At 62.6% G+C, this 115343-nt stretch carries 106 protein-coding genes (1 of these 106 running past the window's edge); 36 read left to right on the top strand and 70 right to left on the bottom strand.

Annotation, left to right across the window (positions count from 1 at the left end; genetic code table 11):
- The 4 genes from mtnA to HBA54_RS18885 form a co-directional block, all read right to left on the bottom strand.
- On the bottom strand, window positions 1-618 hold the 5' portion of the coding sequence (gene mtnA, locus HBA54_RS18900) for an S-methyl-5-thioribose-1-phosphate isomerase (protein ID WP_167227511.1). The gene continues 486 nt to the left of window position 1, outside the view; only the first 618 of its 1104 coding nucleotides appear in the window; its start codon is at window positions 616-618; the stop codon falls past the left edge of the window.
- 70 nt (window positions 619-688) lie between these two features.
- Window positions 689-1387 (bottom strand): MIP/aquaporin family protein, encoded by a 699-nt coding sequence (locus tag HBA54_RS18895; RefSeq protein ID WP_205944757.1) that lies wholly within the window; start codon window positions 1385-1387, stop codon window positions 689-691.
- 18 nt (window positions 1388-1405) lie between these two features.
- Window positions 1406-1915, bottom strand: a complete 510-nt coding sequence (locus HBA54_RS18890; protein WP_167227508.1) for an arsenate reductase ArsC — start codon at window positions 1913-1915, stop codon at window positions 1406-1408.
- A gap of 86 nt (window positions 1916-2001) precedes the next feature.
- Window positions 2002-2361, bottom strand: coding sequence for an ArsR/SmtB family transcription factor (locus HBA54_RS18885; protein WP_167227505.1), 360 nt, complete (start codon window positions 2359-2361; stop codon window positions 2002-2004).
- A gap of 88 nt (window positions 2362-2449) precedes the next feature.
- On the opposite strand from HBA54_RS18885, the gene HBA54_RS18880 reads away from it, so the two are divergent.
- Together HBA54_RS18880 and HBA54_RS18875 are read left to right on the top strand one after the other, a co-directional pair.
- The gene (locus HBA54_RS18880; protein WP_167227503.1) at window positions 2450-2632 is read left to right on the top strand and encodes a hypothetical protein; all 183 of its coding nucleotides are present in this window, start codon (window positions 2450-2452) and stop codon (window positions 2630-2632) included.
- Window positions 2629-3516, top strand: coding sequence for a TIGR01459 family HAD-type hydrolase (locus HBA54_RS18875; protein WP_167227501.1), 888 nt, complete (start codon window positions 2629-2631; stop codon window positions 3514-3516). Before HBA54_RS18880 ends, HBA54_RS18875 begins: the two co-directional genes overlap by 4 nt.
- A gap of 31 nt (window positions 3517-3547) precedes the next feature.
- On the opposite strand, the gene HBA54_RS18870 is transcribed toward HBA54_RS18875, so the two are convergent.
- The 6 genes from HBA54_RS18870 to bhcR form a co-directional block, all read right to left on the bottom strand.
- Window positions 3548-4129 (bottom strand): hypothetical protein, encoded by a 582-nt coding sequence (locus HBA54_RS18870; RefSeq protein ID WP_167227499.1) that lies wholly within the window; start codon window positions 4127-4129, stop codon window positions 3548-3550.
- 119 nt (window positions 4130-4248) lie between these two features.
- The gene (locus HBA54_RS18865; RefSeq protein WP_167227497.1) at window positions 4249-5703 is read right to left on the bottom strand and encodes a gluzincin family metallopeptidase; all 1455 of its coding nucleotides are present in this window, start codon (window positions 5701-5703) and stop codon (window positions 4249-4251) included.
- A 43-nt stretch (window positions 5704-5746) separates the two neighbouring features.
- Window positions 5747-7117 (bottom strand): TfuA-like protein, encoded by a 1371-nt coding sequence (locus HBA54_RS18860; protein ID WP_167227495.1) that lies wholly within the window; start codon window positions 7115-7117, stop codon window positions 5747-5749.
- A 26-nt stretch (window positions 7118-7143) separates the two neighbouring features.
- Window positions 7144-8424, bottom strand: coding sequence for a YcaO-like family protein (locus HBA54_RS18855; RefSeq protein ID WP_167227493.1), 1281 nt, complete (start codon window positions 8422-8424; stop codon window positions 7144-7146).
- A gap of 8 nt (window positions 8425-8432) precedes the next feature.
- Complete coding sequence (locus HBA54_RS18850; RefSeq protein ID WP_167227491.1) at window positions 8433-11780, bottom strand: ATP-binding protein; 3348 nt, start codon at window positions 11778-11780, stop codon at window positions 8433-8435.
- A gap of 389 nt (window positions 11781-12169) precedes the next feature.
- Complete coding sequence (bhcR, locus tag HBA54_RS18845) at window positions 12170-13018, bottom strand: HTH-type transcriptional regulator BhcR (RefSeq protein ID WP_167227489.1); 849 nt, start codon at window positions 13016-13018, stop codon at window positions 12170-12172.
- Window positions 13019-13310: 292 nt separating this feature from the next.
- Between bhcR and gcl the strand changes: the two genes are divergently transcribed.
- Genes gcl through HBA54_RS18830 form a run of 3 tightly spaced genes read left to right on the top strand, consistent with a single transcriptional unit; the run spans window position 13311 to window position 16923 of the window.
- The gene (gcl, locus tag HBA54_RS18840; protein WP_167227487.1) at window positions 13311-15137 is read left to right on the top strand and encodes a glyoxylate carboligase; all 1827 of its coding nucleotides are present in this window, start codon (window positions 13311-13313) and stop codon (window positions 15135-15137) included.
- 32 nt (window positions 15138-15169) lie between these two features.
- On the top strand, window positions 15170-15967 hold the full coding sequence (gene otnI, locus HBA54_RS18835) for a 2-oxo-tetronate isomerase (protein WP_167227485.1): 798 nt from the start codon (window positions 15170-15172) through the stop codon (window positions 15965-15967).
- 41 nt (window positions 15968-16008) lie between these two features.
- A complete protein-coding gene (locus HBA54_RS18830; RefSeq protein ID WP_167227483.1) occupies window positions 16009-16923 on the top strand; it encodes a 2-hydroxy-3-oxopropionate reductase in 915 nt (304 codons plus the stop codon).
- Between the two features lie 281 nt (window positions 16924-17204).
- Here HBA54_RS18830 and HBA54_RS18825 read toward each other — a convergent pair whose 3' ends face one another.
- Both HBA54_RS18825 and HBA54_RS18820 read right to left on the bottom strand, forming a co-directional pair.
- The gene (locus HBA54_RS18825) at window positions 17205-17852 is read right to left on the bottom strand and encodes a FecR family protein (protein ID WP_167227481.1); all 648 of its coding nucleotides are present in this window, start codon (window positions 17850-17852) and stop codon (window positions 17205-17207) included.
- Between the two features lie 201 nt (window positions 17853-18053).
- Window positions 18054-18719 carry a trimeric intracellular cation channel family protein gene (locus tag HBA54_RS18820; RefSeq protein WP_167227479.1) on the bottom strand — a complete coding sequence of 222 codons (666 nt, stop codon included), beginning with the start codon at window positions 18717-18719 and terminating at the stop codon, window positions 18054-18056.
- A 235-nt stretch (window positions 18720-18954) separates the two neighbouring features.
- Between HBA54_RS18820 and HBA54_RS18815 the strand changes: the two genes are divergently transcribed.
- Window positions 18955-19284: a hypothetical protein gene (locus HBA54_RS18815; protein ID WP_167227477.1), complete on the top strand. Its 330-nt coding sequence runs from the start codon at window positions 18955-18957 to the stop codon at window positions 19282-19284.
- Window positions 19285-19364: 80 nt separating this feature from the next.
- Here HBA54_RS18815 and HBA54_RS18810 read toward each other — a convergent pair whose 3' ends face one another.
- Entirely contained in the window at window positions 19365-19781 is a 417-nt protein-coding gene (locus tag HBA54_RS18810; protein ID WP_167227475.1) for a RidA family protein, read from the bottom strand.
- Between the two features lie 52 nt (window positions 19782-19833).
- Window positions 19834-20439, bottom strand: coding sequence for a CDP-alcohol phosphatidyltransferase family protein (locus tag HBA54_RS18805; RefSeq protein WP_167227473.1), 606 nt, complete (start codon window positions 20437-20439; stop codon window positions 19834-19836).
- A 237-nt stretch (window positions 20440-20676) separates the two neighbouring features.
- Between HBA54_RS18805 and HBA54_RS18800 the strand changes: the two genes are divergently transcribed.
- Both HBA54_RS18800 and HBA54_RS18795 read left to right on the top strand, forming a co-directional pair.
- On the top strand, window positions 20677-21693 hold the full coding sequence (locus HBA54_RS18800) for a Gfo/Idh/MocA family protein (RefSeq protein WP_167227471.1): 1017 nt from the start codon (window positions 20677-20679) through the stop codon (window positions 21691-21693).
- A gap of 10 nt (window positions 21694-21703) precedes the next feature.
- Entirely contained in the window at window positions 21704-22873 is a 1170-nt protein-coding gene (locus HBA54_RS18795) for a DegT/DnrJ/EryC1/StrS family aminotransferase (protein WP_167227469.1), read from the top strand.
- A gap of 133 nt (window positions 22874-23006) precedes the next feature.
- Here the strand turns inward: HBA54_RS18795 and HBA54_RS18790 are convergent, their stop codons facing one another.
- Genes HBA54_RS18790 through HBA54_RS18780 form a run of 3 tightly spaced genes read right to left on the bottom strand, consistent with a single transcriptional unit; the run spans window position 23007 to window position 26486 of the window.
- Window positions 23007-23969 (bottom strand): M14 family metallopeptidase, encoded by a 963-nt coding sequence (locus HBA54_RS18790; RefSeq protein ID WP_167227467.1) that lies wholly within the window; start codon window positions 23967-23969, stop codon window positions 23007-23009.
- An 11-nt stretch (window positions 23970-23980) separates the two neighbouring features.
- Window positions 23981-25528, bottom strand: coding sequence for a M81 family metallopeptidase (locus HBA54_RS18785; RefSeq protein WP_167227465.1), 1548 nt, complete (start codon window positions 25526-25528; stop codon window positions 23981-23983).
- Window positions 25529-25538: 10 nt separating this feature from the next.
- Window positions 25539-26486, bottom strand: coding sequence for a LysR substrate-binding domain-containing protein (locus HBA54_RS18780; RefSeq protein WP_167227463.1), 948 nt, complete (start codon window positions 26484-26486; stop codon window positions 25539-25541).
- 307 nt (window positions 26487-26793) lie between these two features.
- On the opposite strand from HBA54_RS18780, the gene HBA54_RS18775 reads away from it, so the two are divergent.
- The 9 genes from HBA54_RS18775 to HBA54_RS18735 all read left to right on the top strand — a co-directional run bounded on the left by HBA54_RS18775 (window position 26794) and on the right by HBA54_RS18735 (window position 36113).
- Entirely contained in the window at window positions 26794-28398 is a 1605-nt protein-coding gene (locus HBA54_RS18775; protein ID WP_167227461.1) for an ABC transporter substrate-binding protein, read from the top strand.
- Between the two features lie 125 nt (window positions 28399-28523).
- On the top strand, window positions 28524-29504 hold the full coding sequence (locus tag HBA54_RS18770; RefSeq protein ID WP_167227459.1) for an ABC transporter permease: 981 nt from the start codon (window positions 28524-28526) through the stop codon (window positions 29502-29504).
- Entirely contained in the window at window positions 29501-30442 is a 942-nt protein-coding gene (locus HBA54_RS18765) for an ABC transporter permease (protein ID WP_167227457.1), read from the top strand. Before HBA54_RS18770 ends, HBA54_RS18765 begins: the two co-directional genes overlap by 4 nt.
- Window positions 30439-31443: an ABC transporter ATP-binding protein gene (locus tag HBA54_RS18760; protein ID WP_167227455.1), complete on the top strand. Its 1005-nt coding sequence runs from the start codon at window positions 30439-30441 to the stop codon at window positions 31441-31443. The genes HBA54_RS18765 and HBA54_RS18760 overlap by 4 nt, the downstream gene beginning before the upstream one ends.
- A complete protein-coding gene (locus tag HBA54_RS18755) occupies window positions 31440-32459 on the top strand; it encodes an ABC transporter ATP-binding protein (RefSeq protein ID WP_167227453.1) in 1020 nt (339 codons plus the stop codon). Before HBA54_RS18760 ends, HBA54_RS18755 begins: the two co-directional genes overlap by 4 nt.
- Entirely contained in the window at window positions 32449-33336 is an 888-nt protein-coding gene (locus HBA54_RS18750; RefSeq protein WP_167227451.1) for an N-formylglutamate amidohydrolase, read from the top strand. Before HBA54_RS18755 ends, HBA54_RS18750 begins: the two co-directional genes overlap by 11 nt.
- 99 nt (window positions 33337-33435) lie before the next feature.
- Window positions 33436-34290 carry a transketolase gene (locus tag HBA54_RS18745; protein WP_167227449.1) on the top strand — a complete coding sequence of 285 codons (855 nt, stop codon included), beginning with the start codon at window positions 33436-33438 and terminating at the stop codon, window positions 34288-34290.
- Window positions 34287-35351, top strand: a complete 1065-nt coding sequence (locus HBA54_RS18740) for a transketolase family protein (RefSeq protein WP_167227447.1) — start codon at window positions 34287-34289, stop codon at window positions 35349-35351. Before HBA54_RS18745 ends, HBA54_RS18740 begins: the two co-directional genes overlap by 4 nt.
- 12 nt (window positions 35352-35363) lie before the next feature.
- On the top strand, window positions 35364-36113 hold the full coding sequence (locus tag HBA54_RS18735) for an SDR family NAD(P)-dependent oxidoreductase (RefSeq protein ID WP_167227444.1): 750 nt from the start codon (window positions 35364-35366) through the stop codon (window positions 36111-36113).
- 7 nt (window positions 36114-36120) lie between these two features.
- Here HBA54_RS18735 and HBA54_RS18730 read toward each other — a convergent pair whose 3' ends face one another.
- Window positions 36121-36609: a YtoQ family protein gene (locus tag HBA54_RS18730; protein ID WP_167227442.1), complete on the bottom strand. Its 489-nt coding sequence runs from the start codon at window positions 36607-36609 to the stop codon at window positions 36121-36123.
- A 165-nt stretch (window positions 36610-36774) separates the two neighbouring features.
- Here HBA54_RS18730 and HBA54_RS18725 point away from each other — a divergent pair, with 165 nt between their 5' ends.
- Window positions 36775-36987 carry a hypothetical protein gene (locus HBA54_RS18725; protein WP_167227440.1) on the top strand — a complete coding sequence of 71 codons (213 nt, stop codon included), beginning with the start codon at window positions 36775-36777 and terminating at the stop codon, window positions 36985-36987.
- A 3-nt stretch (window positions 36988-36990) separates the two neighbouring features.
- Here the strand turns inward: HBA54_RS18725 and HBA54_RS18720 are convergent, their stop codons facing one another.
- The 8 genes from HBA54_RS18720 to HBA54_RS18685 form a co-directional block, all read right to left on the bottom strand.
- Entirely contained in the window at window positions 36991-38346 is a 1356-nt protein-coding gene (locus HBA54_RS18720; RefSeq protein ID WP_167227438.1) for a S1C family serine protease, read from the bottom strand.
- 119 nt (window positions 38347-38465) lie between these two features.
- On the bottom strand, window positions 38466-39110 hold the full coding sequence (locus HBA54_RS18715) for an aspartate/glutamate racemase family protein (RefSeq protein WP_167227436.1): 645 nt from the start codon (window positions 39108-39110) through the stop codon (window positions 38466-38468).
- Window positions 39111-39117: 7 nt separating this feature from the next.
- Window positions 39118-39591 (bottom strand): hypothetical protein, encoded by a 474-nt coding sequence (locus HBA54_RS18710; RefSeq protein ID WP_167227435.1) that lies wholly within the window; start codon window positions 39589-39591, stop codon window positions 39118-39120.
- Between the two features lie 45 nt (window positions 39592-39636).
- Window positions 39637-41094, bottom strand: coding sequence for a dihydropyrimidinase (hydA, locus tag HBA54_RS18705; RefSeq protein WP_167227432.1), 1458 nt, complete (start codon window positions 41092-41094; stop codon window positions 39637-39639).
- 234 nt (window positions 41095-41328) lie between these two features.
- On the bottom strand, window positions 41329-42642 hold the full coding sequence (locus HBA54_RS18700; protein ID WP_167227430.1) for an O-acetylhomoserine aminocarboxypropyltransferase/cysteine synthase family protein: 1314 nt from the start codon (window positions 42640-42642) through the stop codon (window positions 41329-41331).
- 60 nt (window positions 42643-42702) lie between these two features.
- Complete coding sequence (locus HBA54_RS18695; RefSeq protein WP_167227428.1) at window positions 42703-43623, bottom strand: alpha/beta fold hydrolase; 921 nt, start codon at window positions 43621-43623, stop codon at window positions 42703-42705.
- A 3-nt stretch (window positions 43624-43626) separates the two neighbouring features.
- A complete protein-coding gene (locus tag HBA54_RS18690; protein ID WP_167227426.1) occupies window positions 43627-44604 on the bottom strand; it encodes a homocysteine S-methyltransferase family protein in 978 nt (325 codons plus the stop codon).
- A 376-nt stretch (window positions 44605-44980) separates the two neighbouring features.
- Window positions 44981-45466 (bottom strand): PAS domain-containing protein, encoded by a 486-nt coding sequence (locus HBA54_RS18685; RefSeq protein WP_167227424.1) that lies wholly within the window; start codon window positions 45464-45466, stop codon window positions 44981-44983.
- 247 nt (window positions 45467-45713) lie between these two features.
- Between HBA54_RS18685 and HBA54_RS18680 the strand changes: the two genes are divergently transcribed.
- From HBA54_RS18680 to HBA54_RS18650, 7 genes are all read left to right on the top strand, one after another.
- Window positions 45714-46607: a LysR family transcriptional regulator gene (locus HBA54_RS18680; protein ID WP_167227422.1), complete on the top strand. Its 894-nt coding sequence runs from the start codon at window positions 45714-45716 to the stop codon at window positions 46605-46607.
- 84 nt (window positions 46608-46691) lie between these two features.
- Window positions 46692-47567 carry a putative hydro-lyase gene (locus tag HBA54_RS18675; protein ID WP_167227420.1) on the top strand — a complete coding sequence of 292 codons (876 nt, stop codon included), beginning with the start codon at window positions 46692-46694 and terminating at the stop codon, window positions 47565-47567.
- Between the two features lie 29 nt (window positions 47568-47596).
- Window positions 47597-48649, top strand: a complete 1053-nt coding sequence (locus tag HBA54_RS18670) for a TRAP transporter substrate-binding protein (RefSeq protein WP_167227418.1) — start codon at window positions 47597-47599, stop codon at window positions 48647-48649.
- Window positions 48650-48681: 32 nt separating this feature from the next.
- The gene (locus tag HBA54_RS18665; protein WP_167227416.1) at window positions 48682-49230 is read left to right on the top strand and encodes a TRAP transporter small permease subunit; all 549 of its coding nucleotides are present in this window, start codon (window positions 48682-48684) and stop codon (window positions 49228-49230) included.
- Complete coding sequence (locus tag HBA54_RS18660; protein ID WP_167227414.1) at window positions 49227-50507, top strand: TRAP transporter large permease; 1281 nt, start codon at window positions 49227-49229, stop codon at window positions 50505-50507. The genes HBA54_RS18665 and HBA54_RS18660 overlap by 4 nt, the downstream gene beginning before the upstream one ends.
- Before the next feature lie 36 nt (window positions 50508-50543).
- Entirely contained in the window at window positions 50544-51221 is a 678-nt protein-coding gene (locus tag HBA54_RS18655) for a DUF2848 domain-containing protein (RefSeq protein WP_167227411.1), read from the top strand.
- A gap of 21 nt (window positions 51222-51242) precedes the next feature.
- Window positions 51243-52526: an amidase gene (locus HBA54_RS18650; RefSeq protein WP_167227409.1), complete on the top strand. Its 1284-nt coding sequence runs from the start codon at window positions 51243-51245 to the stop codon at window positions 52524-52526.
- A gap of 28 nt (window positions 52527-52554) precedes the next feature.
- Here the strand turns inward: HBA54_RS18650 and HBA54_RS18645 are convergent, their stop codons facing one another.
- The 24 genes from HBA54_RS18645 to HBA54_RS18530 all read right to left on the bottom strand — a co-directional run bounded on the left by HBA54_RS18645 (window position 52555) and on the right by HBA54_RS18530 (window position 79006).
- A complete protein-coding gene (locus HBA54_RS18645) occupies window positions 52555-53415 on the bottom strand; it encodes an urea carboxylase-associated family protein (RefSeq protein WP_167227408.1) in 861 nt (286 codons plus the stop codon).
- Window positions 53416-53770: 355 nt separating this feature from the next.
- On the bottom strand, window positions 53771-54937 hold the full coding sequence (locus tag HBA54_RS18640; RefSeq protein WP_322096071.1) for an ABC transporter substrate-binding protein: 1167 nt from the start codon (window positions 54935-54937) through the stop codon (window positions 53771-53773).
- 145 nt (window positions 54938-55082) lie between these two features.
- The gene (capA, locus tag HBA54_RS18635; protein ID WP_167227406.1) at window positions 55083-57161 is read right to left on the bottom strand and encodes a caprolactamase subunit alpha; all 2079 of its coding nucleotides are present in this window, start codon (window positions 57159-57161) and stop codon (window positions 55083-55085) included.
- A gap of 81 nt (window positions 57162-57242) precedes the next feature.
- Window positions 57243-59003 (bottom strand): caprolactamase subunit beta, encoded by a 1761-nt coding sequence (gene capB / locus HBA54_RS18630; RefSeq protein ID WP_167227405.1) that lies wholly within the window; start codon window positions 59001-59003, stop codon window positions 57243-57245.
- Between the two features lie 48 nt (window positions 59004-59051).
- Window positions 59052-60116 carry a CobW family GTP-binding protein gene (locus HBA54_RS18625; protein WP_167227404.1) on the bottom strand — a complete coding sequence of 355 codons (1065 nt, stop codon included), beginning with the start codon at window positions 60114-60116 and terminating at the stop codon, window positions 59052-59054.
- A 3-nt stretch (window positions 60117-60119) separates the two neighbouring features.
- Window positions 60120-60452, bottom strand: coding sequence for a hypothetical protein (locus tag HBA54_RS18620; protein ID WP_167227403.1), 333 nt, complete (start codon window positions 60450-60452; stop codon window positions 60120-60122).
- Window positions 60453-60538: 86 nt separating this feature from the next.
- Window positions 60539-61459 carry a polysaccharide deacetylase family protein gene (locus tag HBA54_RS18615; RefSeq protein ID WP_167227402.1) on the bottom strand — a complete coding sequence of 307 codons (921 nt, stop codon included), beginning with the start codon at window positions 61457-61459 and terminating at the stop codon, window positions 60539-60541.
- 16 nt (window positions 61460-61475) lie between these two features.
- Window positions 61476-61769, bottom strand: coding sequence for a cupin domain-containing protein (locus HBA54_RS18610; protein ID WP_167227401.1), 294 nt, complete (start codon window positions 61767-61769; stop codon window positions 61476-61478).
- A complete protein-coding gene (locus HBA54_RS18605; protein ID WP_167227400.1) occupies window positions 61762-62352 on the bottom strand; it encodes a biotin transporter BioY in 591 nt (196 codons plus the stop codon). Before HBA54_RS18605 ends, HBA54_RS18610 begins: the two co-directional genes overlap by 8 nt.
- Before the next feature lie 27 nt (window positions 62353-62379).
- Entirely contained in the window at window positions 62380-63351 is a 972-nt protein-coding gene (locus HBA54_RS18600; RefSeq protein WP_167227399.1) for a 5-oxoprolinase subunit C family protein, read from the bottom strand.
- Window positions 63341-64216: a 5-oxoprolinase subunit B family protein gene (locus HBA54_RS18595; protein WP_167227397.1), complete on the bottom strand. Its 876-nt coding sequence runs from the start codon at window positions 64214-64216 to the stop codon at window positions 63341-63343. Before HBA54_RS18595 ends, HBA54_RS18600 begins: the two co-directional genes overlap by 11 nt.
- A 7-nt stretch (window positions 64217-64223) precedes the next feature.
- Window positions 64224-65600, bottom strand: coding sequence for an acetyl-CoA carboxylase biotin carboxylase subunit (locus HBA54_RS18590; protein WP_167227395.1), 1377 nt, complete (start codon window positions 65598-65600; stop codon window positions 64224-64226).
- Between the two features lie 25 nt (window positions 65601-65625).
- Window positions 65626-65862 (bottom strand): acetyl-CoA carboxylase, encoded by a 237-nt coding sequence (locus HBA54_RS18585; RefSeq protein ID WP_167227393.1) that lies wholly within the window; start codon window positions 65860-65862, stop codon window positions 65626-65628.
- A 40-nt stretch (window positions 65863-65902) separates the two neighbouring features.
- A complete protein-coding gene (locus HBA54_RS18580) occupies window positions 65903-66634 on the bottom strand; it encodes a LamB/YcsF family protein (RefSeq protein ID WP_167227391.1) in 732 nt (243 codons plus the stop codon).
- Window positions 66635-66679: 45 nt separating this feature from the next.
- Complete coding sequence (locus HBA54_RS18575) at window positions 66680-68449, bottom strand: hydantoinase B/oxoprolinase family protein (RefSeq protein WP_167227389.1); 1770 nt, start codon at window positions 68447-68449, stop codon at window positions 66680-66682.
- A gap of 21 nt (window positions 68450-68470) precedes the next feature.
- A complete protein-coding gene (locus HBA54_RS18570; RefSeq protein ID WP_205944755.1) occupies window positions 68471-70570 on the bottom strand; it encodes a hydantoinase/oxoprolinase family protein in 2100 nt (699 codons plus the stop codon).
- A 50-nt stretch (window positions 70571-70620) separates the two neighbouring features.
- The gene (locus tag HBA54_RS18565; RefSeq protein WP_167227386.1) at window positions 70621-71991 is read right to left on the bottom strand and encodes an amidase; all 1371 of its coding nucleotides are present in this window, start codon (window positions 71989-71991) and stop codon (window positions 70621-70623) included.
- 35 nt (window positions 71992-72026) lie between these two features.
- A complete protein-coding gene (locus tag HBA54_RS18560) occupies window positions 72027-73136 on the bottom strand; it encodes an ABC transporter ATP-binding protein (RefSeq protein WP_167227384.1) in 1110 nt (369 codons plus the stop codon).
- 95 nt (window positions 73137-73231) lie between these two features.
- Window positions 73232-74479 carry an ABC transporter substrate-binding protein gene (locus HBA54_RS18555; protein ID WP_167227382.1) on the bottom strand — a complete coding sequence of 416 codons (1248 nt, stop codon included), beginning with the start codon at window positions 74477-74479 and terminating at the stop codon, window positions 73232-73234.
- Between the two features lie 65 nt (window positions 74480-74544).
- Entirely contained in the window at window positions 74545-75315 is a 771-nt protein-coding gene (locus HBA54_RS18550; protein WP_167227380.1) for an SDR family NAD(P)-dependent oxidoreductase, read from the bottom strand.
- Between the two features lie 68 nt (window positions 75316-75383).
- Window positions 75384-76130 carry an SDR family NAD(P)-dependent oxidoreductase gene (locus tag HBA54_RS18545; protein ID WP_167227378.1) on the bottom strand — a complete coding sequence of 249 codons (747 nt, stop codon included), beginning with the start codon at window positions 76128-76130 and terminating at the stop codon, window positions 75384-75386.
- Window positions 76127-76978 carry an ABC transporter permease gene (locus HBA54_RS18540; RefSeq protein ID WP_167227376.1) on the bottom strand — a complete coding sequence of 284 codons (852 nt, stop codon included), beginning with the start codon at window positions 76976-76978 and terminating at the stop codon, window positions 76127-76129. Before HBA54_RS18540 ends, HBA54_RS18545 begins: the two co-directional genes overlap by 4 nt.
- A gap of 3 nt (window positions 76979-76981) precedes the next feature.
- Window positions 76982-77917 (bottom strand): ABC transporter permease, encoded by a 936-nt coding sequence (locus tag HBA54_RS18535; protein ID WP_205944754.1) that lies wholly within the window; start codon window positions 77915-77917, stop codon window positions 76982-76984.
- A 15-nt stretch (window positions 77918-77932) separates the two neighbouring features.
- Window positions 77933-79006 (bottom strand): ABC transporter ATP-binding protein, encoded by a 1074-nt coding sequence (locus HBA54_RS18530; protein WP_167227374.1) that lies wholly within the window; start codon window positions 79004-79006, stop codon window positions 77933-77935.
- 617 nt (window positions 79007-79623) lie between these two features.
- Here HBA54_RS18530 and HBA54_RS18525 point away from each other — a divergent pair.
- Complete coding sequence (locus HBA54_RS18525; RefSeq protein WP_167227372.1) at window positions 79624-80622, top strand: GntR family transcriptional regulator; 999 nt, start codon at window positions 79624-79626, stop codon at window positions 80620-80622.
- 56 nt (window positions 80623-80678) lie between these two features.
- Here the strand turns inward: HBA54_RS18525 and HBA54_RS18520 are convergent, their stop codons facing one another.
- The 4 genes from HBA54_RS18520 to HBA54_RS18505 all read right to left on the bottom strand — a co-directional run bounded on the left by HBA54_RS18520 (window position 80679) and on the right by HBA54_RS18505 (window position 84644).
- A complete protein-coding gene (locus tag HBA54_RS18520) occupies window positions 80679-81686 on the bottom strand; it encodes a zinc-binding alcohol dehydrogenase family protein (RefSeq protein ID WP_205944753.1) in 1008 nt (335 codons plus the stop codon).
- Window positions 81687-81722: 36 nt separating this feature from the next.
- Complete coding sequence (locus HBA54_RS18515; protein WP_167227370.1) at window positions 81723-82535, bottom strand: ATP-binding cassette domain-containing protein; 813 nt, start codon at window positions 82533-82535, stop codon at window positions 81723-81725.
- 71 nt (window positions 82536-82606) lie between these two features.
- Window positions 82607-83548, bottom strand: a complete 942-nt coding sequence (locus tag HBA54_RS18510; RefSeq protein WP_167227368.1) for an ABC transporter substrate-binding protein — start codon at window positions 83546-83548, stop codon at window positions 82607-82609.
- A 76-nt stretch (window positions 83549-83624) separates the two neighbouring features.
- Window positions 83625-84644, bottom strand: coding sequence for an ABC transporter permease (locus HBA54_RS18505; RefSeq protein WP_167227366.1), 1020 nt, complete (start codon window positions 84642-84644; stop codon window positions 83625-83627).
- Between the two features lie 187 nt (window positions 84645-84831).
- Here HBA54_RS18505 and HBA54_RS18500 point away from each other — a divergent pair, with 187 nt between their 5' ends.
- Window positions 84832-85734 (top strand): GntR family transcriptional regulator, encoded by a 903-nt coding sequence (locus tag HBA54_RS18500; protein ID WP_167227364.1) that lies wholly within the window; start codon window positions 84832-84834, stop codon window positions 85732-85734.
- 38 nt (window positions 85735-85772) lie between these two features.
- Here HBA54_RS18500 and HBA54_RS18495 read toward each other — a convergent pair whose 3' ends face one another.
- From HBA54_RS18495 to HBA54_RS18430, 14 genes are all read right to left on the bottom strand, one after another.
- A complete protein-coding gene (locus tag HBA54_RS18495) occupies window positions 85773-86738 on the bottom strand; it encodes an aldo/keto reductase (RefSeq protein WP_167227362.1) in 966 nt (321 codons plus the stop codon).
- Window position 86739: 1 nt separating this feature from the next.
- Window positions 86740-87867: a mannitol dehydrogenase family protein gene (locus HBA54_RS18490; RefSeq protein WP_167227360.1), complete on the bottom strand. Its 1128-nt coding sequence runs from the start codon at window positions 87865-87867 to the stop codon at window positions 86740-86742.
- A 533-nt stretch (window positions 87868-88400) separates the two neighbouring features.
- Window positions 88401-90566 carry a xanthine dehydrogenase family protein molybdopterin-binding subunit gene (locus tag HBA54_RS18485; protein WP_167227358.1) on the bottom strand — a complete coding sequence of 722 codons (2166 nt, stop codon included), beginning with the start codon at window positions 90564-90566 and terminating at the stop codon, window positions 88401-88403.
- Between the two features lie 14 nt (window positions 90567-90580).
- Entirely contained in the window at window positions 90581-91033 is a 453-nt protein-coding gene (locus HBA54_RS18480) for a (2Fe-2S)-binding protein (protein ID WP_167227356.1), read from the bottom strand.
- 62 nt (window positions 91034-91095) lie between these two features.
- Window positions 91096-92817 carry a GMC family oxidoreductase gene (locus HBA54_RS18475; RefSeq protein WP_167227354.1) on the bottom strand — a complete coding sequence of 574 codons (1722 nt, stop codon included), beginning with the start codon at window positions 92815-92817 and terminating at the stop codon, window positions 91096-91098.
- Window positions 92818-92967: 150 nt separating this feature from the next.
- Complete coding sequence (locus HBA54_RS18470) at window positions 92968-94590, bottom strand: FumA C-terminus/TtdB family hydratase beta subunit (RefSeq protein ID WP_167227351.1); 1623 nt, start codon at window positions 94588-94590, stop codon at window positions 92968-92970.
- Entirely contained in the window at window positions 94574-95365 is a 792-nt protein-coding gene (locus HBA54_RS18465; RefSeq protein WP_167227349.1) for an SDR family oxidoreductase, read from the bottom strand. The genes HBA54_RS18470 and HBA54_RS18465 overlap by 17 nt, the downstream gene beginning before the upstream one ends.
- Window positions 95358-96806: an aldehyde dehydrogenase family protein gene (locus HBA54_RS18460; RefSeq protein WP_167227347.1), complete on the bottom strand. Its 1449-nt coding sequence runs from the start codon at window positions 96804-96806 to the stop codon at window positions 95358-95360. Before HBA54_RS18460 ends, HBA54_RS18465 begins: the two co-directional genes overlap by 8 nt.
- Window positions 96803-97480 carry an ABC transporter ATP-binding protein gene (locus tag HBA54_RS18455; RefSeq protein ID WP_167227345.1) on the bottom strand — a complete coding sequence of 226 codons (678 nt, stop codon included), beginning with the start codon at window positions 97478-97480 and terminating at the stop codon, window positions 96803-96805. Before HBA54_RS18455 ends, HBA54_RS18460 begins: the two co-directional genes overlap by 4 nt.
- Before the next feature lies 1 nt (window position 97481).
- Window positions 97482-98228, bottom strand: coding sequence for an ABC transporter ATP-binding protein (locus tag HBA54_RS18450; RefSeq protein WP_167227343.1), 747 nt, complete (start codon window positions 98226-98228; stop codon window positions 97482-97484).
- The gene (locus tag HBA54_RS18445) at window positions 98225-99226 is read right to left on the bottom strand and encodes a branched-chain amino acid ABC transporter permease (protein ID WP_240932766.1); all 1002 of its coding nucleotides are present in this window, start codon (window positions 99224-99226) and stop codon (window positions 98225-98227) included. The genes HBA54_RS18450 and HBA54_RS18445 overlap by 4 nt, the downstream gene beginning before the upstream one ends.
- 22 nt (window positions 99227-99248) lie before the next feature.
- A complete protein-coding gene (locus tag HBA54_RS18440; protein WP_167227341.1) occupies window positions 99249-100154 on the bottom strand; it encodes a branched-chain amino acid ABC transporter permease in 906 nt (301 codons plus the stop codon).
- Between the two features lie 70 nt (window positions 100155-100224).
- The gene (locus HBA54_RS18435) at window positions 100225-101529 is read right to left on the bottom strand and encodes an ABC transporter substrate-binding protein (protein ID WP_240932765.1); all 1305 of its coding nucleotides are present in this window, start codon (window positions 101527-101529) and stop codon (window positions 100225-100227) included.
- 119 nt (window positions 101530-101648) lie between these two features.
- On the bottom strand, window positions 101649-102599 hold the full coding sequence (locus HBA54_RS18430) for a LysR family transcriptional regulator (protein WP_167227339.1): 951 nt from the start codon (window positions 102597-102599) through the stop codon (window positions 101649-101651).
- A 123-nt stretch (window positions 102600-102722) separates the two neighbouring features.
- Here HBA54_RS18430 and HBA54_RS18425 point away from each other — a divergent pair, with 123 nt between their 5' ends.
- Both HBA54_RS18425 and HBA54_RS18420 read left to right on the top strand, forming a co-directional pair.
- Window positions 102723-103322, top strand: coding sequence for a hypothetical protein (locus HBA54_RS18425; RefSeq protein WP_167227337.1), 600 nt, complete (start codon window positions 102723-102725; stop codon window positions 103320-103322).
- 8 nt (window positions 103323-103330) lie between these two features.
- Window positions 103331-104908 carry a citrate lyase subunit alpha gene (locus tag HBA54_RS18420; RefSeq protein WP_205944752.1) on the top strand — a complete coding sequence of 526 codons (1578 nt, stop codon included), beginning with the start codon at window positions 103331-103333 and terminating at the stop codon, window positions 104906-104908.
- Window positions 104909-105135: 227 nt separating this feature from the next.
- Here HBA54_RS18420 and HBA54_RS18415 read toward each other — a convergent pair whose 3' ends face one another.
- Together HBA54_RS18415 and HBA54_RS18410 are read right to left on the bottom strand one after the other, a co-directional pair.
- Complete coding sequence (locus HBA54_RS18415; RefSeq protein WP_240932764.1) at window positions 105136-105984, bottom strand: MurR/RpiR family transcriptional regulator; 849 nt, start codon at window positions 105982-105984, stop codon at window positions 105136-105138.
- Window positions 105985-106037: 53 nt separating this feature from the next.
- Window positions 106038-106550 (bottom strand): RidA family protein, encoded by a 513-nt coding sequence (locus tag HBA54_RS18410; RefSeq protein ID WP_322096070.1) that lies wholly within the window; start codon window positions 106548-106550, stop codon window positions 106038-106040.
- A gap of 68 nt (window positions 106551-106618) precedes the next feature.
- Between HBA54_RS18410 and HBA54_RS18405 the strand changes: the two genes are divergently transcribed.
- The 7 genes from HBA54_RS18405 (at window position 106619) to HBA54_RS18375 (ending at window position 114569) form a co-directional block, all read left to right on the top strand.
- Window positions 106619-108160 (top strand): ABC transporter substrate-binding protein, encoded by a 1542-nt coding sequence (locus HBA54_RS18405; protein WP_167227333.1) that lies wholly within the window; start codon window positions 106619-106621, stop codon window positions 108158-108160.
- 100 nt (window positions 108161-108260) lie between these two features.
- On the top strand, window positions 108261-109208 hold the full coding sequence (locus tag HBA54_RS18400; protein ID WP_167227331.1) for an ABC transporter permease: 948 nt from the start codon (window positions 108261-108263) through the stop codon (window positions 109206-109208).
- Window positions 109205-110053: an ABC transporter permease gene (locus HBA54_RS18395; protein ID WP_167227329.1), complete on the top strand. Its 849-nt coding sequence runs from the start codon at window positions 109205-109207 to the stop codon at window positions 110051-110053. The genes HBA54_RS18400 and HBA54_RS18395 overlap by 4 nt, the downstream gene beginning before the upstream one ends.
- Complete coding sequence (locus tag HBA54_RS18390) at window positions 110050-111033, top strand: ABC transporter ATP-binding protein (RefSeq protein WP_167227326.1); 984 nt, start codon at window positions 110050-110052, stop codon at window positions 111031-111033. The genes HBA54_RS18395 and HBA54_RS18390 overlap by 4 nt, the downstream gene beginning before the upstream one ends.
- Window positions 111030-112031 (top strand): ABC transporter ATP-binding protein, encoded by a 1002-nt coding sequence (locus HBA54_RS18385; RefSeq protein WP_167227324.1) that lies wholly within the window; start codon window positions 111030-111032, stop codon window positions 112029-112031. Before HBA54_RS18390 ends, HBA54_RS18385 begins: the two co-directional genes overlap by 4 nt.
- The gene (locus HBA54_RS18380; protein WP_167227322.1) at window positions 112024-113514 is read left to right on the top strand and encodes a M81 family metallopeptidase; all 1491 of its coding nucleotides are present in this window, start codon (window positions 112024-112026) and stop codon (window positions 113512-113514) included. Before HBA54_RS18385 ends, HBA54_RS18380 begins: the two co-directional genes overlap by 8 nt.
- A complete protein-coding gene (locus HBA54_RS18375; protein ID WP_167227320.1) occupies window positions 113511-114569 on the top strand; it encodes a D-TA family PLP-dependent enzyme in 1059 nt (352 codons plus the stop codon). Before HBA54_RS18380 ends, HBA54_RS18375 begins: the two co-directional genes overlap by 4 nt.
- Window positions 114570-115343 lie beyond the last annotated feature (774 nt).

The raw sequence follows: 115343 nt of genomic DNA, 5'->3' as shown, positions 1-115343 counted from the left end.
CGAGGCACCCTGGTTGCGCGGCCGCGTCTCGTCGGCCCAGACGTGAACCGGAATGCCGTCTTCGAAGGCCATATACATCGGCGCAGTCGCCGTGCCCCAGTCGACGGTCGCCAGCCAGCCGGCGTTACAGTGGGTCAGAATGTTCACCGGCTCGCCCGCCGGTTTCTTCGCCGCGATTTCCTGAATGAGCTTAAGGCCGTGGCGGCCGATGGAGCGACAGATCTCCACGTCTTCATCGCAGATTTCCGCCGCACGCCTGTAGGCCGCTTCAAGGCGCTCGCCGCGCGGGCGGTTGCGCAGGGCCTCGCGCATCTCGTCCAGGGCCCAGCGCAGGTTTACCGCCGTCGGCCGCGTTTCGATCAGCAGGTCGCGGGCGCGGTCGATGGCCTCGTCACTGTCGTCTTCGCGCAGAGCGAGGCAAACGCCGTAGGCCGCCGTGGCGCCGATCAGGGGCGCACCGCGCACCAGCATCGCCTTGATGGCATGGGCCGCATCGGCGACGGTCTTCAGGGTCACGGTTTCGAAGCGGTGCGGCATCCTAGTCTGGTCGATGATCTCGACCGACCAACCGTCGCCGTTGACCCAGATGGTTCTGTATGGCTTGCCGTCGACCTTCATAACTGTCCCTCGTGCCTCAGGATGTCAGGGCCGGCATCCTAAAGCGCAAAACCGGAGAGAACCAGTGGGCCTATTCGGCAGCCCGTTCCGCGGCCCGGGATGCCGCGGCCCGGGGCGCCAGCAGCCAGCCGAAAACCAGGGTTGCCGCCACGGCCGCCAGCAGCTGGGCGACGATGAAGCCCGGTGCATCCAGCGGCCTGATGCCGGAGAAGGTATCGGTGAAGCTGCGCGCGATGGTAACGGCGGGATTGGCAAAGGAGGTCGAGGCCGTGAACCAATAACCGGCGGTGATGTAGAGCCCTACCGCAAAGGGCACGGCCTCAACCCGGAACCTGACGCAGCCGAGAATGGTGGCCAGCAGACCGAAGGTGGCGACGAACTCCGCCAGCCACTGCGCAGGCCCCGTGCGCAGCTTCGCGGAGGCCTGGAACAGCGGTTCTTCGAACATGGCATGGGCGATCAGCATGCCGGCCAGCGCCCCGGCAATCTGCACCGCCACATAAAGCAGGGCGACACGCTTTTCCAGCTTGCCCTGCATCACGAAGGAAAGCGTGACCGCCGGGTTGAAATGGGCGCCGGAAAGCGGCCCGAAAATCAGGATCAAGACCACCAGGATCGCGCCGGTGGCGATGGTGTTGCCGAGGAGGGCGATGGCGGTATTCCCACCGGCCAGGCTCTCACCCATGATGCCGGAGCCGACTACCACGGCCAGCAGAAAAGCGGTGCCGAGGGCTTCTGCGGCGAGACGGCGGGCAAGATCCTGGTTCACGACATCAGGCCTTTCGCGTCAAGCGGACTCTGAAAAGGAAGCCGCCATCTCGTCCAGGCGCTTCTGCAGGCTGAGCTTATCGAGAGCGCTCATGGGCAGGTTCACGAAAATCTCCGCCCGCTTGTGAATCTGCCCGTAGACATCGGCGAAGACCTGGCGCTTCTGCGCTTCGGAACCCTCGGCTGCCGCGGGATCGCGGAAAGGCCAGTGGGCCCGCATCGGCGCGCCCGGCCAGAGCGGACAGGCCTCGCCCGCCGCGTTGTCGCAGACGGTGAAGACGAAATCCATCCGGGGCGCGCCCTCGCCCGCGAAAACATCCCAGGACTTGCTGGCCAGATGATCGACCGGGTGATTGAGGCTCTTCAACAGATCGATCGCATAGGGGTGAACCCGGCCGGCCGGATGGCTGCCGGCGCTGTAGGCCTTGAACCGACCGGCGCCCACCCGGTTGAGAATCGATTCCGCCATGATGCTGCGGGCGGAATTGCCGGTGCAAAGAATGAGGACGTTGTAAACCCTGTCAGTCATGCCGCCTTTGTTCATGTCTGCCTTTGCTCCTGAGTTATCGCAACAGGTGAACGTTTTGCCGCCTCCAGGGCCCCTCGCCACCGATCTCACGCTGCCGGCGCTGGCTTGTCCCGCCTGCCAGCTGCCACCAGCGATCCCGCAAGACCGGCGCAGATTTCCGGGCGGCCACCGCAGCAGTCCGCCAACAGGAAGTCCACAAGCCCACGCATGCCGGCAAAATCCGCCGCATAGATGATCTGACGGCTGCGCCTTTGCGAGACCAGCAGGCCCGCCCGCTCCAACTGGGCCAGATGAAACGAGAGGGTGGCCGGCTGAACCTCCAGCCGCTCAGCCAGGACGCCCGCCGCAAGCCCGGCCGGCCCTTCGCGAACCAGAAGGCGGAAAACCGCCAGCCGGGTCGACTGAGCAAGCGCGGCCAGCGCCTGTATCGATCTGTTCTCATCCATATTTTCATAATTGTCAAAATATCAAAATATGGCAAGCCCTGATGATAAGCTTTATTGAAGGGCAGACAGAGGGGGATCGCGGCGTGTCATGCTGCCGGAAGGTCTACAGCCCCTGAGGTTTCACGTTCTTTGCCTTGAAGCTAACGCCGGTGCTTTGCAGAAATATGACACCCGGGTCAAAACCAGCCCTACCAACGCCGGCCAGCCCGGCGACCGCACCAGCCGCCGCAACCTTTTGATGCAGAACAAGAAAGCGATGAGACTGTTATGAAGCCTGTCTTGCTGGAGGGCCTCAGCGCGGCCGCGCCGCGGTTTGATGTCTTTGCCTTGGACCAATACGGCGTCCTGCACAACGGAACAGAACTCTATCCCGCCGTGCTGGACTGCCTTGCGGCACTGCGCGATGCAGGTAAGCGGGTCTTCATCCTCTCAAACTCCGGTAAGCGTAAAGAATCCAACGCGGCGCGCCTTACCACGCTCGGCATTCCGCCCGAACTCTATGAAGACTTCGTGACGTCGGGCGAAGTAGCGCGCGCATTTCTCGGCGACGCCCCGGACGAATTGCGCGGTGAAGGCGGCAACAGCGGGAAGCCACTGCGCTGCCTGGCCCTTGGGGGCGCTGCAGAACGGGCGCTGTTGGACGGCCTGGACATTGATCTGGTCGACGATGTTTCGCAGGCCGATTTCATGCTGTTGGCAAGTTTCGGCGAAATGCCGCCGGCCGCCGACGAATTCCTGTCGATCCTGATACAGGCCGGCAACAAGGGACTGACGCTGGTCTGCGCCAACCCCGATGTCACCGGTATTACGGCTGACGGCCTGCAGCCGGCGCCGGGAGCCCTGGCGGCAAGCTATGAGGAAGCCGGCGGCAGGGTGCTCTATGTCGGCAAGCCCCATCCCCTGGTGTACCGTTCGATACTGGAGGCCATCGCGCCGACCCCCGCCGACCGAGTCCTCGCAATCGGCGACTCGCTGGCTCACGACGTCGCCGGGGCTGCCGGCGTCGGCATGGCCAGCGCCCTCATCCTGCAGGGTATCCACTGTGATGACCTGGGCAGCCCCGACGACGGGCCGAATTTCGAGAACCGCCTGGCGCGCCTCACCCGCCACTACCAGGCCACGCCTGGGTTCCTGTTGCGCAGCCTTGCCTGGTAGAGGCTTCTCCTAAGCCGGCGTCCGCCGCTGTTTACCCTTTGAAGCGGCTGCGCATGGCCATGTCGGCCCTGGCCGTCATATCCGCCCGCGACGTCATATCCGCCCGCGCGCCCATGTCGGCCCGGGTGGTAAACTCACCAGCCGTCATGTTGCTGGTATTGCCGATCGCCGCATCGAGAAGAATCTCTTCCATCCAGCCGCTGACGATGTCGATGCGCACCGAGAAATCCACCTTGTCATAGGACCACATTTTCACGCCTTCGAGAAAACGCTCGTCCTTCATCTCGATGCCGGTATCGGCAACGCTCGTCGGCTCTTTGATGTCAACGCCGGGCCCATGGACCAGGAAGACATAAGGCGCCTGAAGCTTGTAATAGCTGCCTTCGAAAGAAAACCCATAGATCCGCGCCAAACCCGGCTTCAGCTCCGGATCGAGCTTATCCGTCAGCGGGTTTTTGTTGAACGGCCGCTTGTCGTCATTGAACGCCCCCAGCCCCTCCTCATCGATCTTCAACCCGCGGAAGACCCTTCCAAAGAGCCTCACTTGCGATGAAGCCAGAAGTGTTTCGTCAAAGATCGACACGTCTCCACGTTTGTCATTGTCATCGGCCATTAATTTCCCCTCCTCCAGAATAAACTAAGCATCTGCTGTGTAAAAGAATCCAATCGCCCAGCTTGCTGCGCCCCTTCGGCGATCATAGCGGCAACCTGCAAGGCAGCAAGTGAGCTTGCTCACATTCCCAACCTGAAACTGTGGTCAAACATGCGATACACGCGCTCGTAAGAATCAACACCTTCTGGCACGCCTGCCTGCGCGTCCGACAGGTTCCTCCGCCGACGTTGGATCCATTGCCAACGCACGAGGTAAGGCGCCGATGCAGGCGGCGGAGAATCTTCAACCGGGCGCCCGCCACCCCCAACATTGATGCCCGGAACATTGATGCCGGGAACATCGATACCGCGGGCAAGAAAGTCGCGCGCAAAGGCTTCCAGATTATGCCCCTGCCCCAACTCGGCCATCGCATCGAGGTAGGTTCCCGCCACATCGGCAAAGCTGAGGTTATTGGGATCAAGCCGTCGCCAGGTGCGCGCCAGAGCAAGGCCAACGATGTCGCGCGCTTCGTTCAGTGCGTCCAGAAAAGCCGGGCGATGCAGCGCGAGGCTGTTGGACGAGGCGGCCTGGAAGCCCTCCAGGCTGCCGGCCACCGCCTCGCGGTCCCAGCCGCGGGGGTCGAGACCGCCGGCGATGAGCCCGCGCTGCGCCAGCCCATCCTGATAGATTTCAATAAGGGAATCGAAGATCGCGCCGGTCAGCGGCTGCGCCAGGTGATGCCCGTTGCGGCCCTGGCCGGTCGGATCGATCCATTCTCCATCGGGTGCAAGCTGCAGATCCGCGAGATCCGCCATGACCGCAGAATTGCTGGCGACGCGGATCTGTTCGCTGTCGGACAACTCGCCAATCCGGTTGAGAAAATTCAGGACATAGAGGTTGCCGCCGGTCCGATCGATCAGATCGTCGGTGATGCTCTCGAAGTGCAATGTGGAGAGCAATGCAACCATGTCCGACATCGATTCGTGGAAAGCCAGGAACTGCGGGGTCAGACCGGCAGAGCTGGGGATCCCCAGTTCGGAGAACAGCAGGGTATGACCGACCTCATGGGCCAGCACATCGAAATTCAATGCAAAGGGTTGGTACTCGCCATGGCGATTGATCCGCCCGCCGGTCTCGATGAATCCGATACCCGCATGCGCATTGTCCCAGGCAACCTGCGGCACCAGTTCCACAAGGAAACCGTCGCGCGGATCGTACCAATCGACCATCTTGCCGAAGTAGCTCTCCCAGATGTCCAGAACGAAACGGACGGAGCCGTACATATGCGCAGAGAGAAACTGCCGGCTGTCCAAGGGAATGTGATCGAAGTGGCCATCGCGATTCGGAACGGCCGGCGGGAAGACAGCGCCCTGGAAGGGCGGCATGTCCGGAAAGGCGTAGGGCTCCGGCTTGTCGATCGGATCGACAACCCGCATGGCGCCATCGAAGGGACCGGCCCCGATGGTGCCCGGGCGCGGCGAGACCAGAACGGTTTCCGGTTCCGCAAAGCCCTCAAGATCGGGCATCTGCGGAAAGAGGCGAAAGCGGGTACCACCCGCCACACCGTCCAATCGCAAGTGCCTATCGGTCAGCATCACCATCCCCCAGGCTCACAGGCTCCATCGTCCGCACACCGCGTCACGGCTCCGCATCCCCCGCCGAAAGCCGGCGGGCGTAACGATACTCGCGCGCCAGCGCCTCCACAAAGCTATCAAAGGTGGCAAACCCAAGCTCTTCGGAGACTGCGCGTGGATCATGCGGCGCAGCCTTGCCAAGGTGTTCCTCAAAAAACCAGTCCACCAGAAACGCCGGCGTCAGTGAATCAATTCCCCGTGATTCGTCATCCGCCTCGCTCTCGGCTTTGCTGACGGCGCGCCGCGCCAAAGCTTCATAGCGACTTTCGCTACGCAAAATGTCAAGCAAGAAGGCGTCCAACCCTGAAGCGGCACTGGTGGCCTGCTGCTCGATGAGCGCTTCGGTTTCGATCAGCCGGTCAAGACCGGCACGGTCGAGGTCGTTGACCCGCGCCCAGGTCTCCAGTGCATCGCGCGACCACAGCCCCATGCGCCGGCGCAGGCGGTTGAGTGCGGCACGCCGTTCCACATCGCCCGGCGCGTCCATGGCTTTGCCTGAGAGGCAGGCATAGCGCAAGGCGGCCAAGGGACGGAGTTCGGCAAAGAGCGGCGGGTTCAGCCGCAGCTCGTCCAACACCCGGTTTTCCGCCGCCGTCACCTTGCCGGCAGCAGCACCATAACCGCTTGAGCGATCATGGCTTGCTTCGATGAACTGCGCCCAAAGCGTCGTACGCTCGAAAACGAAGACACAGTCCTTCGCTTTGTTGTCATCTGCTTTGTTGTCATCGGTTGGTTTCTCCCGCGCCAGAATGCCGAGAAGTGCCTTGGCATCGTCGCGTTTCTGTTCGACGCGCCCGCCCGGCAGCCAGGCCTGCAGGGCCTCGCAGAGCGAAGACGGGGCATCGAGACCGGCGAGAACATCCGGAAGGTCTGCCACGCTGCGCTCCCGATAGAAGCGTTGCTTGAAAGCTGAGACCAGCCGGTCGCGGAAGGCCTCGTCGATCACGCCTTCTTCAGCCGCCCGCGCAAAGGTGGACCGCAGATCGACCATGGCATCGGAAAGCGCGGGAAAGCCCAGTTCCGGCGGACCGTGAATGACGGCAACTTCGTCGTCGTCCTCGAAAACGTCATTGGCGTAGGGGGGATAGATGCCATCCCGGAAAGCCTCAAAGACCCGACCCACGCCGCGCATGCCAAAGCGCTCCAGCTCGGCCGCCCGCAGGGCCCCCATGCTGGCCGCCCCGAAAACAGCGATCCCCTGATCCAGTGCCCAGAGGATTTCCTTGTGCCAGACCGAGGGCACTTCCTGGAAGTAGCCGTCGATGATGGCAATGGCGCTCGGCCGTTTCTCCCGCACGATCCGGTAGACATCGCCCTGACGAACCGGGGGGTGAAAATCTGCTGAAAGCAGCGCTTCCGCGTCTTGTCGCGGCATACTGGGGCCGAGGAAAACCGCCGGTCTCATACCTCAGGCCGCCAAGTCGGCAGCGTCAAACCGCGGGCCCTTGCCCTGTTCCCGGGCCGGTAGTCGCTGCCCTCACCCTGATAAGCCCCTTCCAGGCCCGAAACCACAACCCGGGCCACCGGAATGCCGACCTCGGGCTTGCTGAGATCAACGGAGACCACCTGATCCATTCCCAGGGCCGCGAGGCGTGCCAGAACGGCGCCGAGATCCTCGTCAATGGTCTGTCCGGCGAGGTTGGGGGTATCTGCGAAGCTGCGGCGCGGCGGGTCGGACAGCCAAAGCTGTGCCGTGCGGTTGCGGGCCAGCTTGGCGGCAGAATCGTAGCTCTCCGGCACATAGTCGTCGCGTGACCCGGCAATCCGCGTGGTGCGCGACTGGGCGGCTTCCGTCAGCGCCCGCAGCAACGCCACTTCCCGGTCGGGATGACAGCCCGCCCCCAGTTCCGCCTCGACCGCCGTGTCGCTGGGTTCGGCCACCGCACAACAGAACACCGGTACACCGGTATCGGCGGTCACATCCCAGAGGCCGACGTTCAGTCCGGCATCGCGATAGCGCGCCAGGAGCGACTGCGCGGCTGAGCTTTCAACCGTCGCCGGGTCCAGCTTGCTGGCCGCGCGCACGGCATCGCCGCCGAGGCGCCAAAGGCTGAGGGCATCGCGCTCAATCAACTCGCAGAGCGCGTGGAGCTGGGCTTCCTCCAGCGAATTGCCGGAGGCCAGGCCGTTGGTGTTGGCAGGAAAGGCAAAACTGCCGGGCGGCTGCGGCAAAGTGAAATCGGTGGAGACCAGTTCCAGGGGCACCCAGAGGGAAGCGTCCCGACCGGTGCCGAGCCTCTCACCCTCAATCCAAAGAATGCGGCGCTCCGAATGAAACGCGCCCAGGGCCGAGTACGGCAGGCCCGACACATCGATGACCGCATGCCTCTCGCCGAGTTCGTTCAACGAAGCCATCTTGATCGGCGCCGTAATGTTCTCCGCGTGATAGGTTTCCGCCGCCTCCATAAAGGCGGAGACCTTCGCCTCTTCTGCCGTCAGGCCCTTGCCCTGGGAGACGGCAACCGAGCGCGACAGCGGCCGGCTGGCCATATACACCGGGATGCCGATGCTATCGAGCCCCGTTACGTTGGCCAGACGGGTGATACCCATCTGCGCCGCCAAAGGCAGAACCCGGGCCAGCGTGTCCGCCGGCCGCCGGCAGCGATGGGTACCGCCGCGGTAAATCTTGGCCGAACCCGGTGCCGCCGTACCCTCGACCTCATTTCGCCGGCTCGGTTCCACGCCTGCCCTCACCTGCTGTTGCGTCCGCGCGCCGTCGCCAGAAGAGCCGTCGCAGCGGCATAGTCGGCCGTACCGGCCATCGCCTCCAGCCCGACCAGGCGCGGCTCCAGGGTCTCGCGGGCAACATCGCTCAAGCCCTGTCCTCTCAGCAGGCCCGCCAGGCTGGTCGCGGCCCGCAAGGCCAGGGTCCGCGCGCCCTGCTCGGTGGAAAGATCGAGCGCGCCTTGATAAGCCGCAATGGCCGGTTCCGGGTCATTGGGCATCCGCAGCTGCAGCAAATATCCGATGCGCCGGCGCAGCTCCGGCGCCCAGATCCGCAATCCCATGGCCTCGAACTTCGCCTGCACCGCCGTCGTCTCTTCAAGGGCCTCGTCGATGCGGCCGTTGAGGGCCAGCACTTCGGCGAACATGTCGTAGTAGACCGGAAAGTCTTCTTCGGTGCCGATGGCGATCTGGCGCTCCAGGCCCTCGCGGATTTCGCTCAGCCCCTTTGACGGATCGCCAAGCCTGGCATGGGCCCAGCCGCAAAAGACCAAAGCCTTGGCGCGATGATCGGAAAACCCCTGGTCCTCGGCAAAGGCGATCATTTCCTGGGCGATGCGCAGAACCTCGACCGCATCGCGCCGATAGAGGCGATGCATGATGTTGATGTCCTTCAGATGCATCCAGCTGCCGCCGTGGCCCAAGGCCTCCATCCAGCGCTGCGCCAGACGCTCGGACTCCATCGCCTCCTCCGGCTTGCCCAGCAGCCAGTAAACCAGGGAGCGCTCGCCGTGGCCGCAGACCTTGGCGTCGTGGTTGCCGTAGAGGGTGGCGTGGGTGCGGTAGTCGCCCTTCTCGTAGAGCGCCAGGCCGCTGGAGATGTGATCCATGCAGCCATGAAAATCGCCGCTGTTGAAGTGCGAAGCCCACTGGCAGTGATGGGCCTGCAGCATCAGCTCCTCATCGTTACGTGCCTGCGCCCGCCCCAACAACTCATCGGCGCGCTGGCTCATCTCGTTGAAGTCGCGCGAGCGGCGCCACCAGCCCCAGTAGACCGGGAAGTGATCGCGGGATTCAGGCAGGCTGCGGCACAGCTCGTAACCCTGACTGTAGATTTCCTCCACCTCGCTTGACCCCGGGCCATGCAAAGCGATCAGGGCCGGGCCCAGGTGGATCAGCAACTGCAGCCGCAGCGCCTTGGCCTCCTTGCTGTCCGACAGTTCGTCCAGCGCATCCAGGCCGCGGCGCAGGTGGTGAACCGCCTCGACGATTGCCGACTGGGCCAGGCTGAGCCGACCAGCCCGAAGCCAGAGCCGCACGGCCTCCTCATGCAAACCGGCGGCGCTGACGTGATGGGCCAAGAGATCGGGGCGTTCTTCTTCGATGCGCGCGCGCAGCTTGCGCAGGCCCTGAGCCGTTTCGGCGTGCAGCCGTTGGCGTTCCTCGCGCAGCAAAGAAGCGTAGGCCGCTTCCTGCACCAGGCCGTGTTTGAAGACGAAGTTTTCCTTGCCGCGCTGGTCGACTTCGCGAAGCACCAGACCGGCATCCGACAGGGTAACGAGTGCCGCATCCAGATGCGCCGGATCAAAACCGCCGACCGTGGAAATCAGTTCGCGCGAGAAGGAACGTCCCAGCACTGCGCCGACACGAGCGACAACCTTTGCCGGACCGACCCGGTCGAGCCGTTCCATCAGCGAATCGTGAAGCGAGATCGGCACCCGCGAAGCCTCTTTGCGCGAACGGCTCTTGCCCCTGATCGACCGTTCGAAATCGAGCTCTATCACCGACTTGGTGAGCTCCTCGACAAACAAAGGAACCCCGTCGGCCTTTTCCGCGATCTCACCCACCAGCGCTTTCGACAGGGCGGTTCCCTGGGCGAGGCTGGCAATCAGCGCCTGGGTATCCTTGGCCGGCAGGCGCCCGAGTTCCAACTGCGTCACATGGGCCAGTGCCTCCCAGGGGGCATGAAAACCGCTGCGCGAGGTGACCAGAACCTGCGCACGCTTGTCAGCGATCGAATGGATAACCCGGTCCAGCAGTTCGATAGACGTCGGGTCGAGCCATTGAAAATCGTCAACGACGACAACGACAGGCTGTATCCGGCTGAGCACGGCGAAATAGTCGACGATCGCCTGCAGGGTCCGTTCGCGATTCTGCTTGGCAGCGCTCTGCGACTGGGGATTGTCGATCGAAACCGGGGTCAGCAGCTTGGCGAAGATCTCGACCCGCGCCTCGCGCTCCGCACCCTCGCCCTGCACGATGGCCGCCAGCTTCTCGCGAACCACCACCGGCCCGTCGCCATGGTCGATACCGGCGATCAGGCGAAACCGTTGGATGATCGGGTGCAGCGGCGAATCCTGGTTGTAGGGCGTCGCCTGGTAGATCTGAATCGTGGCTTCCTGCTCGACCCCCCGCAGGAATTGATGGGTCAGGCGTGACTTGCCAATACCAGGCTCTCCGGAGATTACCAGCACCCGCCCCCGCGCGTCCTGCACCTGCTGCCACTGCGCGCGCAGCAGGTCGAGCGGCTCGCTGCGGTCGGCGAAGGACGTCTGGGTCCAGCGTCCGAAATTCACATCGGTGCGATCCCCTCTGTGCTCACCCAGCACGCGCCAGGTCCGCACCGGCTCGCTGATGCCGTGAAACTCGCGGCTTCCCATGTCCTCGAAGTCGAAAGCATCCTGGGTCAGGCGATAGGTCACGTCGGCCACCACGATCTCGTTCGGCCCGGCAACCCCCTGAACCCTGGCCGCCAGATTGGGCGCCACACCAATCGCCGGCTGTTCGACGGCGGCACCGCCACCGATCAGGTCGCCGACGATCACCACACCGGAGGCGATGCCGATGCGCACCGCCAACTGCGTGTCCGCCGGCATTTCAAGGGCGCCGATCCCCTCGGTGATGCTGAGAGCCGCGTGCAGGGCATGAGCCGGCGCATCCTCATGGGCCATCGGGTAGCCGAAATAGGCCAGGATGCCGTCGCCGACGTAACGCGCGATGAAGCCCTCATGGGTTCCGATGATAGAGGCGCAGTAGGTCTGATAGCGCCGCACCACCTCCAGGAGGTCTTCTGCCTCCAAACGCTCTGAGAGCACGGTGGAACCGACAATGTCGCAGAACATCACCGTCAGGTGGCGACGCTCGGCAGGCACTCTTTCGATTTTTGCGCCGACGCTGCTTTGGGAATCCTCTTCGGCGCCGCCAAGCGCCTGTGCGGCCCGCAGCAGACGCTTGCGCTGGCCCAAGGTCAGGCCGAGTTGACGCAGATCCTCCTCACTGAGATCCGGCACGATCTCAAGATCGACGTCGTTCTCTTCAAAAGTATCGGCGAGGCCCCCAAGACCGATTGCCGTCAGCCAACGACGAATGGCCATCGCAACCTTCCCTTTCCCCCAACGGCCCGGCCCGATAGCCGACGCGCAACCTTACACAGCTTGCCCGGCTGCCTCTGCCGGGACTGTGACCATCGTGTGGCATGACCACGGACGCTGCCTTGTCGGAAAACCGCAAGGACATCGGCCGCAGAGGCCAGCAAGGTGAATTCTTCGACCAAAATCTGCATCCCCAAGTGCCTCTATACTACTCCGCAGAGAATGGCGTCGACGTGTTTTCTCTCACATTCCTTTTGGTTGCATTTCGGCGCAGCTTATCCGCCTCGCGAATCGCCTGCAGGCCGGCATGTCCGCCATTGCAAAGGCAGGGAGGATTGCCCGCTCAGGTTACCGAAAGCCAGGGGAAACCGGCCATAGAGGCCTGGCGGCCATCAGGCCAGGGCGCCCCCGGAGGCACGGGGTACGATGCCGCCGATCTGCTCGGTGATCTGCTCGGCGGCCTGAACCACCTTGGCCCCCAGTTCGCCCAGGCGGGTTTCGGTTACGCGCACGCTTGGACCGGAGATCGAGATTCCAGCAATCACTTCGCTGTGCTCGTTATGGATGGTTGCAGCGACGCAACGCATACCAATGGTATGCTCTTCGTCGTCCAGCCCCCAGCCGCGCTGGCGGATCTGCTGCAACTGCTGGCGCAACACCGCCGGATCGACGATGGTGTGATCGGTAAAGCGCTGCATGCCCTTCTTATGAAGGAAATCGCGCAGTTCCTCCTCCTTCATTTCCGCCAGCATGGCTTTGCCGACAGCAGAGGAATGCATCGGCGCGCGGCGCCCCGGCCGAAAAAAGGCGCGCATCGGCGCATGGCTTTCGAACTGGGTCACGTAAACCAACTCGCCCTTGTCCTCGACCGCCAGATTGATGGTCTCACCGACGTCTTCCATCAGGCGCCGCATCACCGGACGGCCAAGTGAGACGATCTTGCGCGACCGCAGAAAGGCGTTGCCGACATTGAAAGCGCCGACCCCGACAACCCAGACACCATATTCCTCGTCGAAATCCGCGAAGCGGCGTTGCTGCAGCGTGGTGAGCAAACGGTGCGTCGTTGAGGGAGCAAGCCCCACTGACTGGGAGAGGTCGGTCAGGTTCATACCGTCGGCCTCGGCCAGGCGCTCCAGGATCGAAATGGCGCGATCAAGGGACTGAACCTGCCCACCCTGAGCCGCCGGCTTGCGCAGAGGGCCTTTCGCCGTGTCGCGCGTCCGTGCTGCCGTTCTCGCCATTCTCAAGACTCCACCAGTTTCAAATCACAGGCCCCCTGTGTGGAGGCAGCATAGGGACGAAGAGGCCGTCATGTAAGCCAGAAAGGTCCTCAAAAAGCCCGGATCGGTCGAATTTTGGTATGTGGTTCCGCAAAACATAGCCCTGATACCAGCAAAAAAAGCCCAGAAACATTGGCACGAATAAATTGTTTTCCACAATGCGGAATAGTTTTCCATTTTTATTGACTCTGAAATCGTAGACCCTATGTTGGATCAACAGATAAACGCGAAAAGCAAAGAAGGGAGCCGGGCCATGCCCAAGATGACTGCCGCCGAAGCCGCCGTCCGCGTCATGGAGAAAGAGGGCATCAAGGCCGCTTTCGGGGTTCCGGGCGCGGCGATCAACCCGCTCTATGCCGCGCTGCGTGAGCGCCAGTCCATCGACCATGTGCTGGCGCGCCACGTCGAAGGCGCCTCACACATGGCCGAGGGCTACACCCGCGCCAAGGCCGGAAACATCGGGGTGTGCATTGGCACCTCCGGGCCCGCCGGCACCGACATGATCACCGGGCTCTACTCCGCCTCGGCCGATTCGATCCCGATCCTCTGCATCACCGGTCAGGCGCCGCGCGCCAGGCTGAACAAAGAGGATTTCCAGGCCGTCGACATCGAAAGCATCGCCAAGCCGGTCACCAAGTGGGCGGTCACGGTGCAGGAACCGGCCTTGGTGCCGCGGGTCTTCCAGCAGGCCTTTCATCTGATGCGTTCGGGCCGGCCCGGCCCGGTTCTCATCGACCTGCCGGTCGACGTGCAGATGGCCGAGATCGAGTTCGACGACGACACCTACGAGCCCCTTGCGCTCTACAAGCCCGCCGCATCGCGCCGCCAGATCGAAAAGGCGCTGACCATGCTGAACGACGCGGAAAAACCGCTGATCGTCGCCGGCGGCGGCGTCATCAACGCCGATGCCTCGGACCTGCTGGTCGATTTCGCCGAGATCACCGGCATTCCGGTCATCCCCACCCTGATGGGCTGGGGCTCGATCCCCGACGACCACCCGCTGATGGCGGGCATGGTGGGCCTGCAGACCAGCCACCGCTACGGCAACGCCACCTTCCTGCAGTCCGACTTCGTGCTCGGCATCGGCAACCGCTGGGCCAACCGCCATACCGGTTCCATCGACGTCTACACCAAGGATCGCAAGTTCGTGCACGTGGACATCGAACCGACCCAGATCGGCCGCGTCTTCATGCCCGACTACGGCATCGTCTCCGACGCCAAGGCGGCGCTGGAGCTCTTCGTCGAGGTCGCGCGGGAGTGGCAGGCCGCCGGCAAGCTGAAAGACCGCAGCGCCTGGGCCGGCGACTGCCAGCACCGCAAGCAGCATATGCTGCGCAAAACCCACTTCGACGCGGTACCCTTAAAGCCGCAACGGGTCTATGAGGAAATGAAGGAGGTCTTCGGGCGCGACACCTGCTACGTCACCACCATCGGCCTGTCGCAGATCGCCGCGGCGCAGTTCCTCAACGTCTACCACCCGCGCAATTGGATCAACTGCGGCCAGGCCGGCCCCTTGGGCTGGACCATGCCGGCGGCGCTCGGCGTGCGCAAAGCCGACCCGGAGCGCGAGATCGTCGCTATTTCGGGCGACTACGATTTCCAGTTCATGATCGAAGAGCTGGCCGTCGGCGCCCAGTTCAAGCTGCCCTACATCCACGTGGTGGTGAACAACTCCTACCTTGGCCTGATCCGCCAGTCGCAGCGCGGCTTCGATATGGACTACAACGTGCAGCTCTCGTTCCAGAACGTGAACGCGCCCGAACTGGGCGACTACGGCGTCGACCACGTCGCGGTGGCCGAGGGGCTGGGCTGCAAGGCGATCCGCGTGAAGAGCCCCAACGAATTCAAGGAGGCCTTCGCGGAGGCCCATCGATTGATGGCCGAATTCCAGGTGCCGGTTGTGGTAGAGTTCATCCTGGAGCGCGTGACCAACGTGTCCATGGGCACCGAGCTGGACGCGGTGAACGAGTTCGAAGAAATTCTCTGCCTCGACCCCTCGCTGGGGACCGACGGCGTGCCGATCACCCGGGAGAACGCCGGGATCGACGAAGATATCAGCGAACTGGAGCCCGCCGTTTAGGCTGCGCCCGGACTTTCAGGAGGACCCATATCATGCCCAAGTTTGCCGCCAACCTGTCCATGCTCTACGGCGAGCATGACTTCCTCGACCGCTTCGCCGCCGCCGCGAAGGACGGTTTCCAGGCCGTCGAGTACCTCTTTCCCTATGGTTTTGAGAAAGACGTTCTGGTCGAGAACCTGAAAAGCAACCGCCTGACCCAGGTGCTGCACAACATGCCCCCAGGCGACTGGGACGCGGGTGAGCGCGGCCTGGCCTGCCTGCCGGACCGGGTCGGGGAATTCCAGGACAGCGTCGGCACGGCAATCGATTACGCCCAGGCGCTGGGCTGCGGGCAACTGCACACCATGGCGGGCCTGCGCCCGGCGGGCGCCGACCCTGAGCAGCTTGACGAAACCTATGTCGAAAACCTGCGCTTCGCCGCGGCGAAAACCAAGGAAGCGGGTATCAAGTTGCTGATTGAAGCGATCAACACCATCGACATGCCCGGCTTCTATCTGAACACCTCGGCGCAGGCGCTTGCGGTGATCGACTCTGTCGGCTCGGACAACCTCTACTTCCAGTACGACATCTATCATATGCAGATCATGGAGGGGGATCTGGTGCGCACCATCGAGGCGAACCTCGACAGGATCCCGCACCTGCAGCTGGCAGACACGCCGGGTCGGCACGAGCCGGGCACGGGGGAGATCAATTATCCCTTCGTCTTCGACGCGCTGGACCGCATGGGCTACAAAGGCTGGATCGGCTGCGAGTACAAACCCAAAGCCGGCACCTCCGAAGGTCTCGGCTGGCTGCGCCCCTATCTGGCGGCTACCGCTGCCGCCGAATAAATTCGGCACGGCGAAGAACGACAAAAAAAGGAACGGAAGACATGGCAAAAATCGGATTCATCGGCCTGGGTATCATGGGCGCGCCCATGACCGGACACCTCATCGACGGCGGGCACGAAGTCTTCAGCACCGTCAACCGCACTCCGGCGCCGGCCGAGTTGCTGGAGAAGGGCCTGACCATCCTCGACTCGCCGAAGGCCGTGGCTGAGGCCGCCGAAATCGTCATCATCATGGTGCCCGACACGCCCCAGGTCGAAACCGTGCTGTTCGGGGAGAACGGCGTGGCCGAGGGTCTGGGCGCCGGCAAACTGGTGATCGACATGAGCTCGATCTCGCCCATCGAGACCAAGGTCTTTGCCGCGAAGATCGCCGCTCTGGGCAGCGACTATCTCGACGCGCCGGTTTCCGGCGGCGAGGTCGGCGCCAAGGCCGCCTCCCTCACCATCATGGTCGGCGGCAGCGAGGCCGCCTTCGCCAAGGCGACGCCGGTTTTCGAACTGATGGGCAAAAACATCACCCTGGTCGGGCCAAGCGGCGCCGGGCAGACCACCAAGGTCGCCAACCAGATCATCGTCGCGCTCACCATCGAAGCCGTCGGCGAAGCGCTGGTCTTCGCCTCCAAGGCCGGTGCCGACCCGGCCAAGGTGCGCCAGGCCCTGATGGGCGGCCTCGCGACCTCGCGCATTCTGGAGATCCACGGCGAGCGTATGATCAAGCGCACCTTCGACCCCGGCTTCCGCATCGAGCTGCACCAGAAGGACCTGAACCTCGCCCTCCAAGGGGCGAAAGCCTTGGGCGTCGCGCTGCCCAACACCGCAACGGCACAGGAGCTGTTCAACACCTGCAAGGCCAACGGCGGCGCCGGCTGGGACCACTCCGCCATGGTGAAGGCCCTGGAGCTGATGGCCGCCCACCCGGTGGCTGAGGACGAGGCTGCTTCAGCGGCGGCGGAGTAACGCCTAGACCGAAAACACCGAAGGCCCGCCGGTTGGTTCCGGTGGGCCTTTTTCTTTTCGGGCGGCAGTCATGTCCGCGTTCTCAATTCTGGCAGACGCTCAACTCTGAAACCAGAACGGCACCGAAGTGCCAGAAGCGGATAAATCACCTTTAGGCGCTGTCAGGTCGGTCGTCCTGCAGCACCAAGATCAGATCGATAAGGCCTCGTCGTCTCGACCGTTTACCTAGCCGAGAACCTCACAAGGCCGCCGCATGCCTATAAGGCGGCTCACGTCGATCATTAGAACGCTAAGGCGGCCTCAGCCTCGGCCGCTTCCTCCTCGGTCCATTGCCGGACGGGCGTTGGCGCGGCAATGCGGGTGAGAGGCAGAAAAGTGCCTTCACCCGGCTCGTCAAGCACCACGGATCCGGCCGGCGAGGTCACCTCGATTGTGCCTTCAGTGATCTGAAATCCGTAATGCGGCTGACCGGGCGGCATGCCCACGGTAAGTTCGCCACCGAGGAACACGGTGCCCCGGATGCCGATGGTCGCCACCGGTGTCGTGACGGAGACGCGGAGCGGCGTCAGTTTGCCAATCTGGCCAGTGGCAAAGCGGAACACGCCCTGAGCAACGTCTAGCGCCTGGTTGGAGTCGCTGCCGGGTGCATAGATGAATTGGTCGATGGTGATACGTGCATCCTGGCTCAAGGTGAGCATCGACTGGTCGTCGAAACGGATTTGTAGCCGCGCACCCGGGCCGGTGCGGATCTCATCACCAACATAGACGCGAGCGCCCTGCACCAGATCGACGGTGCCATCGGCTGCACTGCGGCTGGCCGTGCCCTTCTGACGTTCGACTTGACCGGCCACTTGCTGTGCCTGCACCGGCAGCGCAGCCAGCGGGACAACCAAGAGCAGGCAGGTGAAGAAATTGAGACGATGTTTCATAGAGTGTTTCCCCATGTAGCCCGCCGTTCAAGAAATTATCTTGAGCCGGTCGCAGCGGAGGCGCAACCGGCGTTTCGCCACGGCTCAAACTCTTAAGCCATGGCTCTAACTCTTAAGTGCAGAGAGGCTCAACATGAGCCGCTCTTGTTTGAGCTTGATCGGCCGTTAGATGCACCTCCGTCCACGCCGGCCCTCGCCCTCCTACTTCCGCAGATCCTCGATCTCCTTGAGGGTGCGGCCGGGGCGGTGGCGGTAGGCGGGCATTGACCAGTTGTAGGTGATGGCAAGGCCGCGCACGGTAAAGGTGACGAGAACGCCGGCCGCACCGGCGAGCAGCGCCGGCAACGCCAGTTCGGCCAGGATGACGTAGGTGCAGGCGCCGAGCCCCGAGGCGGTCACGTAAATCTCGCGCCGCAGGATCACCGAGGGCTCGTTGCCGATGAGGTCGCGGACGATCCCGCCCACGGTGCCGGTGACCACGCCCATGGCCACCGCGACCAGCGCGCCGGTGCCGTTGTCCAGGCCCTTGGCGGTGCCGGCCACGGTCACCAGGGCGAGGCCCAGGGCATCGAACCACAACAGCAGCCGGTAGCGCGATTCCATCAGGTGCGCGGTGAAGTGCACGACCCCCGCCGTGACCAGACAGGCGATGATGTGGTGGGGCGCGACCATCCAGAACACCGGCACGTCGAGCAGCAGGTCGCGAACCGTGCCGCCGCCGACACCGGTCAAGACCGCGAGCCACATGAAGCCGACCATATCGAGGCGCTTGCGCGAGGCGACCAGGGCGCCTGAAACGGCGAAGACGATCACCGCGAGAATGTCGATGGTCAGCACCAGTTGGGGCGGCGCTTCGATTTCAAGCATGTCAGACCTGCCTTCTACGACCTTTAATGGATGCCGTCCCGCTGCGGACGGCTGAAACCCATGCTAATCGAAATGTGCAGGCGGGCGCCACAAGGCACAACGGCCAGCGTCGACAGACCTCGCCTATTGATTACGTAACGAATTCTTAGGAAACATCGCTGTATTACGGCGGCGCAGTCGCCAATCAAGTTGGCGCCGATGTGGGTCGGCGCACAACCAAGATGGAGACGATTCCATGAAGATTCTATCCATGACTGTCGCTGCCTTTGCCCTGTTCGCTATCGCCGGTGCACAAGTGCCGGGCTTTGCCGACACAGCCGGCGACCAGCAGATCGCCCAGACCAAAAAGAAGAGCATGAAAAAGGTGGTGGTCCGGAACCGGGGCGAGGTAAAGCGCGCTTTCGGTCTCGCGACCCGGCCGGGAACAGCGGCAGTCGATCTTACTTGTTCGCCCGCCTCGGCGACGCACTGCATCGAAGATTTCACAACCGCCTGCGACAAAGCCGAGGGCGGCCTGAGCCAAGGGCCCGACGGGATCACCTGCTCGTTCCCAGACGCCGACTAGATCACAGTCCTGACTCGGCGGAGAGGTGTTTCTTAAGCGCCCTCCGCCGGCGTCACCTGAAACCCCGGCCCGACAGGCCGCTACAGGCCTGCCGCTGAGAAGCGGTCTCGGGGGATTACGGCAATTGCCGTAATCTCGACCAAGAGGTCGCGTTCATAGAGCCGCGCGACCTCGACGGTGGTGGTCACCGGAAAGGGCTCCGCGAAGAACTGCTTGCGCACCGCACCGGCGGCCATGAAGGCTTCGATGTCGGTCACGTACTGGGTGAGCGAGACGATGTCCGCCATGGTGCCGCCGACATGGCCGAGCACGGCCTGGATGTTCTCCAGAACCTGACGCACCTGGGCCGGCATGTCGCCCTTGCCCACGATCTTGCCGCCGGGGTCGAGCGAAACCTGCCCCTTCAGATAGACGACCTGCCCTTCGCCCTGCACCACACCCATGGAGAAGGCCCCGAAGGGCGCCCAGACGCCGGGCGGGTTGAAGCTCTTGATCATCCGCACATTTCCTTTGATAGCTAAGAACGATGAAAGACCGGCGCGGCGACAATCAATTCCTGAAAGTCTGCACCGCCGAATAGATGCGCACCGCCGTGGTCAGCCAGCAGAGACCGCCGAAGATCCAGGCAAGCCAGGCGAAGAACTGCGGGAACAGGCAAATGGCGACAAAGAGCGCGATGGTCTCCGTCCCTTCGGTCAGGCCGCCGAGGTAGTAGATCGATTTTTTCCCGCGCGCCGCCGTGGTGATACCCAACTTGGCGGCTAGGGCGGCAAAGGCCAGGAAGCTGGCCCCGGTGCCGATGAAGGAGAAGATCAGGAAGGCCGCCGGCAGAGCCTGGTCCGGCTGGCCGACGGCGAAGAAGAAGACCACCCCGGCATAGAACAGGAAGTCGAGCACGATATCGAGATAACCGCCGAGATCGGTGATGCGGCCATGGCGCGCCACCGCCCCGTCCAGGCCGTCGGCCAGGCGGTTCAGCAGGATCAGCGCCAGGGCCCACCAGTAACTCTGCAGGGCCAGCATCGCCCAGGCGCCGCAGCCGACCAGGAAACCGGTGACCGTGACCCCGTTGGCGGTAATCCCCAGACGCGCGCAGCCCCGGCCGATCCGGTCGAGCGGCGGGTCGATGATCTGGCGAAGGCGCGCATCCAACATGCCTTTCCATAGCCGCTCAGACCCTTCGGGGCCAGTCCGGCGATACCCAACGGCAAGACCGACCGATGGTCGGCCCCCGACTATCCTTGCCCGGATACGGTTATTTGACCCACAATCCGCCATAGACAAACACCGCCGAAGCGCCAATATAAAGCACTGTTAGATTGCAAGCGTGGCGACAGGGGGACCCACTTTAGCGCTTGTGCAGGATGCAAAGCCGCGCACGGAGGTCCCCTGATGCTTGGCAAACTGCCGATGGCCGTCATTGGTACGGGCCACTTCGGCCTCTACCATGCCAAAAAGATTGCCGCCTCCGATTCTGCGGAGCTGGTCGGTATCGCCGATATCAACCCGGAACGTGCCGCCGAAGTCGGCTCTGCGCTCGGTGTTCCGGCGGTCAGCGATCATCGAGAGCTCCTGGGGTGTGTGAAAGCCGCCAGCATCACGGTGCCGACCCAGGCGCATTTCGGCATCGCCCGCGACTGTTTGACTGCGGGCATTCATGTGCTCGTGGAAAAACCGATATCCGACAGCCTCGCGACGGCGGATGCCCTCATCGCCCTCGCCAGAACCAAGCACCTGGTACTCCAGGTCGGTCATCTGGTGCGCTTTTCCGGCGTCGCGCAGGCGCTGCAGCGTCATGTCAGCCGGCCGCTCTACATCGACTCGGTCCGCATCACCCCGTTCAGCGGCCGCAGCACCGATGTGAATGTGGTTCTCGACCTGATGATCCACGATATCGACCTCGTGCTCTCACTGGTCGATTCACCGATCCTTTCCATTGACGCCGCCGGGGCGCCGGTATTCACCGACCACGAGGACATCTGCTCTGCGCGGGTCAAATTCGCCAACGGCTGCCTGGCGAACATCACCGCCAGCCGCATCAGCTTCAAGACCGAACGGCGTATGCGCATCTTTCAGCCAAGCAGCTACCTGAGCGTGAATTTCGACACCCAGACAATGATCATCGCCCGTAAGACTGATGGAGAAGGCGGCACGGCCGCGGCGGATATCGCCGAAGTGAGTTATGAAGAGGTCGATGCGCTGGAGCGGGAGATCGAGGACTTCATCGCCTGCGTGCGTGAAGGTCGCCGCCCCCTGGTTAGCGGCGAAGAGGGTCGCCGCGCCCTGGAGGCGGCCCTGATTGCGACCCGAGAGCTGCAGGCCCATGCCGAGTTCGTTATGGCAGCCAACCGCGATCCGGATCTGAAACATCCTCTGAATCACAACCTGAAACGCCGGTTCGGCGGCTAGAGCTTGTTCGATGGTGGCAGCAGCGAAGCAATCGGCTTCCCCGCCGATACCCCTGGTCGATCTCCAGAAGCAGCGCGCCGCGCTAGGCAACCGGATCCGGGCAGGTATGGAGGCGGTGATGGCGCGGGGCGATTTTATCCTCGGCGCCCCGGTAACCGAGCTTGAGGCCAAGCTTACGGATTTTTCCGGTGCCGGCGCCGCGATCACCGTCGCCAACGGCACCGACGCCTTGCAACTTGCCTTGATGGCGATGGGCGTCGGGCGCGGCGATGCGGTTTTCGTACCGGCCTTCACCTTCGCCGCCACGGCAGGCGCGGTCGTGATGAGCGGAGCCACACCGGTTTTCGTCGATATCGACGACGACCGACTGACCATGGATCCAGTACAGCTGGAAGAGCAAATTGCCGGTGTGAGAAAAGCCGGCGGCCTCAGGCCGCGCGCGATCATTCCGGTCGACCTCTTCGGCCGACCCGCCGACTATCCGACGATCCTTGGTTTGGCGAAGGCCGAGGGTCTGTTGGTCCTGGCCGACGCGGCCCAGAGTTTCGGTGCCACACAGGCGACCCCGCAGGGCGCCACCAAAACTCTGGGCCGCGTGGGAACGCTGGCGCCCGCAACAACCATCAGCTTCTATCCCTCAAAACCTCTGGGCTGCTTCGGTGACGGCGGCGCCATCCTGACCGGAGACCTGGCGATAGCCGAGGCCTGCCGTCGACTGCGAGGCCATGGCTTCGACCACACCGGCGAAGCCAGGCAGGTTGGGTTGAACAGCCGCCTGGACAGCCTTCAGGCTGCTGTCCTGCTTGCCAAGATGGAAGCCTTCGAAGACGAATTGCGGGCGCGGAGACAGGCGGCAAGATGGTACGACACGCGGCTCTCGGCCAAGCTACGAACCCCGCTGCTGGAAACCGAAGACCATTCGGCCTGGGCGGTCTACGCCATACGCTCACCACTGCGCGATATCCTGCAACAAGCGCTAACGGAGGCCGGCATCGCCTGTGCTGTCTATTATCGAAAGCCGCTGCATCTGCATGCCGCCTACGCAGGCTTCGGCGCGGGTTCCGGCTCACTGCCGACTTCTGAAAAAGTCGCCGAAGAAGTCCTCGCCCTGCCCATGCACGGCTATCTGGACGAAGCAACTGTGGCGCGGGTCTGCGACACGTTGTTGGCGACCCTCTAGATCGGATCATGTTTTGACGGAACCACTTCGTGGTTTCGACAAAACATGTGAATCCGATCGACATCAAACAGTTAGAGCAGATTCACCGGATTGATGGGTCGCTTTCAGCGATTCCGTCCAACCCGGATCTGCTCTAGCCGGCTTCCAGGTAGCGGCCGAGCCTGACAGCAGAGGCGCCGGGATTGAGGCGCCGCGACGGCATGATCAGCACGCAGCCGTCGTAGGGTGTGGTCACCGCCTTGCCGCCGTCATAGGCGATGACGCTGCCGGCCTTCGGGATCACTTCGAGGCCGCGGTAGTCTTCGGCGAAACGGAAGTCCTCGCTCTCGATGGTGACCGGGCCGGTCACTTCGATGAAGCGCTGCTGCGGCAGTGCGACGCCAGCCAGTTCCTCTGCCGCCCAGTCCGCTGCGATCACGCCCTTGGCCAGCAAAAACCGCAAAGCGGTGTGGATCGCCAGCGGCCCGGCCGCGGCTTCCCAGTGCTGGCCGCATTCCATCAGTACGGCATTCTTGGGGCTGTCGGGATCGGAAAAGCCTTCGTAGTCGCGCAACCGCTTGCCGGCGGCATGGCCGCCGTCGGTCACCACCAATTCCGGCAGGCCGACTTCGCGGGCCAGCGCCCGCCCCTTGGGCAGGGGACCGGCCATCATCAGCGGCGGCGTCTTGTGCTGCATGGAATGAACATCCAGCAGGACGTCGACACCATCCATATAGGGCCGTACCGTCCGGGCGCGGCGCAGTTCGACGGAATCGCGGGCCGGGTCGTCGAGCGTCCGGGCGGACCAAAGCCTGTTGAAATCCTCATCGACGAAACGCGAGGCTGAGGGATCGGCCGGATCGAAGCTGTGATAGGCCTCAATATTCATGAAACCCAGGGAAAGCGAGCCCTTCAGCGGCTGCACCCCCTTGCGGAACAGCCAGTCCAGCGCGATGGCACCGCAGACCTCGTTGCCGTGGACCACCGCGGTGATCATCACATGAGGGCCCGCTTCGGCCGCGTCGAAACGGGTGATGTAGTCGATGCCCGTGTTTCCCGCCTTGTAAGGCGTGATGTCGGGTTGGTCGAGTTCGATGGGGTAGCTGTCGTCGGTCATCAATCGTCTCCCTACTGAGCCTGTTTTTCTTGAGTTCTGGTTTCTGCCCGCGATCGGCTCTTCTGCGCCGCGCGGTCGAGAGGAAAGAGGCCGGCCGGTGCATGACGGTAGGGCAACCGGGCAAGATCGGCCGTGCCCCAGTCCGGCGTATCGACGATCACAATGGCCACCGCCAGAGGTTCGAAGACGGCACGGAAATGCGTCTTGGAGCGCAGCAACAGAATGTCCTGCGCCGTGAAGTCGACGCCGAACTGTTCCAGCGCGTCGAGATCGATGGCCGTGGTCGAATTCGAGATCACGCTGACGGTTACGTCGCCGATGCGCAGCAGGGCGGCGGGCCCGAGGTTTATGCGGCGCCCCCTGCGCATCGGGCCGCTGCCGGTGAAAACCTTTTGCCCGGCCCAGAGTACCTCGGCTTCAACGGCGATGGAACCGCCGGCGCGCTCCGATGACCTGCCGCCGAGAGCCAGGTTGAGCCTGGCGCCGGCCCCGGCCGCCACTGCAGCGGCGGCGGAGTCCGGGTCCCAGAGGTAGGGACAATGGACCGCCATACCGGACGGACCGTCGATCAGGGAACGCAGACACCAGGTGGAATCGTTCAGCCGGTCGGCGTGTTCGAGCACCACCACCGGCCGGTCGCTCCGCACGGCAATTCGCCGGGCCTCGACCAGGCCGTCCTCAAGGCCCAACACCAGTTCATCGTGCAACAGCGCATCCCGGCTTTGCCAGGTCAGTTCGGCCAGCCTTGCCGCTTCCTGAGCCGCCAAAGCCTGATCTCCATCGGCAACCACCGCGACGGAGAAACCGATGTCCGGCGTGTCGGCATAGGCAAAGCCGCAGAAGACCGAGGCGTCGATCACCCCCGGCACCCGCTGCGGCAGCGACAGGGATTCGGCAACAATATCCGACAGCGGCGCGAGCGCCGTGGCCGTGAAGATGCTGGGCAGCATCATCGGCACCTTGACCATAGCCAACTGCGGGTCCTCTTCGCCCTTCAGTCTGGCCATCAGGCAGCGCGCCGCCCGTTTGCCGGTTTCCGCCATGTCGATATGGGGTGAGAAATGAAATCCGAAGAGTGCGTCGCAAAGCTCCGCCGTGCGCGGCGAAAGGTTGGCGTGAAGATCGAAGGCGACCATGATTGGCAGAGAGGGGCCGAGCAGAGCTCTGACGGATTGCAGCAGGTCGCCCTCCGGGTCCGTGCGGGCGGGCGTCGTCATGGCGCCATGCAGGAAGAGCAAGACCCCGTCCAGAGGCTCAGCCGCGCTCAACCCCCGCAAGATCTCATCGCCGAACTCTTCGAAGGCCGCATCGCTGGCCGGGCCGGCGGCGGAACAGTCGCTGTAGACCAGGGGAACCGCTTCGGCACCCGCCTCGGCCAAGAGCGCCAGGAAGCCGCCCGCCACCGTGGCGGTGCCGCCCAGCGCTTCGATCAGATCGGCGCCCCGCCGGGCCTCGCGTTCAAAGGCTTCGACCCCGGTTTCTTGGGGCAGGAAGGAAACCGATTCCAAGGCGAAGCCACCAACCGCAACGCGGAACGTTTTTGTGGTTTCCTGCAGCATCGTCGAACCCTCACTCGCCCAGATAGAGATCGGGCTTGGTCCTGGCCAGATGAACCCGGACTGCGGCGATCAGCTGGCGGGCCGCGCGGGAAAAGCCGCGATCCGCCAGATGCAGGACGCCATAGCGATTGATCAGGCGCGGGCTCAGCGGCCGCGCCACCAGATGGCCGGGCCCGGCGCCGCCCCAGGTCAACGCATTCAGGATCGCAACCCCCTGCCCCATGCGCACCAGATCGCAGATCGTCCCGGACAGGTTGGTTTCCGCACGCAGGCGCATCGGCACCCCGGCCCGGCGGAACATCTGCTCGACGCGGTGGCGCGAGGAATAGCGGCGGGTCATGGTGATCAGCGGCACATCGGCCAGATCCTCGGCGCCGATCGCCCGCTTGGCCGCCAGCGGATGGTCCGGCGGCAGCACCACTACACTGTGGGTTTCAATCAGCGGGACGGTATCGACACCGGGGTGGGTATCCAGCAAAGACGCAAAGGCCAGTTCCACCTGATCGCGCAGCAGCCAGTCGATCATCATGTCGGTGAGGCCGCTTTCCAGGGTCAGCACCAAATGAGGCTGTGCCGCCAAGAAATCGCCGATCAGGCCGTGCAGCACGCCATCGTAGAGCATCGGCGTGACCCCGACGCGGAGCCGCCCAACACCGTGGCGGCGAACATCCTCGGCGGAGCGGCGCACCCGCTCAATACCATCCAGCGCGCGGCCCACCTCGACGGAGAGGCGATGGGCCTCGGGCGTCGGTGTCAGCTTGCCCTTTGCCCGGTGAAACAGCGGAACCCCCAGTTCACCCTCGAACTGTTTCAGCAGGCGGCTTACCGCCGGTTGTGAAACGCCGAGCTGCTTTGCGGCGGCAGTGACCGATCCGGCCTCCAACACCGCATGAAAAGCCTCCATCATGCGCGGGGTCGGATGGCCCTTACCATCGCCCGTTGTTTGCGAATCAAGCATGGCATCCATAACATGATGTTATGGATAAATCGGCTAAATCAACAGGCTTTCTCTCGCAGATCATCATGCATCCGATGCAGCCGATTTCACTTTGACAGTGACGATAGACACTCCCATTATACCTGACAAGGTTCCGCCGTCGAGCCAGGGCGCATCGCAGGATGCGGTTTGGCAGGGCAGGACGGAATCAGAATGAAGCACCGTGCGCCGCTTGGCAGTACGGATAACAGGAACAGGCACAACGCCGCCGTTTGACGTTCGATAGTTTTGACAGCGTCTGCGGCAACGTCTTTTGGGGAACGAACTCATGCGAAAGAGCACTTTCATGTGCGCGGTTTCGCTGGCGGCCGTCATGGCCTCGCCGGTCGCCGCACAGGAACTGAAAATCGGTCTGTCGTCGGAGCCTTCAGCACTGGATCCGCACTTCCACAATCTCGGACCCAACAACGCCATGCGACGGCACATGTACGACTCGATGGTCCTTCAGGACGAGTCGCAGCAATTGAAGCCGGGTCTGGCGACCTCCTGGAAGCCGACCGACGACACCACCTGGGAGTTCACACTGCGTCAGGGCGTTACTTTCCATGACGGCTCGCCCTTCACCGCCAGGGATGTCGTCTACACCGTCTGCCGCATCCCTGCAGTGGAAGACAGCCCCTCCTCCTTCACGGTCTACACCAAGGCCATTGCCGGCCTGGAGGTCAAAGACGACCACACCCTGATCGTAAAGACCGACAAGCCCTATCCGCTGCTGCCGGTCGAGGTATCGACCTGGGGCGTGCTTTCCGCCACTGCCAACGGGGTCGCCGGCGACATCACCTTCAGCCGCGACGGTTGCAGCGGCACCGGAGATTTCCCGAAGACCCAGGCCTTCAACGACGGCTCCAAGGCGAACGGCACCGGCCCCTTCAAGTTCAAGGAGTTCACCCGCGGCGAGAAGATCGTGCTGGAGCGCAACGAGAGCTACTGGGGCGACAAGCCGGCCTGGCAGACCGTCACCTTCCGCCCGATTACCAGCAACGGGCCGCGCGTCGCCGCCCTGCTGGCCGGTGACGTCGACATGATCGACAAGCCGCCGCTTCAGGACCTCGAGCGCATCAAGAGCGAAGGCTTCGAAGTGGCCCAGGGTCTGTCGAACCGCGTCATCTACCTGCACTTCGACCATGAGCAGGAGCCGACACCGGGCATCGACGGCACCGGTGGCAAGAACCCCTTCAAGGACATGCGCGTGCGTGAGGCCGTGTCCAAGGCGATCAACCGTGAAGCCATCGTGGCCCGCATCATGGGCGGCGTCGCCGTGCCGGCCGGCGAACTGCTGCCGCAGGGCATGTTCGGGTCCACGCCGGGCGCCGAGCATGACGGCTATGATCCGGACGGCGCCAAGAAGCTGCTGGCCGATGCCGGTTATGGCGATGGCTTCAAGCTGGTCCTGGGCTCGCCCAACGACCGCTATATCAACGATGCCCAGATCGCCCAGGCGGTGGCCCAGATGCTGGCCCGCGTCGGCATCACCACCGAAGTCGATGCCATGACCAAGAGCACCTTCTTCGCCCGCCGCAACAAGTACGAGTTCAGTCTCTACATGGCGGGCTGGGGCTCGGGCACCGGTGAAATGTCTTCGCCGCTGCGCGCGCTGGTCGCCACCCGCGACAAGGAAAAGGGTATGGGCGGCACCAACCGGGGCCGCTACTCGAACCCCGAGCTTGATGCGATGATCGAAAAGGCGCTGGCCACGGTTGACGACGACAAGCGAGAGGCAATCCTGCGTGAGGCGAGCCAGGTGGCGATGAAGAACTATGCCATCCTGCCGCTGCACTACGAGGTGACGCCCTGGGCCTACCGCAAGGGGCTCAGCTATACGCCGCGCACCGATCAGTACACCATCGCCACAGGCGTGACGCCGGCGAACTGACGGTCGCAGGAAACCGAACGGGGCGGGATCTCAGGGTCCCGCCCCTTCCGGATTGCTTTCACGAGAGCTGATCCAAGCCGGCGCCTGAAACAACCATCCGGCAGCGTCAGCACAGGGCTTCGCCGATGCTCGTCTATTTCCTTCGCCGTCTGGGCCAGAGCCTCCTTGTCATCGCCGCCATGGCGGTGCTGGTCTTCATCGGTGTCTATGCGATCGGCAGCCCGATCGACATGATGATCGCGCCCGACGCGGACCAGGCGGAGATGGAGGCGGCCATTGCCCGCCTCGGCCTGGACAAGCCGCTCTGGGAACAGTTCTTCATCTTCGTCTCCAACGCCCTGCAAGGCGATCTCGGCAACAGCTTCGTCTATGCCACGCCGGCCGCGGAGCTTATTCTCTCCAAGCTGCCGGCAACACTGGAGCTGGCTTTTCTCGCCCTTGTCTTTGCCGTTTTCCTGGGCGTGCCGCTGGGCATGATCGCCGGCCTGAAGCCCAATTCCATCGCCGGCAAGACCATCATGACCGGGTCGATCATGGGTTTCAGCCTGCCGAACTTCTGGCAGGGCATGATGCTGATCTTCGTCTTCTCGGTCATTCTCCGCGGCTTCCTGCCCTCAGGCGGCCGAGGAGAGACGGTGGACCTGCTGGGCATACCGGTCTCTTTCCTTACCGCCGACGGCCTCTCCCACATGCTGCTGCCGGCCATCAACCTGGCACTCTTCAAGACATCTCTGGTGATACGGCTGGCGCGCGCCGGGACCCGGGAAGCCGCGTTGCAGGACTACGTGAAATTCGCCCGCGCCAAGGGCCTGTCGGAGCGCCGCATCGTGCTCGTGCATATCGCCAAGAACATCATGATCCCCGTGGTCACCATCCTGGGCCTGGAACTGGGCAGCATGATCGCCTTTGCCGTCGTGACCGAGACCGTCTTCGCCTGGCCCGGCATGGGCAAGTTGCTGATCGACTCGATCCAGGCCCTCGACCGCCCCGTCGTCGTCGCCTACCTGATGCTGACGGTCTTCATGTTCATCGTCATCAACCTGGTAGTCGACATGCTCTATTGCCTGCTTGATCCCCGGGTGCGTCTTTCGGAGGCAAAGGCATGACCGAAGCCGCCAAGCCCACCGGCGTTCTGGCCGAAGTCGAGGTCTTGCGGCCCGGCCACTGGCGCGGCACACCGGCCGCCCGCTTCGCCGCCGAGTTCGCCCGCAGCCCCGTTGCCGTCGCCTCTCTGCTGCTGGTTCTGATCTTGGCGCTGCTGGCGACCTTCGCCAATTTCATCACGCCGCAGAACCCCTACGACCTGGTGCAGCTCGACATTATGGACGGCATGCTGCCCCCGGGCGGCACGACTTTCGACGGCAGCAAGACATTCTGGCTCGGCACCGACGAGCAGGGCCGCGACATGCTCTCCGCCATCATCTTCGGCCTGCGCATGAGCCTGGGGGTCGGCGCCATAAGCGTGGCGATCGCGCTCGGCATCGGCGTGTCGCTGGGTGTGCTCGCCGCCTACTTCGGCGGCAGGGTCGACACCGTCATCATGCGGATCGTCGACCTGCAGCTCTCCTTCCCGACGATCCTCATCGCACTGATCCTGCTGGCCGCCCTGGGCAAGGGCGTCGACAAGGTGATTATCGCTCTGGTCGCGATCCAGTGGGCCTACTACGCGCGCACGGTGCGCGGCACGGCCCTGGTGGAGCGGCGCAAGGAATATATCGAAGCCGCCACCTGCCTGGCCCTCTCTCACCGCCGTATCGTCTTCAACCACCTGCTGCCCAACTGCCTGCCGCCGCTGATCGTGGTGGCCACGGTGCAGGTCGCCAACGCCATCGCGCTTGAGGCGACCCTTAGCTTCCTGGGTGTCGGCGTGCCGATCACCGAACCTTCGTTGGGTCTGCTGATTGCCAACGGCTACGGCTACATGCTCTCCGGCAAGTACTGGGTCTCCTTCTTCCCCGGTATCGCCCTTTTGGTCACCATCATCGCCATCAATCTGGTCGGCGACCAGTTGCGCGATGTCCTGAACCCAAGGCTCAGGCGATGACCAGTGACGGCGGACAACCGACGCTTTCGGTAAGAGGGCTGAAGACCCACTTCTTCACCCGCGAGGGCGTGGTGAAGGCGGTCAACGGCATCAGTTTCGACGTGGCGCCGGGCGAGGTACTGGGGCTGGTCGGCGAGTCCGGCAGCGGCAAGTCGATCACCGGCTTTTCGGTCCTGGGGCTGGTCGATGCGCCCGGCCGCATCGTCGAGGGAGAGATCCTGTTCCAGGGCCGCGATCTGGTGAAGCTGCGCGAAGACGAACTGCGCAAGCTGCGCGGCTCCAAGATCGCGATGATCTTCCAGGACCCGATGATGACCCTGAACCCGGTGCTGCGCATCGATACGCAGATGGTCGAGGCGGTGCTGGCCCACCGCGATATTTCGCGGGAGCGGGCGCTGGAGATCTGCCGCGAAGCCCTGGTGAAGGTCGGCATCGCCGCGCCGGACGAACGTCTTGTTTCCTACCCGCATCAATTCTCCGGCGGCATGCGCCAGCGCGTCGCCATCGCCATCGCCTTTCTGAACGAACCCGATTTGATCATCGCCGACGAGCCGACGACAGCACTGGACGTCACCATCCAGGGCCAGATCCTCTATGAAGCGCAGAACCTCTGCCGCGACACCGGCACGGCGATGATCTGGATCACCCACGACCTGGCGGTGGTCGCCGGCCTGGCCGATCAGATATCGGTCATGTATGCCGGGCGGATTGTCGAGCAAGGCTCCGTAGAGCGGGTGCTGGACGCCCCGGCCCATCCCTACACTGCCGGCCTTATCGGCTCGGTCCCCGGGCGCAACCAGCGCGGCCAGCGGCTGTTCCAGATTCCCGGCATGACGCCCTCGCTGCTGAACCTGCCCGATGGCTGCGCCTTTCGCAGCCGCTGCCCGCAAGCCGACGGCACCTGCGATGTGGAACCGCCGGAAAACCGCACCCGAGACGGGCGGCTGGTGCGCTGTGTCAGGCCTCTGGTCGCGCAGCAAACCGACGGGACAGCGGCATGAGCGATGCGGCCCTCAAAACGGAAAAGGCGCCCATCCTCTCTGCCGACAGGGTGAGCAAACGCTTCGTCAAGCACCTCGACCTGGCAGGCAAGATCGCCCAGCGCCTTGGCTCCTCGATCCGCGAAGAAACCGTCCATGCCGTCGACGGCGTCAGCCTGACCATTGCTGAGGGCGAAGTGCTGGGCATGGTCGGCGAGTCCGGCTGCGGCAAGTCGACCTTCGGGCGCATGGTGGCCGGTATCCTGCCGCCGAGCGAGGGCAACCTCTATTTCGATGGCCAGCCGATCTGGCGGGACGGCAAAGCGGTTTCACGGGAGACGGCTTTGGCCGTGCAGATGATCTTCCAGGACCCCTTCGCCTCACTCGATCCGCGCATGCGCGTGCTGGATATCATCGGCGAAGCGCCGAAGGTGCACGGCATCGTCAGCGCCAAGGACATGGACGACTATGTCGCCGAGGTCATGCAGCGGGTCGGCCTTGAAGCGGACTTCCGGCGCCGCTACCCGCATCAATTCTCCGGCGGCCAGCGCCAGCGCATCGGCATCGCCCGCGCCCTGGCGGTGAAGCCGCGCTTCCTGGTCTGCGACGAGGCGATCGCCGCGCTGGACGTTTCCATACAGGCCCAGGTCATCAATCTCTTCATGGACCTGCGCCAGGACCTGGACCTCACCTACCTCTTCATCAGCCACGATCTCTCGGTGGTCGAGCACATCTCCGACAGGATCGTCATCATGTACCTCGGGCGTATCGTCGAGGTCTCCTCCACCGACGACCTGTTCGATCAACCCAACCACCCCTATACCCAGGCGCTGCTGTCAGAGGTGCCGCGCATCGATCTGCGCAAGCGCGCCTACACGCCGGTGAAGGGCGAAATCCCCTCTCCCCTTGACCCACCGACGGGCTGCCATTTCCACCCGCGCTGCCCCTTCGCCACAGCGCGCTGCGCTGCCGAACGCCCGGCACTGAAGGAAATCGGTCCTGGACGCTGGTCGGCCTGCCACCTCAATGACGGCTGACCTCGGCTTCGAAGAGACGCGCCAGCCATTCGACCTGGATGCCTTCGATTTTTTTGAGGGCGCAAAGCCGACGCCGCTGCTCATCGATTCGCCGCACTCCGGGCGCGTCTACCCCGGCGATTTTTCCACCGCGGTGCCCGGAACCGTTCTGCGCGGTGCCGAGGACTGGCAGGTCGACGTGCTTTTCGCCGATGCCCCGGCAGCCGGCGCCAGCCTGCTCACGGCCCGCTTTCCCCGCGCCTACATCGACCCCAACCGCCGCCTGGACGATGTCGACCCCGCCCTGCTTGACGGCCCCTGGCCGAAACCGCTCAACCCGGGACCCAAGACCGCGCTCGGCATCGGCCTGTTCCGCGCCAGGACCGGCGACGGCGAGCCATTGCTCGACGCCCCCCTTTCCGTTGCTGCCCTGCAGGCGCGGATCGAGCGCTGCTGGAAACCCTATCGCCGCGCCTTACAAGAAAAACTGGACCGGATCCATGTCCGCCATGGCGCCGTCTGGCATTTGAACGTCCATTCCATGAAGTCGGTCGGCACCGCCATTACCCCGGACGGCCCGGGTGCGCAGCGGCCCGACATGGTATTGGGCGACCTGGAGGGACAGAGCTGCGATCCGGCCTTCACCGCTTTCGTGGCCGAGCGCTTGCGTGGCTTCGGCTACAGCGTCGCCGTAAACGACCCTTACAAGGGCGCCGAGATCGTGAAAACGCATGGGCGTCCGTCGGAAAACCGCAACTCCCTGCAGATCGAGATGAAGCGCGCGCTCTATATGGATGAGGCGACCATCACCGCGACCGAAGGTTTCGAGCCTCTACGCGCCAACCTGCGCAATCTCGTTGCGGACCTGGTGCAGTGGGTCGGCAACCAGACCACTTGATTGAGCATTTTGCTCTTATCAGCCAATCCACTAAGCTCCTCTCAGTCTTGAGATAAAACCATCACCCCGGCAAACGGGGGCCTAGGGGAGGAAAAGGCGATGCCGAGCCGCGAGGTCCGCAACGTTTCCAAGGATGAGCTAAAGGAAAAGGGCCGCATGGTCCGGCGCGCGGTGCTGCGCATGACCGACATCTGCGGCTCCGGCCACTACGGTTCAGCCTATTCCATGACTGAGTTGGTGAATGTGCTCTACTACCAGCTCATGCACACCAGGCCCGACGACCCGGGCTGGGCCGACCGCGACCGTTTCACCATGGGCAAGGGTCATGCCGCCATCGGCCTGTTCCCGGTGCTGGCCGATCTCGGCTTCTTCCCGGAAGAAGAGCTGGAGGGCTACACCAAGCTCGGCTCGCCGCTCGGCGACCATCCGGTGATGAACAAGGTGAAGGGCGTCGATTTTTCCTCCGGCTCCATCGGTCACAACCTCTCGGTCTCCGTCGGCATGGCCTCGGCGCTGCGGCGGCGCGGATCGCCGGCCCGGGTCATCTGCATGATGGGCGACGGCGAGCAGAACGAGGGTCAGGTCTGGGAGGCGGCGCAAGCGGCGGCGCACTGGGGCCTCGACAACCTGGTCGGCATCGTCGACTTCAACGACGCCGGTTCCGACGGGTTTTCGCAGGAGACCATGCGTTCCGAACCGCTGAAGGAAAAGTGGGAAGCCTTCGGCTGGGAGGTGCTGGTGCTGGAAGACGGCCACGACCTGGACGCCTGCTTCTCTGCCCTGAACCACGCACTCAACGCGCCAAGCGGCAAGCCGACCCTGGTGCTGGCCTACACCATCGCCGGCAAGGGCGTTTCCTTCATGGAGGGCGGCTGGCAGTTCCACATCGGCTTCCTCGGCCCCAAGGACCTCGACAAGGCCTATGCCGAGGTCGCAGCGGGAGATATCGGATGAGCAGTCCCAGCACACCCTATATGACCGCGGAGCTGAAGGCCTCCGTCGATCTCAGCGATTCCCGGGTCACGCCGGAGATGGACGAAGCGACCTGGGACATGGCGGCTTCCCTCGCGCTGTCGCAGCAACTCACCACCGGCAAGGTCCTCATCGATCTGGCACGCAACGGCCGCGACGACATCGTGGTCTGCTCCGCCGACCTCACCCGGCCAACCCAGGTGCATGCTTTCGGGAAAGAGTTTCCCGGGCGGCTCTACAACTTCGGCATCGCCGAGCGCAACATGATCAGCGCCGCCGCCGGCATGGCAACGGTGGGCGACCTGCCCTTCATCTCCAACTATTCCTTCTTCCTGGCCCTGATGGGCATCGAGAACATCCGCAACGACCTCTGCTACCCCAATCTGAAAGTGCGGATGATCGGTACCCACTCCGGCATTGCCATGGGTTTCTACGGGACGTCGCATCACTGCAACGAGGACATCGGCGCCCTGCGCGCCCTCGCCAACCTCACCGTTATGGCGCCCTGCGACGGTAACGCCATCGAGGCAGCGATCCGGTCCACCCTGGACCATCCCGGCCCGATTTACTTCCGTTGCGGGCGCGGCCGCGAGGCGGTGGTCTACGACAACCCGCCGGACTGGCGCATCGGCGGGTCGAACACCCTGCGCGAAGGCCGCCACGCGACGGTAATGGCCATCGGCAACCTGGTGAAGGCTTCTCTGGATGCCTCAGAGATCCTTGCGCAGGAGGGCATTGAGCTGACGGTGATCGACGCCTATTCCATCGAACCCATCGACCGCGCCGCAGTGCGCAAGGCTGCCGCCGATCACGGCTTTGTCGTTTCTGCCGAAGAGCACAACGTGACCGCCGGCTTCGGCAGCGCGGTCGCCGACGTGATCGCCGAGGAAGGGCTGGGCTGCCGCCTCTTCAAGATCGGCATGCCCGACGAATACTCCGTCCTCGGTCCGCCAACCCATCTCTACGCCCACTACGGCCTGGACGGCGAGGGCGTTGCCAAGACGGTGCGTACGGCATTGAAAACCATGGACGCCAAAGCCTAAGGGGAACCCGGAATGCTGTTGAAGAACAAGACCGCCATCGTCACCGGTGCCGCCTCGGCCCGCGGTCTCGGCAAAGCCACCGCGAAGCTCTTTGCCGAACACGGTGCCCGGGTCGCAATCCTCGATCTTGATCAGGCTGCCAGCGAAACCGTTGCCGCAGAGCTGGGCAAAGGCCACATCGGCCTGGCCTGCAACGTCGTCGATCCCGCCGCCTGCAAGGCCGCGGCCGAACAGGTACTGAAAGTCTTCGGGCAGATCGACGTGCTGGTGAACAATGCCGGCATCACCCAGCCGCTGAAGCTGATGGAGATCAGCCAGGAGAACTATGACGCCGTCCTGGACGTCAGTCTGCGCGGCACCCTCAACATGACCCAGGCGGTTCTGCCGCAGATGCGCGCGCAGCGCAGCGGTTCCATCGTCAATATGTCGTCGGTTTCCGCCCAACGCGGCGGCGGCATTTTCGGCGGCCCCCACTACGCCGCTGCCAAGGCGGGCATCCTGGGGCTGACCAAGGCCACGGCGCGCGAAGCGGCCCCAGATAACGTGCGCGCCAACGCCCTCTGCCCCGGTTTCATCGACACCGACATTACCGCCGGCAAGCTGACACCCGAACAACGCGAGATGGTGCTGGACGGCATCCCCATGGGCCGGGCAGGACGGGCCGAGGACGTGGCGGGCTGCTGCCTCTTCCTCGCCTCCGATCTCTCGGCCTACGTCACCGGCTCAGAGGTCGACGTGAACGGCGGTTCGCTGATTCATTAAAACTGCTTTATTCGGCTGCCAGGCTACCGCTGCGGCCGGGCAGTGCGCCGCGAATTACATAGGCCAGGGTCTGCACCACCTGCTGCGGCGTCTCGCAGACCGCCAGCGCCGCCCCGTCGACCTCTTTCAAGGCATGGGTCAGGGCCGGGTCGTGCAGGGTGATCAAGGCCTTGCCCAGGGCCGCTGCGGTACCGGCGTCGAAAGCGGCGTTCCACTGCTTGTACTTGTCGCCGAAACGCACCACCACGACATCGGCCTCACCGATCAGCGTGCGGGTACGAATGGCATTCATGCGTGAGCCTTTCTGGTCGCGCCAGAACGGTTTGTCTTCCTCACCAAGAATCACCGCCGCGCAGTCGTCGCTGTCCTCATGTACGGTAATCGGCGCATCGAGGCGCACCGGCAAGCCAGCCTGAGCCACACCCTGGGCGATCTGTTCGCGCCAGTCGCTATGGATTTCGCCGGAGAGATAAACCTTCCAAAGCCGTTCGCTCATGTCGCCTGATCCTGGATTTCGGGTGTTGGGAGTGTTGAATGACGTTTTAGCACAGGACGCGCGTCCGGACAGCAGCGGATTTTCGTTATCCAGCCCGGCGGTGTAGCCTTTCCCCTCCAACGGGCATCGAAACCCTCAAAGCCCCGTTTCAACCGACAGTCTGAAATGCTCCACCTTGCCCCTGCCCTGATTCTTGCCCTGGCCCTGCCCCTGGCTTTCGTCCTGGGGTTCAGCGCCCATCGTGCCGGCATCTGCACGGTGAAGGCGGTGGCCGAGGTCTTCACCACCCGCAGCGCAGCGTTGGGGCCTCCCATCCCAATCCCTGGTTGGCTGGCACAGCTTCGACATGGTTGCGGCGACGTCTGCTGGCTGTCGTGACATCTATGCGCCCGATTCCAGTGCTATTCCCAAGGCGGACAAGGCATCGGTAATGGGAATAAAAAGACCCAGTCCCTCCGCGCCGGGCCCGGAATACTTCTGCGCCGAAAGCCCGATAATATCTCCCTTGGCATTAAACAGCGGCCCACCGCTGTTGCCCGGAGAAATGGCCACGTCGGCCTGGATAAAGCGCCTGCCGCTGGCCGGGTCGGTTCGCAACGCACTCACAATTCCACGGGTGACCGTGGACTCCAATGTCACCTTTATCGGGCTGCCGACTGCATAAACCTCGGTGGCGACTTCAGGCATTATCCGCTCCAAATACGGCGGCGTGGAAAATCTGATTCCGGTATCGATTACAGCGACATCGTGAAACTTGTCCTTCTCAACAACACGGCCTGTCAGTTCGACCCCCGAGGCCAGCCTGACTTGCACGGTATTGGCTTCGCCAACGACATGGGCGTTGGTCAGCACCAGCCCCGCGCTGCCGATGAAAAAACCTGACCCGTGCCCTTGTCCAACACGGATGGTCACGACAGCATCGCGCATGTTGTCGATCTCGAATCGGACTGGCCTTTCCCCGTTGGTGACGGCGTAAGCTCCAGACGACTTGTTGATTGCGACCTGGGTTATAGCGCGCCCACTCGCAAGCGCGCTTACGTCCGGCGCGGCCGCGAGCCTTGCGGCTGATTCGGCAAAGGCGCCATTCATCATCACGACAATTCCGTCGTCGACCGGCTTCTCTTGTCTATACCGGCCCGCATGCATCACCTTGTAGACTACATCCTGTGTCAGGGTGTTTAGGATCGACCATTCGACCTCGACATAGAAATCGCCACTGTATTCATAGAGGGGACGGCCATCCCACCAGTGGTGCTGGTGACAGAAATTTCCCTTTATCGCCTGCAGCCGCCCACCAACGACATACTCCGAAGACTTCACTGTCTGCGATTGACTGAACAGATCAGTGGGATCACCGGCAATGCTATAACCATGGGAGGTCATGATCTCATAGAAGATCGAACCCAACTCGGAACTCCAGTCGCCCAGATAGCGGCTACGACCACTTCCCCAGGTGACGACATCGTTGCCGCGGCTTGTGTAATTGCAAAGCGAGCCCTCAACATCCAGCCCACGCGATGGGAAGGCCCCTATGACCTCGCCTCGCTTGATGTTGGCAACGATCTTGGTCAACGCGAAAGTCGCTTCCGGCGTTAGGTTCAACCCCACTTCCGAAACGCTAGGCGCCTCGCCGATATCGGGCAGGTCCAAAGGCGCGGTGGAATTGCATCCCGAAACCAAGACCGCAAGGCCAAGCACACTAAAGGGCAAGCGAAGAGAGTTCAAAATCATGGACATTCCCCCGAGAATTCCTCAATGGCAGTCCAACATAGAATATCTACGCCGTCATTCTACTTTTTGTTTATTTTCGTGATGAGGAAGCGGTGGAAAGCGGGGACTGTACCGGCCCCGAGAGTCTAGCCCAGAGACGCCAAGGCTTCGGCGGCAGCAGCCTGGCAGGGTTCGACAACCGGCAGGCCGAGGGCTTCCGACAGGTCGATGCAATAGCCAGTCATTCCGGCGCAACCAAGCACCAGGACATCGGCCCGGTCTTCGTCCCGCAGCACCCTGCCGACCGCCAGCATCCGCGCGAAGCTGCGCTCCCGTTCCTGCAGTTCCAACACCCCGAGGTCGAGGGGCCGGCTCCCGATGAAGGACTGAGTCAAGCCAAGCTCGGCGATGTAGCGGCGGTGACGGTGGGTGGAAGCCTCCAGGATCGCCAGGATTCCGAAGCGCTTACCCTGTAAGAGAGCTCGGCGAAAAGCGCTCTCGCCGATACCAAAAACCGGGCGCTTGCTTGCAGCTCTTGCAGCCTTAAGACCCGGGTCGCTGAAACAGGCGATCACCGAAGCATCCGCAGCCTCGCGTTTCAACCGCCCCAACAGTGGCGGCACCACAGCGTCGATGTGCTCTTTGGTCTCGATGCCCGGCGGTCCTTCCGCCAGAGTGATACAGTCGATTACCGGTCCGTCCGGACGGCGCAGCGGTTCCACCGCTTCGCTGATGCCCCGGGTCACCGCCGCGGTCGAGTTTGGGTTCACGATGACGATGCGTCGGCTCATATCTGCACTACTCCCGTGGAACGACGCGAAGTTTTATCGGTCCGCTGCCTGCCACGTATTCGATGGCAAGCGCGGTGGAGTCATAACAGGCCTCGTTTTCACCGATGCCCGTCAATTGGAACTCGACCACCTTGCCGCGGCTGATCTTGTGCAAGTCGTAGTCGTCGCCACGCCTAAGGGCGATGGTGTAGAGACCATCGTTCGACGTCCAGGGTATATCTGCACCTGCAAGCTTTGGATCGTCCTGGACGGCGTAATAAGGCGGAACGAAACAAACACCTTGCCAATCGTCCTCCAGAAGCTCCGGCAGCAGCACGCGGGGTTGCGCCGCGGACAGGTTTTCGATCTGCCGCAGCCCGGGTTCCGCTGTGAAGTAGCGGCCCCGAAGATCAAAATGGTCGGGAAAAGAGGTCACCAGACCGTAGCCTGCTGCGAGCAGGATGAACACCATCAGCAGGCCGAAGATCCGTTTCTTTGACACGGTCAGGTTCCTTTATGAGATCCACCCCTGTTGTCCCACCAAACTTCACAGCAGTCCCGCACCGAAGTTGCGCGCCGGGTCCAGTTCCGGCTCCCGAAGGCCGTCCGCTACAATCTCCGGCTTGCGCTGCAGATAGCTGCCGGAGCCGCGTTCGACCTGCAACGCTTCATCCTCGACCACCACGCGCCCGCGGGAAATCACAAACCGCGGCCAACCGGTGATCGTCATGCCTTCGTATGGCGTGTAGCCGGCATTGTCGTGAAGCATGTCGTAGGTGACGGTTCTCTGCCATTTCGGGTCCCAGAGCGCCAGATCGGCATCGGCGCCGACGGCAAGGCTGCCCTTGCGCGGATGCAGTCCGTAGATCTTCGCCGGATTGGCCGCGGTAAGCGCAACGAACTCGTTCAGGGTCAACCGCCCCTTGCCGACGCCCTCGGAAAACAGCAGCGCCAGGCGCAGTTCCAGCCCCGGCACGCCGTTGGCGATCTGCTTGAAGGTGGCGCCGGCGCCGTGCTTCAGCTTGCCGGTCTCGTCCATGCGGTAGGGCGCATGATCGGAAGAGAAGACCTGGAAGGTATCGTTCTTCAGGCCGCGCCAGATCGCCTCCTGCCCCGCCGCGTCGCGCGGCGGCGGCGAACAGCAGAACTTCGCCCCTTCCATTCCGTCACGGTCGAGATCCTCGGCCGTGAGGAAAAGGTATTGAGGGCAGGTCTCGCCATAAATCTTGAGGCCCATGTTCCGCGCCGCGAGGATCGCCTCCGCCGCTTCCGGTGCCGAGACATGAACGATCAGCAGCTTGCTGTCGACCAGACGCGCCAGTTGGATCGCCCGGCTCGTGGCTTCGCTCTCGGCGATACGCGGATGGCTGACGGCATGATACTTCGGCGCGCCGTAGCCGCGATCCAGCAGCCGCTCGCTGATCCAACCGATAACGTCGTTGTTCTCCGCATGGATCATGGTGGTTGCGCCATAGTCCCGCGCCACGCAGAGCACATCGAGAATCTGCCGGTCGTCGATCTTCAATTGGTCGTAGGTCATGTAGACCTTGAAGGAGGTGTAGCCGTCCTGGATGAGGGCCGGCAGTTCCTGGCCCAGAATCTGGGCGGTCGGATCGGAGATGATCAGATGAAAGGCATAGTCGATCACCGCTTTGGGGCCGCAGCGTTCCTGGGCGTCCTTCACCACATCGCGCAACGACTGTCCGCGATGCTGGGCGGCAAAGGGCAGAAAGGTGGTGGTGCCGCCGAAGGCGGCGGAAACGCTGCCGGAGTAGAAATCATCCGCCGTCCAGATCCGCGTCGAGGACTCCTGTTCCACGTGGCAATGGGCATCCACCCCGCCGGGCAGAACGAACAAACCCTCAGCATCGATGACACGCACCGCCGTGCCGAGATTGGTCCCCAGAGCGGCGATACATCCATTCCGCACTCCGATATCGGCGGCGAAGGTCTCGCTGGCCGTGGCCAGGGTTCCGCCCCGAACGATCAGATCAAAGTCGCTCATGCGGCCCGGCCCAGCAAAAGCAGGCCGTTGCCAAGGTGACCCGCTGCCGCGACGACACAGACGCCCTTGGTTTCCTCTGAAATACGCATAGCCACCCTCTCCTGCGACCGAAGCCTTCGTTCGAACCCGCGCCAGGATTGAGGACCGGACGCCCAACGTCAAGGGCGGCAGAAAAAAGGGCGGTTCCCGCGCTGGGAACCGCCCCAAAAAGGCAAGAGAGGCTATCGAGATTGGCTAGGCTGCCTTGGCCTTACCCGCAACGGCTGCATTGAGGGCCTGGTCAAGGTCGGCCAGGATGTCGTCGATGTGCTCGATGCCGACGGAGAGGCGCAGGTAGCCCGGCGTGACCCCGGTGGCGAGCCGCTCTTCCGGCTTCAGCTGCTGGTGGGTGGTGCTGGCCGGGTGGATGGCCAGGGTGCGCGTGTCGCCGATGTTGGCGACGTGATAGATCATCTGCAGGGAATCGATGAAGCGGGCGCCGGTTTCCTCCGTGGCGTCCTTGATCTCGAAGCCGACCAGGCCGCCGCGGCCTTCGGTCAGGTATTTCTCGGTCCGTTCGCTCCGGTCGTCCGGTGTCATGCCGGGATAGATCACCTTCGCCACACGGCTGTCCCCGGACAGGTAGTCGGCGACCGCCTGGGCATTGCGGCAGTGTTCGCGCATGCGTAAGGAAAGCGTTTCCAGGCCCTGGATGAAGTTGAAGGTGTTGAAGGGGCTGAGCGCCGTGCCGAGATCCCGCAGCAGGGTGCAGCGCGCCTTGACGATATAGGCCACCGGCCCCAGTTCCTTCGTCGCCACGGTCCAGACCGCGCCGTGGTAGCTGGGGTCCGGCTGGTTCAGCATGGGAAAGCGTTCGGCGTGCTGTTCCCAGTCGAAGGTGCCGCCGTCGATGATCACACCGCCGATGGAGTTGCCGTGGCCGCCGATGTACTTGGTGGCCGAATGCACGATGATATGGGCGCCGTGGTCGAAGGGCCGGCAGATGACCGGCGAGGCGGTGTTGTCCATGATCAGCGGCAGGCCGATGTCCTCGGCGATGTCGGCGACCTCACGGATCGGAAAGACCTGGAGTTTCGGGTTCGGCAGGGTCTCGGCATAGAAAGCACGGGTGCGGGCGTCACTGGCGCGGCGGAAGTTTTCCGGATCTGCCGGGTCGACGAAGCGCACTTCGATACCCATGGTCTTCAGCGTATTTGCGAAGAGGTTCCAGGTGCCGCCGTAGAGGTCGGTCGAGGAAACGATGTTGTCCCCGGTCTCGGCGATGTTGAGGATCGAAAGAGTGGTCGCCGCCTGGCCGGAACTGACGGCCAGCGCCGCCGCCCCGCCTTCGACAGCGGCCATGCGCTGCTCGAAGATGTCGTTGGTCGGGTTCATCACCCGCGTATAGATGTTGCCCATCTCGGACAGCTCGAAGAGGCGTGCCGCATGGGCCGAATCCTCGAACTGATAGGAAGTGGTCTGATAGATCGGGACCGCCACCGCATTGGTGGTGGGGTCGGCGCGATAGCCGGCGTGCAGCGCCAGCGATTCAGGTTTCGTCGGGGTCATGATCGCATATCCTCTAATGAAAACATCTCAATTGAAAACAGGTAAAGAACGGAAATGAACTCAGGCAACCAGGGGGCTGGCCGGCGGCAGTGGAATCGGTCGGCGGCGACGGCCTTCCGCCACCTCGATGTGGTGCACGATTGCCGCATTGACGGTCGCGGAGTGGGTCAGCGGTGCCATATGACCAGCGGTAAAGATCTGCGTTCCCGTTGCCCTGCCGGTGACGTCCGTCAGCAGTTCGGTCAACCGCCGACTTACTTCAGGTGAACGCGCACCGAAGATGGTCTGCAGGGGCAGATCAAGGCCGGCGACATCCTTGATCGGCCAGGCCTCGGCGAGCACGGCCTCAAAGTTCCGAAGAACCGATTTGGCCTGCCGCGCCAGGGCCTGGCGCTTCGGCTGCGCCAACCTCTGCCAGGCATCCTTGCCGGACCAGAAGTCAACAAAAGCCTCCATGCCGTGTGCCGGCCAACCGGCAGCGACAGCACCCCGGACACGATCGCGCAGCCCCAAAATCTGCCGGTAAAGCGTCGTTTCCGTCTTTCCCGCGCGCCGGTTCCCGGCTGTGGAGAGCAAATGGAACAGGACCGGCTCGATCAGGGTCAAGCTGCTGATCCTCTGGGGGGCCAGCAAAGCAAGCTTCAGCGCAACGGCACCGCCATAGGAATGCCCGACGAGATGAAACGGCCCCGGCGGCAGGCCGGCATGCCGCAGCAGCCAGTCCGCCTCCCGCGCCAGATCCGCCGGCGCCATCAGCACCGAACTCTCCGCCGCCTCGCCGTAACCCGGCAGATCGGGGGTCAGAACCTCTCGCTCCCAGGCGAGATAATCGCCCAAGGCCTTCCACTGCCCGCCGGAGGAAGCCGAGCTGTGCAGCGCGAGAACCGGCAGACGCACGCTCCGCCGGCCCCGCTGAGCGCTTGCGCCTTCTTGTACCACCCGCCCCTGGCACAGAGGATTGTGGTTATCAAGAAGGATCATCGGTCAGGCCGCCTGCTCGCTTGAGCAGGCGTGGCAGATCGCCTCGATGTGGCGATGATCCGTACCGCAACAACCGCCAAGAACCGTCACTTGTGTCAGCAGGCCGCGCAGGCTGCGGTACTGCTGACCCAACTCGCTGGGATTACCGTCGTCCAGTTCCTCCGCCTCGTCCAGTTCTGCATGGCTGAGGCGCGAGGCATTGGCGCGCAGACCCTTGATCCGCTTCACCCAGGCTTCACCAGCTTTGACGCTGCTCTCAAAATGGGTGGGATGCGCACAGTTGATCATAAAGTAGGCGGGGCCGGCGTCGGTGGCGGTGTCGACCGCCTTAATGGCTTCACGCAGGCTTTGACCGGACGGCAGGCGTCCGTCGGTTTCCACGGTGAAGGAGATCGCAACCGGCATTCCCTCCGCCTTGGCCGCGCGGGTCAGACCGACTGCCTCATCGACATAGGTCATGGTGATCGCCGTCACCATGTCGGCTTCGCTCCCGGCGAAGGCGGCGATCTGTTTTCGGTGATAGGCTTCCGCTTCCATAGCGGTCATCATGTCACCCGGATCGTAACCGTCGCCGCGCGGGCCAACGCAGCCGCTGATCACCATGGGCGCTGCCGCAGTTTCCATCTCATCGCGCAGAGCCGCCAGGAAGGTGACCGAGTCCTTGTTAACCTGGGCGATTGCCGCCTCGGAGTATCCGAGCTTCGAACCCCAGTCGGCCGAGGCGCGCCAGGTCGGGCTTTCGAAAATGAAACCGACGCCGTTATCCCTGGCGATTCCGGCATGGCGCGTGAAGTAGCGCCGCAGCGCGTCGCGCCCTTCTCTCTTGTTCATCAGATCGAAGGCGGCGAAATAGGGCAGGTCGAGACCGTCGTGAAAAATCAGCGTGGTTTCGATACCGCCATCGGTGAGAAACAGGTTGCCATCCAGTTGCGGCAAGCTGGCGCGGTACTTGGCGCTGCGCGCCTCATTTACTTCGGCCATCGGGGCCTCCCAAACTATTGATGCAGGATCGAACCTGCGATGGGAGAGCAACCTAGGCCCTGTCTATTTCTCGATGATTTCGCGCTTTAGAAACAAAGGACATGAACGGCGGGCAGACTGAAACGCCGCAGAAACCGCTAACTCGTATACTTGATTCAAGAACTTGCTTCGAATTTCAGGCTTGCGGCACTGGCATTCAAAGGGCCGCTGCAATCGACCTGGCGGCTGTCGCAGTCCAGATCCGCCATGCCCCAATCGAAAAGTGTGAGTGCCTGCGGCTGCAATCGACAGATAACATCTGACGTTTGAAGCAGCGCGACGGGCGACGTCAGGCCGATCCGATTGATGTGATGGCTCGGCCGTCCGTAAAAGCGCGTTAAGGCAGGCGCTCGTCTTCGCGCGCCACGACAAAGAGCAGACGATCGACCATCCCGGCGGGGTCACAGAACGCAAAGGCGGCGCGAAACACCTGGACAAACTCGCGGCCTTCGCAGGGTAAGGGCGCATGGGAAAACAAAGGGCCCGAACCGGCGATCAACTGATCGATTTCCGCTTTACGTTCAACCAGCGCCTGCTTGGGGAGATCCTGGCCGAATGTCTTGCCTTGATAGTCGCGACCGAACAGCTCGGTACAGCCGGTGCCACAGATCGCGTAACTCCAGGACTGCGCCAAGGCCGGGTCGGCATCGCTGTCCCGCTTCAGCAACAAAACCCAAGGCAGCAAGTCCTTGTGCTGCGCCGGGTCGAAGGCCGACCAGGGCAGCGAAGAGCCCCCGTTGGATGCCAGGGTCCAGAAGGCAGCAAAGGCCGCCACCGGATGGGTCTCCGGAACATCCAATACGGAGATCTGCTGATAGGACATTCTAAATCAATCTACAGTTGTTTTGCATACCCGAATGTGATCCGAGGATGGTAAACATTTCATAAAGAAAACCGGGGCGCCAAGATCGGCCCCCTGTCGGTTCCATGTCGGTCCGGCGACAATCAACGGCCTGCCCGATGCCCCGCCAGACCTGATACAGTAGTGGTTTCGGTCGGCAGAACCGTCTGACCGCCAGGTAGAAACACGCCAGCATTCGGGCCAAGATTTAGGCCAAGATTTGGAACGTATGTTCGAACTACGCGACATTGAGATCCTGAACGACATTGTCCAGGCAGGGGGCTTTCGGGCAGCCGCACAGAAACACGACATATCCCAATCGGCCATCTCCTCGCGGATTGCCGCACTCGAAAAGCGGCTTGGGATCGCGCTGTTCGATCGCAGTAACCGCCGGGTCCGGCTGACGCCGGCGGGCCGCCGTTTTTTGGAAGAGGCAGAGCGGCTGATCGTCGCCCGCGACCGCATCGTCCAGGAGATAACGAAACCCGGCAGCCTCAGCGGAACGATCCGCATCGGCGTTGCCGAGACGATCGTGCATACGATTCTGTCCGATATGCTGAACAAGCTGAAGAGCGACCACCAGAAGGTTCGCTTCGAACTCTCGGTCGATACCTCCGAGCAGCTTTCCAACGCACTCGCCGATGACCGCATCGATGTCGCGATCCTGCTGCAGGATTCGGTACCGCGGGGGGCGACGGCCAGCCCCCTGACGCCTGTCGCTCTTGACTGGTACTGCGCCGATATGATGGCCCTGCCCGCCCACCTGCTTTCGCTACGGGAATTGATCGGCCATTCCATCGTGACCTTCCCCAAATCCACGACGCCCTATCGGGAACTGGAAACGCAGCTTTCCGCGCCCGATATTCCGCAGCCGGATCTGCACGGCTGTGCCTCGCTCTCGACCATTATCCACTTGGTCAGTGACGGATTCGGCATCGGCATCCTACCGATCCTGATGGCGGAGGGCGAAGTTCGGCGCGGGAAATTGAAGCAGATCCCAACCTGCGAAGCCGCCAGACTCAATGCCCTGCGTTTCGCCGTGGCCTACATGCCCGCAAGAAACCGCGAGGTGGGGGAAACAGTTACCGCAGCCGCGAAACTGTTTGATCGTAATGATCTGTAAAATCGATCATAAAATTATTATTACGATCCATTGACAAGATCGTTTGGTTCGCTCTTGAATGTCCTGAACAGGGATAAGAGCGACATGAATGCGCTTGAGGCCAATTTGACAACCAACGCCGCCACCGATCTGTCCGCGCTGTCTCCACAGGCGCTGCGGAGAGAGATTCGCAGCGGTCACTCACCCGGACCGACTGCCGGTTATGCACCGGGCTTCCTGCAGGGCAACCTGGCAATCCTGCCGGAAAGCTATGCAGCGGACTTCCTGCGTTACTGCATGAACAATCCCAAGCCCTGTCCGTTGATCGGCATGTCCGAGGCCGGATCGCCCCTGGTCCCCGCGCTTGGCGACGATCTGGACATCAGAACCGACCTGCCGGCCTATCGGGTCTTTTCCGCCGATGGCAGCTATCGCAGCCTGGTGGACCTGAAGGAAGTCTGGCGGGACGATCTGGTTACCTTCGTGCTGGGCTGCTCTTTCTCTTTCGAAGCGGCCATAGAGCGGGCCGGCCTACCGCTTCGTCATCTGCAGGCCGGGCGGAATGTGCCGATGTACGTCACAACGCTGGAGACGAAGGCGGCGGGCGCCTTTCACGGCCCGCTGGTCGTTTCCATGCGGGCCTTCAAGCCTGCACACGCAATTCAGGCCGTGCTTCTGTCCGACCGCTTTCGTCTCGCACACGGCGCGCCGGTTCATATCGGCGATCCGGCACAGATCGGTATCAAAGATCTGATGCAGCCGGAGTTCGGCGATGCCCCGGTTCTGGAACCAGGCGACATCCCGGTCTTCTGGGCCTGCGGCGTGACGCCTCAAGCCGCCATCGCCAATGCCGCCACCGATCTTGCCATTACCCATGAGCCGGGATGCATGCTGGTCACGGATATCAGAACCGATGCGGCCGAGTTTGTTCTCGGTGCGGCTTACTTTGATGCGACGGCGGGCACCACAAACGCCGCCTAGGCCCGATACCAACCGAAGGGGAATTCACCATGACACTATCATTCAGCCGTCTTTTAGCTGTACCGGCAATGGCTGTCGCCATGACAGCGGCACCGGCAGTTGCGCAAGACATCTCGGTCGTCGGAAGCTGGAGCGGCCTGCCGCTGCACAAGCAGTACGAAAACCCGTTCTGGAGCAAGACGCTGCCGGAGGCCTCCAACGGCGCAATCGCGGTCCAGATTACCACTCATGACCAGATGGGCATCAAAGGCGGCGATGTCTTCCGCCTGCTGAGCGACGGCGTGTTCGATGTCGGCATGACGGTTGCCGACTATGCGGTCGCCGACGCCCCGGAGCTGGAGGGCCTCGACGTGCCCCTGGTCGCCACCACAGCCGATCAGGCCCGCGCCATGGTCGATGCGGCAAGGCCGATGGTCGCCGACATCTACAAAGACCGTTTCAACGCCAAGCTCCTGGCCATCGCGCCCTATCCGCCGCAGGTCGTTTTCTGCAAGGGCGCAGTCGCCTCGCTCGGCGACCTGAAGGGTAAAAAGGTACGCGGCTCCGGCCGGATGACGATCAAGCTTCTCGAAGCCCTGGGCGCCGAGGGCGTCAATGTCGGCTTCGCCGAGGTACCCGGCGCCCTGGAAAGAGGCGTGATCGACTGTGCCGTCACCGGCGCCGGTTCCGGCTACAATGCCGGCTGGTGGGAAGTATCCGATCATCTGATGCCGATACCGCTTGGCGGCTGGGATTCGGTCGTAACTGCCATGAACATGGACAAATGGGACAGCCTGTCATCTGAAACACAGACGCTGATCCAGGCTCAGATCAAGGACGGGCTGGAAACGCCGGCCTGGGAAACGGCGGAGGGTGCGCTGGCCACGGACATCGCCTGTCTGACCGGCAACGGGGACTGCCCGCTGGGCAAGGCCGCCGGCATGACCCTGGTGAGCGTCAGCGACGCGGATGAGGCCCAGGCCAGGTCGATTCTGACCGAGACGGTGCTGCCGGAGTGGGCCGAACGCGCCGGCGACGATTGGGCCAGGCGCTGGAACGATAGCGTCGGCAAAACGGTCGGCGTTACAATCCCGCTGAAATAGGCTGAGAGCAATGCGGCGGAGGGCCTTTCTCGATGATCGATAACATCCTCATGGCCCTCCGTCACATCAACCGGCGGATCGCCCTGGTCGTCGGCGCCGTACTCGTCGTGACCATCGTCTTCATTCTGCTCGACATCACGCTGCGCCAGTTCGGCGCTTCCTTCGGCGGCTCGGAAGAGATTTCCGGATACGTCATGGCCGGTGTCGCCAGTTGGGGGCTGGCCTTTGCCCTGATGGAACAGGCCCACGTCAGAATCGACTTCGTCCGGCTGAGGTTCCGTTCCAGGGGAAGGGCGCTGATGGATCTCATCGCAATCCTCGCCCTGGCAGCAACCTCAAGCGTTATCGCCATCCATGCCTGGACGGTTCTGAGCAAGACCTTGGTGCGCGGATCGACGGCGAATACCTTTCTTGAAACCCCACTTTGGATTCCGCAGTCGGTCTGGTTCTCCGGCTGGGTCTGGTTCGCGGTCTCCTCCTGCCTGATGGCCCTGCTGACCGCCACGCTTCTGTTGAAACGCGACCTGAAGCGGCTGGACAGTATCGTGGGAACCCGCGGCGAGACGGAGACAGAGGTATGATCTGGGCGGTGACCGTCGGGCTTCTGGGCCTGCTTTCCCTGTCGATTCCCGTCGGCATCGTCCTGTTCCTGCTGGGCTTCGGCATCGATCACTTTTTTTCACCGCTCCCCCTGATACGCGGGCTCGGACAGGTGGTCTGGTCGTCGTCCAGCTCCTCCACCCTGATCGCCATCCCCTTCTTTGTCTTCCTTGGGGAGATTTTCGTTCGCGGCGGTATTGCCGAGCGCACCTATGCCTCGCTCGACAAGTGGTTTTCCTGGATGCCGGGGGGATTGATCCACGCCAATATCGGAACAGCGACCGTGTTTTCCGCGACCTCCGGCTCATCGGTCGCCACTGCCGCCACCGTTGCAACCGTCGCGATGCCGCAGGCCGAGAAGCTCGGCTACGACCCGCGCCTTTTTTCCGGCGCCATCGCCGCCGGCGGCACGCTCGGCATCATGATCCCGCCGTCGATCAATCTCATCGTCTATGGCTTCCTGACGGAGACATCGATCCCCCAGCTGTTTCTCGCCGGTCTGCTGCCCGGGCTGCTGATGGCCGCCGCCTTCATGGCGGTGACAATGCTGATCTGCAAAGCAAAACCGGAACTCGGCGGCGCACAGCGCAGCTTTTCCTGGCGCGAGCGCTTTGCGAGCCTGACTCAGCTGGGGCCGATCCTGCTGCTCTTTCTCGTCGTCATCGGCTCCATCTATGCCGGCTGGGCGACCCCGACGGAATCAGCCGCTGTCGGTGTTGCCATCGCCTTTACGATCACCCTGGCGAGCGGCGGCGTGAACGCCACAATGATGCGCGACTGCCTCTATGGCACGATCCGCATCACGGCGATGATCATGCTGGTCATCACCGGCGCCTACTTCCTGAACTTCACCCTGGCCTCCGCCGGCCTGGGCCGGCAGTTGCAGGAGCTGCTCACCGGCCTCGGCCTGGGCGCCTATGGGACACTGCTTTTTGTCATCGCGCTTTACATCGTGCTCGGCTTTTTCATCGAAACCCTGTCCCTGATGGTCGCCACGATCCCCATCGTCGTGCCCATTGTCATCGGCTTCGGCTTCGACAAGGTCTGGTTCGGCATCCTGATGATCGTGTTGATCGAGATGGCGCTGATCACGCCCCCTGTCGGCCTGAACCTCTACGTCGTACAGGGCGCGCGAAGATCGGGGACGCTATCCGATGTCATGATCGGCGCCATCCCCTTTGTTCTGGTCATGCTGGTGATGGCGGCGCTGCTGGTCATCGAGCCACGCCTGGCCTTGTTCCTACCGTCGAGCCTCTGAGGCTCCCTCCCCCTCGAAACTCCCCAGGACCCCTTCATGCGTTTTAGCTGCGGCAACGACCTGCTTGATATCGACGTTAACCATTGCATTGTGGCCGGCTGGACCGGCCGCGACCCGGCTGCGATCCAGCACCATGTGGACGAGTTGGCACAGATCGGCGTGGCGCCGCCGTCGGCGGTGCCGCTCTACTACCGGGTTTCCTCCAGCCTCCTGACCCAGGCATCGGTGATCGAGGTCGTTGGGCCCGGCACTTCCGGCGAGGTCGAGCCCTTACTGATTCAACAGCAAGGGGCTCTCTACCTGGGCCTTGCGTCCGACCACACGGACCGCGACCTGGAGGCGCACTCCGTCGCCCTGTCCAAGCAGGCCTGCGCCAAACCCGCAGCCACTGCTCTCTGGCGCTTCGAAGGGGTGGCGGGCCACCTCGACGACATCATGCTGAATTCCTGGATCCGTGAAGGCGATGGTGACGCCTGGGTACCCTATCAAAGCGGCAGCCTGGGCGCGATCCGACCACTCGCCGACCTGATAGAGGGCTCCGGGATAACGGCGGCCGCATCCGACAGTGCAGCGGCCATGCTTTGCGGCACCCTCGGTGTGTCGAGCGGCGGCGTCCGCTCGGCAAGCGCCTTTCGCATGGAACTGAAGGACCCGGTCCTTGACCGCTCGATCACACATGCCTACGACATTGTCACATTGCCGATCATCGCCTGATCGGCGGGAAAGGGCCAAACCATGGGACAGCTCGTCGCAAAGGCCGAAGCCGCCATCGCGAAAGTAACGGCGCTCGGCGAAAAGGCCTCGGCGATCTTCGTCGAGTTCACGCCGGCGCGTATCCTGGCCGATGCCGAGCGCGTCGAGAAACTGGCTGCGAAGGCCGGCGGCAGGCTTCCCCTGGAAGGCCTGCTGGTTTCGGTGAAGGATCTCTACGACGAGGCCAGCCAACGCACGACAGCCGGCTCGCGGCTGCTCCAGGACAGAGATACGGCTACACAGGACTGCCCCATCGTGGACCGGATCAAGGCGGCCGGCGGAATTCCCTTCGGCCGCACCAGCATGAGCGAATTCGCCTTCTCCGGCGTCGGCCTCAACCCGCACCACGGCACGCCCGGCAATGTCTTCGACGAGGACCGCATCCCCGGCGGCTCCACCTCCGGCGGCGCGCTCTCGGTCGCGCTCGGCCTCTGCGACATCGCCCTGGGAACGGATACCGGCGGTTCGGTGCGCATCCCTGCCGCCGTCAACGGCCTCTATGGGTTCAAGCCCAGCCAGGATGCGGTGCCGGCCGAAGGTATTCATCCGCTGGCCCCCACCTTCGATACCGCCGGGCCGTTGGCGGCAGACCTGGAAACCACGGTCCGCGCCTATGCGGTGATGAGCGCCAGCGAAGCGTCGATCACGCCCGCACCGGCAGCAAGACGCCTTGCGCTGCCGCTGGGCGCCTTCGTCAACGACCTGGACACGGCAACGGCGCGCCACTTCGAGGCCGCCGCCGCGGCGCTCGAAAAGGCCGGCCATCGCCTGGAGGAACTTGATCTCGGGTTTCTGCAGGACGCCATCGGCGTCAACCGCATCATCGTCCCCGTTGAGGCCTACAGGATTTATAACCAGGACCTGGAAAGGCTGGAGACCCTCGGCGACCCTCGAGTGCTGAAACGCATTCGATTTGGCGAAACCCTGTCCACCGCCGAGATCGAAGAGGCTTATGGGTTACGCGCCGAAACCGTCCGGCGCTTCGATGCCGCGCTTGCCGGCTACGACGCGCTGATCGCCCCCACCTTGCGGACCGAGCCCCCGACCATCGCGGAGACCGAGGCGGAGTTCGACCGCTGCAACGCGGCGATGCTGCGCAACACCTCCCTGCTCAATCTTGCTGACGCCTGTGCCCTGTCGATGCCTTTGCGCAAGACGGCGGATCAACCGGGCGACCGCCCCGGCGCCCTCATGCTGGCTGCCCCGAAGGGACAGGACTGGCCTCTGCTGGACCTGGCAAGGCAGCTCGACGCACTGGATCTTTGAACCGACCACGGCGTCGACCGGGCCAAGCTCAAACCCCGTGGCTGCCGGAATAGGCCGGCAGCGCCGACATCGGCAGGCCCGCCAGCGCCTCGGCTTTGGCTTTGTAGACCTCAACGCGCAGCGGGAAACAACGCGCTTCCTCGCTGGAATGGCTGGTACCGCAGTCGCCACCGGGACAGGCGGAAAGCGCCCCAAGCAGATCCATCTCAGCAAAGAACTCAAGATAGTCGCCGGTTCGTGCCGGACTGGCCTTCATGAAGTACTGATGGGTATCGGCCGTAAATCCGGTGCACATGAAGACATTGAGGACGTCATGGACGTGCTTCTCGGCCTCGTCCAACGCCAGCCCGGTCTTCGCGGCCAAGGCCCTGGTGAAGTTGGAGTGACAACAGTGATGGTAGTCGGTTCCGTTCAGCAGCTTGTTCGTGTAGGGGTCGCAGCGCGTGCCGATGACGTCATGCACGCTGCCGCCATCGCCATCCCATCCATACCAGTCCAGCGTATCCTGCGTGATTGTCGCCATGGGACGCAGATGGGGAAGATTGCTCCAAAGCCTGTCCCCGACACTCACATGGGTACCATGCAGGGCCCTGGTTTTGCCGCTGAAGAAGCGCTCGCCAAGGTCGTTGGCATTCCACAGGTTCAGATCGCCGACCTGTGAGCCATCCGAACAGACGATCCTGAAAAAATGCCCCGACGGCACCTCGAACGTGGCCGCGTCTCTCGGCTGGACAAAGACCTCATGAATCAGGGTGAGTTCCTGCCTTGCGCGCCCATAAAGCGCGCTGTCGAAGGCGGGCAGGTTGTCTATCGGGTAGCAGACCACCGGGCGAATGGACCGGCGTTCCGCCGCATCTGACGGGGGCGAATTCTGGGGGGATAGCTTCATGAACAGGTCTTTCTTCGGGTTCTCACGACGTACCGGCACCCGCTTACGCGCGGGCAGGGCTGACTGTCAAAACTTGAAACGGGGTTCTGGAAGGCAGGCAAGTCCAATGCCGGCAGAAAACGCGCTTCCCCACCATCGGCCCCATTCTTGTCTAGATCGGATCATGTTTTGACGGAACCACTTCGTGGTTGCGCCAAAACATGTGAATCCGATCGCCATCAAACAGTTAGAGCAGATTCACCCGGTCGATGGGTCGCCTTCGGCGATTCCATCCGACCGGGATCTGCTCTAGGGGACCATTCCAGCAAATATTGCCGATTGGAAACAGCCCTTTATCGGGAACTTGGAAAAACGGCTATGCTTTCCGGCGGAACCCTGACGTGCCATTCCCGGCCGTGAGTTCCTGCCAGCGTCGGACAAGATAGTTATGCTCATCCATGATGGAGTTCCAGACACCGATATTGGCGAAACGCTGCCAATAGGACCCACCGTTCCGGGATTCGCCGGCCCGCACGACGACCTTGCCATCCGGCCCCGGCAGATCGCAGGCGGCGACTTTGCCCATGTACCAATAGTCCCACTCGTCATCCGAAAGATGTTCGCGAATCCGCTCCGGAACCGAAAAGTAATATCCCTGCCGCGCCATCATCGCACCGGCCCAGCCGGACATCCACCAGTTGAGGTATTCGTACACCGCCTCAAGCGTCCGCCCTTCTGTGCGTGAAGAGATGCACATCCCGCCCTGCCAGGCGCGATAGCCTTGCTTGGGGGCCGCGTAGCGAACCGGTATGCCACGCCCTTTGAGTCGCATCACACTTGGCGACCACATGCTTTCTATCGCGACATCACGCCGGGCCATAAGCTCGTCGGCTTCGGCGAAGGAATTCCAAAACGCCTTGAAGTATCCGGTCTTCTTTCTCTCCAGCAGGATATCGATGAGGCAGTCGATCTCCTGCAGCGTCATGTTTCCGATATCGTTGAACGCCATCAGGCCCTGTGCCTCGGCGGCGAGCGCGGCATCGATGACACCGATCGCCGGGTCGTTGACCAGCGCGACCTTGCCGCGCCAGCGCTCGTCCAGCAACCAGCCCCAACTCTCCGTTTCGTAAGGAACGCCGGCCGCCACTTCTTCCAGGTTGTAGCCGAAGCTGTCTACGTTATGGGCCCCCGGCAGCATACTGATCTTGCCGTTGGGCGACGGCCCGAGCCCGCGTCCCGGATGGACATACAGCCGGTTCACCGGATTGTCGCCATGCCCGAAGCGCGCCTCAGGGGTAAGCCGCCCTTCCTTGGCCAGGGTGTTGACCTCGTTCCAGAGATCGATGCGGCTGACATCGATGGGTTGTATGGCGCCGGAAAGCCACAACAGCTCAACACTATGAAACCATTGATCGTAGACGTCGTAGCAGTCCGGCCGCATCACCCCTTTTGCCTGCGCCGCTACACCATCAAGGGCTTCATACTCCAGTACGATGCCAAGATCTTCTTCGGCCTTTTCTCTTACCTGCTCGATCAGCGTCACGCCGGTCCCCAGCACCCGAAGGACCGGTTTGCCTGCCGTGCGGACGTTCGGCGCTACCGGTTTGCTCTTTTCGCGCGGCTTTACCACCCGCCCCTCTTCTCAGAAGGCGCGCGCCTTCGATCGCTCCGGGTTACCGCCTGCATCGTCAAGCCTTTCGTCTGAGCACGTAGGAACCGCTCTCATGCAACAGGGCCTGCCAGTGCGGTTCGATCACAATCGTCGTGGTAACCTCCTCGATCACCGCCGGTCCGTCGACTTCGTCTCCGGCCCCGAGCCTCTCGCCGTCATACACCGGACAGTCGACAGCCTTGCCATCGTTGGAAAAGATCATCGGCCGCTGGGATTTCAGGGCGCCTGCAGCACCGGCACCATCGCCCAGATGCGGCGGGTTCGGCTTTTCGACACGGCCGTAGATCGTGCTTTCGATATTTACCACCTCCACCGCATTGTGGCGTTCGGAATAAGTGTAGAGCTGCTCATGGCGTTGGTGAAAAGCCTCCTTCACCTGATCGGCGGTTTCACCGGTGATATCAAAATTTCCGATATCGACGGTACATTCATGGACCTGGCCGACGTAGCGCATATCCATGCTGCGCCTGACGTCGATGTCGGCACGTGCAAAACCATCGGCTTCCAGATGGGCGACCCCCTGCTCTTCAATCTCTGCAAAGAGGTCGTTCAACTGCCCGAACGTAGCGTCACCCTCGAAGCGATGGGGTGCCGAGGCCATATAGTTGTACTTCACGTCGGATATGACCTGGCCAAAGGCGCAGAGGCCCGAGGCCAGCTTGGGCACCAGGACGCTGTCGATCCCCATCTCGCGCGCCAGGGCCGTGATGTGGGCCGCCCCCGCGCCGCCGGCCGCGACAAGCACGAAATCGCGCGGATCGAAGCCGCGTTCCACCGACACCCGGCGAATACCGTTGACCATGTTGTTGTTCACGATGGTGAAGATACCATAGGCGGCCCGCTCGACGGAAATCTCCAGGGGATCGGCGACACGCTGCTTTATGGCAGCATAGGCTTTGTCACGGTTCAACTGCATGCGGCCGCCGAGCAGCGCGCCGGGATTGACGTATCCCAGCACGATGTTGGCATCGGTGACGGTCGGCTCGGTACCTCCCTGGCCGTAGCAGACAGGGCCCGGATCGGCCCCGGCGCTCTGCGGTCCCACCTGCAGAAGCCCCATATCGTCGATCCAGCCGATCGAGCCGCCGCCGGCCCCCAGAGTTTCCACCTGGATCATCGGCACCCCGATGCGGTAGCGCAGGAAATCGATGTTCTTGTTGAGGTTGGTGTTGCCGTCCTTGGTCAGGGTTATGTCGAAGGAGGTGCCACCCATATCGACGGTGATGACGTTCTTCTGGTCGAAGGGATCGGAGACGAAGAGCCCCGCCTGCGGCGCAGAAGCCGGGCCGGAGTTGATGGCGTAAACCGAGCGGTCGGTCATCGCACCGCCGATGGCAAGGCCGCCATTCGACTGAAAATAACGCACCGGATACTTGGCGCCGTGATCGGCGAAATAGCGGTCCACCGAGTCCACGTAGCGCTTCAGGGTCGGCCCGAGATAAGCATTGGTCACCGCCGTCGAGGTGCGCGTGTACTCGCGGACCTGGGGGTAGAGCTCACTCCCGACCGTCAGGAAGCTCCCCGGCATCATCTCGCGGACGATCTCCGCCGCACGCCGCTCATGCGCCGGATTGAGCACCGACCACAGCAGGGATATGGCAACCGCCTCCACTCCCTCTTCCAGGAAGAGGGTACAGGCCGCCCGTACATCTTCTTCGACGAGTGCGGTCCTTACACTGCCGTTCGACAGCACGCGTTCGCGAACGCCGCGGCGAAGGTAGCGCGGCACCAGCATCTGTGCCGGCGGGTATTCGGCATCGTAGCGATAGCCGTCTTCCTTGTGGCCGAGCCGGATCTCCAAGGAGTCTTCATGCCCCGCCGTGCAGATCAGGCCGGTTTTCGCACCCTTGTGCTGGATCAGGGCATTGAGGCCAACGGTCGTGCCGTTGATGCAGAGATCGCACTGGGAAATGATCTCTTCCTGCTTCAGGCCGAGACCTTCGGCCATCAGCGACAGCCCGTTCTCAATCGCCTTCGTCGGATCCTCAGGTGTGGACAGGGTCTTGAAAAGGCTGACATTTCCGGCATCACCGGCCAGCACGAAGTCCGTGAACGTGCCGCCCGCATCGACACCCAGACGATATTTAGTACGCATAACCAAACCCTCCCCTTACCGGATTCCAGCCCGGGCCTTGATCCCTGCCTGTCGGTTTTGTTGTAACTGCCTGGTGCAACGTCATTGCGCCGCCACCAGATCGGCCCGCAGGCTGTCGGTCGCCGCCCGGTCGATCTCAAGCCCTTCCGCATCCTTGATGACGACGCCGTAGTCCTGGCGCGCGCCTTCGATCGACACGAGCTGGTTTTTCACGTCGTGCAGAACCTTCTCGACCGGCCGCTCAAAGGGATTGCCGTAGCCGCCGCCGCCCGGGTTCATGTTGGCCGCCCGCTCGCCCGGATTGATCGTCTCAATGACGTTGGTCTTGATCAGATCGACCCTGTCTTCGCGGCTGATCTCGATGCGCCCGACCTTGGGTTCGGTCATCTGAGACTTCGCCCCCGCCGCGCCGACGGCTGGAATACGCCGCCCCTCGCCGAAGGTTATGAAGGTCATCGGTTTGTCGATCGGCTCGACCTCCCAACAGGTGCCGGAGCCGCCGCGATATTTGCCGGCACCCCCAGAATCGGTCATCAGGCTGTAGCGGTGAATGATGATGGGGTAGGAGTATTCGAGCAGCTCGACATCGCCGGAGGTCAGCGCCCCGAAGCAGCACTCCGGCCCGCAGGCGTGCCAGCCGTCCTGCTGCGGCGTGGCACCGGCCCCGGAGATGATGGAGGCCAGCACCATGGTGACGTACTCCTCATCGTGGCGGGTGTCCCAACCGGCGATGTTGCAGCCGTTGGCATGGCCCCAGGAGGCCGAGACGAGATCCGGCACCGCCTGCTCGAAGGCCAGGCGAACCGCATCGGTCAGGGTTTCCATCGGGGTCGTCGTACAGTTCATGTGGGGTGCCGGTTCCTTTGCGTTGCAAAGGGTGCCCTTGGGGCCCATGTCGACCGATACGCAGCGGTAGAGGCCCTCGTTATAGGGCGGCGGCAGCTGCGCGAACATCATCACACCCAGATAAACGCCGGAATAGGAATTGCCCTCGTAGGAATTGATGAAGTAGGGCACCTGGGGCGGGCTATCGATCTTGATGTGGCAGTTGTCATCCTCGATGGTCACCGTCGCGGTGATCTCCATGTCGCCGAGTCCATGGCCGGCGTCTTCGACGATGGCCGTTCCGCTATAGGTCCCGTCCGGCACTTTTTTCATCAGCGTCCGCATCTGGCGGTCCGCCATGCCCATCAGCTCGTCGATACAGGCGCGCACTTCCTCCAGGCCGTACTTGTCGAGCAGGGCGATGAGGTTGCGCTCACCGACCTGCACGGCACCCAGCTGCGCGTTGAAGTCGCCTTCCTGGTCCCGGCGCGCCCGCAGGTTCGTCAGGATCATGTTCATCACGTCGTAGCGTTTCACACCCTTGTCGAAAATCTTGACCGGGGGAATCCGCAGGCCCTCCGCATAGAGCTCCTTGGCATCCGGGTTGTAGCCCGCGGGTACCGGGCCGCCGATATCGGTAAGATGGCCCTTGCAGACGGCCCAGAAAACCAGCTCGCCCTTGTAGAACACCGGCTTGTACATGCAGGTGTCGATCATGTGCGAGCCCATGTAGGCCGGATCGTTGTGCATCAGCACGTCGCCGGGGTGGATGTCGTCACCGAAGTAGCCGGCAACGCATTTCATCGCCGGGATCAGCGAGCCGAGGTGGATGGGAATATCCTGCCCCTGCATGATCATCTCCGGGACGTGATTGAAGATCGCATTGGAATAGTCGTGCGCCAGATTGAAGACGCTCGACCTTGCGGTGTTTTCCAGCGCCACGGTCATCTCGCGCTGTGTCGTCTCCAGAACGCCACGAACCACTGATAGTGTAATCGGGTCGACTTTCTTCGCCATGATCTTGCTCCTGAAAGTTCATCCCGGCGCGAATGCCGTCGCCGGGGTTTACGCCGCGTCGTTTTTTCTATCGAGATCGCCTGCCAAAGCGTTGAAGGCGGAGAGCGAATCGGCGATCTCCGCCTTGGCGATATCCCGGACGATGAAGACGATGCGCGACCGCCTGTCGTCGTCCGGCCAGTTCTTCATGTGCACAGGGGAATGCACGATATGCTGAACGCCGTGAATCACCACCGGCGTGGCCACCCCCACGACATTGAGTATGCCCTTCACCCGCAGCACGTCCTCGCCCCTGCTTTGCAGGAGCATGGTCAGCCAGATGCCGAAGGCGGTCCAATCCATCGGTTTGTCGAAAGTCAGGGCGAATGCCGTAATCCGCTTGTCGTGACGGTTCACGTCATGACGATGCGGCTTGCCACGATCATCGCCCTCGTCATGCCGGCTCGCCTCAAGCCAAAGCTCTATTTCCCGTAGCTTGTGATTTTCGTCATGAACGTCCTGGGCCAACAGCAGGGCGGGATCGACCGGGCCGTCAGCGGCCTCGATCACCGGCACCATGGGGTTGATCCGCCTGATCGCCTCGCGGGCCTTCTTCACTTTGCCCGGCTTGGCCAGGTCGGTCTTGGTCAGGACGATCCGGTCGGCGACCGCGATCTGCTTCACCGATTCCGGCTGCCGGCGCAAGTGCAGCCGGGCGTTCACCGCATCGACCGTGGCGATCACATTGCCAAGGCGGAAGTGATGACGGATCACGCTTTCCGAGGTGATGGTCGACAAAATCGGCGCCGGATCGGCCAGGCCCGTGGTTTCGATCACCAGGCGCCGAAAGGCTGGAATCTCACCGCATTCCCGGCGTGAGTAAAGATCGCGGATCGCGTCTTTCAGATCCCCCCTGATGGTGCAGCAGATGCAACCGCTCTGCAGCAGCAGGGTGTTCTCGTCGATTTCCTCAAGAAGGTGGTGATCCAAGCCGATTTCGCCGAATTCGTTGATCAGAACGGCCGTATCGGCAAAGGCGTCGGAGGTCAGCAGGCGCTGCAGCAGCGTGGTTTTCCCGCTGCCCAGAAAGCCGGTGATGATGTTGACCGGAATATGATCAGACGCGCCGGTCATCGCTTACTGCCCCGCCGTCTGGTTGCGAAGGCGTGCCAGAACCGCCGGGTCCGTCGGATCGAGCGGGCGCCCGATCATCTGCTCCGCCGCCGGCCAGACCGCCATCAGGTTGTCGACGATTTCGGTTTTGCCGGTGCGGCTGCTCAGAATGAACGATTGGCCCTGCCAGTCATCGAGGCGCAGGGCATAGATCTTCAGGATCTCGTTGATCAGTTTCACCCGGCGAAAGCGTTCCTGCCGCCGCGGCCTGACGGCGCTCTGCCCGCCAAAGGTTTCCGGGCTGGCCGACATGTCGGTCCAGTGATCCTCTCCCAGAAGTCCGCATAGGCTGCACATGGCTAAGGTTGCTTTCCCGCTTGGTAATCCGCAGGCGCAGCCGGAGAGGCGGAGGCCTCCCCGACCGCCTGCAGACAGACGGCCTGCTATTTCTTTCTGCCCCGGCCCTTCGCCGCTGCCTTACCCCTTTTCTTGCGCGGGGAGCGGCGGGCGAAATCATCGGCGATCTCGTCGAAGGTCAGGAACTTCACGCCCGGATGGCGAATGATGTAGTTGTAGAGACGCTCCAGCATCATCAGAACCTGCGGGCGGCCCGACACGTCCGGATGGATGGTCATGGTGAACACCCCATAGTCCATCTCGCGATAGACCCAGTCGAACTGGTCGCGCCACATTTCCTCAAGATGACGCGGATTGACGAAGCCATGGCTGTTCGGCGCCTTTTTGATGAACATCATCGGTGGCAGATCGTCGAGGTACCAGTTCGCGGGGATCTCGATGAGATCGGTTTCCGTGCCGCGGACCAGCGGTTTCATCCAGTCCTTAGGTTTTTTCGAGTAGTCGATCTTCGTCCAGCTGTCCCCGACCCGTACATAGTAGGGTGAGAAGTCATTGTGCATCAGACTGTGGTCGTACTTAATGCCCTTCTTCAGCAGCAATTCGTTACTGACGGGGCTGAACTCCCACCAGGGCGCCACATAGCCGGTGGGTCGCTTGCCGGAGAGTTTGGTGATCACGTCGATGCACTTGTCCATCACCGCCTCTTCCTGCTCCGGCGTCATGGCGATGGGATTCTCGTGGGAATAGCCGTGCATTCCGACCTCATGGCCGGCCTGCACCACAGCCTTCATCTCTTTGGGAAAGGTCTCCACCGAGTGGCCGGGGATGAACCAGGTCGTCTTGATGTTCAGGCGGTCGAAAAGCTCAAGCAGGCGCATGGACCCGACTTCGCCCGAGAACAGGCCCCGGGAGATGTCATCGGGCGAGTCCTCGCCCCCGTAGGATCCGAGCCAGCCGGCAACAGCATCGACATCGACACCGAACGCGCAGAGAATTTCCTTGGCCATCTGTCTGATCTCCTTGTTATTTCTTGATCTCGACTTCGACGAAAACGAAGTCGTATTCGTTGGCGTTGATGACGTCATGTTCGACGCCGGCAGAGCGGGCGTAGGATTGGCCGGCGGTGAGCTTGGCCGTCGACTCGCCCTCAGGGCCCTTCAACAGCAGGTTGCCGGTGGTCATCGGCACCACGACGTAGTCCATCTCGTGCCGGTGATAGCCGGTGGCCGCACCGGGCGGGAAGCGCCACTCCGTAACCTTGACGCTGTCGTCGTCGACCTGAACCGTGGGCCTGGCCCGGGGGCGCTCCTCAAGCATGGCCACCTCCCGAGAAACGGCGCACGGCCCGCCATGCCAGGGGTATGAGCGCCGTCGCCAGCATGATCTTCACGGCGTCCGCCAGAAGGAAAGGCAGCACGCCAAACTGCACGGCCTTCTCGATCCCGATGAAACCCGCGAGCCAGGCGGCACCGAGGGCATAGATCACCGCCATGCCCGCCAGCATCGCCGCCGCCGTGGTAAGCGGATGCCTGTCCCATCGGCGCTCGGCGAGCTTGCCCACCAGCACCGCCGCAATAACGAAACCGGCAAGATAACCGCCGGTCGGGCCGGTCATATAGGCGAGACCCAGCCCCTTCTCCGGCGTTCCCGCAAAGACCGGCAGGCCAACAGCGCCCTGGAGGAGGTAGAGACCCAGCGTGGCGAGAGCGAGGCGTGGGCCCAAAGCCATCCCGATGGTCAGCACCACCAGCGTCTGCATGGTCATCGGTACCGGCCAGAACGGCACCTGCAGCTTGCTCGACAGGGCGAGCAACAGGGACCCGGCGATGACCGCAGTCAACTTGAAGACCAGAGAGTCGTTCCTTTGCGGCCAGAGGGCCGAAACCAGAACAGAGTGCATTTCTATTCGCTCCTCATTCTTTCCGGGCTAGCTCAGCGCCGCCCGAACCTTCTCGAGCAGCAACCGCCGCTCCTTTCGTGCTTCCAGGGCCGCCGCCATATCGACCCGGACAAAGCGCGTCGCCGTGTGCGGCTGCAGCTGGCCGATGAAATCCATGTCCGCCGAGATCACCGCACCCAGCGTGAAGTAACCGCCGCCCGAAACCGCATCGCGGTGCAGGACAATCGGTTCCGTTCCCCCCGGCACCTGTATGGAGCCGTAGGGATAGCAACCGTCGACGATATTGGAGGGGTCCGAACCGGCGCCGAAGGGCTGCTCGCGCTCCTCGAACTGGATCGGCCGGCCACCCCGGAAGCGATAGCCCATACGGTCCGCCTCCGGCGCCACTTTCCATTCGTCGTCGAAGAAGTCGCGCCCGGACTGCTCGGTGATCAAACGCCAGTACAGCCCCGGCAGCACCCTGAGTGCCGCAGGCGCGCCCGGCATGCGGCGCAAGCCTTCGGGAATGCTGCGCCCCTCCGCTGCGCCGCCGCCCTCACCCAGGGGCACGATGTCACCGATCGCCAGGGGGCGGCCTTCAACACCGCCAAGCGCACCGATCGGATAGGTGGAGCGGCTGCCCAGCGCGAGCGGCGTGGCGATTCCGCCGGAGATGGCGATATAGATGCGCGCGCCGGTCTTCAAATAATCGAAGGTCAGCAACTGACCGGCACGCACCTTGAACGCCGTCCAACCCGGCTTCTCCTCGCCGTCCACACGAACCGGCATATCGGCCCCGGTAACGGCAACCGTCGCATCGATCTCGAATTCAAGCTGCGGACCCAGGAAAACGCATTCCAGTGCCGCTGCGCCCTCATCGTTGCCGACCAGAAGGTTGGCCGCACGAAGCGCAAAGCGATCCATCGCCCCGGAGATCGGAATGCCCAGATGGAAATACCCAGGGCGGCCGAGATCCTGGACGGTGCTCAAAAGGCCCGGATTGATGACTTTAAACGCCATGGAGGGCCTCCATCAGTTTTGCGTTGTAGCCGTCGATATCCGCGTTGAAGGCGTTGAGATCGAAGGCGACTTCCTTGATGAGGGGCTCGTAGCGGTTGGCCTCGACATCGGCCAGGGTCGCGTCGTACTCCGCCCGGTCGATCGGTTTCCATTTCACGATGTCGCCGGGACTGAAGAACACCATGAAGTCGCGCAGGTATGAAGTCGCCTGGGCCGGGTCATATATGGTCATCGGCGTGATGCCGAACATCTGGTACCCGCCGGCCCCCCGCACCGAGTAGATGCAGGAGAAACAGCCGCCGTAACCCACGGTCTGCTTGGGTGTGTCGGTACGCGGGCGCAGATACTTCGGTACCTCGAGCTGACGCGCCCGCTCCACAAGCTGATAGAGGAACGGCAGACCCGCCACGAAACCGACCATCGACACGAACCAGGGTGAGGAGTGGTGAGCGGTGATGAAATCGGCGGCGCTGTCATAGCCGTTGATCCGCGCCGCATAATCCAGATCCGTTCCCTCCGGGTCCTGATGGCGCTCGCGAAAGCGCATCAGCGTCTCATGGGTCCAGGGATCCTGATAGAACACCGGGATCTCAATGATGCGGGTGTTCAGGCGCTTCTCGGCTTTCTCGGCAACTTTTTCCAGGGCCTTCAGCTCGGTCAACATATCGTCCGGCTTGATCCGGTCGGGATCGAACTTGACCTGAAAGCTGGCATTGGCCGGGCAGACCTCGGTTACGCCGTCGATCTGCGCGGCGCGTACCGCATTGGTCATGGAAAGGCTTTTGAAGAACGCATCGAGCGACATCTCTTCGTCCATCTCGACGAAGATGTGCTCGTCTCCTCCGAAGGTGTATCTGGTTTTCATCGTTCCATCACTCTCCCGTTCCTGCAAGGCGATCTGCGTTTTCTTCCAGCCAGTGCTCCAGCCAGCGCGTGTGAAAGGCGCCGCGCCGCACGTCTTCGTCTTCAGCCAGTGCGACGAATAGAGGTTTCGTCGTTTTCAGGGCACCGAGATCGAGTTCCCTGAGGGCGCGGCGCAAGCGCTCGATGGCGGCTTCGCGCGTGTCGTCATGGACAATCAGCTTGCCGAGCAGGGAGTCGTAGAAGGGCGGAATGGCATAGCCGCTGTAGAGCATGCTGTCGAAGCGCACGCCCGGCCCGCCGGGCACCGCCAAGGTCCCGACCGTGCCGGGAAAGGGCATGAAACCCTTCGACGGATCCTCGGCGTTGATCCTGACTTCGATCGCATGGCCGCGCAGGCGGACCGCCTCCTGGCGCAGGGAAAGGGGTTCTCCCGCCGCAACCCGGATCATCTCCCTCACCAGGTCGATAGCGGTGACAAACTCCGTCACCGGGTGCTCGACCTGAATACGGGTATTCATCTCGATAAAGTAGAAGCCGCCGCTGGCATCGTCGTAGAGGAACTCAACCGTGCCGGCCCCGCGGTAGTCGACGGCGGAAGCGAGCTGCACCGCCGCGGCGCAGAGCGCTTCGCGGGCAGCCTGCGGCAGGGCGGCAGCCGGCGCTTCCTCCCAGACCTTCTGGCGGCGGCGCTGCAGCGAGCACTCGCGCTCGTAGCAATGGATGACGTTCGCGCCGTCACCCAGCACCTGAACCTCGATATGGCGCGCGTCCCGGATGACCTTTTCGACGTAGATACCGCCGTCACCGAAAGCGGCCTGCGCTTCCGCCCGGGCCTGCGGCGCCATTTGATCGAAGGCCGCCAGATCGTCGACAATGCGGATGCCCCGGCCACCGCCGCCGGCGGCGGCCTTGATCATGACCGGAAAGCCGATCTCTTCGACCAGCCGCCGCGCTTCGTCCAGGTCGTCGATGCGCCCGTCGCTGCCCGGCACCGTGGGTACACCGGCAGCGGCTGCCGTCGTGCGCGCGGCAACCTTGTCGCCCATCAGGCGGATGGTGTCGCCAGAGGGGCCGATGAAGACCAGGCCCGCGGCCGCAACCGCATCGGCGAAGTCCGCATTCTCGGAGAAGAAGCCATAACCGGGATGAACCGCGTCGGCGCCAGTCTTGGCCGCCGCCTCCAGAAGGGCTGCCGCATTGAGATACGACTTGGCGGCCTGGGGCGGGCCGATATTCACCGCTTCATCGGCCATTTTCACCGCCAGGGAGTCGGCATCGGCATCGCTGTAGACCTGGACGCTACGGATACCCAGCTCCCGCGCCGCCCGGATGATCCGAACGGCGATCTCCCCGCGGTTGGCGATAAGAAGCGTCTTTATATTCATTTCGGTCCACTCGGCCCTGTCACGCTCAGTCCTCGAGCTCGGCCAGGACCTGCCCCGCTGTCACCGGATCTTCGTTCTCGATCGCGAAAGCCTTGATCTTTCCTTCCGCCTCCGACTTCACCTCGTGAAACGACTTCATCACCTCGATCAGGCCGACGACATCGCCCACGGCGACGCTGTCGCCCTCCGACTTGTAGGCCGGCGCCTCCGGTGAGGGCTTGCGATAGAACGTACCGGGCAGTGGGGAGAGTATTTGCTTCATCGTCATGTCCCTGTATCGGCTGATCGGAGTTGCTGCGCCATCATGCGGCCTTGATGAACGGATCGAGCACGCCGCGCACCGCCTGCGCGACCTCGACCGCATTAGGTGTGTCGGAATGGACGCAGACCGTCTCCGCGCGCACCGGAATGTCGTTGCCTTCGACACTTGCCACACGGCCTTCCTTTACCGCACGCAGGCAGCGGGCCGCGGAGTCTGCGGGGTCAACGGCCTCGTGTTCGCGGGTGATGATCAGGCCGCCGTCCTTGCCGTAGCCAAGGTCCGCGAAGTATTCGGCCAGGAAGGTCATATCGCGCGCCCGGCAGACCTCTTCCTGCTGGGTACCGGCCAGGCCGTAAACAGGAACGCCATAAACGGAAACCGCATCGCAGATGGCTTCCGCCACCGCCTTGTCGCGGGCCGCCATGCCGTAGAGGGAACCATGCGGCTTGATGTGGTTCAGCGCCATGCCCTCGGCATCGAGAAAGGCCTTCAGCGCACCGACCTGATAAAGGATGCAGGCGGTCAGCTCTTCGGGGCGCATTTTCATCTCGCGGCGCCCGAAACCCTGCAGATCGGGCAGGGAGGGATGCGCCCCCACCCGCACGCTGTTGGCTTTCGCAAGGCGCACGGTCTGGCGCATCACCGTGGGGTCGGAGGCGTGAAACCCGCAGGCGACGTTGGCCACGGTTATGAAGGGCATGATGCCCTCGTCATCGCCCATCTTGTAGAGCCCGAAGCTCTCGCCCATGTCGCAGTTGATATCCAGTGCCATCAGCTTTTCCTGTTCTTAAGACTCATTCGATCGGCCATACGGTCTTCAAGCAACCTTGTGCCGCATTTGCGTTCGCAGTTCATCGGTCGCCGCAAGATCGACCTCCTCATCGCCGGTGATCACCACGCCATAAGCCTGGTGGGCGTACTCCAGCGTGCAAAAGCCATCCAGCACGTCCTCGCGCACCTGCTCGGGCGAGCGCTCCAGCGGATCACCGAAGCCGCCGCCGCAAGGCGCGTAGAAGGCCATCACATCACCGGCTTTCACCGACACGCCGGAGAACTTGGCCGGCAGCTGCTCTATCCCTCTGTCTTCCAAGGTGTTGTAAAGCTCGACCTTGCCGACCGCCCCCGGCATCCCGCCAAAGGCTCCCCAAGGCGTATCAAGATGGCGCTCGTTCTCATGGGTGATCGATCCGTCGGTCAGCAGCCGCTGTGCCTTGACCACTCCGATACCGCCGCGGTACCTGCCGGCGCCCGGCATGACATCATCGCGCAGCTCGTAGCGGTCGCAGATCATCGGCAGATGCATGCCGAGATCCTCGATCGGATTGTTGCGGGTGTTGCACATCAGATTGTCGATGGCATCGGGCCCGTCGGAGCGCGGTCGCCCGCCATAGGCACCCTCGTTGACCTCCAGGAAGACCCAGTAGTCGCCGCTCGGCCGGATTCCCGAATAGGCAACGAAGGAAAGGCTGGCGGAATTGCCGGCTGTGACCCGATCCGGCAGCACCGGCGAGAGCGCCTTCACGATGAGGTCGATGACGCGGTTGCACTGGGTGAAGCGGGCTTCGGCCGCCGCCGGGAATTCGGGATTGAAGATCGATCCTTTCGGCGCGATCACCTTGATCGGACGGAACGACCCCTCGTTCTGTGGAACGTATTCCTCAGAGGTTGCGGTATCCAGAAGCAGCGCCCGGAAAGCGAAGAAACAGGCGACCTTGGTCGAGCCCTCGAAGGGGACGTTAAAGCCGGTCGGAACCTGATCGGCGGAGCCCGTCAGGTCGACCTCGACCGAGTCACCGCTGATGCGGACGCAGACCTTGACCGGCAGGCGAATATCTCGGTTGCGCCCATCATCGTCCATGAAACCGTCGGCGTAGTATTCTCCGTCGGGGATCTCAGCGATCCTGCTGCGCAGGATGCGTTCCGAATAATCCATCAACTGGCCGGAAGCGGTCAGAACCGTCTCCTTACCGTAATTTTCGATCAGTTCGATGAAGCGCCGAGCGCCGAGCTTGACCGAGGCGATCTGTGCCTCGATATCGTCCTGCAACTGCTTGGGCATGCGGCTGTTGTGGCCGATGAACTGCCAGATCGCGTCGTTTCGTTTGCCCTTCTCGTAGAGCTTGATCCCGGCGAACAGCATGCCCTCGGCAAAAACGTCGGGAATATCGATGATGAGGCCGGGGGTCGCCGAGCCGATGTCGACATGATGGGCGGTGTTGGCGGAAAAGCCGACCAGCTCGCCCTGCCAGAAGATCGGCATCACCACGGCAATATCCGGGGAATGGCTTGCCCCGTAATAAGGATGATTGTGGATGACGATATCACCCTCGTGCCACGTGCCGCCCTGCAGAGAATCCTGGATGCCGCGCAGGTAACCCGGAATCGAGCCGATGTGCAGTGGCGTCGAATCCGACTCGCAAAGCGTGTTGAAGTCGGCGTCGAACAAACCCGCGCCGAGGTCCTGCGACTCCCGGATGATCGAGGAGAACGACATGCGATAGAGCACATGCCCCATCTCCTGGGCGATGGTATCGAAGGCACCGGCGATCACCTGTAGGGTGATGGGATCCACTTCCTTACTGATCATGTTTCGCTCTCCAACCGGAAATTAGACGGATACATGCATGTTGCCGGACTCCAGAACCCGGGCCGTACACCCTGGTGGCACCAGAGTGGTCGAGTTATGCTGGATGATGATCCCCGGCCCTGGTATCTCATGGCCGGCCAAGAGCTTTCCGCGGTCGTATCGTGGCGTCTCCAGCGTCTGGCCGTCATCGAAGGTCGTTGGCCGGCTGAAGAGGTAGGCGCTGTCGATCCCGGTGCCGTTGGCTTTTCCGAGTCTCGGCCATTCGAGGCTCTCGACATCCGCAACGCCGATGACGCGCAGCGTCACGACCTCGACCAGCGATCCTTCGAAGGCATAGCCGTAGTCCTGCTTGTGCTGGCGATGGAAGTTCTCCATCACGATGTCCTTGTTCTCCAAGGTCACAGGACCGCCCGGCATTTCCGCGCGCAGTTCGAAGCCCTGCCCCTGATAACGGCACTCGGCGATCCTGACGAAGCGATGCTCCTCCGGCGGTACGCCGTCGGCCACCAGCCGCTCGCGGCAAAGCTGTTCGAGCTTCTCCGCATGGACGTTGATATTATCCAGCGTCTTTTGATCGGCTTCGTTGAGAATGGCGAGAACCGAGCGGGTGAACTCGTACTGCATGTCAGTCACCAGCAGCCCGACAGCGGCCGTGATACCCGGCGCGGGCGGCACGATGACTTCGTTGGCGGAGACGATGCGCGCCAGGGCGACACCGTGCAGCGGGCCCGCACCACCGAACGGCATGAGAGCGAAGTCGCGCGGATCGAAGCCACGGGCGACCGAGTTGGCGCGGATCGCCAGGGCCATGTTGTTGTTGACGATCCTTATGATACCGAGGGCTGCCTCTTCGACCGACAGGCCCATGGGTCTGGCCAGTTTCCCGTCAATTGCCTGGCGCGCCAGGTCAGGATCGACTTTCAGGTCGCCGCCCAGCAGCTTGTCGGCATCGAGGCGGCCGAGAACGACCTGCGCATCGGTAACCGTCGGCTCCTTACCGCCCTTGGCATAGCAGACCGGCCCGGGATCGGCCCCGGCCGAACGCGGACCCACCCGAAAGGCGCCGCCTTCGTCGAGGTAGGCGATGGACCCTCCCCCAGCGCCGATCGTCGCCAGATCGATCATCGGTGCCAGGACCGGATAGTCGCCAACGTAGGTATCGCGCGGGTTCATGATCTTGATTTCGCCGGCCGGGATCGTGCTGATGTCGGCAGAAGTGCCCCCGATGTCAACGGTGATGAGGTTGTCGACCCCTGACATCCCCCCGGCCCAGCGGCCCGCGATAACTCCGCCGGCCGGACCGGACATCAGGATCGTCACCGCCTTTTCGGAGCAGGTCTGGGTCGTGCCGATCCCACCGTTCGACTGCATGATCCGCAGCGCGGCGTTGAAGCCTGCTTCCTTCAGGCTACGCTCCAGGTTTCGCAGATAGCGGGAGGTCCGCGGCCCGACATAGGCGTTCATGGCGGTGGTGGAAAAGCGCTCGTACTCGCGAATGACATCGACCACTTCAGAGGAACAGCAGACATAAGCGTCGGGAAGCACTTCCTGGATGATCTCCTTTGCCCGGCGCTCATGCTGGTTGTTCAGAAAGGAGAAAAGAAACGCGACGACCACTGCGGTCAGACCGCGTTTCTTGAACAACTCAGCCGCCTCGCGAACCTCCTGTTCATTGAGTGGTGTATCCACCGCGCCGGAGGGCGGCAGAATCCGTTCCGATATCGGGATTCGGTTACGCCGTTTGATCAGCGGCTTCGACTGCCAGGGAACATCGAACTGCATCGAGAAATTGTGCGGCCGCTTGTGACGGGCGATATGCAGGATGTCGCGGAAACCCCGCGTTGTCAGCATGCCAACCTCGGCACCGTTGTGCTCGAGCGTGATATTGGTAGCGATCGTGGTTCCATGCACAACAAGCTTTACGTCGCCCGGTTCGACCTGTGCCGCCTGGCAGATCTCCTTGATGCCACGCAACACACCCTTGGATTGGTCCTCCGGCGTGCTGGAAACCTTGTGGACGTGCACCCGGCTCGCGCCATCCTTGGTAGTTTCGAGGACCAGGTCGGTAAACGTCCCGCCGACATCGACGCCAATCTTGGTCACTTCTCTCTCAGCCTCCATCACTTCATCTCCTGCGGTCAGTCTGCCGCTTCAGAAGGAAACGCCCGGCGTCAGACCTCTGACAGCGCGCTTTCGATCGCCAGTCCGTCGGACAACAGCTTCTCGTCGCAACCGCCCGGCGCCGAGAACAGAATGCTGGTCGGCAAGCCCTTGGCATCGCAGCCGGAAGGCAGGGCAAGGCCACAGGTGGCAAGGAAATTCCCCAGCATGGTGTTGCGCAGCGTCTTCAGGTTCACCTCGTGGAAAAGCTCGTCGTCCGCCTCCAGAGGGCCGATCTCGGGCGCGGTATGCGCGACCGTCGGCATCGCCAGTAAAGCGCCATCGAGTTCCCGGCCGAAGGCGGCAATGAGGCGGCTTCGCTGGCGGAGAACGCTGATCAGATCATGGGACGACATGCGCTTTCCGCCCAGGATCCGGGCGACGACACGGCGGTCGACCTTGGCGCAGTCGGCGCCATCGACTCTTCCACGGTGCACGAAGTAGGCCTCGGCAGCGGTGAGCGAGCCGTGTTCCGCCGTCACCGCTTCAACTTCCTCGAACAGAGTAAACCGGCGGCGCTCCACGCTGGCGCCGACCGCCGACAGGCGGTCGATGCAGCGTTCGAAGTTCGCCGCGACCGCGTCTTCGATACCGTCGAAGGCCACGCTTTCGGGCACGACCAGACGCAGGCTTGAGAGATCCGCCCGGCGCACAGCACTGGCGACCGCCCCCCGCAGGGCCATGTCCAGCAGCACCGCATCCTCGACCGAGCGGGTGAGCGGCCCCACGGTGTCGAGCGTGTCGGAAAGCGGGAAAACCGCAGACTTGTCGACCCGGCGTTCGGAGGTCTTGTAGCCGACGAGGCCGTTGAAGGCGGCGGGTATGCGCACCGATCCACCGGTATCCGTGCCGATCGAGCAGGGATTTGCCCCGCAGGCGACCGAAACCGCAGAACCCGAGCTCGAACCGCCCGGTGCCCGCGCGACCGCCTGATCATGGGGATTGGCGGGCGTCCCGTAATGCGGGTTGAGACCGAGACCCGAGTAGGCGAACTCGGTCAGATTGACCTTTCCAAGACAGATCATGCCGGCCGCCGCGGCATTGGCGACCACCGGGGCGTCCTGCTGAACCGCCGCAGTGTCGCGCAGCAACGCGGAGCCTGCGGTTGTCGGGCTGCCGGCGACGTCGAACAGGTCCTTCCAGGACAGCGGCACCCCGTCGAGCGGCCCCAGCGCCCGGCCGTCCCGGTACCGCTTCAGGCTGGCCTCAGCCTCCCGCTTGGCGCGTGCCGCGGTGACGCAGAGAAAGACATTCTGTTCTTTCGCCTCCGTCGCCCGGCCGAGAAAGTACTCGGCGACCTCGACCGGATCGGTGACCCCGCCCGCGATCAGACGACCGATGCCCGCCGCCGTAGCCCGCGACAGTGTCTCTGCATCGATCATCCCTTACCCCTCCTTCAATCCTTGGCCGCCAATGATCAGGCGGCGGCGATCACCGTCGCCTCGTTCGGCAGCCACGACAGATAGACCTGGGACGAACCCGCCTCGAAGGCCTCGCGGTACTTCTCCGTATGGCTCTCGACCATCACTTCCCGGCCATCCGGCAGCCTGATCACATAGGACACGGTATGACCGACGACGTCGGCGGTCTCCACCAGACCCTCGATCACATTGCCCCGGTACTGTTCGGCCAGGGCGTTGCGGTCGGCCGTCAGCGGATGCACATCGATGGCTTCCGACGGCACCACCGCGATGATCTCCGCGCCCTCACCCAGCGAACCGTCGTTGAGGTGGCCCTTCAGCGCCCCATATGCGGTATCGACAACGGCCTGGCCACCGTCCCGGCCCCGAAGGCGGCCGGGGATGTTGGTGTTCCGCCCGATGAACTGAGCGACGAAGCTCGTCTCCGGTCTTGTATAGAGTTCGTAGGGTCCGCTGATCTGCTCCACCTCGCCCCGGTTCATCACGATGACCCGGTCCGACAGCACCAGGGCCTCTGACTGGGCATGGGTGACGAAGACGAAAGTGATGCCGAGATTGCGCTGAAGAAGCTTCAGTTCGTTCTGGATCGATTTGCGCAGGTTTGCGTCGAGGGAGCCCAGCGGCTCGTCCAGCAAAAGAATGTCGGGCTCCACCACCAGGCCCCTCGCCAGGGCGATGCGCTGGCGCTGACCGCCGGAGAGGCCCTCGTGGCGACGCTCCGCGACGTCGAGCAGTTCCAGCTTGCTCATGATGCTGTCGGCCTTCTCGTGCCGCGCGGCGGCCGGCAGGCCTTTTACCGCCAAGCCGTATTCGATGTTCTGGCGCACGGTCATATGCGGAAAAAGCGCGTAGTTCTGGAAAATCGTCGATGTCGGGCGCCGTTCCGCCGGCAATTCGTTGATGCGTTCGCCACGGATGCGCACCTCGCCGGAGGTGATCGATTCGAAACCCGCGATCATGCGCAGCGTCGTCGTCTTGCCGCAGCCGGAGGGCCCGACGAAGGATATGAATTCGCCTTTTTCGACTTGAAGATCGAAGTTCCGAACGGCCAGCGTGCCGTTGTCGTAAACCTTCTCGACGCCGATCAGTTCCAGATCGTATGCCACGAACAGTCTGCCTCCAGTAATCGCAGCGCCGGGCTGGACCGAAGCATCCAAGATGCCCCGGCCCAATCCCTTCGCTCAGTCGGCGGAAAGAATCCTCAGGCGTTGAGGAACTCGTCCCACTTCGCAATGACGTAGTCGTACTCGTCAGGCCACTGGTGCCAGTAGGCGACGGTGGAAGCACGCTCGGCCAGGGATCCGCCGTCACGCAGATCGCCTTCGACGATGCCGCGCGAGGGCGCACCCTTCCATGGAGCGCCTTCGTACCAGAAGGCATAGCGGTCGGGATCCATCGCATCCTTCACGTTGGTCGTCGGTGAGTAGTAGCCCTGCTCGGAAACGGTGATCGCCGGCGGCCCGGACAACCAGTAATCCGCATAGGCGTTGACCGCACCCTTGTTGGGGGTGCCGGCGATCGGGGTGATACCGATAGACCAGGCGCGGTAGCCTTCCTTCGGCACCGCATAGCGGCAGGGCGTGCCCTGTGCCTTGACCGCCATCACCGCCGGTTGCCAAGCATCGCAGACCACCATCTCGCCAGAAGCCAGAAGGTTCACCAGCTCGCCGAAATCGCCCCAAAGCGCTCGGAACTGGCCTTCCTTCTTCTTCGAGATGAGGAACTTCATCGCCTCATCGATCTCCGCCTGGTTCGGGTTGCCGGGGTTCTTCACGTCGGACATACCCAGGCTGTTCATCGCCAGAACGGCCTGACCCAGGGCGATCAGGGGATCGGTATTGAGGCCGGAGCGCCCCTTCCACTTCTTGTCGAAGATGGCGGTCCAGGTATTGGCCTCTTCGTCGCTGACCACAGAAGGGTTGTAACCGATCGAGTCATAGTTATAGACCGTCGGCACCATATAGAGCTTGGTCTGGGCATCGTCGGCCCAGATCTGGCCGGTGATCTGCGCCCTCTTCTCCCACTTGGAATCCACCTTGGTGAAGGTGTCGCGGATATTGCCCCAGTTCTTCAGATCCGACGTCGATACCGGATCGACATTGTTGGTCATCACCACCGCGGGCAGACGCTCGCCAATGGTTTCCCAGCAATCGAAATCCTTGGAGCCGGACAGAATCTTGGTCTGGGCGTCGGGGAAAGTCGCCGCCGTTCCCGTGGTGCCGCCGACACCGGACTTGTTCCTGAAATCGTCGAGGATGCGTTCCTGCACCGTCACCGACAGGCCGATGGTCCGCAACTGCTGCTTCGAAATATCGGCAGCCGCCGCGTAAGCTTTGCGCGAGTTCAGGAACGGCGTTCCGCCGCCCAGAGCCAACGCCGTGGTAGCAACCGTTCCCTTCAACGCCGCAGACAGAACATCGCGGCGAGAGTGCTGATTTTTCACAGACATCTGTAGTGTCTCCCTTCAATGACTCTCGTTCGAATGGTTGATGGCCCAAACAGTCTTCCTGCGTATCAATACCTCCCCACAAGAAGGCCGCCATCGACCACAACTGTCTGCCCGGTCATGTAGCGGGCAGCATGCGACGCCAAGAAAACGGCGACGTCGGCAATATCATCGGGTTCTCCAACCCGGCCAATCGGGATGAACTCGGCCGCCTTTTCCAGGCCGGCCGGCCCGAGTGAATGTTCTTCCGAAAGCGCCTGGGCGGTGCGGATGTAGCCCGGCGCAATGCCGTTGACCCGGATTCCGTCCCGCGCCAGTTCGACCGCCAGGCCGCGCACCAGCCCGACAACGCCTGACTTGGCGGCGGAGTAGTGGACGTGTTCGTCCCAGCCGTAGGCGACCCCCATGATCGAGGAGAGCGCGACGATGGCCCCGCTTCCCTTGGCCCGCATCGCCGGTACGGCGGCACGCGCGACGCGCATGATGCCTTTCAAGTCGACGTCGAAGGTGTGGTCCCACTTCTCATCGGACATCTGCGCCAGGGGAACCCTGTGGGCAATGCCGGCATTGGCGACCACCACATCGAGCGCACCGAACTGCGCTTCGGCATCGGCCACCACGGCGTCGGTGTTTTTGCTGTCGGTGACGTCCAGATGCTGAAAGCGCGCAGCCCCGCCGCCGGCATTGATTTCCGCCACAACCGCCTCGCCCTGCTTGTCGAGGACGTCGGTCACGATAACGTGGTAGCCCGCATCGGCGAAAGCGAGGGCGGTCGCGCGCCCGATGCCGATGCCGCCGCCGGTGATGAGTACGCTCCCTTGATCTGCCATCGCCTTCATCAACCCTGTTTCCTGTTCCTGCGTTCCCGGCCCCTGACCGAGAGCCCTGCATCCGAAAACACTACGCCCTAAAGCATCACGTCCCCGGAGTTCGGGCCCAGTGTCTGCCCGACGTATATCCGCGCCGCCGGCGACGCCAGAAAGGCCACCGTGTCGGCAACGTCCTGCGGCTCCCCGAAATGACCAAGGGGTAATTCCCCGGCCTTCGCCTGGCGCCAATCGTCCGAAAGGTTGCGCACCAGATCGGTATTGATCGGACCCGGCGCCACCGCGTTGACGCGCACGCCGCGCTTGCTGACCTCGCGCGCCAGCGCCTTGGTGAGGCCGATGATCCCCGCCTTGGCAGCGCTGTAGTGCACCAGCTCGACACCGCCGATCTGCCCGAGCTGGGAGGCGATGTTGACGATCACCCCCTCGCCCTGCTGCAGCATCGGGGCGATCACGGCCCGGGCGCAGAGAAAGGTGCCGCGCAGGTGGACGGCAATCATGCGGTCCCAGTCCTCGATGGAGAGGTCCTCAAAAAGCGACTGCTGGACAATGCCGGCGTTATTGACAAGCAGGCTGCAGTCGCCGAATGCCTCGGTACAATGCTCGAAGATCCTGGACACATCTTCGGGCGCGGAAACGTCGCCCGCGACGGCCGTCGCAGCGCCGCCATCGGCGGTTATGGCCGCAGCCACCTTTTCAGCCGCCGCCGCCTGCAGATCGTTGACGACGACCTTGGCGCCGGCATCGACCAAGCGCCGGGCGATGGCCTCGCCGATACCGTTGCCGGCACCGGTCACCACAGCGACATGATCTTCCAGCGGCCTCATTGGATATCTTCCTGAATGGCGGCCTTCTTCGCGCGCCGCACCGAAAGCGACATCAGGATTCCGTAGACGGCGAGAATGGAGAAGGAGAACAGCGTCGTCAGAACACCGAAGGCAAAGATGTTCGGATGGATTTCAACGGAGAAGGTGCCGTAGATCGCCAGCGGCAGGGTCAGATCCGCGCCCGCGGCAAAAAGCGTGCGCGGAAACTCGTCGTAACTGAGCGTGAAGGCAAACAGCATGGAACTGAGGACGCCGGGAAAGATCAGCGGGAAGGTGACCTTTCTGAAGGTGCGCATCGGCGTCACACCAAGGCTCCAGGCCGCCTCCTCCACCGATCTGTCAAAACGGTTGAAGATCGCCAGCATGACGAGGAAGGCAAAAGGAAAGGTGTAGAGAACATGGGCCACGTAGGCGGTGCCCCACCAGGCGCGGGAGATGCCCAGGTTGTTGGCCACCAGCGCCAGGCCGAGGCCGACCAGAACGCCGGGAACGATCATACCCAGCACGACCAGATAGAAGACGAAGCCGGAACCCTTGAAGCGGCGGCGGAAAGCCTGGGCGGTCATGGTGCCGAGCACGGTCGAGGTCACCATGGTCATAAAGGCCAGGGTCAACGACCGGATCATCGCCTCGCCGATCGGCAGGGGGGCGATGCGCGAAGGCGGCGTCAGCCCGAAGATATGCTCATACCAGTAAGTCGACCACTCGGTGATCGGAAACTGCGGCCCGCCTTCGGGCCCGGCCTGAAAGCTGAGGATCCCGAGCACCACGAAGGGCGCATAGAGAAAGCCGATAAAAAGGGCGGTGTAGAACGCCAGGGCGGAGCGGAGGAAGGGGCGGTTCTCCATGGACTAGAGCTCCTTCCTCAGATCCACAAAGCGCAGCAGGACCGCTACGACGATAGCCATGACGGCAGTGAGGATCACACCGGCGACGGCGGCAAAGGCCCACTTCAGGGAGCCCACCTGGGTCACGATAATGTTGCCCAGAAGATTGACCTTGCGCCCCGACAGCGCGGCCGAGGTGGCAAACTCGCCCAGGACCATGACCGAAACGAAGATCGCCCCGACCACCACCCCAGGCAAGCTGAGCGGAAAGATGATCGTCCGGAAGATACGCCAGGTGCCGGCGCCAAGATCGCGCGCGGCCTCAATCAGACTGGGGTCGATGCGCGAAAGCATGAAGGCGATCGGACCGACCATGAAGACCACGTAGATCTGGGTCATACCGACGACGACGCTGAATTCGGTGAAGAGCAGAACCTCGATGGGTTCGGCGATCAGACCCAGTTTCTCCAGAACGATGTTCACCGCCCCTTCCTTGCCGAGCATGGGGCGCCAGGCCAGAACACGGATCAGGAACGAGGTCCAGAAGGGTACCACGCAGAGCACCAGGACAATGGTCTGGACCGTCTTGTTCTTGATGAAGAGACCGATGAAGAGCGCTGTCGGATAACCCAGCGCAAAAGTCGTCGCCAGCACGATCAGCCAGATCTTGATCGTTCTCAACAGGGCGGCGAAATAGGTCTCGCTGGAGAAGAAGGCAACCCAGCTCTTCACGGTCAGGGTCGGTTCGATGCTGAAGGTCTTCTGGGTCCAGAAACTGACGTAGACCATCATCAGCATGGGTACGACCAGAAACAGCAGCATCCAGATCGTTCCCGGCGCGATGAGCATCGCCGTAATCCGGCGTGCCGAGGAATCGCCGCCCCCGGACTCTGTCTTCACACCCTCTTCAGCCGTTGCGCTTTCGGGCAGGACATCGTTACCGCGGCTAGCGTCCATCATCAGCCTTGAAGTCTCTCATTGGAAATACACAAGCGCTTCGTCGGGCGACCACGACAGCCAGTAGTCGCCACCGACCGCGAACTCATCGGGGCGCCGATGGCTCAGGTGGTACTCCACCTCAAGCACCTTTCCGTCAGCCCCGCGGAAGAAATAGGTAATGCGCGGCCCCGCATACTCGCTGGTGATAAAAGTCGCCCGGACGCCGGTGCCGCCGTCTTCCGACAGGCCTTGCAGTGGAACCACCCTGATCTTGTCGAAGCGCACGCAATACACGCCTGCTGCTGCGGCACCGGGCGAACAGGCAAAGCTGCTGACCCCGGCGTGAAAAGCGCCCCCTTCATCACGGCGCCCCTCGAACATGTTGTAACAGTTGAGAAATTTCGCCACGCGGGCAGACTGCGGCCGGTTATAGACGGAATCGGGATCGGAGATCTGAGCCAGGCGGCCGCTGTCGAGCACGGCCACCCTGTCACCCATCGCCAGCGCCTCTTCTTCGTTACCCGTCACATGCATGAAGGTGATTCCAAGCTGCTGGCGAATCCGCCTGAGCTCGACACGCATGCGCGCCCGCAGGTTGGCATCCAAGGCACCGAGAGGTTCATCGAGCAGGATAATCTTGGGGTCGGCGACCAGGGTCCGCGCCAGGGCGACCCGTTGCTTCTGGCCGCCGGAAATCTGGTCGATGCCACGTTCACCCAGATCGGAAAGCCCGACCAGCGCCAGCATCTCATCGACCCTGCGACGAAGCTCTGCGGCGTCCTGCAAGGGATCGTCTTCGCGATTGCGCAACCCGAAAGCCACGTTCTCAAAAACCGAGAGATGCGGAAAGAGGGCGAAACCCTGCGACACAAAGCCGATACCCCGCCGGTAGGCAGGCACCTGGGCCAAGGAACGCCCTTCCAGAAGCACCTCGCCGGCATCGGGCTTCTCGAAGCCGGCAATGACCCTCAAAAGAGTCGACTTCCCGGATCCGCTCGGACCAAGAAGTGAAATGTACTCATTGGCTTCCAGCGTAACAGACAAACCGTCGAGGGCGGTGTCGCCGCCGTAGCGCTTGGTGACGTTCTTCAGTTCGAGGATGGCGGTCATGCGGCGGACCACCCAAAGGCGCAGGCACTGATGCGGGTCGCAGCATGGTCATGGCCGGCCACCGGGCGCAGCCCCCATCCCCTGCTCCAGGGAACAACGGAAAGATCGTGAGTTTCGATTTTCACGCCAGCCCCCCTGATTTTTTCGCTGATAACGCGTTGCTGGACAGCGTCATCCCCGTTCCGCGTGGCCTTGACGGCCTCAGCGGTTGTGCATTTTCAAAAAAGTATCCGAAATGACTTTTGCATGCAATAATCTTTTCTCAAGAGTCAGAGGTTTGGTAATATTAGTGTACTCCCCATAAATAGACCCATTCATTCGTAAACATCAGAATATTAGGAATATTCTTTCGACAAAGATCGATCCATCAAGATGAAAAATGGTCTTCGCATGCAATCTTCGATTTTAGGATCAAATACCGACTGTACGGCCCCGGGGTGCTGGCAGGTTCGAAACACCGGCACTAGAGTGTGTTCGAATCCCTTTGCCAGCCATGCCTAACTCTCTGTGAATCAAGCCCTCCCGACACCGGCACAGCCGACCATCACCCGTTCGCCAACACCGGGCGACCTGCGGCAACCGGCCGGCTGCGGCCAGCCCGCCAGGTAAGCGCTTCGATGAACACCGATCCGAAAGCACCGGAAAGACTCTATGAGCTCGTCTACCGTGTGCTGCGCGATCATCTGGAAGCCGACGAGCTTCCGGAGGGGCTGGTCCTGCTTGAAGGACCGATCGCCGAGTTTTTCGGCACCAGTCGTGCCCCGGTCCAAAAGGCCCTGCAGATGCTCAACGAGGAGCAACGGATCCTCCGGTTTGAGGGTCGGGGCTATGTTGTTTCCAAGACCGGCGGCAACACCGTCCCCATTCGGATGGACATCCGCCAGTCCGGGCTGACTCTGCCGGGGGACATCGACGAGGCGATGAAGTCACGATCATCGTGGCAACGTATCTACGGCAGAATCGAGCGGGAGGTCGCCACGGCCGCGGCCTTCGGACGCTACCGTATCCACGAAGCGCGGCTCGCAAGCCTGTTTCAGGTCAGCCGCACGGTCGCCCGGGACGTTCTCGGTCGGCTTCATGAGCGTGGCCTGGTGCAAAAGAGCTCCAGCTCCCGCTGGATTGCCGGTCCGCTGACCGCGGCGGCCATGAAAGAGATGTACGAAATCCGCAAACTGCTGGAGCCGGCCGCCCTGGCCAGTGCCGCGCCGCACCTGGACCGGGCCGTTCTGACCAACATGCGCGATCACATGCTGACGCTGGAACTCGACCACACCAACCTGACGCCCGAGCTGCTGCATCAGTTCGACCGCTTTTTGCATGTCGAGTGCCTGATGAAGATCGACAACAAGCGCATGACATCGATTATCCGTCAGAACCAGCTACCGCTTGCGACGGCCCAGACTTTTCAACAGTACCTTGGCCTGGCGGATGAAAGCGCGACGCTCTCCGAACACCGCCTGGTGCTTGAGCTGCTGATAAAGGAATCGGTCGACGCCGCCGCGGCGGCCCTGGTCGCCCACCTGGAATCAGCGCAGAAACGCACGCTCGCCCGCCTCAAGGTCTTCTCGGTCGTTCCCGCCCCACAGTTCTCGCCCTTCCTCGTCAAGACCCGTTGATCCGCTGTCCGGCATCACCGCGGTCCTGACGTCAAAGGGTGACGGCTTTTCTGGTGTCACAAAGTGACGACGGCCTTGATCAGGGTATCGCGGTTGCTGGCGAGTTCGGGCAGGCGTATGGCCAGGTCTTCCAGGCTGAGCTGTTCCGAGCAGAGTTTCGAGCCGTCGATCTTCCTGGTCCGGAGAGCTTCGATAACGCTCTCGAAGTCCACTTTCAGCGCATTGCGGCTGCCGATCAGACGCATCTCTCGCTTGTGGAATTCCGGATCGGCGAAAGTGATGTCGTCTTTGACCACGCTCACCAGAACGTAGCTGCCGCCATGGGCAACCAGCGCGAAGCCGGCCTGGATGGCGGCAACGCTGCCCGTCGCGTCGAAGACCGTATCGAAACCCTCTGCCAGGTCGCCGGTCAGCAGACCCTCACCGACCAGGTGGCAATTGGCGACATTCAACTTGCTTGAGACGAAGTCCAGACGGGTCCTGCTTTTGTCCAGCAGGTGCACCTCCGCCCCCTGCAGCTGGGCGAAAAGGGCTGTGCCGATGCCGATCGGCCCGGCGCCGGTGACCAGAACCCGGTCGTCGGCGGCAATCTCCGACCGCCGCACCGCATGGGCGCCGATGGCCAGAAACTCGACCATGGCCGCTTCAACCTTGGTCAGTCCCTCCGCCGAATAGAGATTGCCCGCGGGCACGGCCAGCCTGTCGCAGAGGCCGCCGTCACGGTGCACGCCGAACACCTCGATGTTGTAACAGCAGTTCGGCTTGCCGCGGCGGCAGGCCCGACAGGTCCCACAGGCGACATAGGGGTTGATAACGACAAGGTCGCCCTTCGACCAGCCATGCGCATCCTCAGCGACCGTGCCGCTCAACTCGTGCCCGATGACGCGGGGGTAGTTCAGAAAGGGGTGCTTGCCCTCGAAGATGTGATAGTCGGTGCCGCAGATGCCGACCGCGCAGTTGTCCAGCAGCACCCAGCCTTCCGGCGCGGTTTCCGGTTTCTCCGCCGTGATAATCTCGAACTGCCCCGGCGTGACGCAGACCCCGCACTTCATCATCTCACTCATTCTTCCACCTTGCTTATAAACTGTCGATCCGGGCATTCACGCTGATGAACGGGGCAACCATTCATCCGGTAGAGAGCCTTTGACAATCAGACTCAGCACGTCGTCCTTCGAAACGTGATCGATGGGATATGCGCCCACGTTGCGCCCCTTGTTCATGACAACCACACGGTCGCAGAGATCAAAGACGTCGTGCATGTCATGGCTAACCAGAAAGATCCCGATTCCCTCGGCGCTCAAGCGCTTGATCAGCTCCGCCACCATCGCCGTTTCGGAGGGGCCGAGCGCCGCGGTCGGCTCGTCCATGATGAGAATCTTCACGTTGAAATAGATGGCCCGGGCGATGGCGATAACCTGCCGCTGACCGCCGGACAGTTTGGAAACCGGATCGCTGAGGTTCTTGAAATTCGGGTTCAGGCGCTGGATCACCTGCCGGGCCTCGCGGAGCATGCGCTTGTCGTCGAGATTGCCGAAGCGCGTCTTCAACTCCCGCCCCATGAAGAGGTTGGCCGGCGCATCGAGATGATCGGCCAGAGCCAGGGTCTGATAGATGGTTTCGATGCCCAGCGCGCGTGCATCGCTGGGCGAGGCGATGGTCACGTCGTTGCCGCCGACCCTGATGCGGCCTTCCGACGGCTCCATAGCGCCGGAAAGGATGCGCATGAGGCAGGACTTGCCCGCACCGTTGTGGCCCAGGACGCCAACGACTTCGCCGGCGCGTAGGTCGATCGACACGTGATCGACGGCAATCACGCCACCGAAGTGCTTTTCGATACCGACCATTTCCACCAATGGCGTCTCCGCCAGAGGTGTCGTGGCAGCAGGGATGCCGGGCTGACCCACAGCTGTCATCGATGGCTCCGAAGCCAGGGGGAAAAGTTGGGGCAGAGAGCCGGAAACCCTCTGCCCCAGTGCAACAGGGATTAGTAGAGAACGTTCTGCGCGGTGTCGCTGTCGATGTTCTCTTTCGTCACCATGACAACACCGGTATCGATGAAAGGCTCGACCTTGCTGCCGGACAGCAGGTCGATCACAGCCTTCACACCCAGCTCACCCATCTGGAACGAGCCCTGGACCGCCGTGGCCTCCAGGGTGCCGTTCCGCACGAAATCCTGCAGGTCGCCGTTACCGTCGAAACCGATCGCCGTCAGCTTGCCGGCCTTGCCGGCCTGGACAAGGGCGCGGCCCATGCCCACCGCCGTCGGCTCATTGGCGCCGAAGATGCCCTTCAGGTCGCCATTGGCGGCCAGCACATCGGTGGTCTGGTTCAAAGCGGTCGCCATCTGCGACTGGGAATAATACGGACCGACAATCTCAAGGTTGGAGTTGGCCTTGATGTAGTCCACAAAGCCGCCGACGCGGCCGATTTCCGAGCCGACACCCGCAACGTAGGACATCACGGCGATCTTGCCGTCCTTGCCGACTGACTCGATCATCATCTTGGCGGCCAGCTGGCCGGCGGCCTTGTTGTCGGTCGACAGGAAGGCCTGATAATACTTCTCGGCACCGTCGCCCAGACCCGAATCGATGATGGTCACGGGAATGCCGGCTTCGTAGGCGCGCTTGACGACAGGCGTCAGGGCATCGGGGTCGGAGGGCGCCAGCACGATCCCGGCGACGCCGCGGTTTATCGCGTCTTCGACCATGCCGACCTGCGCCGCAATGGCGGATTCTGCAGCCGGGCCGTTGAACGTCATCGTGTGATCGCTCTGCCCCTTGATGGCAGCGGAAGCGCCCTTGTTGACGTTCTGCCAGAAATTGGAGTTGGTGGTCTTCACGATCACGGCAATCTCACCGGCCATGGACGCCACCGGCGACAGGCTCATCACACTGGCGGCAACGGCGGCTAAAAGTAGCTTTTTCATAAGTTCCTCCCGAGTTGGAATTCAGACCCTTGATTGTTCATTTTTACTAACGCTCAGTTCCACCTAAGCTCGGCACCTATCGCCGATTCCGAACCTGATCGATGTAAACCGCCGCGATGACGACGACACCGATCAGAATTTGCTGAATGAAAGAAGACACGCCGGCCATGTTCAGGCCGTTCCTCAAAACCCCGATGATGAAGGCGCCGATCATCGTTCCGGAGATATTGCCCACGCCGCCCATCAAGGAGGCGCCACCGATGACCGCCGCCGCGATGGCGTCCAGTTCATACATGACGCCTTCATTGGGCTGCGCGGTCACAAGCCGCGACATCAGCACCACGCCGGACAGACCGGCCAGGGTGCCGGACATGGCATAGGCCTCGATCTTCGTGCGCGCCACGTTGACCCCGGCGAGACGCGCCGCCTCTTCATTGGAGCCGACGGCATAGATGTGCCGGCCGACCTGGCGCTGTCTCAGCAGGTAGGCCCCGGCCAGCGCCATGACGAGCAGCAGGATCGCGGGATAGGGGATGCCGGGAAATATCACCCGCGGGAATCCGTTATCGCCCATTTCCAGAATTCGAAACAGCGCCCCGTTGCCCAGCACGCCAAAGGCCTCGCCCAGGCGGGAGATGGGCGCCGCGCCCGTTACCTGCAGCGCGATCCCACGGGCAATCATCATCATGCCCAGGGTGGCGACAAAGGGCGTAATGCGCATCCTGGTGATGACAAAGCCGTTGACCAGACCGCAGAGGGTTCCGCTGGCCACCCCCAGCATCATCGCGGGAACAACGGGAATCCCGGCCTTGACCAGGAGGCCCGCCACAACCCCTGCCAGGGCGAGGACCGAGCCGACGCTCAAGTCGATACCGCCGGTAATGATGACCACGGTCATGCCGATGCCGAGCAGGCCGATCACCGCCGTCTGCAACAGCACGGTCAGCCCATTGTTCACCGAGAAAAAAGCATCATTGCCGAAGGAAAAGACAACGATCAGTGCCGCCAGGGTGAGAAGCGCCGACAACTTGTGAAGCGCGCCCGCCGAAAGGGCCCTGCGCCGATGTCCTGTCGTGCCGCTTAATACCTCGGCCAAGCTGGTTTCCCCCGCCGCGCCCTTAAAACCGGGCTCTTATTGTTATCTGTCTTTAGAACAGACTCTTACTGTAAAAAAAACATTGTGGGCCGTCCTTCGTGAAGGTCAATAGTTTTTTATTTAAATAAACAATTATACAATTCGGCGATGGCGAGCGACACAGGGCCGGAGGCGGAGGTTTCATAGAATGGCGCGCACGGATGTTCGATTCAGGGCGGCTTTCAACAGCCTCCTGGATATTTGCAATACAAGGAAGGTCGGCGACTCGCTGCCATCCGAGGTCGCCCTGGCCGACGAGCTTGGCGTCAGTCGAACCGTAGTGCGCGCGGCCCTGCAGGGCGTTCACGACAAAGCCATCATCCGTTGGGACGGACGGGATAAGGCGGTGTTGCGGCGCGCAACCCGGGCCGACCGGCTGAGCAAACGCGAAGAGTTGGCCTCGATCGAGGAGCTTGAGGTCAGTTTCCTGGAATGGGTGCTGCGCTTCGACGTGCCGCCGGAAACCGTGCTGAACATCACCCAGCTATCGAAACAGTTTTCGGTCGCGCCCCATACCCTGCAGGAATTTCTCGCCGGCCTCGCCCGTTTCGGGCTGGTCGAGAGGCGTGAGCGTGGCGGTTGGATTCTGCGCGGCTTCACCCGGGACTTCGCGGTCGAGCTGTCCGATTTCCGCAGCGTGCTGGAGCTTCACGCAATCAAGCAGTTGGTGAGGCGCCCCAAGGACGATCCCATCTGGGAGGCGCTGAAGACCCTCGAGCAACAGCACCTGGACCTCTTGGCGCGGATCGACACAAACTTCCAGGACTTCTCACGCCTGGACGAGGCTTTTCATACGACCATCAACACCGCTTTTTCGAACCGCTTCGTTTTCGAATTCCAGCGGGTCATCTCGCTGATTTTCCACTATCACTTTCAGTGGAACAAATCCGACGAGCGCCAACGCAACGAAGATGCCATCAAGGAGCATCTGGCCTATATCGACGGGCTGAGAAGCGGTGACCCGAAGATCGCCGAGAGGGCGGCACTCAGCCACCTCGAAACCTCAAAGCTGACCCTGCTGAGGTCGTTGAAAGACCATAATTTCTCCTGATCCGGCCAGGTCCCCAACCTGCTATGCGACCCAGTCTGCTATGCGAAAAGTGCCGTGAATCCTTCCGGGCAGGGCGTTTCCAGGGCATCCATGTTCCTGGCAAGCGTGGCGGCTTTGCCGGTGCCGATGAGGACCGAGGCCGCCGCCGGGTGCCGGGCCGCATAGTGCAGCGCAGCCGTCGCCAAAGTCAGGCCGCAGCCCTCCGCTTTTGTCTGCAGCGCATCGACCCGGTCCAGCACGTCCCGCGGGGCCGGGCCATAGTCGTAGGTGGCGCCCTCCACCGCGCCGGTCGCCAGAATCCCGGAATTGAAAACCCCGCCCAGCACCAGACTCGTCCCGGCCTCGGCACAAGCCCCGACCAGCGCCGCCTCGGCAGAGCGGTCCAGCAGGGTCAGACGACCGGCCAGAAGAACGACATCGATCTTGGAATGCCGCATCACCTCCAGGCAGACCGCGTTCTCGTTCACGCCAAGGCCGAAGGCCTGAATGCGGCCCTTCACCTTTAGGTCATGCAACTTGCCGAGGCCGCTTCCCAGGAGAGCGTCCATGTGCCGGCCGTTCTCGTCGCCATGAGTGTCAACGCCAATGTCGTGCACATAAAGGATGTCGATGCGCTCGCCGCCCAAGGCATCGCAACTCTGTTCGAAGCTTGCCTCGATCCCATCGCCCGAATAGTCGTAGTGGACATCGTTGGGCAGCGGGTTCACGAAGCCATTCGCTTCGGCAAGCTGCTTTCCCGGCGTCAGGACACGGCCCACCTTGGTGGAGACCACATAGCTGTCGCGGTCTTTGCCCCGCAGAAAACGCCCCAGCCGCTGTTCCGAACGTCCGCTGCCGTAGCGCGGGGCGGTATCGAAGTAGCGGATGCCACGGCCCCAGGCGTAGTGCAGCAGTTCCTCCGCGGCGCCATCGCTGACTTCACGATAGAGGTTGCCGATGCTGCCGCAGCCAAGAGAAACCTCGGTCACCTTCAGGTCCGTGGTGCCGATCCGTTTGCAGCGCATTTCAAGCGTCCTGCCCGACTACGGCGGGCGCCTCCATCAAGGCAGTCAGTACAGGCTTATCGCCTTTGTCGCCGCTTTTACGGGCCCAGTTCACAAAGGCCGCGATGCGCCGCTCGATCTTTGCATCGTGGTTTTGAGCAATGTCGCTCAAACGGTGTTCGAGGTAGGGGTTGGCGAAGCGGTCCAGGGTGGCCGCCAGGTAGGTCCCGGCTTCACCGCCCATGCCGGCCGCGGCGAAGCCCGGCAGCACCTCATCCCGGTAGAGAGCTTCCAAGCGGCCGCGTGTTTCGGGGCTTGCCATCGCCTCACGAACCGTGGCGCCTTCCGGGCTGCCCGCCTTAAGCCAGCGGTCCGCCAGGTAGCTGTGCCCCAGATTCAGGATATAGAGTTTCAGCGCCTCGATGGCGCCGAGGTCGGCCACGACCTTGATCGCCGCGTGCCGGCAGGGCAGCTTGAGCCCCGGCTGATCTTCGATTGCCCAGAGAGCATAGGGTTCGGCAACCGCGCCTGCCGGTTCCAGCGGTTTGGAGACGATCCGGTCGACCAGGGAATTGACCCAGACCACATCGGTCTGCAGATAGCCGACAAAATCGTCGCCGAAAGCCGCCGCAAGTTCGAGGGTCCGGCAACGCAGTGCATCGCCGTTTCCGGCAATCAACTCCGTCGGCATGACCTGAAGGGGCTTGGCGTTGACGCGAAACCGCGCGAGCAGGAGCTGCGTCAGCTTCGCCGGATACGACATGGCCTGAACGAAATCCGGTGCGTCATCGGAGTCGTTCGGCAGGAAACCCTTGTCGCCGGTATTGGAGATAATGAACTCGGCCTCTTCCACCGCCGCCCTCACCACTGCCGCCCAGTCCGTCGCGGTGGACAGCGTGCGGCACACGGAGGTGATCTGCTTGCTGTAGGTCTCCGGCTTGCCGTCGCGGAGCCCCTCCACCCGGACAGGAAAGCCCGCCGGCAGGGCCAGCGCCTTCAGCCGCCTCGCGCGGGCCGGATCTCCCGAAGTCTGAACAACGGTGATGGGCCCGGCGGCCTCGGATTTTTTCAGGGCTTCCGATACGAACAGATCGACATGCGCCTGCAGGAATCGGCTGGTGCCGAACTGCAGGATCGGGGTCTTGATCATTCCCGTTGTCCCTTCAATGAATTATTGTTTTTATTAATTATATACAAATTCCTGTCAACAGGATCGCGCGAGGGACGCGATTGCAAACCCTGCATGCGGAACCTGTGAAAGACAGAACGGGCACCAATGATTGTTGGCGCAGCCGGGATAGCCGGTGCAGGCGGACGACCCATGTCCAGACCCGCCGGAAGCTCAGCCAATTCCGGTGGCCAGGATCAGCGGTCAATGCCCGCTTCCGGGCCGCGGCTGTGGATAGGCCCGATTGCGGATCAGAATGCGGTCGTTTGTCGATCGCTCACAAGACAGTCGGCTTTGTGAACAGTAATACAGGCGGCCTCCGATCGAATCGATATCAAAACGCCAGATTGATGGAAGAAGGTTTCAGCACTGCATAACAAAGAGCATGGCACAAAGGCCAACTACCGGACTCTTCGGCGTTTTCACATCGGCAGACGGGTTGTGCCGTCACGATTCATCAGTGTGACTGGGGATTGTTTGGCGATCGCTTCGCATCTCCAGCCTCGTTGTGGTCTCTACATCAGATCGAAGCCCAAGGCAGCCAGGGGCAGTTTGCGAATGCGTTCACCTGTCGCGTTGAACACAGCGTGGGCCAACGCCGGTGCAACGGGCGGCGTGCCGGGTTCGCCGATGCCACCGATTTCGCCGCCGAGCTGCAGAATCTCGACATCGAATACAGGCGTCTGCGCGAGCTTCAGCATCCGGTAGCTGTCGAAGTTGCCCTGATCGATCTCCCCTTTGGTCATGGTGACTTCGCCCCAGAGAGCTGCCGTCAGCCCGGTGATGGCACCGGAAGTGACTTGCGCCTCCACGGTGTCCGGATTGACGGCCCAACCGACGTCGACGACCGACGTTACTTTGACAAGTTTCAACGTCCTCTTGTTCATCGCAATCTCGATGACGTGGCCGAGCACCGTGCCAAAGGCCTCATGGATGGCGAGGCCCTGAACGTTGCCGGCGGCCGGATTTCCCCAGTTGGCCCTTTCACCGAGCCGTTTCAGGACCGTCCGGTTGCGCTCGGACTTCATCAATGACAACCGGAGCGCCACCGGATCCTGTTCAAGGTCGGCGGCCAGTTCATTCACGAATGCTTCCATAAACCAGGCATTCTGGGAATGCGCTACTGAGCGCCAGAAACCAACGGGTATCGGCGAGTTCACCATGGCATAAGCCACCCTGGCAGTGGCGCCGAAATCGTACTGGCGATGCACCGGCACACCGGCCGGCGTAGTCGCCTCGGCGATGCCATCGACATTGGTGTGATCGATATCGCCCTTGGCGAGGGAAGGTACCGCCCGCGCCAGGATCGACGACCCGCTGATGTCGGCCAGCATGCCGACGATTTTGCCCTTGCTGTCGACACCCGCGCGCAACCGTGCGACGGCGCCGGGCCGATAGAAGTCGCGGCGGGTGTCGTCTTCTCGCGACCACAGCACCTTCACCGGCACACCGGCGGCTTTCGACACCAGGGCTGCGTGGATCGGCAGGTCGATCTCGAAGCGGCGGCCGAGGCCGCAACCGAGGAAGGTCGTATGGCATTCGACCTGCCCGGCTTCCAGGCCGACGGCACCGGCGACAAAACCCATCAGCCCCTGCGCCTGTGTTGGAACCCAGATTGTTAGCTTCGCAGGCGTATAGTGCGCCGTCGCGTTCATGGGCTCCATGGTCGCATGCGCAAGATAGGGCGCTTCAAGGGTCACGTCGACGACCTTTGCCGCACCGGCCAGGGCAGTAACCGTATCGCCGCGCTCTTCGACGACGGCGCCCTGCCCTTCCGCCGCGGCCTTGCGGAAGGCCGCGAAGGCCTCGTCAGTGGAAAAGTCACCGCCCTCGCCCAGGTCCCAGTCGACCGTCAGGGCCTCGCGCCCCTGACGCGCCGACCAATATCCCTCGGCGAGGACATAGACCGCATCTTCAAGGGCCACAACCTGGCGCACACCCTTCACCTTCAAGGCGGCGCTGTCGTCCACCGACTTCACCTTGCCGGTGAAGGAAGGCGGAAACAACGGCACCGCCGTCAGCAGGCCGGCCATCTTCACATCGATGCCGTAAACCGCCGAGCCGTTGACCTTGTCCGGCGTATCGGCCCGGGCAATCGACTTGCCGATGATCTTCCACTGGTCCGGCCGCTTTAGCTGGATGTTTTCCGGCGGGCTGTACTTGGCGGCCTGGACGACGAGGGCCGCATAGGGCGCTTTCTGCCCGGTCAGGGGGTTTACGATATGCCCGGCTTCGGCCTGCAGACCGCCGGGGTAGACACCCCAAATCTCGCCGGCCGCCATCTTCAGCATCTCCCGTGCCTGGGCGCCGACCGTTCGCGCCGGTTTCCAAAACGCCCGGATGGAAAAGCTTTCCGCCGTGGTTTGAAAGCCATAGAAGGGATGAGCGAAATCCGGGGCGGCAACGGGCGAGAATATCTCCACCTGCGCCCAGTCGACTTCCAGCTCCTCGGCAATCATCTGGGCCATGGAGGTCCAGATCCCCTGCCCCATCTCCGCCTGCGGCTGGGCAATCCGCACCCGGCCATCGCCGGTGATTTCGAGCCAGGCATTCAGGGTGCCGCCGCTGGCTGCCTTGGCGGCCTTGTTAAAGGCCGGAAGCCCGAAGCCCAGCACCAGAGAGCCGGCGGCAAGCGCCGCACCCTTGACGAAACCACGCCGTGACGTTTCGATCGTTGTCATCTCTGCCTCCCGCTCTATGCGTTCTTTGCCGCTTGGCGGATCGCCGCGCGAATGCGCGGATAGGTGCCGCAGCGGCAGATATTGGTCATGGCGTTGTCGATGTCCTGATCCGTCGGATCGGGCGTTTTCGCCAGCAGGGCCGACGCCGCCATCAGCATGCCGGACTGGCAATAGCCGCATTGCGGCACTTCGCCGGACCGCCAGGCTTCCTGAAGCGGATGGTCCGATGCTTCCGACAGGCCCTCGATGGTGGTGATCTCCGCCCCGACGACGGAGGCGATGGGCACGACGCAGGAACGCAGGGCTTTACCGTCCACATGCACGGTGCAGGCGCCACAGGCGGCAATACCGCAACCGAACTTCGTGCCGGTCAGCCCAAGCACATCGCGCAGGGCCCAGAGCAGCGGAGTTTGTTCATCGGCATCAAGTTCGTGATCGACGCCGTTTACCTTGAGAGAGACGCTCATGACATCCTCCTGAGTTGAGTGGTGATCGGCCTTGCGTCACCGCAGGCCCGGGCGCAACTGGGTCAGCTTGCGGCTGCGCCCATCATCTCGGCGCACTTCCAGCCGATCATCGTCGACGGGGCGTTGGTGTTGGAGGTCGTGATCGACGGCATCACCGAGGCATCCGCCACCCTGAGATTCTCGACCCCGTAGACCCGCAGTTCCGGATCGACCACCGCTTCCTCATCGACCCCCATGCGACAGGTCGAGGTGGGATGGAAGTAGGTGTTCAGCGACTTGGCCAGAAATTCCCGCCACTGGGCGTCGTTCAACTCGCCGCCGCCCGGCAGCACCTCGGCCTTGCGGAAGGGTTCATAGGCCTTGTCGGCACCGATCTCGCGGCACAGTTCCGCCGCGAAACGATAGGCCTTCCAGTCCTGCTCCTCGGCCAGGTAGTTCGGGTCGACAATCGGCGGCACCGAGGGGTCGGCGGAAGCGAGCTTCACATGCCCGCGGGAGTGCGGCCGGGCAACCCCGGAGAGGATGCAATAGCCGTGCTCGTAATTGAGTTGGTGGCCGGTCGAAGCGAAAGGTACGGAAACGTAGAGCGCGATGGTATCCGGCGCCGGCAGGCGGCTGTCCGAACGCTCCCACATATAGACTTCCGAGTGGTTGTAGTGGCTGAGCGGTACCGGGCCCTTGGCCTCGTAGTTCACGCCGGCACCCAGGATGTGGTCCTGCAACCCCTGACCGACCGGCAGGTCAACGACCGGCGCAATACCAATCTCGCTCAGGTCCTCCGCCGGCCCGATGCCCGAGAGCATCAGCAACCGCGGGCTGTCGACGGCACCGGCGGAAAGAACCACCTCGCGGTCGGCATAGACCGTGTGGGGAACGCCGCCATGAAGATAAGTCACGCCCTTGCAGCGTCCTTTCTCCACCACCAGCTTGACCGCCGGTGCGTCGGTCAGCACCATCAGGTTCTGGCGCTCCATGGCCGGCCGCAGGAAGGCCGTGGCCGATGACTGGCGCTTGAAGTCTTTGATGTTGAAGTTGACCCAGGCCTGCCCCTCCATGCGCTCCGCATTGAAGTCCGGCGTCTCCTTGAATCCGAGGTTGCCGCAGGCATCCATAAAGGCCTGCGCACCCTCGTGGCGCTTGTCGGTCGCCGGACTGGAGATGTAGATCGGCCCCGCATCGCCCCGGTAGTCGGAGGCCCCACCTTCCCAGGTCTCCATGGCCTTGAAGAATGGCAGCACCTCGTCATAGGACCAGCCGTAGTTGCCGGCATAGGCCCAGGAGTCGTAATCCGAGCGATGCCCGCGGGCAAAGATCATGGCATTCAGCGCCGAGGTGCCGCCGAGAATGTTGCCCCGCGGCCAGGCATGGCTGCGCCCGTCCGCGTTATGCTGCGGCAAAGTGTTGAAGAACTTGGTCGCCCGGGTGCCCAACGAGGCAGCCCAGAGTTGGGGATTGTGGACTTCCGGAACCGTATCGTCGCCGCCGGCCTCCAGCAGCAGGACCGAAGCATCGCTGGAACCCGCCAGTCGCGCCGCAACCACGGACCCGGCCGAACCGGAGCCGATGACGATGTAGTCGAAGGTGCGCGCCGGTTTGGGCGTCGTAATGGTGGAGGCGGCAAAGGCCTGAGGCGACCAGCCATTTGCCAGGGCGCCGGCCATACCGGCAGTGACCCCCGTTGCCATCGCCCTACGCATGAAGTCACGGCGGCTCAGGCGGCCTTTACGATAGAGATCGACTGAGATTTCAAGCGCACGATCCTTGCCATTTCTGCAATCAGTCATCACACTTCCCTCCGGTTCGCGGCGGACTCTTTTGACGTCCGCCGTGTTTTCCTGGGAGCTCTGGTCTTGCCGGACCCGGCTCCTGCTTCTGCCGGCTGCATCGGGGTTCGTTTCGCTAGGATCCCGGTGCAGCCGCTCTTCTTTCAAGGGTTACGCGGCGAAGAAGTCCCCTCCCTTGTCATCGATCACAACAAAGGCAGGGAAGTCGCGGACGCGGATGCGCCACACCGCTTCCATGCCGAACTCGGCGAAATCAAGTACTTCCACAGAGTCGATCACGTCACGGCCGAGCACCGCGGCGGCACCGCCGATGGAGCCGAGATAAAAACCGCCGTGGACCTTGCAGGCCCGAACGACGTCGCGCGCGCGGTTGCCCTTGGCGACCGTGACCAGGCTGCCTCCGGCGGCCTGGAACTCGGCCACATAAGCGTCCATTCGCGCGGCGGTGGTCGGCCCGAAGGACCCGGAGGCAAAGCCTTCCGGCGTCTTGGCCGGGCCGGCGTAGTAAATCGGGTGATCCTTCATATAGGCGGGCAGGCCTTCTCCGGCGGCAAGGCGCTTGGAGAGTTCCGCGTGCACCAGATCCCGGGCGACGATCAGGGTACCATTGAGTAAAATCGGCGCTGCGACCGGCAGCTTCGACAGTGCCGCGCGGATCGCGTCCATGGGCTGGTCAAGGTCGATTACCGTCGGGGTCGCCGAAGTGAAATCGGCTTCCGGCAGAAATCGCGCGGGATCGGTCTCCAGGCGTTCGAGCCAAACGCCCTCGGCGTCGATCCTACCCTTCGCCTGGCGGTCGGCGGAACAGCTCACCCCCATGCCGATGGGCAGGCTGCCACCGTGGCGCGGCAGGCGAATGACCCGTACATCATGACAGAAGTACTTGCCGCCGAACTGGGCGCCGATCCCCAGGTTGCGGGTCAGGTCGAGGACTTTGCGCTCCATCTCGACATCACGGAAGGCGCGGCCCGAAGCATCGCCGCTGGTCGGCAGGCCGTCCAGTTCACGGGTCGATGCAAGCTTCACCGTCTTCAGGGTCTGCTCGGCGGAGAGCCCGCCGATCACCAGCGCCAGATGATAGGGCGGACAGGCCGCCGTACCGAGCGTGCGGATCTTTTCGTCGAGAAAGGCAAGCAGGCGCTCCGGCTCCAGTACCCGCCGGGTTTCCTGAAACAGAAAGGTCTTGTTGGCCGACCCGCCGCCTTTGGCGATGAAGAGAAATTCCAGGGCGTCGCCGTCGACCGCCTCAATTTCGATCTGAGCGGGCAGGTTGTTGCCGGTGTTCTGCTCCTCGAACATGGTGACAGGGGCCATCTGGCTGAAACGCAGGTTGCGGGTCTCCCAGGTCCGCGCGATGCCCTGACAGAGCGCGTCATGCAGATCGCCGTCGACCAGAACCTCCTGCCCCTTTTTCGCCACCACAATCGCCGTGCCGGTGTCCTGGCAACTGGGAAACTGACGCGCCGAGGCGATCACGGCGTTCTTCAACAGCTCGCGCGCCACCAGGCGGTCGTTCGGCGAGGCTTCCGGGTCGTCGAGGATACTGCGCAGTTGTGCCAGATGCCCGGGCCGCAGCAGGTGGGAGATATCGGCGAAGGCCTCCTCGGCCAGCCGCGCCACAGATGCGGGGTCGATCAGAATGAAACGCCGCCCACCCAGATTCTGCACCTCCACGCCCTTGCGGCTGACGAGGCGGTAATCGGTGCCGTCGGGGCCGCGCTGGAACAGGCGGGGGAAAGCCGCCTGCGCGTCGTGTTCAGATGGTGCGTCCACCGTCCACCTCTAGAATGACACCGGTGATGAACTCCGCCTCGCCGGAGGCAAGATAGAGCGCGGCGTTGGCCATGTCCTCGGGCTCACAGAGCCTGCCAAGAGGGATTGTCGAGATGAACCTGGCGCGATTTTCCGGCGTGTCCGGCATGCCCATGAAGGTCTCCAACAGGGCCGTCGCGCCCATCACCGGGGCAAGGCCGCAAACCCGGATGCGATCCGGCGCGAGTTCTACCGCCAGCGAACGGGTCATCAGGTTCACCGCCCCCTTGGAGGCATTGTACCAGGTCAATCCCGGCCTTGGCCGGATGCCGGCGGTCGAACCGACATTGACCATGACACCGCTGCCAATCTCCCGCCAATGCGGAACCAGGGCCTTGGTGAAATGGAAGATGGATTTCACGTTGATGTCGAAGACCTTCTGGAAGGTGTCTTCGTCCACCTCCAGCAGCGGTTGGTTGCGGTGCGACCAGCCGGCATTGTTCACCAGAATATCCACCCGGCCGAAAGCCTCAATCACCTTTGCAGCCGCCGCCGCGACCTGGTCGCCTTCGGCAACGTCACAGGTGACAGGAAGGGCCGGGTCGCCGATTTCGCCGGCGACCATCGCCGCGCCTTCGCCGTTGAGGTCGAGGATGGCAACCTGCGCGCCCTCCTCCACGAAACGCCTAGCGATGGCGCGCCCGAAGCCCGAGGCAGCGCCGGTGACAACAGCAACCTTACCTGCCAGGCGCCCCAGGCTTGCGGTCGACAAGGATTGGGCGGCAACGTCATCCATGGTTCTGTACCACCGTCTTCAGTTGAGAGAATTCATAGAGCGCGGCAAAACCTTTCTCCCGCCCGTGGCCGGATTTGCGCACGCCGCCGAAGGGCAACTCGATGCCACCGCCGGCGCCATAGCCGTTGAGGAAAACCTGACCGCAACGCAAAGCCTTGGCCATGCGCATCTGCCGGGCGCCGTTCTCACTCCAGACTCCGGCGACCAGGCCGTAGTCGGTATCGTTGGCGATACGGACTGCATCGGCCTCGTCCTCGAAGGGAATCAGTGACAGGACCGGGCCGAAGACCTCCTCGCGTGCCAAGGCATCCTGCTCGGCTACCGGGCCATAGAGCGCCGGTGCTACGTAAAAGCCACCATCAGGGGCCGAGGCCGAAACCTGACCACGGGCAATCAGCGGCGCCTCGGCTTCGGCTATGAAGCCTTCAACCCTTGCCTTCTGGGTCTCGGAGATCAGGGCGCCGAGATCGCCGTCCTCTTCCGAGGAAGCGGCTGTCAAAGTGGCGAACCGGCCCTTGATCAGGTCGATCGTCCTGTCCCAGATAGAGCGCTGGATCAGGGCGCGAGAACCTGCAGAACAGGTCTGCCCTCCATTCTGGACGATGGCGCCGACCAGCACCGGCAGCGCCTTGTCGAGATCGGCGTCGTCGAAGACGATCTGCGGCGACTTGCCGCCGAGTTCAAGGGTGCAACCGATGTGGTTACGCGCCGCAGCGGTCTGGATCAGGACGCCCACCTCCGGCGAACCGGTGAAGGAGAGAAAGTCGACCTGCCGCGCGGCGGCCAGCGCCGCCCCCGCGGTTTCCCCACGACCGGTGATGACGTTGATCGCCCCTGGAGGAAAGCCGACCTCGACGGCCAATTCCGCGAGACGCAACGGCGTCAGCGAGGCCTCTTCCGCCGGCTTCAGAACCGTGGCGTTACCCATGGCAAGGGCCGGCGCCAGGGAGCGCCCGAACATCTGCGCCGGGTAGTTCCAGGGAATGATATGACCGGTCACGCCATAAGGCTCGTACCAGGCTTGAACCTGATAGCCCGACAGGAAGGGAATGGTTTCGCCGTGGAGCTTGTCCGCCGCCCCGCCGTAATACTCGAAGTAGCGGGCGCAGGCGACCATGTCGGCACGCGCCTGCGACAACGGCTTGCCCGTGTCCCTGGCCTCCAGAGTGGCCAGCTCTTCGCCATGCAGGGTCACCGCTTCGCCCAGCTTGCTCAACAGGCGTCCACGCTCCGTCGCCGTTAGTTTGGACCAGTCTCCGCCGTCGAAGGCCTTGCGCGCTGCGGCGATGCCAGCCTCGACCTCCGCGGCACCACCATCGGCGATCTCGGTAAAGCGCTGACCATCGGAAGGGCTGACCACGGGGATAGTGGCCGCCGTCGAGACCCAACGGTTGGCGATCAGGCAGCCTTTGGCTGCGTTAACAGGGGTCTGGACGTTCATGCCGCCTCCTCCGCGTTCAACGATCCCGCCCGAACTTCGCCGCGGTCGATCACCAGAGCACGGTCGGCGAAGTTCTTGAGAAGGCCGGGATTGGATTCCGTAATGATCAGGGTGACTTCACTGTCGGTATCGCGCAGCCGGCGTAGCGCCTCGGCGTAGCGCCGGGCCAAGGCCGGTGCCAGACCCTGGAAAGGTTCATCGAGCATGATCAGCTTGCGGCCGATCATCAGGGCCCGGCCCAATGCGACCATCTTGCCCTGGCCGCCGGATACCGAGCCGGCGGGACGCGCCGCCAGTTCCCGCAACTCGGGAAGGATCTCGTAGATGAGATCCAAACGCCTGCGCAACTCGCCCGGCGTAAGCTTCGCCACCTGACCCGGCATCAGAATATTGTCTTCCACCGTGAAAGCGGAAAACAGCCGGCGGTCTTCCGGGGCGTAACCGATACCCAGACGGGGGCGCTTTGCCGGCGCCACAGCGGTCAATGCCATTTCGCCGAAGCGAATCTCGCCGGAAACATCGGTAAAACCCATAATCGTCCGGAGAGCGGTGGTCTTGCCGGCGCCATTCGCCCCGATCAGGGCGACCGTCTCTGAGGCATCGATCTTGAAGCTGACGTTCCTAAGGACGCGCACGCCGGCCAAAGAGACAGTGACGTTCTCAAACTCAAGCATCTCAGATCTCCTCGCCGATCACGTCGCGCACCACATCGGCGTGGCTCAGAATGTCATCGGGCATACCGCGATGAAGCACTTCGCCCCGGTTCCAGACCGCCACCTCGTCGGCAAAGCGCTCGACGATGCCCATGTCGTGCTCGACGAACACCGAGGTCACTTTTGATTCCGTCAATGCCTTGGCAACGATGTCGAGCACAGCGAACTTTTCCGACGAGGCGACACCCGACGTTGGCTCGTCCATGAACAGAAGCTTCGGCTTCAGGGCCAGCGCTACGGCAATATCGATCAACTTGCGCTGGCCTTCCGGCAGTTCTTCGACCGGGCGGTCCGCAACATGGACGCAGTTCACCATCTCCAGGAGGTGCATCATCTCCGCACGCTCGGGGATCTGACCGAGACGGGTAAAGGGCGCCCAGCGCCGCTCGCGCGCAGCGGCGGCGATCAGAAGGTTTTCCAGCGCCGTGTGCTCCCCGAAGAGTTGCGGGATCTGAAAAGCCCTGGCGACGCCCAGGCGGGTGATCTCGCGGGGCGACTTCCGGGTTATCCCCTTGCCGTTGAAGAACACCTGGCCGGCGCTCGGCTTCAGATAGCCGGTACAGATGTTCAGAAAGGTGGTCTTGCCGGCTCCGTTCGGACCGATGATCGCAAGGTTCTTTCCTTCATGGATTTGCAGGTTGACATCGCTGGCCGCCACCACCCCGCCAAAGTGGATTTCAAGGCCCTTTGCTTCGAGCAGCGCCGTCATTCCGCCGCCTCCATGGCACGCCGCTTGGCCTCTTTTCCGGAGGCGGTGTTGCTCCCGATCCGCCCCATGAAGCTGCCATAAACACCAATCAGACCGCGTGGGGCGTAGAGGATGATACCCAGCAGGAAGAAGCCGAGGATCATCTGCCAGACATCGCCGGCAAAGGCCGAGGCGTAGGTTCGCACGACCTCATAGACCAGCGCCCCGACGAAGGCGCCGGAAACCGAACCGGCGCCGCCCAGGATAGCAATAAACACAAGCTCGCCTGAGCGTATCCACCAGGCGTACTCCGGCGTCACGATGCCCTGCGCCACCGCCATCAAGACACCGCCGAGCCCGCAAAGCGCGGCAGAAACGAGATAGCCGACCAGCAAAACCCGCCTGGCCGAGACGCCGAGATACTCAAGACGGGTCTCGTTGGTCTTGATGGTCTTCAACATGTGTCCGATCGGCGAATCAAAGTAACGATGCACCGCCCAGGCGACGATCACCGCGATAACCAGCCCGCCGTAGAACAGCAGTGACTCGAAAGCCGGCCGCTCCATCTCGATGCCGAGGACCAAGGGGCGCGCCACCTGCAGACCGTCGGACCCGCCGGTGTAGTGATAGAATTTCTCAAGCACCGAAAAGACAATCATGGAGAAGGCAAGGTTGAGCATACCGAAAAATATGTAGCGGTAACGCACGACAAAAAGCCCGACCAGCAGCCCCACCACCACAGCAGAGGCGACACCGATCAGCACCATCGACACGAGTTCACCGCCGCCAAAAGCCTGTCCGAGGAAAGCCGCGCTGTAGGCAGCCACGGCAAAGAACAGCGCATGCCCAAAACTGACCTGGCCAGCGTGGAGCAGAACGACAATTCCCAGAACCGCCAGCCCCTTGGCCAACGCAAGAGTCAGCATCACCTTGGACCAGGGCGCCAAGAACGGCAGCAACGCAACGGCAATCAACAACAGCGGTATTGCCAACCGGGGGACGAGGGACATGAAGGTCATGGTTTTCTGCCTCACCACAGCCTCAGATCTTGCGCGTCTGGGTGACGCCAAAGAGACCTTCAGGGCGCCACAGAAGGACAAGCAGCATGATAAGGTAGGGGATCAGAACCTCCAGTTCAGGCATCAGATAAACAGCGAAACTGCGGCCGAGACCGATCAGCAGGGCCGCTAAAGCCGCGCCCTCGATCTGGCCGAGGCCGGCGGTCGCGGCCACCGCAAAACTCAGCACGATCATGTCGGCGCCAATACCCGGAAGCACAGAAGTCGTCGCCGAGGCCAGGGCACCGCCGAAGGCCGCCAGCGCCGCGCCCAGCATAAAGGTCATGAGATAAATCTTGTCCGTGTCGATCCCGATGGCCGTGGCCGCCTCCCGGTCCTCGGTCACGGCAAGGATCAAGCGGCCCGAGAGCGTATGCCGCAGAAACAGGCGCAGCCCGGCAAGGACCGCCAAGGCCACCAGGGGTAGCAGGATAAGTTGATAGACCGTGTAGTAGACCCCGAAGACCTGAATATTGCCGAGGCTTTGCAGGGCAGTGGCCTCGAAATAGGGTTGCACGCCCCAGACCAAACGCTGCACGTCCTCCAGGATCATGAAAACTGCGAAGGTTACCAGGATCTGCAGGGCCTCTTCCTTGTCGTAGATACGCCTGAGCAGCAGCCGTTCGATCAGGCCGCCCAGCACGATCCCGACCACGGCGGCGGCGATCAGCATCAGCGGAAAGGCAAGCCATGGCGACCAGCCGGCCGCAAAGATCGCCCCACCCACCGAGGCGACGACATAGGCGCCGATGGCGTAGAACGACCCATGCGCCACGTTGAGGATGCGCAGCACACCGAAGATCAGCGTCAGCCCGACCGCCACCATAAAGACCAGGGCGGCATAGGCGACACCATCAAATACGGCCAATGCTATGAGTTGGAGGTTCATCGACGCGGGTCCCCTGGACGGCGAAATGTGATAGGGGCCGCCCTGATGCGGCCCCTACCGGGAGGAAGCTTCAAGAACCGTGCGAGAAGGCTTCGACCTTGACCTTGCCAACAAACTCAGGGGTCAGCTGCTCCAGCCAGGAAACCGACTCTTGGCCGACCGGTGTGGTCAACTCGTCGCCGTCGAACATCATCATGTTATCTAGGACGGCGAATTCGTGGCCGTCGACGTGGATCGTGGTGCCGAGGAGCTGATCCTCGATGCCCTGGTTGTCCTCACGAATTCGCACCTCACGCCCAAGGCCGGCAAAACTCAGCCCGGCCATCGCGTCAACGACCTGCTCACGTTCGGGCCAATCGCCGCCGTTTTCCGCAATGGCCTTCTCGTAGGCGGCCTTCAGAGCGTTGAGGGCCTGGCTCATGTGAAAGACCGGATAGATCGGATAGGCGCCGGTCTTCTCCTTGAACGCCTCGACGAAGCCGGAGAAGGCAAGATCGGACTTTCTTTCCGGATGCAGGAAGTAGTGATCACCCCGGGTCCCGACAATATGACCGGCCGGCAACGCTTTACCGAGCCGCTCCAGCGAGCTTTCGGCCAGCGGCAGCACCAGAGTGGAGGTGTTGGTCAGGCCGCGCTGCGCGGCCTGGCGGACAAAGGTGTCGAGATCGCCGCCCCAGGAAGTCGAGACGATGACGTCCGGCCTCAGCGCCTGAAGACGCGAGATCTCGGTGGAGAAATCCGGGGCTCCGAACTTGGGAAAGAATTCGGCAACAATCTGAACGTCCGGCTTCATGGCCTTCAGGGCGGCCGAGAACATCTTCCAGCTTTCACGGCCCCAGGCGTAGTCCTGGTTCACCACGGCGATGGATTTGAAGTCCGGCTTGGTCTTCAAAAGATAGAGCACCGAACTCAGCATCTCAGGCGTCGCATGGCCCTGGGTGCGGAAGACGTAGCGATAGCTGTTCTCTTCGAAAATCCGCTGGGTGCCGCAATCCCACATGAAGTTGAGAACCTTCAGATCCTCGGCCAGCGGCGCGATCTTGTTGCAGTTGCCGGAGGAAATGGAAGCGAACATCGCATCGACCTCCACGTCCTGAACCAGGCGCCGGTATTCCGCCAGCACCGCCTCACCGCCGGCCCCTTCGTCGACGAAGTAGGTCTTCAGGGGCACGCCGCCGATACCGCCGCTGGCATTCATCTCGGCCACCATCATCTCGGCGGCGGCCTTGGCCGGCTCACCGAAAACTGAAGCCGGACCGGAAAGGAAGGCCGTGACGCCGACCTGCAGCTGGTCAGGCTTGTCCGCCGCCAAGACGACGGACGAAAGCGCCAGCGTCAGCGCACCCGCGACACCGCAAAGTAGCTTCATTTTCATCGAAAACATCCTCCCCATTTGTTCTTTGAGCGCCATTTGCCAAGCGCCGTGACCTCACAATGAACCGCCGACCGGCCTACCTGCAAAGACGTTTTTTGGATCACCGTTATAGGAAACACCTATACCCGGGTCTCCTCGTTGATCGCATAGCCGCGCCATATGTTTCGCGAAGTCAGGTCCTGAATGACCTGCAGCGTCAGGCGCTCAACTTCCTGGCTGGCGCGGGTGACCGTCGCATCGGGACTGCGCACCAAGTAAACCGGGCGGCGCATCACGGGTTCGTCGATGCGAGCCGCGACAAGTTCTCCGCGCGCGACGAGGTCTTGTGCCGCCGCCGGCGCTAGAATCGTATAGCCGCTGGCGCGCGCAACAAGAGTCTTTATCTGAGTCAGCGCATCCATTTCGATCGAGACCCGAAGATCGATCCCATTGGCACGGGCGAAACGGTCGATCATCGCCCTTAGGCCGTGACTTCGCGACGGCAGGATGAGGTCCAGCTTGGCCACCTCGGCCAGAGGCACCGGCCGGTCCGGCGACGATTTGAAAGGCCAATGATCCGGCGCCGAGAAGAAAAACAGCTCTTCGGTTATAAGTGGCCGGATCTGCATGTGTTTCAACGCACTGACATCGTAGAGAATGCCCAGATCGATGGAGCCTTCCTCCAGCCAGCCCTGGATGAAGCCGCTCATGGCCTCGATTGCCCGCAGCCTCACTTCCGGCAGTTCAAGGCGCACCGTTTCTGCCAGAGGAACGGAAAGCACCATCGAAACCGAACTCGGAAGTCCAAAGCTGACTTCCCCGCGCGGCTCCAGGCCGGAGGCCCGCACATCCTCCGATGCCTGTTCCACAGCCGCGAGGATCCGACGCGCATGAGAGAGCAGAATCACACCCGACTGGGTCAGCGTCACCCCACGCGGCGAGCGCGCCAGCAGGTCGATTCCCAACTGCTGCTCCAGATTTTTCACATGCTGGGACAGCGAGGGTTGCGCGATGCCAATCCGTCCGGCCGCCGCTGAGAGAGAGCCCTCTTCGGCAATCGCCACAAAGTAGCGAAGTTGCTTTATGTCCACCGCGCGGCCTCCATTACCGCAACGCTATAGAAAAAACCTATTGCCCGTCAAGGAAGGCGCTATTTGGCATTGCCCCCCGCGCTATCGCAGTGTTGCCGCAGAGCTTCGCGGAATAGGTGTGCCATGGTGCGGGTTTCTTCAGGAAGACAGCAGCGTCCGAAAGACGCCTTGCCGGATGTGGAGCTCAGCGCAGGGCTGTTGTTTGCCGAAGGAGAAGATGCGCCCCGTGTCGGGCGTCTCATCGCACAGCAGTCTGCGGCGCTACTGCGTCGGTCGGGGGTCTCGCCTGACAGCCTTCAGCATCTTGGCACGATCGTCAGCGACCATACCGGGAATTGGCGAGCTGCGGTGGCCGAAGACCCGGCTTTGCCTCTATATCCACCGGGAGAGTGCCGGCTCTGGTGCGACGACGACGGCACCTTCGAGCTGAATGTCAAAGTTTTCGATCGCCGGCAGAAGACGACCCCGGCGCTTGCCTACGACACCTGGTCGGTCTTCGTGCCGTTGAAGGGAATGGTTTGCTTGCACTGGGTGGACGGCCGGGACGTAACACACCGTCGGCTGGCGCCCGGCCAGAGTCTTGGCTTTCCGGTCGGCCAAGCAGTTGCAATAGAGGTCGTGGGCGACTGGCAGGCGGTGCTGTTACGCCTTTTCGGGATTGCGACCACGCTTCTTCCCCCTCCTCGTCCAGTGCCTCTCCCGGCAGATGACGACAGGCTGTGAGCACATCGGTGACACCTCCCGGCGAGAGGGCCCGCGGGTCCGCAACAACACAGCGACCGGAGAACCCGCGTCTGGCCGAATTGCCGGATGAACTGACCGGCTACGGCGCGCTCTGGCGCTACAGCGACGACAATCGGCAGCCCCGCGAAACCCTGTCGGCGCCAGAGGCGCCGCGGCCGCTGCGCAAGAAGATGCTGAAGGATCTGCATGCTGCTTTCGATGCCTGCGAAATCGCTGATGGCGCAACACTGTCGTTCCACCATCACCTGCGCAATGGCGATGCGGTCCTCAACGCGGTGCTGGAGATTGCCGCAGTCCGTGGGCTAAGCGGCCTGAGAATCGCGATGAGCTCTCTTTTCCCCGTGCATGCCCCCCTGGTCGAACATATCCGCAGCGGCCTGGTCAACGGGATCTGGACGGACTATGCCATCGGCCCGGTCGCCCGGGAGATCGTCGCGGGTACACTTGGCTGCCCCGCAGTTTTTCAGACCCACGGCGGCCGGTCGCGGGCGATCGCCAGCCGCCGGCTTGCCATCGATGTCGCCTTCGTCGCGGCCCCGGTGGCGGATGTCTATGGCGGCGCCAGTGGCGCCCTGGGGCGGGCGGCCTGCGGGCCTCTCGGCTATCCCATGGTCGATGCCGACTATGCGCACCGAGTGGTTGTGGTGGCCGAGGAAGTCAGTACAGAGCGGCTTGAGATCGCCGACATCGCCGCCGAGCGGGTCGACCATGTCGTAGCCGTGGACACCATCGGCGACCCTGCGGGCATCATGTCGGGCGCGACCCATCCAGCAAGCGACCCGGTCGGCAGGCGAATTGTCTCCCTGGCCGTAAGGGCCGTCGCCGCCTCTGGGTTGATGGTCGACGGCTTCTCCTTTCAGACCGGCGCCGGCGGCGTTCCATTGGCGGCGACGCAGGAGATCGGAGCCGAGATGCGCCGCAATGGGGCCGTCGGCGGCTTCATCTGCGGTGGCATCACCGGTTCCCATGTGGCCCTGGCACGGGATGTGCCGTTTCGCGAGATCCTGGACGTGCAGTGCTTCGACACCGACGCCGCCCGTTCCTACCGCGAAGATGGGTGGCATCGCGCCATATCCGCGGCCGAGTACGCCAGCCCATTGCACCCAAATCCGGTCGTGGACCGCCTCAGCCTAATGCTGCTCGGCGCCGCCGAGGTTGACCGCAGCTTCAACGTAAACGTCACACTTGGCGGCAACGGCCAGATTATCGGCGGCGGCGGCGGACATCCGGACACTGCCGCGGGGGCAAAACTTGCCGTGGCCGCCACGCGCCTGACCGGCGGTGGCTATCCGAAGATCGTCGAGGCCGTCAGCTGCATCACGACACCCGGACGCGACGTCGACCTTTTGGTCACCGAGGCCGGCCTGGCCGTCAACCCGCGTCGCCCGGACCTTGCCGCAAGACTGCAAGATGCCGGCCTGCCGATTGCCGGCATCGACGCGTTGATCGAGGCCGCCCGTTCTCAAGCCAACAAGGCTCCCTATGTGCCCGAAGGGCCCATCGCCGCACTCGTTGAGTACCGTGACGGTTCGATCATCGACTGCGTGCTGCGCGCCTCTATATAGAACCGAGGACGTTTTCATTGGCGGGTCGAAAGCGTCAACCAGTTTGGCTTCGAGTTTAGGGTTTGCCGCTACGCAGACTGCGCTCCGGCTCCTCGCCTGTGCCCGCCCTTCACCCTAAAAAGGCTCCTGTGGAGTCTTTTCTTCACGTTCTCAGCCTTCAAGCCATACTGAATTTGCGCCGTGTTCTCCAAGATAGAGTTGGCTTTGCCGGGTGCCCTGCAGCGCCGTCAATCGCCGACCGGCTTGGGTCCAACGTCTTTTGACAATGGGGCTAGTGACGATCGGATGCGCCGCAGCTTCTCTTTGACGATCTCCGAGCGAGCCCTTGCGATCCCGGTGGCCAGTACGTCGATGATCGCTATGAACACCAGGCGCGATGACGTCGGCTTGAAGATATCCTGATCTTCAGGAAGGTCGACTTCGATCGAGATCTGCGTTGCACGCGCCAGATCGGAAGCGGTCTTGGTCAAACTGATGGTCTGGGCGCCGTATTGCTGGGCGATGGCCACGCTGTCGAGCAGCTCCGCCGGCGAACCGCTGGAGGAAACGGTGAACAAGACGTCCCCCTCGTCCAGGGTCGAGGCCAGCATTCTCTGCAGGTAACCGTCGGAGTGGGCTTCGGCCGGGATACCCAGGCGGAACAGGCGATTGGCGCCTTCCCGTGCCACGTTGGCCGAGCTGCCGCCAACGCCATAGAACGCAACCCGGTTCGCCGCCGCCATGGCTTTGATCGCGGCCTGCAGGGGCCCGGTATCAAGCTGGTTACGCGCGAGGTTGAGGGTATCGATCAGTGCACCGAAAACCTGGGTTACCAGTTGGTCCTTGGGCGAGAGCTCGTCACTCGGTCCGCCCAGGTACTGCAGGCTGACGGCAACGTTCTGTGCGATGGAGATCCGGAAATCCTTGAACCCGGCACAACCGAGCGTCTGGCAAAACCGATTGACCGTGGCGTCGGAAACACCCGAGGCCTCGGCGATTTCGTTCAGACGCAGATAGACGACTCTTTCAAGATTGCCGAGAACATAGTCGGCAACTTTCTGTTCCCGCTTGGGGAAAGACCCTTCGAGTTTTCTCATCTGAGAAATGATATCGACAACTTTAGACATCGATGGTGGAGGGCCCTCTGGGTTCATGGCTCCGGTTTATAGGCAATAACATCCATCTCGACCTTGGCATCCACCATCAGGGCTGACTGAACGGTTGAGCGCGCCGGGGGGTGATCGATGAAGTACTTCTCGAAAACTCCGTTGAAGCTGGAGAAATCACGCGGGTCGTCCAACCAGACATTCACCTTTATCACATGTTCAAGCCCGCATCCCGCAAGCTTCAGAACGCCGACAATGTTTTCCATGACCTTTTCGGTCTGGAGAACAATTCCGCCGGCAACAATCTCGCCTTTCTCAGCCGGCACCTGCCCTGAAATATAGATGAAGTCGCCGGCGCGCACGGCTTTTGCAAAAGGTCGCCGCTGGCCGCCGGCAGCCGGATCCGCCGCCTCGAAACGCGTGATGCCTGTGGCTTGATCGAGCATGGGGTCTCCTAGGGTCCAATTGTGTAAGAAATTTTCATTATTTACCCCGTATTTCCCATGATTTGCAAATAGGAATTGACCGAAACAGATAATTATGTAATTTTCTTTCATGCATAACCCATAAGAACCTAAAACGACGGCAGACTGCGATACGGGCTGCAATAAGGGAGGATCAAACAATGAAAATCAGTCTCTGGTGGAAATCCGCCATGGCGGGCTGCGCGGCCCTGGTATTGGCGAACTCGGCATGGGCCGGCGGAACTCTGCGCTATGCGACCGTGGGCGAACCGCCCAGCCTGGATCAGCATGTGGTGACCTCCGATCTGGCCACGACTATCGCCCACCATATGTTCGAAGGGCTCTATACCTTCAACAGCGCCAACGCGCCGGTCGGCCTTCTGGCCGCCGATGAAAAGCTGGAGGATGACGGCAAGACCATCGTCATCTCCCTGCGCAAAGGCGTGAAGTTCCATAACGGTCAGGAGATGGTTGCCGGGGATGTCCTGGCGTCCCTCAACCGTTGGGGCGAGCACGGTTCGCGCGGCGGCCTGCTGTATTCCAATGTGACCGGCATCGAAGCCTCCGGCGACCACGAAATCACGATCAAGCTGAAGGCGCCTTTCGGTCCCTGGAAAAACCTGCTGGCTTTCATCAACGGCGGTCCGGCGATCTATCCGGCTTCGGTTGCCGCTGCTGCCGGCAAGGAACCGATCGCCCCGGAAAACTACATCGGAACCGGCCCCTATAAGTTCAGCGAGTGGAAGGCGAACCGCCACGTCGAACTGGTCCGCCATGATGGCTACGCGTCCATCGAGGCGGCGCCGGACGGTTATGCCGGTGCGAGGACCGCACACTTCGATAAGATCCGCTTCATTCCCGTGCCCGACGTCGGCACCCGTGTCAGCGGATTGAAGGCCGGCGACTATGACTATGCCGAAAGCATTCCAGGCGACCTGTTTGCCGATCTCGATGCCGACCCGAACGTGAAAACCATCCTCAACGGCGGGCCGATTTTCGGCTTGATCTTCATGAACTCCAAGGAAGGCCCGCTGAAAGAGAACTATGCCCTGCGGCGCGCCATTCAGGCGGCCCTGGACAAGGTCCCTGCCCTGCAGGTGTCGATCGGCCCGGAGAAACTCTGGCGGGCCAACGGCTCGTTCCTGCCCGAGGGCAATGTCTGGTACAGCGACGCCGGGGCGGACAATTTCAGCCGCGGCGACACGGCCGGCGCCAAGGAAATGGCCGTAAAGGCGGGCTACAAAGGCGAACCGATCAAGTTCATGGTCTCCACCAACTACGCCTTTCACTACGATCAGGCGGTGGTCTTCACCAAGCAATTGGCGCAGGCCGGCTTCAACATAGACCTGCAGGTCTACGACTGGGCAACACTGATCAAAAAACGCGCACAGCCCGACCAGTGGGACCTGTTCTTCACCCATCACGGGTTTGTGCCGGATCCGATCCTCATTTCGGTGATGAACGACAACTACCCCGGCTGGTGGGCCACCGCCGAAAAGGCGGGCCTGAAAGCAAAGTTCACCGGCACCGCCGACGAAGCTGAACGCCAGAAGATCTGGTCGCAGATTCAGAGCGCGATCTACGAACAGGTGCCGACGATGAAGACCGGCGATGTCTATACCTACAACATCGCCTCGCCCAAGCTGACCGGCCTGGCCTCTTCAACCTTGATCTGGCCGCATTTCTGGAACGTGGACAACTAAGCGCAAGGTTTTCCGCTAAGGTGATCCCTCCCGCGAGCCTGCGGGAGGGAGAGCCGCCGCTGCTGCCCAGACCGTAGAAGATCAAGACCGAGCTACCGCAATGCTGGCCTACGCCATCAAACGAATTTTCGTCCTGATTCCGACACTGCTGGCCGCTTCCCTACTGGTGTTCATATTCATCCACCTGATCCCCGGCGATCCCGCCGCGGTTCTGTTGGGCGATACGGCCACCCCCGAGGATGTCGCCCAACTGACCCGGGAAATGGGCCTCGACAAGCCGCTTTATACGCAGTTCGTTCTCTGGCTCGGGAACTTTCTGCAAGGCGACCTGGGCACCTCCATTTTCTTCCAGGCGCCCGTCCTGTCGGTCATCGCCGATGGCGCCGAGACGAGCATTCTGCTGGCGGTCATGACGATGTTCTGGATCGTGATCTTCGGCGTCCCCATTGGTGTCGTTTCGGCGACCAAACACGGCTCCTGGATCGACCAGGTCAGCTCCGGTGGGGCGATGTTCGCCGCTTCGATCCCGACATTCTGGCTCGGTCTCTATCTCATTCTGATTTTCTCGGTGACCCTCGGCTGGCTGCCAAGTTCGGGGTTTCCGTCCATCTCCGACGAGGGCGGCCTGACCAATCTGCGTTACCTTCTGTTGCCGAGCCTGACACTGGCCGCCCCCAATGCGGCGCTGATCATTCGGCTCGTGCGGGCGTCGATGCTCGATGTGCAGCGCGAGGACCACGTGCGCACCGCCCGGGCCAAAGGCCTGCACCCCCTGCGGGTCGCCTATGCCCATGTTTTTCGCAACGCCCTGATCGCCGTCGCCGCGGCTTTTGGCTTTACCTTTGCCGCGCTGGTGTCCGAGGCCGTGGTGACCGAAACCGTCTTTTCCCTGCCGGGCGTCGGGCGGCTGGTGGTGCAGTCGATCCTGCGCCGTGACTACCCGGTCATCCAGGGGGTGATCCTCGTCATCGTGATTCTCTATATGGTCACCAACCTGCTGGTCGATCTGGCCTATGGCTGGCTGGACCCGAGGGTATCTTTGAAATGAACGCTCTCGCGCTCTTCAACCCCTATAGCGGCCGGCGCCTCGCATTCCTTGGCCTCGTCTGGCTGACCTTCATTCTGATCTGCGCCCTTGCCGCGCCGCTGCTCGCGCCCTTCGACCCCTTGGCCATCGCGCCGGTCGACCGCTTGTCGGAGCCTGGCGAAAGTTACTGGTTCGGGACCGACAATTTCGGGCGGGACACACTGTCGCGCTGCATCTACGGCGCCCGCATGGCGCTGATTATCGGCCTCGGCACGGTCGTCGTCTCTCTCACCGCCGGCAGCCTGATCGGCATGCTGTCGGCCTACTTCACCCGCCTCGGCCATGTACTGATGCGGATGATCGATGTGCTGATGGCCTTCCCGGCGCTGCTGCTGGCGCTGGTTCTCATGACGTTGCTGGAGCGCAGTGTCGCGAATACCATCATCGTGATCGGTATCGTCTATACGACGACAACGGCGCGGATTCTCTTCGGCATGACGCTGAAGCTGAAGAACGAGGTCTTTGTCGAGGCGGCGGTTTGCTCCGGTGCGGGGCATTGCAGTGTACTGTTCCGTCACATCCTGCCGAACCTGATATCGCCCTTGCTGGTACAGGCGAGTTTCATCTTCGCCTTCGCCCAGCTTCAAGCCGCCGCTCTCGATTTCCTTGGGTTGGGCCTGCCGCCCGAAATCCCGAGCTGGGGCAACATGCTATCGGAGTCGCGCATTTACGTGACCCGTGCGCCCTGGCTGCTGATCTTTCCCGGCATTCTGATCATTTTTTCGGTCTTCTCCATGAACCTTGTGGGCGATGCGCTGCGCGACAGCATCGATCCGCGGTTCAAAGATGATATCGCGGGGGTGTGACGGAGGTGGCGCTGCTCGAAGTCCGGAACCTCTGCATTGCCGTGGCCAGCGGCGGTGCACTGCTGCCTGTCGTTGAGGATGTTTCCTTTGCGGTGGAGGCCGGCCGGACGCTTGGTATCGTTGGTGAGTCCGGCTGCGGCAAAAGCCTGACGTCCCTGGCCATCATGGGTTTGCTGGAGGGAAGCCAGGTTCGCATAACCGCTGGTGAAATCTGGTTTGCAGGCCGTGAATTGACCCGGCTCCCGGCGGCCGAGCGGCGCGCCATCATGGGCGATCAGATGGCGATGATCTTTCAGGAGCCGATGACGAGCCTCAACCCGGTCTACCGCATCGGCGACCAGATCGTCGAGGTCTTGCGTCAGCACCGCACCATGAGCCGCCGTGCCGCCCTGGCGCGCGCGGCCGAACTGCTCGCCCTGGTGCGCATTCCCGCCCCGGAGGAGCGGCTCAAAAGCTACCCGCATCAGCTGTCCGGCGGCATGCGCCAAAGGGTGATGATCGCCATGGCGATTGCCTGTGACCCCGGCCTGCTGATTGCCGACGAGCCGACCACAGCGCTGGACGTCACCGTGCAGGCGCAGATCCTCGATCTGCTGGCCGACCTGCAGGCGCGTACCGGGATGGCGGTGGTGCTGATCTCTCATGACCTGGGTGTCATCGCCGAAACCTGCCAGACCATCGCCGTCATGTATCGCGGCCGGGTCGTCGAAAGCGCCTCAGCCGCCGGATTGTTCGCCGAGGCGCGCCATCCCTACACACGCGGTCTGATGGCTTCGATTCCCGATGCGGACGCAGACTGCGAGACCTTGCCGGCGATCGCCGGGAGGGTACCGAGGATCGATGAGCAGATCGGCGGCTGCGCTTTTCATCCGCGTTGCCCCTACGCCGCTTCGCGCTGCACATTGGAAACGCCCGTCACCGCAACCTATCCCGAGGACCACTTCGTCCTCTGCCATTTCCCTGATGAGGCGGCACCATGACGGCACCCCTGCTGGCCGTACGCGATCTGAAGACCCATTTCCAAGCCGGCCGTTCCTGGCCATTCGGCCCCCGCGCGGCCGCGCTGAAAGCCGTCGATGGGGTGTCTTTCGAGATTCAGGCGGGAGAGGTCCTGGGCCTGGTCGGTGAATCCGGCTGTGGCAAATCCACGGTCGGCCGCACCCTTACGCGCCTGGAACCATCGACCAGCGGCGAAGCCTTGTTGGAGGGACAGGACATCCTGCGGCTAAGTCAGGCGGCTTTCCGGCCTCTGCGCGGGCAGATTCAGATGATCTTTCAGGACCCCTTCGCCTCCCTGAATCCACGCCTGACAATCGAACAGACCTTGGCTGAGCCGTTGCGCATTCATGGTCTTGCAGCAACGGCCAGGGACGCGCGCGCGCGGATCGCGGAGATCCTGGCGCTGGTCGGGCTCGATCCCAAAGTCATGTCGCGTCACCCGCACCAGTTCAGCGGCGGCCAGCGCCAGCGGATCGCCATCGCCCGGGTCATGATCCTCTCGCCACGTTTGGTGATCGCCGATGAACCGGTCTCGGCCCTCGACGTATCGATCCAGGCGCAGGTGCTGAACCTGATCAAGGAAATTCAGCGCAAGAGCAGCGTGGCGATGCTGTTCATTTCCCACGATCTCGGGGTCGTACGTCACATCAGCGACAGGGTGGCGGTGATGTATCTGGGCCGCATCGTTGAGACCGGCCCCAAGGCGGAGATCTTCGCCAGGCCCTCGCACCCCTACACGCGGCTGCTACTCGATTCGATTCCACGCCCCGACCCCTCGCGGGCGGGCCGCCGCGCCAAAGCCCTGGGCGAACCGGCCAGTGCCGCAGCCCCGCCGCCGGGTTGCAGTTTTCATCCGCGCTGCCCCTTCGCCACGCAGCGCTGCAGCGTCGAGGCCCCCGAATACGTAGCGCTGAGCGATAACCACCGCAGTGCGTGCCACAACATTGCGGCTTTGCCGGGAAAGCAGGCGAATGAATAAGCCCCGTCGCGTTTTCGTCGCCTCGATCGCCACGGAGACCAATACCTTTTCGCCTCTTCGCACGGATCTGCGCGATTTCAAGGACAGCTTCTACGCAGCGCCGGGCGAGCATCCCAAAACCCCGACGCTGTGCAGTGCGGTGTTCCCGGTGGCCAGGGCCAGAGCTGCGCAGTATGGCTGGGCGTTGATTGAAGGTACGGCGGCCTGGGCCGAGCCCGGTGGCATCATCAATCAACAGGCCTGGGAATTTCTGCGCGATCAGTTGCTCGACGAGCTGCGGGCGGCCTTACCGGTGGACGCCGTGCTTCTGGGCCTGCACGGCGCCATGGTGGCGCAGGACTGTCTCGACTGTGAAGGCGAGCTGTTGGCAGCGATCCGTGATCTCGTCGGTCCGGAGGCCGTTATCGGTGCGACGCTTGACCCGCATAGCCATCTTTCGGCCTTGTGTGTCGAAAACGCCGACTTGCTCGTCGCCTTCAAGGAGTTTCCTCATACCGACTTCGTCGTTGCAGCGGAGAAGCTGGTGGACCTCGTGCAGCGCGCCGTAGGGGGGGACATCAAGCCTGTCATGTCGGTGTTCGACTGCAAGATGATTGATATCCTGCCGACCGACCGGGAGCCGATGCGCGGCTTCGTCGAACGGATGCTCGGACTGGAAAAGGAGCGCAGTGTCCTTTCCATCTCGGTCATCCATGGCTTCATGGCAGGTGACGTACCGGATCTCGGAACCAAGATCGTGGTCATAACCGATGATGCCGCGGCGGAGGGCGGCCGGCTGGCGGAGCGGCTCGGCATGGAACTGTTCGGCTATCGCGGCAAGGCCCGGCCCGAATTTCTGACCGTGGAGACGGCGCTCGATCAGGCGCAACGCGCCGATGCCGGCCCGGTGGTGATTGCTGATATCTGGGACAATCCCGGCGGCGGCGTGGCCGGTGATTCGACGATTGTCCTGAGGGCGTTGATGGAACGTCGGATCGGCGGCGCGGCCCTGGCTTCGATCTGGGACCCCATTGCCGTGCGCACTTGTTTTTCCGCCGGCGAAGGGGCGCGGTTGCGGTTGCGCTTCGGGGGCAAGATGTCCGGCGATGCGGGGGAGCCCATCGATGCCGATGTCATAGTCCACAAGACCGTTGCCGATGCCGCACAGCGATTTGGAACGAGTATCGTACCACTTGGCGATTCCGTCTGGATCGAGGTTGCGGGTATCCAGGTGATACTCTCCACGGTCCGCTCTCAGGTCTTCAGTCCGGATGTTTTTTTGAATCTGGGTATCGATCCTCTCGCAATGAAGATTCTGGTGGTGAAGTCGACCAACCATTTCCAGGACGCGTTTTCGCGCATTGCGTCAGAGATTCTCTACGTTTCTGTGGAGGGCCCCTATCCGAGTGACCCGGCGACCAACGACTACCGCAATCTGACCCGCCGGATATGGCCGCGCACGTCAAACCCGCATGATCTTCCCGATAAAAAGAGAGCTTCATGAAAGTCGACGACATCGAAACGCCCGCCGTTGTAATCGACGAAGCGGTTGCGCGGCGCAACATCGAACAGTACCAGGCCCATTGTAATCAGCATGGGCTTTCGCTTCGCCCGCATATCAAGACTCACAAGCTGCCGCACTTCGCCAAGGCGCAGATCGCTGCGGGCGCGGTGGGGATCACCTGCCAGAAGCTCAGCGAGGCCGAGGTCATGGCCGACCACGGTCTGGACGACATTCTGATAACGTACAATATCCTGGGTTCCGCGAAGCTTGCCCGGCTGCGGCGGCTGGCTGAGCGGCTGGGCAAAGTCTGCGTCACCGCCGACAATCCTGTGGTGATCGAGGGTCTTTCCGCTGCCTTTGCCGATGCGCCGCGTGCCCTGCCGGTCATGGTGGAGTGTGACAGCGGCGCCCATAGGTGCGGGGTTGCGTCTCCCGAAGAGGCCGTGACCCTTGCTCAGGCGATCTCCAGCAGCCCGGGCCTCGCCTTCGCCGGCCTGATGACCTACCCCGCAGTCGGCGGTGGCGCGCAGGTTCAAGCCTTCATGGCCGAGGCAAAGCGGCTCCTGGCGGCGGTCGGCCTTGACTGTCCGGTCGTCTCCAGCGGCGGCTCCCCGGACATGTGGACGTCCGGCGAGGTCGAGGGCGTCACCGAATACAGGATCGGCACCTACATCTACAATGACCGCTCCCTTGTGCAGCACGGAGTACGCAGTTGGGAAGACTGCGCGCTCACGGTTCTGGCGACTGTGGTCAGCTTGCCGGCAACGGGCCGGGCGATCATCGACGCCGGATCAAAGACCCTCACCTCGGACCTCATCGGTTTGAGGGGTTACGGCCAGGTTCTGGGCCACGACGACGTGGAAGTTTCGGCCCTGAGTGAGGAACATGGAATACTGGCCTGGGCCGGCGGCAAAAAGTTGCACGTCGGACAGCGCATCCACATCGTGCCGAACCACGCCTGCGTCGTCAGCAACATGGTGGACTTCGTATGGATTAAGAGCGAAGCGGGCAGGGTTGAGAAGTTTACCGTCGCCGCGCGTGGTGGCATCACCTGAGCAGCGGCGGAACGCCCAACACGAAGACGTCCCGAAACGCCTGCAGGCGGATCATTTGTGCCTTTGTCATTTGCCACATGACCATGACCAGCTCCATCTAAATGGCCCAGTTTGAGTATCGTGCATGATCGGCCTGCGGTTCGTCGGGACGATGGTTCCCTGGGCCGACGGGCGGCAACCTGGAGCACTCTGCGGTCTTTTCATGATGTAGTGTTTTCACCATTGTTCGTTCAGGATTTGCGCCTCTTGAGGGCTTTAGAAGACTTTGCCATTGAGAAGTTCATCGGACGACCCAGCCGTCCGATGGTCTGAAGAACGGGAAGTTCGGCCTCAGGCCGGTCCAACGTTGGGGGCAAGCTCAGAAGAACGGGAAGTTCGGCCTCAAGCCGGTCCGACGTTGGGGGCAAGCTCACTCTAACACTGCCCCGCTTGCGACATATCCCCCATCGACATCAAAGTTGCCCACGATTAGACACGTAGGAGCAGGTTGATTTAGATCGGCACTTGGTTAACTGCTTCCTAGGATGGATCAGTGGCAGGACCGAATACCCTCATCCGGTGGCACTAGAGTACTCCTCCTAGCAGGCTGCTGAAAAAGTCTGACGTATAGGGTTTTGGGCCTTGGTTTGAGGTCAGCCCCCTATGAGGGTGGTTTTGGGTGCTGGTCTATCCCGGGTGATCGGCGCTTTGGTGGAGCGTTGGTCTCATGTTTGGGCCAGGAGCTTTGGTATTCGCACAAGATTGCAGGCGGTGGCGGTGAGGGTGAAGGCCCAG

The organism is Pelagibius litoralis (assembly GCF_011683915.1).
In the GTDB taxonomy this organism is placed as follows: Bacteria; Pseudomonadota; Alphaproteobacteria; order Kiloniellales; family Kiloniellaceae; genus Pelagibius; species Pelagibius litoralis.
Note: the sequence above shows the minus strand (reverse complement) of the source record. Positions and strands in the feature narration are given on the sequence as shown.

Coding starts and splice junctions, on each gene's coding strand:
- HBA54_RS18760 (WP_167227455.1), top strand. CDS start 30,439: ATGACCAGTGACGGCGGACAACCGACGCTTTCGGTAAGAGGGCTGAAG.
- HBA54_RS18815 (WP_167227477.1), top strand. CDS start 18,955: ATGAAGATTCTATCCATGACTGTCGCTGCCTTTGCCCTGTTCGCTATC.
- HBA54_RS18670 (WP_167227418.1), top strand. CDS start 47,597: ATGACACTATCATTCAGCCGTCTTTTAGCTGTACCGGCAATGGCTGTC.
- HBA54_RS18455 (WP_167227345.1), bottom strand. CDS start 97,480: ATGCTTGAGTTTGAGAACGTCACTGTCTCTTTGGCCGGCGTGCGCGTC.
- HBA54_RS18445 (WP_240932766.1), bottom strand. CDS start 99,226: ATGACCTTCATGTCCCTCGTCCCCCGGTTGGCAATACCGCTGTTGTTG.
- HBA54_RS18885 (WP_167227505.1), bottom strand. CDS start 2,361: ATGGATGAGAACAGATCGATACAGGCGCTGGCCGCGCTTGCTCAGTCG.
- HBA54_RS18880 (WP_167227503.1), top strand. CDS start 2,450: ATGCTGCCGGAAGGTCTACAGCCCCTGAGGTTTCACGTTCTTTGCCTT.
- HBA54_RS18625 (WP_167227404.1), bottom strand. CDS start 60,116: ATGACCGGCGCGTCTGATCATATTCCGGTCAACATCATCACCGGCTTT.
- HBA54_RS18530 (WP_167227374.1), bottom strand. CDS start 79,006: ATGACCGCCATCCTCGAACTGAAGAACGTCACCAAGCGCTACGGCGGC.
- HBA54_RS18465 (WP_167227349.1), bottom strand. CDS start 95,365: ATGGATGACGTTGCCGCCCAATCCTTGTCGACCGCAAGCCTGGGGCGC.
- HBA54_RS18890 (WP_167227508.1), bottom strand. CDS start 1,915: ATGACTGACAGGGTTTACAACGTCCTCATTCTTTGCACCGGCAATTCC.
- HBA54_RS18665 (WP_167227416.1), top strand. CDS start 48,682: ATGATCGATAACATCCTCATGGCCCTCCGTCACATCAACCGGCGGATC.
- hydA (WP_167227432.1), bottom strand. CDS start 41,094: ATGAGCGACTTTGATCTGATCGTTCGGGGCGGAACCCTGGCCACGGCC.
- HBA54_RS18615 (WP_167227402.1), bottom strand. CDS start 61,459: ATGGCCAAGGAAATTCTCTGCGCGTTCGGTGTCGATGTCGATGCTGTT.
- HBA54_RS18750 (WP_167227451.1), top strand. CDS start 32,449: ATGACGGCTGACCTCGGCTTCGAAGAGACGCGCCAGCCATTCGACCTG.
- HBA54_RS18475 (WP_167227354.1), bottom strand. CDS start 92,817: ATGACTGATTGCAGAAATGGCAAGGATCGTGCGCTTGAAATCTCAGTC.
- HBA54_RS18865 (WP_167227497.1), bottom strand. CDS start 5,703: ATGCTGACCGATAGGCACTTGCGATTGGACGGTGTGGCGGGTGGTACC.
- HBA54_RS18860 (WP_167227495.1), bottom strand. CDS start 7,117: ATGCCGCGACAAGACGCGGAAGCGCTGCTTTCAGCAGATTTTCACCCC.
- HBA54_RS18400 (WP_167227331.1), top strand. CDS start 108,261: ATGCTGGCCTACGCCATCAAACGAATTTTCGTCCTGATTCCGACACTG.
- bhcR (WP_167227489.1), bottom strand. CDS start 13,018: ATGGCGAGAACGGCAGCACGGACGCGCGACACGGCGAAAGGCCCTCTG.
- HBA54_RS18415 (WP_240932764.1), bottom strand. CDS start 105,984: ATGAGAAAACTCGAAGGGTCTTTCCCCAAGCGGGAACAGAAAGTTGCC.
- HBA54_RS18790 (WP_167227467.1), bottom strand. CDS start 23,969: ATGACCGACGACAGCTACCCCATCGAACTCGACCAACCCGACATCACG.
- HBA54_RS18600 (WP_167227399.1), bottom strand. CDS start 63,351: ATGGCGTTTAAAGTCATCAATCCGGGCCTTTTGAGCACCGTCCAGGAT.
- HBA54_RS18410 (WP_322096070.1), bottom strand. CDS start 106,550: ATGAAAGAAAATTACATAATTATCTGTTTCGGTCAATTCCTATTTGCA.
- HBA54_RS18550 (WP_167227380.1), bottom strand. CDS start 75,315: ATGAAGGCGATGGCAGATCAAGGGAGCGTACTCATCACCGGCGGCGGC.
- HBA54_RS18645 (WP_167227408.1), bottom strand. CDS start 53,415: ATGAAGCTATCCCCCCAGAATTCGCCCCCGTCAGATGCGGCGGAACGC.
- HBA54_RS18875 (WP_167227501.1), top strand. CDS start 2,629: ATGAAGCCTGTCTTGCTGGAGGGCCTCAGCGCGGCCGCGCCGCGGTTT.
- HBA54_RS18545 (WP_167227378.1), bottom strand. CDS start 76,130: ATGAGGCCGCTGGAAGATCATGTCGCTGTGGTGACCGGTGCCGGCAAC.
- HBA54_RS18440 (WP_167227341.1), bottom strand. CDS start 100,154: ATGAACCTCCAACTCATAGCATTGGCCGTATTTGATGGTGTCGCCTAT.
- HBA54_RS18870 (WP_167227499.1), bottom strand. CDS start 4,129: ATGGCCGATGACAATGACAAACGTGGAGACGTGTCGATCTTTGACGAA.
- HBA54_RS18725 (WP_167227440.1), top strand. CDS start 36,775: ATGCTCCACCTTGCCCCTGCCCTGATTCTTGCCCTGGCCCTGCCCCTG.
- HBA54_RS18425 (WP_167227337.1), top strand. CDS start 102,723: ATGGTGCGGGTTTCTTCAGGAAGACAGCAGCGTCCGAAAGACGCCTTG.
- HBA54_RS18850 (WP_167227491.1), bottom strand. CDS start 11,780: ATGGCCATTCGTCGTTGGCTGACGGCAATCGGTCTTGGGGGCCTCGCC.
- HBA54_RS18590 (WP_167227395.1), bottom strand. CDS start 65,600: ATGAATATAAAGACGCTTCTTATCGCCAACCGCGGGGAGATCGCCGTT.
- HBA54_RS18515 (WP_167227370.1), bottom strand. CDS start 82,535: ATGACAGCTGTGGGTCAGCCCGGCATCCCTGCTGCCACGACACCTCTG.
- HBA54_RS18805 (WP_167227473.1), bottom strand. CDS start 20,439: ATGTTGGATGCGCGCCTTCGCCAGATCATCGACCCGCCGCTCGACCGG.
- capB (WP_167227405.1), bottom strand. CDS start 59,003: ATGGCGAAGAAAGTCGACCCGATTACACTATCAGTGGTTCGTGGCGTT.
- HBA54_RS18405 (WP_167227333.1), top strand. CDS start 106,619: ATGAAAATCAGTCTCTGGTGGAAATCCGCCATGGCGGGCTGCGCGGCC.
- HBA54_RS18650 (WP_167227409.1), top strand. CDS start 51,243: ATGGGACAGCTCGTCGCAAAGGCCGAAGCCGCCATCGCGAAAGTAACG.
- HBA54_RS18580 (WP_167227391.1), bottom strand. CDS start 66,634: ATGGCACTGGATATCAACTGCGACATGGGCGAGAGCTTCGGGCTCTAC.
- capA (WP_167227406.1), bottom strand. CDS start 57,161: ATGCGTACTAAATATCGTCTGGGTGTCGATGCGGGCGGCACGTTCACG.
- HBA54_RS18490 (WP_167227360.1), bottom strand. CDS start 87,867: ATGATCAAGACCCCGATCCTGCAGTTCGGCACCAGCCGATTCCTGCAG.
- HBA54_RS18435 (WP_240932765.1), bottom strand. CDS start 101,529: ATGAAAATGAAGCTACTTTGCGGTGTCGCGGGTGCGCTGACGCTGGCG.
- HBA54_RS18775 (WP_167227461.1), top strand. CDS start 26,794: ATGCGAAAGAGCACTTTCATGTGCGCGGTTTCGCTGGCGGCCGTCATG.
- HBA54_RS18830 (WP_167227483.1), top strand. CDS start 16,009: ATGGCAAAAATCGGATTCATCGGCCTGGGTATCATGGGCGCGCCCATG.
- gcl (WP_167227487.1), top strand. CDS start 13,311: ATGCCCAAGATGACTGCCGCCGAAGCCGCCGTCCGCGTCATGGAGAAA.
- HBA54_RS18485 (WP_167227358.1), bottom strand. CDS start 90,566: ATGACAACGATCGAAACGTCACGGCGTGGTTTCGTCAAGGGTGCGGCG.
- otnI (WP_167227485.1), top strand. CDS start 15,170: ATGCCCAAGTTTGCCGCCAACCTGTCCATGCTCTACGGCGAGCATGAC.
- HBA54_RS18730 (WP_167227442.1), bottom strand. CDS start 36,609: ATGAGCGAACGGCTTTGGAAGGTTTATCTCTCCGGCGAAATCCATAGC.
- HBA54_RS18565 (WP_167227386.1), bottom strand. CDS start 71,991: ATGATCGATGCAGAGACACTGTCGCGGGCTACGGCGGCGGGCATCGGT.
- HBA54_RS18780 (WP_167227463.1), bottom strand. CDS start 26,486: ATGCTTGATTCGCAAACAACGGGCGATGGTAAGGGCCATCCGACCCCG.
- HBA54_RS18655 (WP_167227411.1), top strand. CDS start 50,544: ATGCGTTTTAGCTGCGGCAACGACCTGCTTGATATCGACGTTAACCAT.
- HBA54_RS18605 (WP_167227400.1), bottom strand. CDS start 62,352: ATGCACTCTGTTCTGGTTTCGGCCCTCTGGCCGCAAAGGAACGACTCT.
- HBA54_RS18735 (WP_167227444.1), top strand. CDS start 35,364: ATGCTGTTGAAGAACAAGACCGCCATCGTCACCGGTGCCGCCTCGGCC.
- HBA54_RS18460 (WP_167227347.1), bottom strand. CDS start 96,806: ATGAACGTCCAGACCCCTGTTAACGCAGCCAAAGGCTGCCTGATCGCC.
- HBA54_RS18380 (WP_167227322.1), top strand. CDS start 112,024: ATGAATAAGCCCCGTCGCGTTTTCGTCGCCTCGATCGCCACGGAGACC.
- HBA54_RS18610 (WP_167227401.1), bottom strand. CDS start 61,769: ATGCTTGAGGAGCGCCCCCGGGCCAGGCCCACGGTTCAGGTCGACGAC.
- HBA54_RS18810 (WP_167227475.1), bottom strand. CDS start 19,781: ATGATCAAGAGCTTCAACCCGCCCGGCGTCTGGGCGCCCTTCGGGGCC.
- HBA54_RS18785 (WP_167227465.1), bottom strand. CDS start 25,528: ATGCTGCAGGAAACCACAAAAACGTTCCGCGTTGCGGTTGGTGGCTTC.
- HBA54_RS18595 (WP_167227397.1), bottom strand. CDS start 64,216: ATGAAAACCAGATACACCTTCGGAGGAGACGAGCACATCTTCGTCGAG.
- HBA54_RS18495 (WP_167227362.1), bottom strand. CDS start 86,738: ATGCGCTGCAAACGGATCGGCACCACGGACCTGAAGGTGACCGAGGTT.
- HBA54_RS18715 (WP_167227436.1), bottom strand. CDS start 39,110: ATGAGCCGACGCATCGTCATCGTGAACCCAAACTCGACCGCGGCGGTG.
- HBA54_RS18520 (WP_205944753.1), bottom strand. CDS start 81,686: ATGAGTGAGATGATGAAGTGCGGGGTCTGCGTCACGCCGGGGCAGTTC.
- HBA54_RS18535 (WP_205944754.1), bottom strand. CDS start 77,917: ATGATGGACGCTAGCCGCGGTAACGATGTCCTGCCCGAAAGCGCAACG.
- HBA54_RS18740 (WP_167227447.1), top strand. CDS start 34,287: ATGAGCAGTCCCAGCACACCCTATATGACCGCGGAGCTGAAGGCCTCC.
- HBA54_RS18570 (WP_205944755.1), bottom strand. CDS start 70,570: ATGGAGGCTGAGAGAGAAGTGACCAAGATTGGCGTCGATGTCGGCGGG.
- HBA54_RS18700 (WP_167227430.1), bottom strand. CDS start 42,642: ATGACCCCGACGAAACCTGAATCGCTGGCGCTGCACGCCGGCTATCGC.
- HBA54_RS18680 (WP_167227422.1), top strand. CDS start 45,714: ATGTTCGAACTACGCGACATTGAGATCCTGAACGACATTGTCCAGGCA.
- HBA54_RS18825 (WP_167227481.1), bottom strand. CDS start 17,852: ATGAAACATCGTCTCAATTTCTTCACCTGCCTGCTCTTGGTTGTCCCG.
- HBA54_RS18510 (WP_167227368.1), bottom strand. CDS start 83,548: ATGAAAAAGCTACTTTTAGCCGCCGTTGCCGCCAGTGTGATGAGCCTG.
- HBA54_RS18395 (WP_167227329.1), top strand. CDS start 109,205: ATGAACGCTCTCGCGCTCTTCAACCCCTATAGCGGCCGGCGCCTCGCA.
- HBA54_RS18480 (WP_167227356.1), bottom strand. CDS start 91,033: ATGAGCGTCTCTCTCAAGGTAAACGGCGTCGATCACGAACTTGATGCC.
- HBA54_RS18690 (WP_167227426.1), bottom strand. CDS start 44,604: ATGGCCGAAGTAAATGAGGCGCGCAGCGCCAAGTACCGCGCCAGCTTG.
- HBA54_RS18695 (WP_167227428.1), bottom strand. CDS start 43,623: ATGATCCTTCTTGATAACCACAATCCTCTGTGCCAGGGGCGGGTGGTA.
- HBA54_RS18620 (WP_167227403.1), bottom strand. CDS start 60,452: ATGTGCAGCCTATGCGGACTTCTGGGAGAGGATCACTGGACCGACATG.
- HBA54_RS18755 (WP_167227453.1), top strand. CDS start 31,440: ATGAGCGATGCGGCCCTCAAAACGGAAAAGGCGCCCATCCTCTCTGCC.
- HBA54_RS18585 (WP_167227393.1), bottom strand. CDS start 65,862: ATGAAGCAAATACTCTCCCCACTGCCCGGTACGTTCTATCGCAAGCCC.
- HBA54_RS18685 (WP_167227424.1), bottom strand. CDS start 45,466: ATGTCCTATCAGCAGATCTCCGTATTGGATGTTCCGGAGACCCATCCG.
- HBA54_RS18770 (WP_167227459.1), top strand. CDS start 28,524: ATGCTCGTCTATTTCCTTCGCCGTCTGGGCCAGAGCCTCCTTGTCATC.
- HBA54_RS18385 (WP_167227324.1), top strand. CDS start 111,030: ATGACGGCACCCCTGCTGGCCGTACGCGATCTGAAGACCCATTTCCAA.
- HBA54_RS18675 (WP_167227420.1), top strand. CDS start 46,692: ATGAATGCGCTTGAGGCCAATTTGACAACCAACGCCGCCACCGATCTG.
- HBA54_RS18555 (WP_167227382.1), bottom strand. CDS start 74,479: ATGTCTGTGAAAAATCAGCACTCTCGCCGCGATGTTCTGTCTGCGGCG.
- HBA54_RS18500 (WP_167227364.1), top strand. CDS start 84,832: ATGGCGCGCACGGATGTTCGATTCAGGGCGGCTTTCAACAGCCTCCTG.
- HBA54_RS18375 (WP_167227320.1), top strand. CDS start 113,511: ATGAAAGTCGACGACATCGAAACGCCCGCCGTTGTAATCGACGAAGCG.
- HBA54_RS18540 (WP_167227376.1), bottom strand. CDS start 76,978: ATGGAGAACCGCCCCTTCCTCCGCTCCGCCCTGGCGTTCTACACCGCC.
- HBA54_RS18765 (WP_167227457.1), top strand. CDS start 29,501: ATGACCGAAGCCGCCAAGCCCACCGGCGTTCTGGCCGAAGTCGAGGTC.
- HBA54_RS18800 (WP_167227471.1), top strand. CDS start 20,677: ATGCTTGGCAAACTGCCGATGGCCGTCATTGGTACGGGCCACTTCGGC.
- HBA54_RS18720 (WP_167227438.1), bottom strand. CDS start 38,346: ATGTCCATGATTTTGAACTCTCTTCGCTTGCCCTTTAGTGTGCTTGGC.
- HBA54_RS18525 (WP_167227372.1), top strand. CDS start 79,624: ATGAACACCGATCCGAAAGCACCGGAAAGACTCTATGAGCTCGTCTAC.
- HBA54_RS18575 (WP_167227389.1), bottom strand. CDS start 68,449: ATGATCAGTAAGGAAGTGGATCCCATCACCCTACAGGTGATCGCCGGT.
- HBA54_RS18820 (WP_167227479.1), bottom strand. CDS start 18,719: ATGCTTGAAATCGAAGCGCCGCCCCAACTGGTGCTGACCATCGACATT.
- HBA54_RS18450 (WP_167227343.1), bottom strand. CDS start 98,228: ATGACGGCGCTGCTCGAAGCAAAGGGCCTTGAAATCCACTTTGGCGGG.
- HBA54_RS18660 (WP_167227414.1), top strand. CDS start 49,227: ATGATCTGGGCGGTGACCGTCGGGCTTCTGGGCCTGCTTTCCCTGTCG.
- HBA54_RS18795 (WP_167227469.1), top strand. CDS start 21,704: ATGGTGGCAGCAGCGAAGCAATCGGCTTCCCCGCCGATACCCCTGGTC.
- HBA54_RS18745 (WP_167227449.1), top strand. CDS start 33,436: ATGCCGAGCCGCGAGGTCCGCAACGTTTCCAAGGATGAGCTAAAGGAA.